Raw genomic sequence first — 115343 nt, 5'->3', positions numbered from 1 at the left:
TTGCTGCGCGGTGACGTGTTCCTAACTTTCGATTGGATGTCAAAGCTTGTTGCGATAAGGGTAGTATATTTGCTGCTGATATAATATGGTTATTTTTTACAAGAACAGCACCGTCATGAAGTGAGTTTCCAGGGTAAAAAATAGATTCTAGTAACGGAACTGTTAAATGAGCCTGAATTTCTATACCAGATTGGATATATGCTTCTAATGATTTTTCTCTTTCTATAATAATAAGAGCTCCATGGCGTTTTTGAGATAATTGCCTGATTGCAGTTAATAGTTGGGTATAGCAATCTGTATATGGTGATAAATATGTTTTGAGATAGTAAGAAGCGGTTGTTGATTGAATTTGTAATAGTAATTTATGTATATCTTCGACTTTACATAAAAGGCATTTATCATTGTTCTCTAATGTGTTTTGCATATCTTGAAGTGCAAGGGAAATATCTTTGATAATCTCTTGGATATGTTGTTGTATTTCTGGTTTAAGCGCCCATTCTTGCATTGTACCTCACCTTATTCGAGAATATATTTATGTATAGCTTTTCAATTTATACAAAAAGTATTCATAAGGGGTGCTGTTTTATACATTTAATGTAAAAGTTTTTGTAAGTATTAAATATAGTATTGAGGAAAATATCATTTTCACCATATAATTAAATTGTGTTTGATTGAGAGGAGAGAATTTAAAATGGAATGGAAAAAAGAATATGAACGCTGGAATACATTTGCTAGTTTGGATATAGAGTTAAAACAAGAGTTAGAGGAAATGAAACAAGATGTAAAGAAAATTGAAGACAGTTTCTACAAAAATTTAGAATTTGGTACAGGCGGTATGCGTGGTGAACTTGGTGCTGGAACAAACCGTTTGAACGTATATACAGTACGTAAGGCGACAGAAGGTTTAGCTCAATTTATTGAGAAACAAGGAGAGGAAGCAAAAGCACGTGGTGTTGTTGTTGCGTATGATTCTCGTCATAAATCTCCAGAGTTTGCAATGGAAGTAGCTGCAACACTTGGTGCACATGGTATTAAAACATACGTGTTTGAAAGCTTACGCCCAACACCGGAGCTTTCATTTGCAGTGCGTTATTTACATACATATAGTGGAATCGTTCTTACTGCGAGTCATAACCCGCCAGAATATAATGGATATAAAGTATATGGAGAAGATGGAGGACAATTACCGCCAAAAGAAGCAGATGAATTAATTTCTTATGTGGATGGTGTAAGTGATGAATTATTAGTAGAAGTTGCTAATGTTGAACAGCTGAAGCAAAATGGTTTGTTACAAATTATTGGACAAGATGTAGATGATGCATACTTGGAACAATTAAAAACAATTATTATTAATAAAGGCTTGGTAGAAAGCCAAGGGGAAGAATTAAAGATTGTTTTCACACCACTTCATGGTACTGCAAATATCCCTGTTCGTCGTGGATTAGAAGCAGTGGGTTTTAAAAATGTAACGATTGTAAAAGAACAGGAACAACCAGATCCTAATTTTTCTACAGTAAAATCACCAAACCCAGAAGAACATGCAGCTTTTGAGTTAGCAATTCGTTATGGTACAGAGATTAAAGCAGATGTTCTAATTGCAACAGATCCAGACGCTGATCGTCTTGGTGTGGCTGTTCGTAATCATGATGGAGAATATCAAGTGTTAACAGGAAATCAAACAGGTGCTTTAATGCTAGATTACATGTTATCTCAAAAGAAAGAAAAAGGAATCTTGCCAGAGAATGGAGTTGTCTTAAAGACTATCGTTACCTCAGAATTAGGACGTACGGTGGCAAATTCTTATGGACTTGATACGATTGATACATTAACTGGATTTAAATTTATTGGAGAAAAAATTAAGCAATATGAAGAAAGTGGACAGTATAATTTCCAATTTGGTTATGAGGAAAGTTATGGTTATTTAATTAAGCCATTCTGTCGTGATAAAGATGCTGTTCAATCTGTTTTATTCGCATGTGAGGTTGCTGCATATTATAAGGCGCAAGGAAAGACATTGTATGATGGATTGCTTGAAGTGTTTGAAAAACATGGTTATTTCCGTGAGGGGCTTGTGTCATTGACCTTAAAAGGAAAAGATGGCGCAGAACAAATTCAAAACTTGATGACAACATTCCGTGAAAATTGTCCTGTAGAAGTAGCTGGTTTAAAAGTTACAATTGCTGAAGATTATAAAGCAAGCTTGAGAACAAAAATTATAGGGGATGGAACAGAGGAAATACATTTGCCACAATCAAATGTGTTAAAGTATTACCTTGAGGATGGTTCTTGGTTCTGCTTACGTCCGTCTGGGACAGAACCTAAAATTAAATTTTATTTTGGGGTGCAGGGAAGTACACTACAACATAGTGAAGAAAAGCTTGAAAGTATAAAGAATGATATTATGAATCGAGTTCAATAATATATAAAAAGCATGAGCATTAGGTGCTCATGCTTTTTTTTTTTTTGAAACTTGGAGTAAATTTTCTTGTTCGAATTTTTATCAGTAGTTGGTTTTATTGTCACAAATTGGACGCAATCAGTAAATGCATTTAATTAAGTTCAGAATGAAATTTTGGATCAATTATGTTAAAATTTGTTTCGTGTGTATATAAATTTAAAATGGCAATTTGTGAAAAAGTGATGATATAACTATTAATTTTAAAAAAAGAGAGTTGAGTGTATGAAAGCAACAATGAAGCATTATATATTTTTACATGTTGCCTTTTTTTTATACTCTATCATAATGGTGTATATGAAATGGGCGGCAAACTTTTCAGTTGGATCAATTTCTTTTTTTATTGCCTACATGATTCTTGTAATTCTTTTATTTGGATACGCAATAATTTGGCAGCAAGTTATTAAACCATTTGAAATATCTAAAGCGTACTCGCATCGGGGAGTCATTATTTTATGGGGACTATTATGGTCAGTTGTTTTCTTCGGTGACACAATAAAATGGAATAACTTAGTAGGTGCAGTCATTATTATTATAGGGATTGTCGTGGTGGTAAAAGATGAATAAATTTGTGTTGCTTTACATTTTTGGAGTTGTTTTAGCAAACTATTCGCAAATTTTATTAAAGAAGGCAACATTATCGAATTATGATACAAAGTGGAAAGAATATGTAAATCGCTACGTAATTGTAGGATATTCTTTATTTGTAATTAACGCTGGATTAAACGTAATTGCCTTGAAAGGTGTTCCATTAAAACAAGCGCCTGTTATTGAATCGCTTAGTTATATTTTTATTTTAATATTCAGTTGGTATTTTCTTGGTGAAAAAATAACTAGAAGGAAGATATTCGGAAATCTGATTATTATTATAGGCATTATTGTGTTTTGCATTCAGTAAAAGTCATTTTTCGTGCATCTACTGTATGCCGGTATTTAGAAAATAATATAATCGAGGTGTTTGTAGCATGATAGGAAGAAAAAAGATATTTTTATCTTTTTTTATAGTTTTTTGTGCAGTTTTATATGTGTTTTTGACGGGACCTATACACACTGTAAATAAGAGTCTTGTTTATAGCAAATATAAGATGATTGATTTAGCGCAAGGTGAAGAAGTGCGTCAAGAGATTCATTTTGCAGGTGAAAACCCAAAGCATTTGCTGTTACCTCTTACAAGTGAAAGTTATCATAAAAACGCTGTGTTAGAGTATGAGCTCTCGGCTAAAGGGAAAATCGTGAGTAAAGAAAGAGTCGATTTAAAAACATGGGGCGGAGAAAACTATATTAAGGATCCTCATTTTAAGAGCAGTATTATAATTCCTATTGAAAAAGACATAAATAAAGATGCTGTCTTGAAAGTAAAAATAGTAGAAGCTGAAAATGGCGAAAAAGTTACTATTCGTACAGGGGCATCGTTGTCTCCAGATGGAAAATTGACTGTTAATGGTAAAGAAGAAAGTGGACAAGCGATAGGTGCAAAGGTGGCATACGATCAGCTTGATTGGTTTAAGGTTGGAAAAGCAGTTGTTACTGCATTAGCTACTTTATTAGCTTTATTCCTTATTGGTAATAACACAGTTAAAAATTTTGTTGTTGTTACCGGAATAATGGGGGTTATGTTCAGTTTCAATAATCCACTCTTTGAGGCAACTGATGAAAACTTCCATTTTGCAAAAGCGTATGATATTAGCTTAGGTAATCTTCTCTCTACAAAACAGGGAGATAAAGTGGGCGTTAACTTACCAGAGAATATTGATGATATGCCACGCCCGAATCAATTTGAAACAACTTATGGGTTATTGGCAAATGGCGAAAGATACGATAGGGCTAAGAGTGATATTTGGGATACGTATACATTTGCAGATAAAACGAATTTTGTAGAGCAACCTACAACAGCCGTTTATACACCAATTCCTTATATTCCACAAGCTCTTGGTTTAATTATTGCTAATATATTGGGGCTAAAAGCTTTTAGTGCGCTAATGTTAGGAAGAATCTTTAATTTAGCTGTGTATATTGCTTTGAGTGCTCTTGCTATAAAAATTATTCCAAGGTTGAAAAATACGTTAGCATTTTTAGCGGCGTTTCCATTGTTTGTATCATTGAGTGCGTCATTTTCAGCAGATGCAATACTGATGGGGTTAAATTACCTGTTTATTGCTGTAATGTTGCAGAAGCTTATGCGTTCTGAAAAGAATACGTTAGGAATTAAAGATTTTATTATTCCAATTGTTTTATTAATCCTAATAGTATTATGTAAATTTACGTATTGGCCGTTATCATTCTTGATTTTTGCGTTTATTGGAAGGGATTTATTCCGTACAAAAATGCAAGGTGTTATGTCATTTTTATTACTGGCAGGAATACCAGGTTTAATAATGAGTTCTTGGAACCTATTCGTAATGAAATTTGTGGGAACTATTAATCCAAATGAAAAAATTAATCCTGTTGGTCAATTGAAGTTTATACTAGAGCATCCAGTTGAAGTAATGAAAGCTTTCTTTGGAACATTTGAAAGTGGAATGAGCATGTGGATGAACATGCTAAATCAAGTTGGATGGGTAACTCATTTAATGAGTGGTATTGTGCTTATTAGTATGGTAGGACTTGTAATGACAGTCATTTTTGATTATAGCGAAGATGAATTTAAATTACGTAACTTCGATTATGCAGTCTTTATACTCACAATTGTAAGTGTAGTTGGACTAGTTATGTTAAGCTTATATTTAACATGGTCTGAAGTTGGTGCAGATTTCATTAGTGGTTTACAAGGAAGATATTTCTTACCTGTCATTCCAATTGTATTGTTCATATTTAATGAAAGAATGAATGTGAAACAACACTCAGAGTTAACAGCGCAACGCTCAGCCAGATTAGCATGTTGTATGCTATTGTATGCAAATGTGTTTATGCTAGGATATTTTTATTAAAATTAGTGGAGTGAGGGATTCCAATTGTTAAAAAAGAAGCTGATTATTATTCCTGCTTACAATGAATCAACGAACTTAATACACGTTGTAGAGGATATAGAGAAGAATGCTCCAGATTTTGATTATGTTATTATCAATGATTGCTCAAAAGATGATACAGAGCACATATGTAAAGATAATAATTTTAATTATGTAAGTTTACCGATCAATTTAGGAATTGGTGGAGGCATGCAGACTGGTTATAAGTATGCTCAGCGCCATGGATATGATGTTGCGGTACAATTTGATGGTGATGGACAACATGATGCGGCCTATTTAGGAGCCCTTCTTAAAGAAATGGAAGATACGGGAGCAGATATGGTTATTGGCTCACGTTTTATTAATAAAGAAGGATTCCAGTCTTCATTTACTAGAAGAGTTGGGATTCGTTTCTTTGAAAAATTAATCAAAATTGTATCTGGAAAGAGAATAACGGATGCGACTTCTGGATTTAGAATGGTAAATCGTAAAATTATTAATGAATTTTGTGAGTACTATCCAAAAGACTATCCAGAGCCGGAAAGTATTGTTGCTGTAATTAGAAACAATTATGAAGTAAAAGAAGTTCCAGTACTTATGCGAGAAAGAATGGGTGGGACATCTTCAATAGTAAATTACAAAGCCATTTACTATATGATTAAAGTAACACTTGCGATTACAATTGATCGATTAAAACCTAAAAGAAAGGAGAATGCTTCGTGACAATTCGCCTTCAAATATTAATTATTTTAGGAGTTATAGTAGGATTAATTATTTTTACAAACTTAGTCCGTAAAGAAAAATTGGAATTGAAATATGTATTAACATGGTATGGAGTGTTAATTAGTATTTTAATGATTGGGATTTTCCCAAAATCAATTGATGTGGTTTCACATTTATTGGGAGTTGCTACACCGATAAATGCGCTATTCTTTTTTGGATTCCTTTTTGTAACATGTGTTTTATTTTTCTTAACTGTTGTAGTTTCGAGATCTTCCATTCGAATTAAAGAATTGACGCAAGTTATAGCTATTTATCAGCATGAAAATGAAAAAATGAAGCGAAAATTATTAACTCATAAAGAAAAAGAAGAAAAACAGAAAGTAACTGTATAATTAAATAGGTTGTATAAGCGAAGCAGAAATATACTGGATTTCTGCTTTTCTTATGTCACCTCCTTTATGGGTATCATAATAATGTTTTGGAGGAGAAGAAATGTTAAATATAAAAATAAGTGAGAAAATGTTTAAGGTTATCTCCTTAATATGTTTGTTAGGGGCAATTGGGTACTCGCTAGGATATCAAGTCCTATGGCCACTTTATAAAGAGCCTGCAATGTTAGGGTGGATGCTTGATGATTTTCATTTCTTTTACTATGCATTTCATACAATTTGGAATGATAATGCTATAAGCATGATGTATGATTTGGACCATCAAATGGAGACATTTCGTCAACTATATGGTGAAACAAAAGGTGCACTAGGATACTATATGTATCCACCACAGTTTGCTGTGTTTCTTTCGTGGTTCGCAGCATTTCCTTATGAAAAAGCACGCCTTTTATGGACCATGTTCAACAGCATATTATTCATATTAGGTGTATGTTTCGTAATACAAGCTGCGTATAAAGGAAGAGCAAAAGGGGTAAAGTATCTCTTGTTTTCTGCGGCTATTATTATTTATCCAGTATTTGCTGATTTTTATTGGGGACAATCCAATCGTTTAATCTTCTTTTTATTATGTTTAACATATTATTTTTATCAATCTAAACATAGGTGGTTGGCAGGGATTCCGATTGTTTTTGCTACTAGCTTTAAATTACTACCGGGTATTTTTCTTGTATACTTCCTATATAAGAAAGAGTGGAAGGTGTTTTTAAGCGCTGTGATTACAACGATTGTTACATCAGGGATTACCATTGCTATAGTTGGATGGAATGTAGCTTGGGAATATGTAACAAAAGATTTGTTTGTTGTAAATGAAATTAATGAAATGCATGGTGGAGCACCTTGGGATAGCTCATTTAAAGGAGTATTAAAGACATATTTCCCACACGATTCAATGAGTATAACTCACCTTGTGTATGTCGTAATACTATTAGCAATTACATTTCTAGTTATTAGAAAATGTAAAAAAGACAGCTCGTTGGAGTTTGTCCTTGTTACAGCGCTTATGCTGTTATTCTCACCTGTTGTTGAAGTACATTATCCTGTATTAATGATCATTGTAATCGTATATGTACTTTCACATATATTTAACAATTCATTAATAGAAGAATTCGTAGATGGTAATGTAATGTATAACATTAGTTTAGATGCAAAAAGTGTATGGCATTTAGTTGTTACGGCGGTCTCAATCAATATTTTGATGGATTCACCAGAAGGAATGAGTTACTTCATAGCCATGTTATTCCTATTCTATGTATTATTAGATCGTTACTATATTCAAAATAAAAAATAGAGTTTAGTAAAAGTTTACGTATAATTTGAAATTGTTATGGTAAAAAAATTAAATTATGTAATTTTAAAGATATATATTTACGTGGCCTTTCACATGTTTATTAACATGCATTTATTTAGCTTTTTTGTAAAAGGAAATAAGTGCATATTTGTCAGATTTGCTACGCTTTTCAGGACCGATTGTACGAAGGATACAGTAAATAAAAGAGCTCATGAGTAGAGAATAAGGAGAAGCACATGAGAGATTAATAAGTAACCTTGACGAATAAAGAGACAATCATGTAGAATTTGTACGAAGTGTCTTTTGCAGTTAGTGAAGAAGTTAACATGTAAAAAACTTTAGTTTAATAAGAAAATTGATAGATATATAGTATAAAAGTTGTACTCATTTGGATAAGAATGTATCCCATAAATATGGTTTGATAAGGGGAAAATAATAAAAATAACTACTGCTTGGACAAATATGAATATATACCAAAGATGAGAGAAAGAGGTTATAAGCATGAAAAAAGTAAGAAAAGCTATTATTCCTGCAGCTGGTCTTGGGACACGTTTTTTACCAGCTACAAAGGCACAGCCTAAAGAAATGTTACCAATTGTTGATAAACCAACAATCCAATATATCGTAGAAGAAGCTGTAGCGGCTGGTATTGAAGATATCATTATCGTTACAGGAAAAGGAAAACGTGCGATTGAAGATCATTTCGACAATGCATTTGAATTAGAGCAAAACTTATTAGAGAAGAAAAAATATGATTTACTTGAAAAAGTACAAGCATCTTCGAAAATGGTAGATATTCACTATATTCGTCAAAAAGAACCACAAGGTTTAGGACATGCAGTATGGTGTGCTCGTAAGTTCATCGGCGATGAGCCATTTGCTGTTCTTCTTGGTGATGATATTGTACAAGCTGAAAAACCTTGTTTAAAACAGCTTATCGATGAGTATGAGCATACACTTTCATCTGTGATCGGTGTGCAAACTGTTCCAGAAAATGAAACGCATCGCTATGGTATTATTGACCCATTAGAAAAAGAGGGTCGCCGTTATCAAGTGAAGCAATTTGTTGAAAAACCGGCTCTAGGTGAGGCACCTTCAAACTTAGCAATTATGGGGCGCTATGTGTTAACACCAGAAATATTCCGTTTCTTAGAAGAGCAGCATATTGGTGCTGGCGGTGAAATTCAATTAACAGATGCAATCCAAAAGCTAAACGAAATCCAACGTGTGTTTGCATACGATTTTGAAGGAAAGCGTTATGATGTTGGAGAGAAGTTAGGCTTTATTCAAACAACAATCGAAATGGCGTTACAACATGAAGAGTTAAAAGATGATTTATTAGCAATCATGGAAGAAATTGTGAACGGACAAAAAAATACTGTGAAAAATTAACTTATTTATAAATATGTGAGGTTAGACATAGTGAATTGGAGAAAGAGGTATTCTAAGATAAACATCCAGTTTACTATGTCTAATCTGTGCTTATAAGATGTTCTTTATGAGCAGGCTTGAAAAAGAAAGGAGCACCTTTTTTGAAGACTATTACTATATTGGTACCGGCATATAATGAAGAAGAGGTATTAGATCAATTATATAGTCGTTTAACAGGGGTATTTCAAGGCATTCCAAATTATAACTTTGAAATTTTGTTTGTTAACGATGGAAGTAAAGATCGTACGTTAGATATTATTAAGGAATTTAGAGTGAATGATAAGCGTATTTCGTATGTAGACTTATCACGAAATTTTGGGAAAGAAACAGCAATGATTGCGGGTCTGGATCATGCAATTGGAGATGCAGTAATTATCATTGATGCTGATTTACAAGATCCACCAGAATTAATCCCTGAAATGATTAAGTACTGGGAACAAGGGTATGATGATATTTATGCAAAACGACGCTCTCGTTCAGGTGAATCATGGGCGAAGAAATGGACAGCTGGTAAATTTTACAGCTTGCTAAAGAAAACAACAAGAATTCCGATCCAAGAAAATACAGGGGATTTTCGTTTATTAGACCGTCGTTGTGTTGAGGCATTAAAGAAAATTCGTGAAACGCAGCGTTATACAAAAGGGATGTTTAGCTGGATTGGTTATAATAAGAAAGAAATTTTATTCGATCGTGACCCTCGTGCTGCGGGTGAAACAAAGTGGAACTATTTCAAATTAATGGATCTTGCTATTGAAGGAATTACATCCTTTACAACAGCGCCATTGCGCCTTGCATCGTTCATGGGATTTACTGTTTCATTCTTAGCTTTTATCTATATGATTTGGATTATTATTAAGACGCTAATGTATGGTGAGTCAGTAAGTGGATATCCATCTATGATGACAGCTATTCTATTTATCGGTGGTGTACAGTTAATTTCCATCGGTATTATTGGGGAATATTTAGGACGTATCTTCAATGAAACAAAACAACGTCCGCTATATTTTGTAGATGAATATAATGATGATAAAGTAACGAATATCGATGGTGATCAAAAAATGGCGAAATTATACAGCGTAGAAGATCGTAAAGTAAAATCAAATCACTAGGGGATTAGAAGTGTGAATAATAAAGCGAAAGAAATCTTTAACTATTTACTTTTCGGTGGTTTAACGACGTTAATCAACATTGTGACGTATTTTATTTGTGCAACGTTAATTGGAATGGATTACAAAATAGCAACAACAATTGCTTGGATTGTATCGGTACTGTTTGCGTATATTACAAATAAGAAGTATGTATTTAACAGTCAACAAACAAGTTTTGCTCACGTAGTAAAAGAGTTTGTCTACTTTATGGGATTCCGTATTGTATCGTATTTCATTGATATCGCATCCATGATTGTTTTAATTGAATGGCTAGGTATGAATGATTTAGTAGCAAAAATTATTGCAAACGTTATTGTTGTGGTTGTTAATTATTTTGCGAGTAAATATATTATTTTTAAAAAGAAGACCGATATAGAAAACGGTCAAAATATATAAAAAACAATGGCTTGGCTCTATGCCGGCTATTGTTTTTTATACATAGAATTTGGTAATAAATGATTAATGAAGAATGATATGGAGGAGTATAATGCAAGCTCTGTTAGATTTGTTTAAGAAAAGGAAGTTTTTATATACTTTTGCTTTTTTACTTCCTTTTTCTATTTATGGTGTAGTTTTTATTTTACTGGGTGTTGCACCGTTTGGAGAAAAATCAATCCTTGTAACGGACTTACACACACAATATGTGCAGTTTTACACGTATTTATATGATGTGTTTAAAAATGGAAAAAGTATATTTTATAGTTGGGAAGGTGGAATGGGGTTAAACTTCATTGGAGTATTTGCTTATTATTTAGCTAGTCCTTTTTCACTACTCATTGTCCTGTTTGATCGTTCGCATATTCCAGAAGCGATTATGTTAATGACGTTATTAAAAACAGGATTAGCTGGTTTTACAATGACATATTATTTAAGTCATATGATGAAGCGTCGTGAAATTGCTATTACGCTATTCTCAACTTTTTATGCCTTAATGTCATTTGTAACAGTATATTCTTTCTGTGTAATGTGGTTAGATGCCATTTATTTACTACCCCTTATTATGTTAGGTATTGAAAAGCTAGTTACAGAAAAAAAATGGGTGTTATTCACATTTAGTTTAGCACTTACATTTATTACGAATTTTTATATTTCCTTTATGGTAGGGATTTTTACATTTATCTACTTTGTAGCACGTTATTGTGTGCTTTACGATATTCGAAATATAAAATTATTAATGCAAAGGTTCGTATGGTTCTGTCTTGGAACAGGATTGGCAGGTGGAATGTCTGCATTTATTACGCTACCAACATACATGGATTTAAAGAGCAACTTTGTTGAACGTACTAAGATTCCATTCTCTACAGCATTTAATTTTGATCCGTTTGATTTTTATGCACGATTCTTTAATGGCGTAATTGATACGACAGTAAATGGAATGCCAAACGTTTATGCAGGTGTTTTAACTGTATTACTCATTCCATTATTCTTTATTACAAAAAGAATTTCATTGAAAGAAAAGATTGTATATGGAAGCGTACTGTTATTCCTAATCCTTTCTTTTGAAATTCCGTTTTTAAATATCGCTTGGCATGGTTTTGAGCCACCAACGAATTTCCCGTATCGTTATTCATTTACATTCTCCTTTGTACTCATTTATGTAGCAATTCGAACGTTTATGGTATTCGAAGAAGAATTAATACCAGCTTTAAAAAAGGTTGTATTGTTTAATATATTTATGCTGCTATTATTAGGAAAAGTTGCACCAAGTTATATGCAGTCAAATAAGATTGTAATTAATGCCTTTTTAATCATTATGTATGCATTATTGTTATTTGGAAAAGTTCGCTTGCGAAAAAATAAAGCGATTATCTCTTTGGCTTTATTCGCTATAGTGGGGCTAGATGTAGCAGCTAATACAGTATACATGGTTAAGTTAATGGGTTATGAATACGGATATATTAATCGTCAAGAATATGCTTCGCCGTATCCAAAATATGAAGAGACCATTCAGAAAGTAGCCGAACAGGACAAGGGACTTTATCGCATGGAAACGACAAGAGGTGTTACATGGAATGATGCGCTACGCTTTGGATATAAGGGCGTAACACACTTCAATTCTGTGGCAAATGGTCACTTGAATTTATACATGCAAGATTTAGGTTATGGATATCTAGAGGCATTAATTTTACAAAATGGTAAAGGGATTCTCTCTACTGATGCCTTGTTTGGTGTAAAATATATGATTTCTGATCAACCTTTAAGTAAATACGGATGGTCTGAAATCGATCATGTTGGAAGCAATTATGTATATGAGAATAAAAATGCGCTTTCGTTCGGATACATGGTAAATAAAGATGAATTTGATGTTAAAGGAAAAGATAAGTTGAAAGTACAAAGAATCAACTATACAAATTCCTTTGAGAAGCAAAACGAATTGATTGGTAAATTAGATGGGCAACAAGTTAGTTATTACCAACCGTTAAATCCACTTTCTGTAGAATATAATAATTTAGCAGTTGTAGAAACGAGAGAGAAAACGAAAAAAGAGCTACAGGCTGAAACTAAAAAAATAGCTCAAACAAATCAAAAGCCAATCGAATTGGTTAAACAGCAGGATGGACAAAAAGCAAGTATTAAATATACATTTGCTGTAAAAGGTAAGCAACAATTGTATACAAAATTACGTGTGGAACCAACTGATATTACAAAAGTATATGTAAATGGAAAATCACTTGGTAAAAAATTCACTGAATATCCTCGTTACTATTGGAACAATGGTATTTTAGATTTAGGATATTTTGATAATGAAAAAGTCGAGGTTGAAGTTGAAGTCAAAGGAAGTAGTCATTACGTTGAGTTGGAACAACAACTATTTTATGGACTTGATGTAGAAGCATTTGATAAGCGAGTAAATGTACTGAAACAACAGTCATTTGATGTAAAGAATTACACAAGTCGTACGGTATCAGGAAAAATTGATGTGAAGGAAGATAACTATTTATTCCTATCTATTCCATATGATAAAGGATGGAAGGCAACAGTTGATGGTAAAGAAGCTAAGTTACTTAAATTAAATGATGCATTCCTTGGATTAGATTTAGAAAAAGGAACGCATACAATCGAATTAAAGTATACTTCCCCAGGATTTGTAATGGGAGCAGTTGTTTCGTTTATTACTTTTGTTATCACATTACTAGGCGCTTTTATTGTATCAAGGAAACAGGAAAAAATATAATAAAAAAGGACTACTGATTATTTCAGTAGTCCTTTTTTATTATATATACATCCCGTAATGAGGAAGAAATACATCATGAAGACGGCATTCTCTAATATGTTATAAAAGGCACTTCCTATAATAGCACCAGCAACTAAACATAAGAGAATGGGACTAAATATTGAATTTCTTCTAAGTTTCCAGAAAGTACTTAAAATTCCATATGCAAATATCGAACATAAAATGACTCCAATAAGTCCTGTTTCTGCTAGAATTTGGATGTATTGGTTGTCAGAATAAAAATCCCATGTAATATTGTACGATTTATAAATTGGTGACGAGTATGTTTGAGTAGCTGCGTCACCAAATGTACCGAAACCATAGCCGGTAATTGGTTTGTCACGGAAGATTTCTAATGCTTTCTGTACATAATATATTCGACCATCTTGCTTACTTAATTCTAATGTGTCCTCTGAGAGTGCTTCTGAAAAGCGTTTTGCACCTAGAGAATCTCCTTCTAAATAGTTTGTCATGAGAGAGATTCCAGTAGCGCATATAAATGAGATGGTTAGTATAGGGATTAATGCTTTCCAATACGGTATATTAAGATGGATAATGATATAAAGCACTCCAAAGGTTATTAACGTTAAAAATGCTCCGCGTGAATAGGTTAACCATAAAGTTGTCGCGATAATTGTTAGTCCTACATAGAGTGTGTACTTCATTCGTATGGAAGCATTTTTTAATAAATATAAAGAAGTAAGAAATGCAATCGTTAAATAAAGTGCAAGTTCATTTGGGCCACCAGCCATACCATATATACGAATTTTATTAGTAGGAGCTAGATCAAGATTTTTCCATACCTCTGGTAGTAACATACTACGAAGAGAAATTTTTTCAATTAAACCTTGAATAGAAATGATAATTGCAGCCACAAAAGTTACTTTTGCAAACAATATGAAATCATCTCGGGTGAACGACAATCGAGAGACGATATAGAATACAAAATAGTATAGTAGAAGGGTATGTAACTGCATGATTATTGCTACTAAAGATACATTGTTAATTAATCCTACAATCGCTCCGAATAAGCAAAATAGGAAATATGCGATTTCAAAGTAATGAAATGTAAAAAGTTTTGAAACTGTATTTCGATATTGAAAAATGATTTTGCATAATAGAGCGAGAATAATGAAAATCCCAATAAATTTAAACCCTGCATTGTAAGCAGATAAAAAGGGGCGCATTGGAATAAATAATAGTAAATAAGCAATACCGAGCTTTTCATCTCGAAATGCAGTTATTGCTAATAATGCCGAAATGAATAGCCCGGTATAAGTTGCTGAAAATATTAATCCTACTATAATAAGGAAAATACTTAAAGTAATATAGTGAAATCGATTTAGCTGAATCATAATATATTAAGCCCCTTTAACATGATGATGGTATGCGGTAAATATGTTTCACCTCTTCTATCATTTTAGAGAAGGTGAAATGTTGTAAATAATATTCGCGTCCGCATTCTGCTAAAGAATAGTAGAGTTTGTCATCTTGTAATAATGTTGCCAGTGCAGTTGCCAATTGTTCGACATCTCCATATGGTATAGAAATACCAGATTGATTTGGAACAATAACTTCTGGTAATCCGCCAATATTTGTCGCAATCACAGGCTTTTTCATAGCAATCGCTTCAATTGCTACGTAGGATAGCCCCTCATTTTTAGAAGGAATTACGATGATATCGTGTGCACTATATTCTTTAATAATGTCATCTCGAAAACCTAATAAAGAAACGGAATCATTTAATTGTAAAGAAGTCACTAAGTCTTCTAATTGAGTTTTTAATGGACCATCTCCAATAATGTTACAGTGCCATTGTAAAGAAGGGTATTTTGTTTTTAGTTTTTGTAAGCCGTGTACTAAAAATGGTTGTCCTTTTTCTTCGCTTAACCTTCCAATTACAGCGATTTTCATCGGTTTATGAACAGGGGGTAAATTGTTTAAATAAGGATCCTCTAAGCCATTATAAATTATTTTTAATTTATCTTTTCGAACTCCTTTTTGAAGGAGTTGCTGTTTCATAAACTGTGAAATACAAATGATGGTGTCATTATAACGAGTGAATATATTATTGCACCATTTTAAAGGAAGTGACATGGGGACATCCACATGGTATGTCCAAATGACACGGATGGATGCCCCTAATAACTTTGCTAAAATTGCAATATAATTTTCACGTAAAAATTGTGCGTGAACAATATCTACTTGCTCTTTTGCAATTATTTCTTTTAGTTTCCATGCAGTTTTTATATCAAAAGGGTGTTTCATTTCTATTTGATATATGGGTATATTTAATGCTTCAAACCTATGTAAGAAAGGACCAGGAGTAGAATATACAAGAATACAACATTCTGGATCCATAGATTGAATTAAATCTAGGACGTATTTTTCTGATCCACCATCCCCAACATAATTCAAAAGGTACATAATTTTATTCATTTATATCATTCCTTTTACCTAAAAATAGCGATAGCAATTGTTGTAGTTCTTTAATCTTTAACATGTAAGTGACTAATAAGTAAACGATGGCGCCAATCGCTATTGCTAATAAAATAAGCAACTTTGTATCATGTGTAAAATGAAGCATCAGCTTGGAAGCAAACAAGCTGATAAAGGATGCCACAATGCATTTGAATAAAAAGCCACCGTAGTACAAGTTTACTGCTTCTTTCTCTTTCATGAATTTTTGGAACATCCACAATAGTATGATTACTGTACTAGCCGATGCTATTGACGTAGATAGAGCTGCACCAGCTAAGCCCATTTTGTTAACGAGTATAATACATAATATAACATTTATAATCATGGAAAAAATTGATGCGTACATAATATATCGATTCAATTTTAAAGAAAATAGTAAACGATCAAGTAAATCTTTTAAAGGTTGCATGAGAGCGGCTAGCGCATAAAATTGCAATGCAGTTGCTGTCATCATAATAGAATCTTTCCCGAATTCACCATAGTTATAAACAACTTTGACAATTTGTTCTGTAAAAAAGGTAAAATAAATAAAAACGGGAATAAATAAATATAATAATACTTTTATATTCGTTTCCATTAAATTTACGAAATCTTTCCATTTTGAGTCAGTTACATAACCGACAAATTTAGGATACATAACTGTTAAGACTGGAGCAGCGATTAATCCAAGAGGAATGAAGTATAATTTTTGGGAATAATTAAGGGCTGCAATAGATCCTTCTTCTAATCCAGATACTAGTGTACGATCCACAAGTAGATTAATTTGAATAGACATACTTGTAATGAAAGCAGGAATACTCAACTTAATCATCGTTTTTAAAGAAGGGTCTTTCCAATCGATTACAAATCGATAGCGATACCCCTCGCGCTTAGAAGCAAAATAAACAAGTGTATTTTGTACAATGTTTCCGATAATAACGCCTAATGCGAGTGCGTAAATGCCAATCCAATTAACAAGGGAAACAAATATAATAAGGGTAATGCCATTTAATACAACCCATTGCATGCTTGTAATGCGAAATTTATGTAAACTGTTCAAATAAGCATTAAAAATATCAATCATGAATGTACAGAATACAGTTGGGAAAATGATTTGTAATAGGTAAGCTGATAATAAAGCTGTTTGCTCTGGGAGCCCATTTGCAAATATTGAAATAAATAAGTGCGGCTGTAGTTCAATGAGCAAAAGCGGAATGAAAAAAATAAGTAGAACAATGTTTAAAAAGTTATTCATAAATCGATATGCTTTAAGGGAATCTTTTCCCTTTAACTCCATAAAGATAGGAATGAAAGAAAAGGCGAAGGCCCCTGTGATACCAGTAAAAACAATAGTTGGTATATTTAAAGCTACAACGTATGCATCAACGGCATGGTTTGTACCGAAATAAGCTCCAAGTGTGATTTCTTTTGTAAAGCCAAGTAGCTTTCCTAAAGCTGTCCCAAGCGTAAAAAATAGTGTTACTATGAGAAATCTTTTTGTATGTTCTTGAGAGGATTCTCTCCCCATCTATAATCAAATCCTTACTTTAGTTTAATTCTTTTTCAAGCATAATTTATTTGTATCTAAAAATCAAATATATATAAAGAATAGAAAGTGCTAACCATATGAAAAAAGAGGCTATCTTCCAATAGAAGGATAGCCTCTTTAGTACGTAATAAAAACCCGATTAGGGAAGGGGAATAATAATTAAGGGAAACGGTATCTCATGCAAATATCAAAAAAACAACTTATGAAACGAAGTGACTGTTTCGATAAGCAGAACGGCGTACAGCATAGTATATGCGAGGTGCGATAATAGCACCGATAATTGTAAATGCAATATCTTTTACTGCGAACCACATCATAATCATCCAAGCAGCTTTATAACTCATATTACCACCCATAAAGAAATTGACTGCCCCGTACATATAAGTAGTACCGATAATATACGTTAAAATGATTCCTGTGAAAGAGGCAATTGCAAATGTACTGAATGTTGGTCGTTCTTTTTGTTCTACTAGTTTTCCTGATACGTAAGCAACGATAATAAATGCAATAATAAAACCACCAGTAGGATCTAAAAGTGCCCCGAATCCAGCTTTGAAGTTAGCGAAAATTGGTGCACCAGCTAAGCCAACGAGCATATACACAGTCATTGATAATGCACCAAGTCTACTTCCAAGAAGAAGCCCTGCTAAAATTGCGAAAAATGGTTGCATAGATAATGGGATGCCCGCTACTTGCAGGAATGGTGCCCAAGATACAATATTTGCACCAATGGCCATAAGAGCGACGAACATGGCAGCTAATGCTAAATCTAAAACATGAAATCTTCTCATAATGTTAACCTCCTGTTGTTTTTAGGTTAACATTATCGTAGCGAAAATATTTACTTGTTGTCAATCAAAATATTTTGATAAGAAGGCTTCAAATACTCTCTTAGCAACGTATACGGAATACGAAATTGAGGAATTCCGCTTGAATAAGGAGCAATCTCATATAAAGGGAAATAAATGACGAGGTTGTCCGCTTCTAAAAAGAAGTGAAACTTTTTCGTACTCATTACTTTTTCAGTTGCATCGGGAAAATAAATGCCTTCATTTTGTTTAATTTGTCTTACGATCTCCGCGCGGATTACTTCTTTATATTTATCTTCTTCTTGAAATAAATCGTCTAAGTGTAGTAACTTTTTTTCTTTTAAATCAAATGTGTTTGCCTTCCACGTATAAAGACCGTGTGCTCCGCCTGTATATTGATAGTAATTCAAATATAGGCTGAGTAAGGGTGGTTTATTTAAGGAGATTTTATAATCAACATTCGCCACGTACGGATGAAAAGGTGTGCTAGATCCTTCTGTTTCTTTATAATATTTTTTTGCGTCTTTTTCTAATTTAGTTTTAAATTTGTCAGTAGACTTTTTGTAATAGAAATTGAGCTTATTTTGAAATTTAGAATCGGAAAAATTGTGAAACGAAGGTCTGTTAATTTGATATTCTATATAAGGTTTCTTACCTTTTTGTGTTACAGTCTGAACATCGATTGTCAGGTTGGATGCTTTGGCTGCTAGTGCACAATTTGGTACAATAGTCAGCAAGGAGAACATAAGCAGTAATATACAAAATTTCTGTTTCATTTAGGTGAAACCTCCTTATATAAGTGTTATAAGTAGTTTGAAAATAAATAGGTAAAATTATACATTCAATTAAAGTAAGAGAAGGAGGAAACAATATGGGGAAAACTTTAATGGATTCACTTGGAATTGAGTTGTTAGAGATGACAGAAGATAAGGTGGTTGCTACGATGCCTGTTGATGAGCGTACGCATCAGCCATTTGGTTTTTTACACGGCGGTGCATCTCTTGCATTAGCGGAAACAGTAGCAAGTGTTGGTTCATACAATTTAATTGATCAAGAGAAATGTATTTGTTTCGGTCTAGAAATTAATGCAAATCACATTCGCTCAAAGAAAGATGGGATTGTAACAGCGATCGGGACACCGATACATAGAGGACATTCAACGATGGTTTGGGATGTACGTATTATTGATGAAAATGATGATTTACTATGTATATCAAGATGTACAGTAGCAATTAAAGAAAAACGTGAAAAGTAAAAAGAGGCGGCTCAATAGAGCGCCTCTTTTTTATAATTAGAACTGGATTTTCTTCTCTAAGAAACCTTTTAGCTCGCTAATTGGCATACGAACTTGTTCCATTGTGTCACGGTCACGTACTGTAACAGCTTTGTCTTCAACTGAGTCGAAGTCGTAAGTGATACAGAATGGTGTACCGATTTCGTCTTGACGACGGTAACGTTTACCGATAGAACCAGTTTCGTCAAAGTCTACCATGAAGTCTTTAGCTAGTTCTGCGAATACTTCAGTAGCACCTTCAGATAGCTTTTTAGATAATGGTAAGATAGCTGCTTTGTATGGTGCTAAAGCAGGGTGGAAACGAAGAACCGTACGAGAATCGTTTTCTAATTGCTCTTCTTCATATGCATCACATAAGAATGCTAATGTTACGCGGTCAGCACCTAAAGATGGCTCGATGCAGTACGGTACGTAACGCTCATTCGTTTGTGGATCGATATAGTTAAAGTCTTCATTAGAGTGTTCCATGTGACGTTTTAAATCGAAGTCTGTACGAGATGCTACGCCCCATAGTTCGCCCCAACCGAATGGGAATCGGAATTCAATATCAGTTGTTGCGTTACTGTAGTGAGATAATTCCTCTTCACCGTGGTCACGAAGACGCATGCTTTCTTCAGTCATACCAAGTGAAAGTAACCAGTTCTTACAAGTTTCACGCCAGAATGCGAACCACTCTAAATCTTCACCAGGCTTACAGAAGAATTCAAGTTCCATTTGTTCGAATTCACGTGTACGGAATGTGAAGTTACCAGGCGTGATTTCGTTACGGAAGCTCTTACCGATTTGGCCAATACCAAATGGAAGCTTTTTACGCATAGAGCGTTGTACGTTTTTGAAGTTTACGAAAATACCTTGTGCTGTTTCAGGACGAAGGAAGATTTCGTTCGTGCTAGACTCTGTCACACCTTGGAATGTTTTGAACATTAAGTTGAACTGACGGATTTCAGTGAATTCTTCACTACCACAATCAGGACATTTTACTTCATGTTCTTTCATTAGGTCAGCCATTTGGTCGAAAGTAAGACCATCAACAACCATTTCGATGCCTTTTGCATCTAATGCATCTTCAATTAATTTGTCAGCACGGTGACGCGCTTTACATTTTTTACAGTCGATCATTGGATCGTTAAAGTTACCAACGTGACCAGAAGCGATCCAAGTTTTTGGGTTCATTAAAATAGCGGCGTCTAAACCAACGTTGTATGGAGATTCTTGAATGAATTTTTTCCACCAAGCTTTTTTAACGTTATTTTTTAATTCGATTCCAAGTGGACCGTAATCCCAAGTGTTTGCAAGACCACCGTAAATTTCAGAACCTGGGAAAACAAAACCGCGATGTTTTGCTAAGTTTACAACTTGTTCCATTGAATACATAATAAAATCCTCCTTTTGAAAGTTAACGTATTGGCGATGACGTGCTCTGGTACTTGTGAAACGAGCGGTATATGCTTTGAAAACATAAAAAAACGCTCATCCCAAGGCTTAATTGCCTAGGGACGAGCGTTTGCCCGCGGTTCCACCCTAGTTGATACACAACAGGTGCATCCACTTTATCACGTATTGCTCGAGACTGCCGTTTCCTTGCGGCTTCAGGCTTTCACTATCCCTGAATCGCTTTTTGTGCAAGTACTTATAAGTCCGTCGTCGCTACTTATATTAATAATAATGAACATATTCTAACACGTTCTTTTTTAAATCTCAATAGAGGAAAGCGTCTATCTATGATAGAGTCTCGCCTATTTTTTCATTATTTATTCCATAGTTTTGTTTAATGTGTTTAATTGCTTCACGTTTACTGAGCGGGGCAAGCTCGTTATTTTGCACGTATTCCCAAACGACATCGGGCTTCGTTTTTGCATACTCGCGAAGGACCCAACCAATCGCTTTTTGAATGAAAAATTCTTTTGAAGAATGTAGTTGTCCAATAATCCAGAAAAGAAGTTCTTCATCCATCTTTTGTTTATATTTTAGCTGGAATAAAATAGCGGCGCGTTGTAACCATATGTTATCTGATGCAATCCATTTTGGAATATAGGCAGAAATTAATTCTGGGTGTTTTAAAAAGATATTCCCTAAAAATGTAGGAACGATGCTATCAACAGAATCCCACCAAGATTTTGTTACAATGAGTTCTTCTAAAAACGGGATATGCGTTTCGTTTATATGCTTTTTATATTTTTGCATAATATCAAGTGCGACCGCTTGAAATTCACGTTCTGGTAAATCCCAAAGCTCACGTACGATAACTTGGAAATCTTTTTGATCTGGGAGAGTATGTATTTGGATGACGTCTTTCAATAGTTGTCTTCTTTCAGGTGTTTGAATTCCGAGAAATGGGAAGTGATTTTTCATATAACGTGCCATCGGTTCCGCTTTTTCAAAGTTTTTATGAGCTATGAAATGCTCTTGTAATGCTTGTACAAATGGATGCATAAGTGTTTCTCCTCTCTTATTACCTTTCTTCTCTTATTATACAAAGAGTTTGGTTGAATTTTAAAACATAACTTGCGATGTAATGAAATATGTTGAAAAGAGAGGGGAGAGGATAAGATGGAAGATCAGAGCGTACTAGCAGGTTTCTTTGCTCTTAGTTTTGCGTTTATTCTTGTTATAATAATTTGGGCAATTATTGCGTATTTATTAACGGCTTTTGCACTGTATACGATGGCGAAAAATGATGGTGCAACGGATGGTGCTCTTGCGTTTATTCCTTTTTTAAATAGTAAGATATGGGGTGATTTAGCAAAAGACAAATTACCGGATTTCTTAAAAGAAGAAGCGGGATGGAAAGTATTTGGCATATATGTCGCGTGTTTCATTTTTAACTTCGTACCAATTCTATATTTATTAGCAACAGCTGTATCGATTGTGCTGTCTATTTATCTTATCTACGCAATTTTAGATAGATACGGAACGAATTCTATATTGTTTACGATTATTCATACAATCACATTTTCGGTTTTCTTACCGATTCACTTGTTCATTATTCGGAATGAGCCGGTAAGGTATAACGAGTAGATATATTTGAAAAATCATTCATATAATTGTATTGAACAAGAAAAAGGGCTGTCACATGTGACAGCCCTTTTTCTACTACATAAGGTAGCGTAAATAAATATAAATATGAGAAATGATTAATGAAACGATCATAATTGGGAAGCCGACTTTAAGGAATTCCATGTAGCTAAATTTATGGCCCTCACGACTTGCGATACCTGCAACGATTACGTTAGCAGAAGCTCCGATTAATGTTCCGTTTCCACCTAGACAAGCACCTAATGCTAATGCCCACCATAATACGTCGATTTGTGCGTCAGAAGGTGATAAACCTAGCCCAACTGCCATATCGTTAATAAGCGGAATCATTGTTGCAACGAATGGAATGTTATCAATTGTTGCCGAGGCGATACCAGATACCCATAAAATAAGGATAGATGCTTGAGAAATATCTCCGCCCGTTATTCCAATTACTTTTTGAGCTAAGGTTTTGATAAGCCCGATATCGATAAGTCCTCCAACGAGTACGAATAGTCCTGCGAAGAAGAAGATTGTTACCCACTCTACACTTGCGAATACTTCTTCAATTTCATGTTCTTTCACACCGATTAGCATAAGTACAGTAGCACCAGTTAAGGCAATGATAGCTGCATCAACATGGAAGATAGAATGAGTCATGAAACCTACAATTGTAAGTCCAAGTACTGTTAAAGATTTTTTCATTAATACTGGATCTTTAATGTATTGCTTTTCATCTAGACTCATTAATTTTTTAACTTGTACAGGATCAGCAATTAATTGTTTACGGTACATGAAGTAAAGTATTACTGCTGTAACTGCGATAATAATAATTACGATTGGCGCTAAGTTTAGCAAGAAAGCATTGAAATCTAAATGCTTATTTGCAGAACCGATCATAATGTTAGGTGGATCACCAATTAATGTTGCTGTTCCTCCGATGTTTGAAAAAATAATTTCAGAAAGTAAATAAGGAACAGGATTTACTTGCAGTATGCGCGTAATAGATAAAGTAACTGGAACAACAAGAAGTACAGTTGTAACGTTATCTAAAAATGCGGAACCAAGCGCAGTAAGTAAGGAAAGTGAAATTAAAATTTTAATTGGATTTCCTTGCGCCCCTTTTGCTGCTTTAATGGCAACGTATTGGAAGACACCCGATTTACTCGTAATGTTCACCAAAATCATCATACCGATGAGTAGCGTAATCGTCCCCCATTCAATATGTTTCGTAAAGGCGTTGTGTAAATCAACGACCCCCATAATTACCATGAGTGCTGCACCAAGAAGTGCGATGACAGCGCGATTAATTTTTTCTGAAATAATAATGGCATATGTAATTAAAAAGACTGCGATAGCAAAATAATACTGCCAGTTTGCGAGCTCTTGCGTTGTTTCGTGCAAAACTCTCATCTCCTTTCATTCACTTTTCTTAGTGTGTCAAAAATTAACTAGATGAAACACACATAACGTCATTATAAATTAGAAAAATGTCGAATGTAAATGAAAGGGCTTATTTTGTTATATTTTCTGCAACTGTTACTTTTTCTTATTTTTAAAAATATTTGCGGGTATTTGACATATATATAAGATACATCCAATCTGAATATTTAAAATGGAATTAGCATTCGAGCTTGTTCGTGTAGGAGTGTCAAATAGAAAGGAATGACAAAGATGATAAGGAAGGGATCGTATGGATGAACAACAATTTTTATTTTTGGATTTTGAGTTTACGATGCCCCAGCACAGAAAAAAACCAAAAGGATTTTTCCCGGAAATCATTGAGGTAGGACTCGTTTCGGTTGTTGGCTGTAAGGTAGAAGACACGTATTCAGCTCATGTTAGGCCGAAAACTTTTCCTTCTTTAACGGATCGATGTAAGAAATTTTTAGGAATTAAACAAGAAGTCGTAGATAAAGGAATTTCGTTTCCAGAACTCGTTGAAAAACTTGCAGAATATGAAAGGAGATGTAAACCAACCATTGTTACGTGGGGAAATATGGATATGAAAGTGTTGAAGCATAATTGTGAAATGGCAAGAGTAGACTTTCCGTTCTTAGGACAGTGTCGTGATTTATCACTTGAGTATAAGAAGTTTTTTGGGGAGAGAAATCAAACAGGATTGTGGAAAGCAATTGAGGCGTATGGAAAAGCAGGGACGGGTAAGCATCATTGTGCACTAGATGATGCGATGACGACGTATAATATTTTTAAATTAGTAGAAAAAGATAAAGAGTATTTAGTGAAACCAGCACCTCCAACGTTAGGAGAACTCGTTGATTTTTCAAAAGTGTTAAAGAAAGTGAGTACACAGTAACGACCAAATTGCACAGTATGTAATTTGGTCGTTTTGTTTTTTTAAAGTTTGTAGTCTTTTTTTAACTGCTCTAATGTTTCTAGACTACGAAGCGCAAAAGGTGAATCATCTTCAGAAAATGAATTCATTTGAGTTTCTAATGCTAATTTGAGTGACTCTGTATACTCTGGAATTTCTCCTTCATATTTCTTCACCATTTGCTCCGGAATATTCGTCTGTTCACGGAAAGCTAAAGCACGTCTTTCATGGAAAAATGGTACGTCAGCTTGTTTTACGTTATGTAAGTCACCTTGCACCGGATGTTTTAAAACAGCTAACACTTTTACGACGTAACTGCCAGGACGGCTATTTGTAACTTCGCCGATGTATTTGCCAGTTTTATAAATACCAGTAACGATTTCACCAATTTCAAATGTTTCTCTCATATTTTTCACCTCAAGTTTATAGTAAGGAAAGTGTGCGAAGGAGTCAAAGAAATCAATCGCTTTCGGAATGCCCCCTTGAGAATATGGCTAGGTTCCACTATAATTTTATATTATATAACAGAAAATTCTGATGTTTTTTGAATCCTATAATAAGGAGTGTTCCGTATGATGCCTTTATATTTTCCGGAAGATAAAACAGAATATATTATTCCAGGGATTGTTTGCGTTCTATTTATCATTGGTGCCGTTGCTACGTGGCGTATGTTCATTCGTGTATCAAAACGTGAAGCGGAGCGATTACAGAAAGTTGAAGAAAAACTTTTAGCGGAAAAGAAACGGTAACTCATTTTTGTATGTTTCCCTCTATGCTCGGACAATCTAAGGGCAGAATATATTTTGGAGGGAATAGAATGAAAAAACGGCTTTTTTTAAGTTGTTGTTTATTATTTCTGATGGCAGGTTGTGACCAAGGAAAGCCGAAAGAAATTGACGTGAAATTACATAATGCTTCAGGCGATGAGGTGGGGACTGCGAAAGTAGTGCAGCAAACAAGCGGAGTGAAAATTACGATTAAAGGGGAAGGTTTCGCACCAGGCGCGCACGGACTGCATGTACACGAAATTGGTGAGTGTAAAGCACCACGTTTTGAATCATCTGGTAATCATTTTAATCCTGATAATAAAAAGCATGGACTTCTTAATCCGAAGGGTGCAGAAAACGGGGATTTACCGAACGTAATTGCGGACGGTTCTGGAAAGATTAAAGCAGAAATCGATGCGCCGCACATAACGCTTGAAGAAGGGAAAACGACGATTCATAGAAAAGATGGAGCTTCTATTATTATTACAGAAAACGCTGATGATGGTATGACACAACCGACAGGTAAATCCGGTGATCGAATTGCTTGTGGCGTCATTGTAAAAAAAGCGTCGGATATGAAGAAAAAGTAAAAGCTACCGTGCATGGTAGCTTTTTTTGTGAAACGTAATTAAAAAGAGATTGATACAGGAGGTTGTCCCAAATAATTGGAGTTAGCCTCCTTTCTTATTATGAAAACGTATGGCGCAGTCTATTTAAGATTTCTTCTAAAACAGATCTTGGACAGCCGATGTTAATTCGAATATGTTCTTCTCCGCCTAATCCGTATTTCTCACCAGGTTCCACGATGATTTTCCCTTTTTCCTCAAGCAGTGTGGTGCGTTCGTTTTGAGAAAGCTGTAGGCGAGAGCAATCAATCCATAATAAAAAGCTACCTTCTGGTTTCGTTACAGAAAGAGCAGGTATGTGATCTTTAATATATTCACAAGCGAATTGAGCGTTATCTTCTATATATAATCGAATTTCATTTAGCCAATCGTTACATTCTGTATAGGCACTTTGCATCGCTGTATAGGCAAATGTATTTAATCCGTGGAAACCTTGTCTATATTGGATAGATATAAAGGTTTGACGGAGTTTTTCGTTTGGAATGATAATAATCGATGCCTGTAATCCGGCGATATTAAATGTTTTACTCGGAGCCATACAAGTAATCGTGCGCGCTGCTAATTCTTCAGATAAAGAAGCAAATGGTGTATGAGTACGATCTCCGTAAATAATATCGGCATGAATTTCATCCGCGACAACGATTACATTATATTTTGTACATAACGCTCCGAGCTTCGTTAGCTCGTCTTTCGTCCAAACACGCCCGATTGGATTGTGAGGACTACAAAGAAGCATGAGTTTGACGCCTTGTTGAAATTGTTTTTCTAAATAATCGAAGTCTATCACATATGTATCATTTTGTTTCTGTAATGGACTCACACATAATTGTCTATTGTTTGTTGTGACCATTTCGAAAAATGGGGGATAAATAGGTGGTTGTACGAGAACGGATTCGTTTTCCTTTGTGAAGGCCTGTATGCTCGCACTAAGAGCTGGAACGATTCCCGCGCTAAAGACAATCCAATCTTTTTGAATATCCCAGTTGTACTGTTTTTTTGTCCAGTTACAAATAATATCTCCAATATTTTCGGGAGGAAGTGTATAGCCGAAAATAGGATGCTCGATACGTTTCTTTAAAGCAGTCTGAATTGGTTGTGGTACTTCAAAATCCATATCAGCAATCCAAGCATGGAGAAGTTCTTCGTTTTTATACGTATCCCATTTCGTACTATGAGTGCCACGTCGATTGACTGTTTTATGAAATAGTTGCATAAGTTTGCCCCCTTCTTCTGTAAACCGCTAAGTTATGAAAGTTCTCTCTCTTCTTATAGAATAGCTGATGTGATAGGATAAAGAAAAGTATTAAAAAGTGAAAAGGCGGGAAGCGAATGGGTACATATGAAAAGATGATAGAGGTTGTGAAGAATTGGGATCCGTTTCAAATGGGACCGGAGTTTTATGAAACAGAAGCGAGCGATGTTGTGAACGTCGTAAGTGTGTTCGACGATCCAAAATACATCGCAAAAAAGATTCAACATATATACTTTATGTCTTTTGAGGAAGTACCTGCGCTTGGAAAATGTGAGAAGTTAGCTGTGGAATTACTTGTAATAAAAGAAGGCGGAAGTTGTTCATTGTAGGCTGTCGGAATTTCCGACAGCCTTTTGCCCCGCATTTACGGGCAGTAAAACTCCCACCTCAAAATTCGGGTAGAGCAAAGAAGTTAGGGGGAGATCCACTGCCCGTAAATGCCCGATTGGTTCAACTAATAATCAGTGGAGGATGAAGCCCCCCACTGATTAAAGTTTCACTTTATATTATTGCGCAGAAAAAGCGATAATTTCTTCATAAACAAGTTCAGGCTTTTCTTCAGGTAGTAAATGTCCTGTGTTTTCGTAAGAAATAAATTTCGAATTTGGTAAATCTTTGTGTAGCCGATGACCTACATGTACAGGGACGACACGATCTTTTTCACCCCAAATGAGTAGTGTAGGTGTTTCAATTTTTTGTAATTCAGTTGAAGATAAATCACCTTCACGGTCTCTTATCATACGAGTTAAAGCAGGGAATATACGGTTGTCATAAAAAGGAGCGGAGTAACCTTCCTTCATTTCATCGTCAATTAATGAGTGATCATGAACGACATTCATTAAGTTATGAACAATGCCCCGCCGTATAATCCAGTTCTTTACGTATAAATGAAAGAACGGTAAATAAGAAGAGTATAGTAAAGGCAAAGTTGCACGTGCTAAATAGCTAGAGCTGCATAGTAAAATTGTCTTTGAAATTAATTCAGGGCGTATACGGTTTACATAGAGAGAAATTTGTCCACCCATAGAATGCCCAACTAACACAATATTTGAGAGAGATAAATGTTCAATTAAATCGATAATAACCGTTGCTAAATTGTGATAAGAATATTTAAACAGATGAGACTTATCACTTTTTCCGAAAGGTGGTAAATCAAGAGCCAGTACTGTTCCTGCTTTCGATAGTAAAGGAATAAGACGGCGGTAACTGAATGAGGAAGATAAAAAGCCGTGAATGAGCACGAAAGTAGGACGTTCCGTTTTGTTGTCATGTTCATACAATTCGTAATGAATAGTAGTGCCGCGAGTGGAAAAAGTGAAATAAGGACAAGTATATTCGTGATTCATTTTTTGTCACTCCATTGATTTTTGTTCATATCATCTCCAAGGCAGAAAAAAATATGTTAACAAAAAAAGGCAAGATGACGATGTCATCTTGCCTTTCGTTTATTCATCATTACCCGCGAACAATATTAGGCGGTGTTTTTCCTTGTAACACTGCAACTAAATTTTCAGCGGCTGTCATAGCCATTTGCTGCCTAGTTTTTAACGTTGCAGATCCAATATGCGGTAAAGTCACGACATTTTGTAATGATAAGAGCGGATTATCTTTTTGAATCGGCTCTTGTGTAAACGTATCAATGCCTGCTGCAAAGATTTTCTTTTCTGTTAACGCATGTATTAACGCTTCTTCATCTACTGTTTTTCCGCGAGAGGCATTAATGAAGATTGCTGTTTCTTTCATTAATGAAAATTCCTTTTCTCCGATAAGATGATACGTTTCATCTGTTAATGGAGTAAGAAGAACAATAAAATCAGATTGTTTGAGTAACGTCTGTAAATCACAATATGTAGCATCGAATTTTTGTTCAGCTTCTTCTTTCCGGCGACGGTTATAATACAGAACATTCATATCAAATCCGAATTTCGCCCGTTTTGCAACGGCTTCTCCAATTCGTCCCATTCCGATAATACCGATTGTACTATGGTGTACATCCAGCCCGAAGTGCTCTTTTCCGATTTCGGCGTTCCATTCACCATTTTTCACGTAGGAGTCGAGTTCGCAGACGCGGCGACCAGCAGATAACATAAGAGCGAAAACAAGGTCCGCTACTGTATCATCTAATACATATGGTGTATTCGTTCCAATGACATTGCGCTTTTCCATCGCTTGTAAATCAAAATTATCGTAACCGACAGAAATGTTGCTTACTACTTTTAAGTTAGGAGCTACATTTAATAATTCTTCATTAATAGCAGATCCGAAATTTAATAATCCATCTTTATTTTGTATTTTCTCCAATAGGACATCGCGAGGTACCTTCTCATTTTGCTCCCATTTTTCATAATCACAGTGTTCTGATAAATAGCTTTCTACAAATGTTGGAACTGGTTCAGCAATATAAACTTTTGGTTTCACGGTTCCATCCCCTTTCACTTTATCCTGCGCTTTTTCACTGATTAAAGTTTCACTTCCCCCGCTATTAACGGACAGTAAGCCCCCCCACCTCAAAAAGTAGCCCAAGTAAAGAGGTTAGTTGGGAGAGCAACTGTCCGTAAAATCCCGATTGGTGCGGATTAAAGTTTCACTTTATTTTGACATAATTCACTAAAAAAATCTTCTTTTCAAACTGGAAAGGGTATTTGTATAATTTAGACACAACCGAAAAGGAAGGATGATTTATATGGTGACAGAAAAGGAATTAGAATTATTAGCTTGTCTTGAAAAAAGTAGTCGATTATCTGTAGATACATTAGCGAAGCTGTTAAATATAGAAGTAAAAGAAGTAAAGAAGATGGTTGAAAAATTAGAAGCGGAAAAGATTATTGTGGATTATGTAACGCATATCGATTGGACGAAGGTAAAAGAACATACAGGTTTAACGGCGATGATCGATGTGAAAGTTACGCCAAAGCGCGGCGTTGGGTTCGATGCGGTTGCTGAACAAATTTATCGTTATTCAGAAGTGAAATCTGTGTATTTAATGTCAGGGACATACGATCTTTCTATTACATTAGAAGGAAAGACAATGGGAGAAGTAGCGATGTTTGTTTCTGAGAAATTAGCAACAATTGAATCTGTCGTTTCTACAACAACGCATTTCATTTTGAAAAAGTATAAACATGAGGGAATTATTTACGAAAAAAACGATGATGATAAGCGCATTGTGGTGACACCATGAAGCAATTTGAACTATCTAGAACGGCAGAATCTTTACAACCATCTGGTATTCGAAAGTTTTTCGATTTAGCAGCAAATATGAAAGGTGTTATTTCTCTTGGAGTAGGAGAGCCTGACTTTGTTACACCTTGGAATGTAAGGCAAGCATGCATCCGTTCTTTAGAACAAGGATATACGTCATATACAGCAAATGCAGGATTATTGGAACTTCGTCAAGAAATAGCAAAGTATCTAAAAAAACAATTTGCAGTATCTTATGATCCAAACGATGAAATCATTGTTACAGTTGGAGCGAGTCAGGCGTTAGATGTAGCGATGCGCGCCATTATAAATCCTGATGATGAAGTACTCATTATTGAACCAAGTTTCGTTTCTTATGCACCGCTTGTGACATTAGCTGGAGGAGTTCCGGTTCCTGTGGCAACGACTTTAGAAAATGAATTTAAAGTACAACCAGAACAAATTGAATCAGCTATTACAGCGAAAACAAAGGCAATTTTACTTTGTTCACCAAATAACCCAACAGGTGCAATGTTAAATAAATCCGAGCTTGAAGAAATAGCAGTGATTGTTGAAAAGTACAATTTAATCGTATTATCTGATGAAATTTATGCAGAGCTTGTATACGACGAAGTATATACAAGTTTCGCGAGTATTAAAAATATGCGCGAGCATACAATTTTAATTTCAGGATTTTCAAAAGGGTTTGCGATGACAGGATGGCGTCTCGGTATGATTGCAGCTCCTGTTCAATTTTCGGAATTAATGCTCAAAGTTCATCAATATTCCATGATGTGTGCACCGACAATGTCTCAGTTCGCAGCACTTGAAGCGTTACGCGCGGGGAATGATGAAGTAATTCGGATGAGAGATAGTTATAAGAAACGCCGTAATTTTATGACGAAATCGTTTAATGAAATGGGTTTAACGTGTCATGTGCCGGGCGGAGCATTTTATGTCTTTCCTTCTATTTCTTCAACTGGACTATCTTCGGCAGAATTTGCAGAACGGTTATTATTAGAAGAAAAGGTGGCTGTTGTACCTGGGAGTGTATTTGGCGAAAGTGGTGAAGGATTTATTCGTTGCTCGTATGCAACATCGCTTGAACAACTTATGGAAGCAATGAAGAGAATGGAACGGTTTATAGAAAATAAAAAAAGGACAAAACATAATACGTTTTGTCCATAAAAGGGGGGGAATACTAGAAAGCCATGTGTTAGTATTCTATCCCAATATTAGAAAATTATACGTACTCTAGGAAATTTTTCGTTAATTTTGAATGAGTTCTGTCATAGTGGTATAATTTACTAATATAAGGTATGCGTATCCTGAGTAGCTTTACTTAGGGTACGTACTAACTAATCGGATATTTAACAATAAATCATCTGCTTTGCTATCTACAATTGTAGAGAAAATGGTAAACGTATGGGAGTGTTTCATATGTCAGAACAATATACAACTGGAGTGGTTGTAACAGGGAAAGTGACTGGGATTCAAGATTACGGGGCATTTGTAGCGTTAGATGCAGAAACACAAGGGCTTGTGCATATATCTGAAATTACAAATGGATATGTAAAGGATATTCATGACTTTTTAAAAATCGGCGATACAGTAGAAGTAAAAGTACTTTCAATTGATGAAGAACACAGAAAAATGAGTTTATCGTTAAAAGCGGCGAGAAGAAAACAAGGGCGGATTCTTATACCGAATCCATCTGAGAACGGATTTAATACGCTGCGAGAAAAGCTAACCGAATGGATTGAAGAGTCCGAGTTAACAAAGTAAAAGAGGAGCGCATATGAGCGTTCCTCTTTTACTTTATCTTATGATATATATTTGCAAATATGATTGCATGCAATCATATTCGTATGTCGGAGGTGAAGTAAGGACATACTGACTAGCGAATTTCGTTCGTTTCTGGGTGAGTGCCAAGATTTTCTGATGGTTTAAAGAGTAAACCAAGATTGATAAGCCCAGAAATACCAACGATGCCGTAAATAATACGGGAAAGAGCTGAATTTTGTCCACCGAAAATGGCTGCCACTAAGTCAAACTGGAAGAACCCGATTAGTCCCCAGTTCACAGCGCCAATTACAGTAAAGACTAATGCGATACGTTGCAGAGTACTCATGAAAAAGCCCCCCTTAATTGTGAAGCATGAGCAAGCGATGAGTTAATTAACTCCTTTATAGAATGGCGTAGTTATGTTGTTTTTATACATAAAAAATATAAGAAAAAGGATGTATATACATCTATACCGAAAAATGCGAATTTTTATGCAAAAAATGAACTTTTTCTAAAAAATATATATTGGTTACGTTTACAATGGTTGAATCGCTTGATTTACAACTTCAGTTTCGCTAAAGTGAATACAGAAATACATATACATTATTGGAGGGAAAAAGATGAGTACACATGTAACGTTCGACTATTCTAAAGCGTTATCCTTCATCGGTGAACATGAAATCACTTATTTACGTGATGCAGTGAAAGTAACACATCATGCAATCCACGAAAAAACTGGAGCTGGGAACGATTTCCTTGGGTGGGTAGACCTTCCGCTTCAATATGACAAAGAAGAATTTGCGCGCATTCAAAAATGCGCAGAAAAAATTAAAAATGACTCTGACATTTTACTTGTTGTAGGTATCGGTGGTTCTTACCTAGGAGCACGTGCAGCAATCGAAATGTTAAACCATTCTTTCTACAACACGCTATCTAAAGAACAACGTAAAACTCCACAAGTGCTATTTGTTGGACAAAACATTAGCTCCACTTACATGAAAGATTTAATGGACGTATTAGAAGGTAAAGACTTCTCTATTAACGTTATTTCCAAATCAGGTACAACAACAGAGCCGGCACTAGCATTCCGTATTTTCCGTAAGTTATTAGAAGAAAAGTATGGAAAAGAAGAAGCTCGTAAACGTATTTATGCAACGACAGATAAAGCACGTGGTGCATTAAAAACATTAGCTGATAATGAAGGTTACGAAACATTCGTTATTCCAGATGATGTTGGAGGACGTTTCTCTGTATTAACGCCAGTTGGTTTATTACCAATCGCAGTAAGTGGCTTAAATATTGAAGAGATGATGAAAGGTGCAGCTGCTGGTCATGGTGACTTCGGTGCATCAGAACTAGAAGAAAACCCAGCTTACCAATACGCAGTAGTTCGTAACGCTTTATACAATAAAGGAAAAACAATTGAAATGCTTGTTAACTATGAGCCAGCACTTCAATACTTCTCTGAATGGTGGAAACAGTTATTTGGCGAAAGTGAAGGAAAAGATCAAAAAGGTATTTTCCCATCTTCAGCAAACTTCTCAACTGACTTACACTCATTAGGTCAATACGTTCAAGAAGGTCGTCGTGACTTATTCGAAACAGTTCTGAAAGTAGGTAAATCTACACATGAACTAACAATCGAATCAGAAGAAAACGATTTAGATGGATTAAACTACCTTGCTGGTGAAACTGTAGACTTCGTAAACACGAAAGCATACGAAGGTACATTACTTGCGCATAGCGATGGTGGCGTACCAAACTTAATCGTAAATATCCCTGAATTAAATGAGTACACATTCGGTTACCTTGTATACTTCTTCGAAAAGGCATGTGCGATGAGCGGCTACTTATTAGGCGTAAATCCATTTGACCAACCAGGAGTAGAAGCATACAAGAAAAACATGTTTGCTTTACTTGGTAAACCAGGATTTGAAGAGTTAAAAGCAGAATTAGAAGAGCGTTTAAAATAATAAAAAGCGACCGGATTCCGGTCGCTTTTTATTATTTTATCGAAAAGTCCATCGGTATATTCAAACTAGAGTGGGTATGCTAAAGAAAAAGTCTAGGAGGGATGGGCTTGATTCCGATTCAATCAAATTTAGAAGGACGTACATATGCGTTATATAAGTTAGAAGAGATAATGAAGCCACTTGGGTATAACATTGGTGGCAATTGGGATTACGATAAAGGATGCTTTGATTACAAAATCGATGAAGAAGATGGATATCAATTTCTGCGAGTGCCATTTACAGCAGTGAATGGCGAATTAGATGTGCCTGGTGTAATAGTCCGTCTTGGAACGCCTTATATTCTTTCGCACGTATATCAAGACGAACTAGATGATCACGTAAATACTTTAACGGCTGGAACGAGTGGAATGGATCAATTTGCTGAGCCGAAAGATCCAGATGGAGATGTGAAAAGAAAATATATCAATATTGGGAAAGTGCTCATGCAGGAACTAGAAAAACATTTTCTTAATGGTGAATAACAATGAGTATGTCGCTTTCAATGAGAACAAAGGAATGGACTGGATTAATCATATATTGTTCGTCGCGTTTTATACCTAGTAAGAGAATATTTTGCTTTAAAAGAGTATAGCTACAATTTGCAAAAGTTTGTCCAGTGCAGGAAGGATAAAGCTCCATCAGTTGAAATTTGTTATCAGAGATTTCATCGTAAAGTGAGAATAGTACGCCTGAAATGGAAGGGAATAAAAGAGAAGCGGTAAATACGTAGCTCGTTAATTTATTTCCTTCTATAATTTCTGATACACCAGCTCTAGTTGCATTTTGTATTTGTTCAGAAGTAAGAAGTTCAGCGATGCAGTGAATGTTTGGATTAAGACCTTTTGCAGTTAAAATATTTAAAATGGACTGTGTATCTGCTAAGCTTTCATTTTTTTCTTTATCAGCTGTTATTAATATAGTGTGAGCCGTTGTAATATTAGCTTTTAATAAAGTTTGATCGTGATGCGGGCAACCCTTTATAAATTCTAAATGATGAAATGGTTTTGGAAGTAAAGAAAGTGTTTCATCAATTAAAACGATATCAAGGTTCGGTTGTAAGATGTGCATTTGTTTTACAACATGTTTTGCCCGTTCATTCCAACCCACGATAATCATATGACCGTTAGAGGTAGCGGCTTCTTCTCCTTTAATTTTCATATATTGTTTATTAATCATATCAGTGGCGAACAGAACCATATAATAAGAACAAAAACCGGTTCCAAATAAAATAATACCCATACCGATAAGTTTGCCTATTAGTGTATGCGGGGCAAAGTCACCATAGCCAACGGTGAAAATGGTAACGATTGACCACCAAACTCCATCAAACCATGTGGTGAAGTGCGATGGCTCTAATCTATGTATAAGGAAGCCAGAAAAAGCAGTAAGTACAACAATAAAGCAAACTAAACGAAAAATAATGGAATCACGAAATGTATCTACTAAATTTGGACGGGATTTCAAACTCTTATTCCTCCTTACTTTGCAGGGCTACATTCATTGTTACCATTATAGAAAAAAGAAAAACTCTCTAATTTAAAAGAGAGTTTGTTTTACATTACATACTTTCTAATTCAGTTTGTTGGACACTTTCAAGATGCTGGAGGGCGTAGTAAACATCAGCAGTATGCCTTTTTTGATCGATGGATAATTTCAAATGTAAATAGTGAGAGCCATTCTCCAATGTTTTGAGCTTCATATTCTTAACTTTTATATCCATTTCTTTTATTTCTTCAATTACAATTGGGATATTGTCCATATTTCGCACAACAAGTTTTACTGCGATATCACGTTGACGAAATGATCTCGGTCCTACAAATTTCATTGCTAATGGTATAAGTTCAACGCTAATCATAAGGAAACACATTCCGAAAATCGCTTCGATATAGAATCCAGCCCCAACAGCAATACCAATACCAGAAGCACCCCAAATCATAGCAGCAGTCGTTAGTCCTGCAATGCTATCGTTTCCTCTTCGTAAAATAACACCGGCACCTAAAAAACCGATTCCTGATACAATTTGAGCGGCAAGTCGAAGTGGATCCATATTCATATGATCGGTATGTGGTAAATTGTAAGCCGCTTTAATAGAAACAATCGTCAGGAGGCAACTAATGATAGAAATAACTAAACAAGTTTTTAAACCAAGTGGTTTTCGTTTTAATTCGCGCTCTAAACCGATAGCGAACCCTAAAATAGCCGAGAGACCTAGTTTGATTAATAAATCGGCATAGTCCATATATATTCCTCCTTGTATGATATGGTATATAAATAAAACATTTATTATAGAAAGAAATGCTTTTGATAGAGTTACTTTATATAGAATATATGTAGGAATTATTTATACATGAAAGAGATATTTCGTTTAAGTATATGATATTAACAAAGAAATTAGGGTGATCTAAAAAAAGTTTATAAAAGGTGTTGCATTTCGAATTTCACCATGATATATTAATAACCGTCGCTGATGCGGAAACGCAGAAAACGACAAAAAAGAAATTGAAAAACTTAGTTGACATCGAAAAACGAAGATGTTAACATAAGGAAGTCGCAAATGAGCGACCAAGTAGTTCTTTGAAAACTGAACGAAACAAACAACGTGAAACGTCAATTTTTATTTTTAGATGCTAGACAAACTAACTTTATTGGAGAGTTTGATCCTGGCTCAGGATGAACGCTGGCGGCGTGCCTAATACATGCAAGTCGAGCGAATGGATTGAGAGCTTGCTCTCAAGAAGTTAGCGGCGGACGGGTGAGTAACACGTGGGTAACCTGCCCATAAGACTGGGATAACTCCGGGAAACCGGGGCTAATACCGGATAACATTTTGAACTGCATGGTTCGAAATTGAAAGGCGGCTTCGGCTGTCACTTATGGATGGACCCGCGTCGCATTAGCTAGTTGGTGAGGTAACGGCTCACCAAGGCAACGATGCGTAGCCGACCTGAGAGGGTGATCGGCCACACTGGGACTGAGACACGGCCCAGACTCCTACGGGAGGCAGCAGTAGGGAATCTTCCGCAATGGACGAAAGTCTGACGGAGCAACGCCGCGTGAGTGATGAAGGCTTTCGGGTCGTAAAACTCTGTTGTTAGGGAAGAACAAGTGCTAGTTGAATAAGCTGGCACCTTGACGGTACCTAACCAGAAAGCCACGGCTAACTACGTGCCAGCAGCCGCGGTAATACGTAGGTGGCAAGCGTTATCCGGAATTATTGGGCGTAAAGCGCGCGCAGGTGGTTTCTTAAGTCTGATGTGAAAGCTCACGGCTCAACCGTGGAGGGTCATTGGAAACTGGGAGACTTGAGTGCAGAAGAGGAAAGTGGAATTCCATGTGTAGCGGTGAAATGCGTAGAGATATGGAGGAACACCAGTGGCGAAGGCGACTTTCTGGTCTGTAACTGACACTGAGGCGCGAAAGCGTGGGGAGCAAACAGGATTAGATACCCTGGTAGTCCACGCCGTAAACGATGAGTGCTAAGTGTTAGAGGGTTTCCGCCCTTTAGTGCTGAAGTTAACGCATTAAGCACTCCGCCTGGGGAGTACGGCCGCAAGGCTGAAACTCAAAGGAATTGACGGGGGCCCGCACAAGCGGTGGAGCATGTGGTTTAATTCGAAGCAACGCGAAGAACCTTACCAGGTCTTGACATCCTCTGAAAACCCTAGAGATAGGGCTTCTCCTTCGGGAGCAGAGTGACAGGTGGTGCATGGTTGTCGTCAGCTCGTGTCGTGAGATGTTGGGTTAAGTCCCGCAACGAGCGCAACCCTTGATCTTAGTTGCCATCATTAAGTTGGGCACTCTAAGGTGACTGCCGGTGACAAACCGGAGGAAGGTGGGGATGACGTCAAATCATCATGCCCCTTATGACCTGGGCTACACACGTGCTACAATGGACGGTACAAAGAGCTGCAAGACCGCGAGGTGGAGCTAATCTCATAAAACCGTTCTCAGTTCGGATTGTAGGCTGCAACTCGCCTACATGAAGCTGGAATCGCTAGTAATCGCGGATCAGCATGCCGCGGTGAATACGTTCCCGGGCCTTGTACACACCGCCCGTCACACCACGAGAGTTTGTAACACCCGAAGTCGGTGGGGTAACCTTTATGGAGCCAGCCGCCTAAGGTGGGACAGATGATTGGGGTGAAGTCGTAACAAGGTAGCCGTATCGGAAGGTGCGGCTGGATCACCTCCTTTCTATGGAGAATTGATGAACGCTGTTCATCAATATAAGTTTCCGTGTTTCGTTTTGTTCAGTTTTGAGAGAACTATCTCTCATATATAAATGTATGTTCTTTGAAAACTAGATAACAGTGTAGCTCATATTTTTTTTAATTTTAGTTTGGTTAAGTTAGAAAGGGCGCACGGTGGATGCCTTGACACTAGGAGTCGATGAAGGACGGGACTAACGCCGATATGCTTCGGGGAGCTGTAAGTAAGCTTTGATCCGAAGATTTCCGAATGGGGAAACCCACCATACGTAATGGTATGGTATCCTTACCTGAATACATAGGGTAAGGAAGACAGACCCAGGGAACTGAAACATCTAAGTACCTGGAGGAAGAGAAAGCAAATGCGATTTCCTGAGTAGCGGCGAGCGAAACGGAACATAGCCCAAACCAAGAGGCTTGCCTCTTGGGGTTGTAGGACATTCTATACGGAGTTACAAAGGAACGAGGTAGACGAAGCGACCTGGAAAGGTCCGTCGTAGAGGGTAACAACCCCGTAGTCGAAACTTCGTTCTCTCTTGAATGTATCCTGAGTACGGCGGAACACGTGAAATTCCGTCGGAATCTGGGAGGACCATCTCCCAAGGCTAAATACTCCCTAGTGATCGATAGTGAACCAGTACCGTGAGGGAAAGGTGAAAAGCACCCCGGAAGGGGAGTGAAAGAGATCCTGAAACCGTGTGCCTACAAATAGTCAGAGCCCGTTAATGGGTGATGGCGTGCCTTTTGTAGAATGAACCGGCGAGTTACGATCCCGTGCGAGGTTAAGCTGAAGAGGCGGAGCCGCAGCGAAAGCGAGTCTGAATAGGGCGTTTAGTACGTGGTCGTAGACCCGAAACCAGGTGATCTACCCATGTCCAGGGTGAAGTTCAGGTAACACTGAATGGAGGCCCGAACCCACGCACGTTGAAAAGTGCGGGGATGAGGTGTGGGTAGCGGAGAAATTCCAATCGAACCTGGAGATAGCTGGTTCTCCCCGAAATAGCTTTAGGGCTAGCCTTAAGTGTAAGAGTCTTGGAGGTAGAGCACTGATTGAACTAGGGGTCCTCATCGGATTACCGAATTCAGTCAAACTCCGAATGCCAATGACTTATCCTTAGGAGTCAGACTGCGAGTGATAAGATCCGTAGTCAAGAGGGAAACAGCCCAGATCGCCAGCTAAGGTCCCAAAGTGTGTATTAAGTGGAAAAGGATGTGGAGTTGCTTAGACAACTAGGATGTTGGCTTAGAAGCAGCCACCATTTAAAGAGTGCGTAATAGCTCACTAGTCGAGTGACTCTGCGCCGAAAATGTACCGGGGCTAAATACACCACCGAAGCTGCGAATTGATACCAATGGTATCAGTGGTAGGGGAGCGTTCTAAGTGCAGTGAAGTCAGACCGGAAGGACTGGTGGAGCGCTTAGAAGTGAGAATGCCGGTATGAGTAGCGAAAGACGGGTGAGAATCCCGTCCACCGAATGCCTAAGGTTTCCTGAGGAAGGCTCGTCCGCTCAGGGTTAGTCAGGACCTAAGCCGAGGCCGACAGGCGTAGGCGATGGACAACAGGTTGATATTCCTGTACCACCTCTTTATCGTTTGAGCAATGGAGGGACGCAGAAGGATAGAAGAAGCGTGCGATTGGTTGTGCACGTCCAAGCAGTTAGGCTGATAAGTAGGCAAATCCGCTTATCGCGTATGCTGAGCTGTGATGGGGAAGCTCCTTATGGAGCGAAGTCTTTGATTCCCCGCTGCCAAGAAAAGCTTCTAGCGAGATAAAAGGTGCCTGTACCGCAAACCGACACAGGTAGGCGAGGAGAGAATCCTAAGGTGTGCGAGAGAACTCTGGTTAAGGAACTCGGCAAAATGACCCCGTAACTTCGGGAGAAGGGGTGCTTTCTTAACGGAAAGCCGCAGTGAATAGGCCCAAGCGACTGTTTAGCAAAAACACAGGTCTCTGCGAAGCCGTAAGGCGAAGTATAGGGGCTGACACCTGCCCGGTGCTGGAAGGTTAAGGAGAGGGGTTAGCGTAAGCGAAGCTCTGAACTGAAGCCCCAGTAAACGGCGGCCGTAACTATAACGGTCCTAAGGTAGCGAAATTCCTTGTCGGGTAAGTTCCGACCCGCACGAAAGGTGTAACGATTTGGGCACTGTCTCAACCAGAGACTCGGTGAAATTATAGTACCTGTGAAGATGCAGGTTACCCGCGACAGGACGGAAAGACCCCGTGGAGCTTTACTGTAGCCTGATATTGAATTTTGGTACAGTTTGTACAGGATAGGCGGGAGCCATTGAAACCGGAGCGCTAGCTTCGGTGGAGGCGCTGGTGGGATACCGCCCTGACTGTATTGAAATTCTAACCTACGGGTCTTATCGACCCGGGAGACAGTGTCAGGTGGGCAGTTTGACTGGGGCGGTCGCCTCCTAAAGTGTAACGGAGGCGCCCAAAGGTTCCCTCAGAATGGTTGGAAATCATTCGTAGAGTGCAAAGGCATAAGGGAGCTTGACTGCGAGACCTACAAGTCGAGCAGGGACGAAAGTCGGGCTTAGTGATCCGGTGGTTCCGCATGGAAGGGCCATCGCTCAACGGATAAAAGCTACCCCGGGGATAACAGGCTTATCTCCCCCAAGAGTCCACATCGACGGGGAGGTTTGGCACCTCGATGTCGGCTCATCGCATCCTGGGGCTGTAGTCGGTCCCAAGGGTTGGGCTGTTCGCCCATTAAAGCGGTACGCGAGCTGGGTTCAGAACGTCGTGAGACAGTTCGGTCCCTATCCGTCGTGGGCGTAGGAAATTTGAGAGGAGCTGTCCTTAGTACGAGAGGACCGGGATGGACGCACCGCTGGTGTACCAGTTGTTCTGCCAAGGGCATAGCTGGGTAGCTATGTGCGGAAGGGATAAGTGCTGAAAGCATCTAAGCATGAAGCCCCCCTCAAGATGAGATTTCCCATAGCGTAAGCTAGTAAGATCCCTGAAAGATGATCAGGTTGATAGGTTCGAGGTGGAAGCATGGTGACATGTGGAGCTGACGAATACTAATAGATCGAGGACTTAACCATATAATATGAAGCAATGTTATCTAGTTTTGAAAGAATATAAAAAACTTGTTGACTTTAAAAGTTAAATAAGTTATGATGATTCTTGTCTTAAATGAATACAGTCTGGTAATGATGGCAGAGAGGTCACACCCGTTCCCATACCGAACACGGAAGTTAAGCTCTCTAGCGCCGATGGTAGTTGGGACCTTGTCCCTGTGAGAGTAGGACGTTGCCAGGCAAATGGAGGATTAGCTCAGCTGGGAGAGCACCTGCCTTACAAGCAGGGGGTCGGCGGTTCGATCCCGTCATCCTCCACCATTTAGCCGACTTAGCTCAATTGGTAGAGCAACTGACTTGTAATCAGTAGGTTGGGGGTTCAAGTCCTCTAGTCGGCACCAGAAAATCATGGCGGTTGTGGCGAAGTGGTTAACGCACCGGATTGTGGCTCCGGCATTCGTGGGTTCGATTCCCATCAGTCGCCCCATTTTTTCTTTGAATAATTAATATGCGGGTGTGGCGGAATTGGCAGACGCACTAGACTTAGGATCTAGCGCCTTTGGCGTGGGGGTTCGACTCCCTTCACCCGCACTTTTAATAAAATAACTCATACATGTCTTGCGGAAGTAGTTCAGTGGTAGAATACAACCTTGCCAAGGTTGGGGTCGCGGGTTCGAATCCCGTCTTCCGCTCCAATTTTCAATATGACATGCCGGGGTGGCGGAACAGGCAGACGCACAGGACTTAAAATCCTGCGGTGGGTGACCACCGTGCGGGTTCGACCCCCGCCCTCGGCACCATATGCGCCCGTAGCTCAATTGGATAGAGCGTTTGACTACGGATCAAGAGGTTAGGGGTTCGACTCCTCTCGGGCGCGCTTTTATTAACGGGAAGTGGCTCAGCTTGGTAGAGCACCTGGTTTGGGACCAGGGGGTCGCAGGTTCAAATCCTGTCTTCCCGATTTTCCAAAAACACGGGGCCTTAGCTCAGCTGGGAGAGCGCCTGCCTTGCACGCAGGAGGTCAGCGGTTCGATCCCGCTAGGCTCCACTTATTTAAATTTCATTTATGGCGGTGTAGCTCAGCTGGCTAGAGCGTACGGTTCATACCCGTGAGGTCGGGGGTTCGATCCCCTCCGCCGCTACCATAAAGGACCTTTAGCTCAGCTGGTTAGAGCAGACGGCTCATAACCGTCCGGTCGTAGGTTCGAGTCCTACAAGGTCCACCACTAAAGCTTTATATCTCGGAGGTATACCCAAGTTCGGCTGAAGGGATCGGTCTTGAAAACCGACAGGCGGCGAGAGTCGCGCGGGGGTTCGAATCCCTCTACCTCCTCCATTTTTTCTAAATTAAATATTTTATCATCGCGGGGTGGAGCAGCACGGTAGCTCGTCGGGCTCATAACCCGAAGGTCGCAGGTTCAAATCCTGTCCCCGCAACCAAATGGTCCCGTGGTGTAGTGGTTAACATGCCTGCCTGTCACGCAGGAGATCGCCGGTTCGACCCCGGTCGGGACCGCCATTTTTTTACATAAAGGCTCGGTAGCTCAGTCGGTAGAGCAGAGGACTGAAAATCCTCGTGTCGGCGGTTCGATTCCGTCCCGAGCCACCATTTTGAAGTCGCAAGCCGACTTAGCTCAACTGGTAGAGCAACTGACTTGTAATCAGTAGGTTGGGGGTTCAAGTCCTCTAGTCGGCACCACTTTCAAAATGAGCCATTAGCTCAGTTGGTAGAGCATCTGACTTTTAATCAGAGGGTCGAAGGTTCGAATCCTTCATGGCTCACCATTTACAATTTAATGCGGGTGTAGTTTAGTGGTAAAACAAGAGCCTTCCAAGCTCTGGTCGAGAGTTCGATTCTCTTCACCCGCTTTTCAATTATGGGCCTATAGCTCAGCTGGTTAGAGCGCACGCCTGATAAGCGTGAGGTCGATGGTTCGAGTCCATTTAGGCCCACCATAATTATTCCGCAGTAGCTCAGTGGTAGAGCTATCGGCTGTTAACCGATCGGTCGTAGGTTCGAGTCCTACCTGCGGAGCCATATTATAGAGAAGTACCCAAGTGGCTCAAGGGGCTCCCCTGCTAAGGGAGTAGATCGCGAACGCGGTGCGAGGGTTCGAATCCCTTCTTCTCTGCCAGAATTGGCCCGTTGGTCAAGTGGTTAAGACACCGCCCTTTCACGGCGGTAACACGGGTTCGAATCCCGTACGGGTCATACTAAAAGAGATAGCATAATCTGCTATCTCTTTTTTGTTGTGTAAAAGTGGACTTTAGATAGTATGCTTTTTTATGCAATAGAAGAAATATGAAGTATTCGCTGTTGCAGTGGGGTATATAGAGAGCCGTAAATACAATCATGTTGTTTATTTGGACCTGTATGAATATGAAGGAACTATCTATCTAACAAATGATACTCAAGTTGAACTTTTACCCCAGCTGTATGGCTGTAGCCTCCTACACTTGGAGAAACCGATGAAAATACATCCGGGAGCTACCGCGGAAAATAAATAGTATAAATAGAAAAAAGCTGTCTTTCAATAGGTGACCTACTGGAGACAGCTTTTTTATGTTGTCATTATTGTCGAGTTTTGTCGGTAAGTCGATATTCCTTGTCGAATCGTTGATATATTTTGAGTTACGGTAGATATATTCTAAAAATCGTTGATATATGAAAATAATCGCCGATATAATTTCACTTACCGACAAAAACGTAAGAAAAACCCTTTCACAATCTAAAGAAAACGCCTCCATTGAAATGGATTCCACACCTATTCCATCAACTTTACACCCTATGTGAAAAAGTTCACAAATAGGTCATAATTTGTGAAGTAATTCACAATAATACGTGCTACAATATGAATGTAAAGAAGTTAAACAACATTAAATTAGTATTTTAATTAATTACTTAAACAATCATAAAAAAATATATGTGAACAATAGAGAGGGGAAATTACCATGAAAAAAGGTATCAATCGTGTAGTATTAGTAGGAACAGGAGCTGTAGGTTGTAGTTATGCTTACTCAATGATCAACCAAGGTGTAGCTGAAGAATTCGTACTTGTAGATGTTAATGAAGCAAAAGCAGAAGGGGAAGCAATGGACTTAAGCCATGCGGTACCATTCTCTCCATCACCAACAAAAGTTTGGAGCGGTAGCTATGCAGATTGTAAAGATGCAGATTTAGTAGTTATCACTGCTGGATTACCACAAAAGCCAGGTGAAACTCGTTTAGACTTAGTTGAGAAAAATACAAAGATCTTTAAACAAATCGTTCGCGGCATTATGGATAGCGGATTCGATGGAATTTTCTTAATCGCTACAAACCCAGTTGATATTTTAACTTACGTAACTTGGAAAGAATCTGGTTTACCAAAAGAGCGCGTAATCGGTTCTGGTACTACTTTAGACTCTGCTCGTTTCCGTTACATGTTAGGTGACTACTTAAATGTAGATCCACGTAACGTTCATGCTTACATCGTTGGTGAACACGGTGACACTGAACTTCCAGTATGGAGCCACGCTACTATCGGTGTACAAAAACTAGAAACAATCTTAGCTAACAACGAACAGTACAAACAAGAAGACTTAGATAAAATCTTCGAAAACGTACGTGATGCAGCTTACCATATCATCGAGCGTAAAGGTGCAACTTACTACGGAATCGGTATGTCACTACTTCGTGTAACTAAAGCAATCTTAAGCAACGAGAACAGCGTATTAACTGTATCTGCATACCTTGAAGGACAATATGGTGAGAAAGATGCTTTCGTAGGTGTTCCAGCTGTTATTAACCGCGACGGTGTACGTGAAATCGTAGAACTTGAGTTAAATGAAGAAGAAAAAGCGAAATTTGCTCATTCTGTAAAAGTATTAAAAGAAACAATGGCACCAGTACTATAATAATCGCTAAATAATTCAGAGGCGGGAAACTGCTTCCTACCTCTGAATTTTTATATAATTTAATATAAATTCCTTTTCCGGTTTCCCTTGTATATCCCCAATATACCCCTTTTGCTGGATAAGGGTCGTTTATAGAAAAGAGCACTCTACTTTATATAGAGTGCTCTTTATTATTATTTTTTAGGTGTTAATCCTAATTTCTTTAAAATATCTGCCAGTGTACCGCTTTTTGATTTTTCCACAGGTGTTTGTGATTTAGACGCATCCGGACCTTTTTTCAAGAAGTTCTTTTCAACGAAGCGAATATCTTTTTCGTCGATAATACCATCTTTGTTGAGGTCTCCGTCTTTTACAGATACTCCTTTTTTACCATAGTTGCTAGCGATAATTTCAGCATCTTTTATATCAATTACTTTATCTCCATTTACATCACCGGCAAGATTTTCATCAGGTCGTGCATAATAATATTGACCAAGCAGCTTACCATTTTTTTCAGTACCTAGTTTTGTAATTAGTCGGCTTGTTAAATGTCCTGGAACCTCCACGTATAAGTTATAATCACGTTTATTAACAGGAAGTCCATTCAATTTGAAGTAACCGTATTTATCAAGTGAGCCTTCAAACTTATGACGGTAAGAATCCGTTGCATATACTTTTACACCAAGCTTTGTATAATCGAATTTCTCATCTAAATATCCACGTTCATTTAAGAATGCACCAGGTTTAATATTTCCTTCTACTTTTGAGTTTAAAGACATAACTGAGAATGTTTGATCTTGAAGTACACGCATTCTGTTTGGCTCTGATTCACCTTGTTTCCAGTAAACGAACACTGGTAAATCTAATTGAGCATTTGCTTCATAAAACTCATCATTTTCTACCTTGAAAGTTACATCAATGAACGGGAAGTCACCATCTAATCCGGCGAAGTTTTTATCATCGATAGCTCCGCCTACTATAACAGAACCTTCTTCTAGTTTCGGTTCATTCACTTTTGCGGTTACCCCTTTTTCAGAAAGGAGTTTTTCAAAAGCAGGATTCAATTTCGCATTTGCAAATTTGAAGTTCTTCTCTAGGAATTTTACGTTAAATTCTCCAGATACAAATTGTTTCACATGTTTGGCGTTTAGTGTCACAGTGAACTCATCATCTTTATATAATTCTTTTTTATCATAACTAGCTTTCGCATATTGAGCACCTTGCGGAATAAACCAATAGTTATTTACACCGCTTGGATAGTCAGGACCTGCAGTTGCATAATCGAAAATATATACGCCTGTGTTCATTGGTCCTTCTACTTTAAAGGATTCAGGAGTAATGCCAACTTTAAAGTCACCATTTGCATTAATAGGTAAAAACTTATGCAAGTATGGAGAATAGTCATAGTACATAACGCCATTCGCTTCTTGCGTAATGTTTAACCCTTTTCCTTTTAAGTAGTCAACGTTCGAATCATACACATTACCTTTAATCCATAGTGCCTTTTTACCGTCTTCTACTGTATAGTTTTCTTCATTTAATTCATAAATACCAGGTTTTAATCCAGTTAATTTCACTTCTGGTGGTGTATTATCAATTACGACATAATCACCTTTCACACGCGCCTTTCCGGCTTTATCATAGCCAACAAACTCAATTGTGTAATCTCCTTCTGGTAAGTTAATTTTCTCATCACCAATTGGCTTCGCAGGATCATTTGTAAAAGGATACACTTTTCCGTTAAAGAATGAATCTAAGTAGTAATACACATCAGTTTTTAGTCCACTTGTGTTTAATGTTCCGATGAAACCGAGCGCTTTATTTGTTTTTGAATCTTTCACGATAAGATCTAACGTTTCAAGTTCGCTGTTTAATTGGAATGCCCCGTGAACATATGATTCACCGTATGGATTAAATTTAGATGTATCAGTTGAAATTGCTTTTCTTGATAATATCGCATTTTCAATACCAGGTTCTGAAACGCGAATAGAAAATGGAATTTGATACGTTTCTTCTTTGTTTTTCGTGTTTGTAATATGAATATATCCTTCATATCGGCCTTGCTTTGCACCAGCAGGAATATTAATTTTTGCTTCAATTTCATCTGATTTACCAGCATCAATCGTAATTGTTTCAGAAGTAGAAATTTTTACACCGTTTGCGGTAGCGTCGTTAATAGCAGAAGAAGCTGGTGTATAAGAAATTTCTGTTTTAAATTCTTTCTTTTCTTGTTTATTGCGGTTTTCAATTTTAATTTTTCGTGTTTGTTCAATTGATTCCCCGTCTTTTTGATAGTATTTACCGAATGCAATGGATCCAGTTTCTTCTGGTACTTCAATCACTTCATCATTGACAATTGTTTTTGTCGTATCTAACACTTTAAAACTTGTTTCCGTGTGAACAGAGTTATAAGCATCTACTCGTCCAGCTCCCACTTCATATACGGAATACTTTTCTTTTAAATCATCAGCTGTGTTCATAAGAGATGCCTTTACATCGAATGGAGAGTATTCTGGGTGTTCTTGCAAAATAAGAGCAGCAACGCCAGCGATATGAGGAGATGCCATGGATGTTCCTTGCATACGTTCATAGGAAACATCGTAGTTTTCACCTTCTTGCGGGTCGTTAATATATTCAGGTACTGTTGAAAGTACCGCAACACCAGGCGCTGTAATATCAGGTTTAATATCATCATTTGATGTAACAGGGCCGCGTGAGCTAAAGTCTGCAAGATGATCGCCTTCTGTTTGAGTGTAATTGATTTCATCGAAAGTTAAGGATGTGCTGCCTTGTTCGATTTGAGCTTTTAGTTTTTCTCCATCTTCTTTCGTTAGGCGGAATGCTGGAATGTATTTTGTGCTTTCGCCAATGTAATAAGGAATTTCTCCATCCACATTGTTATAAATAATAACTGCTTTTGCACCAGCTTGTTTCGCATTTGCGATTTTTTCATCAAACGAGATTGTACCACGTGCAACGAGAGCGATTTTTCCTTTTACATCTTTTTTACTAAACTCGTCAGGAGTACCGATTCCTACAGATTCAATAGGGAGAGATTGTCCTTTGAAATCCTCTATTTTATCAGTGAAGTTTTTGCCGAATAAAATTAGGTTAGGGAATTGTAATTGCCCAGCATGACCTGATAGTTTCGGCAAGGAAATAGAGCTATCACTTGCTCCAACTGTAATAGCAAATGGAGAAGCACCAGGTGATCCGAGTGTTGATGGATTTGGGCCAGAGTTCCCGGCAGCAACGACTGTAACAACGCCCGAAAGCATTGCGTTATTGACAGCGATAGACGTTGGATCAAGCGGGTTGTTGCTATCGTCACCTAACGATAAGTTAATGACGTTCATACCGTCAGAAATAGATTTATCGATTGCAGCAATAATACCAGAACTATCGCCGCTTCCATAAGGACCGAGTACACGATAGTTATACAGTTCAATGTCAGGTGCAACACCTTTTACTGCGGAATCTGATTTGTTTTTCTTTTGAGCAGAAACGATACCTGCTACGTGAGTACCATGCGCAGTATAGAAGGAAGAACCACGATCATCAAATTCAGGAACGCCAGATTGTTGCCACTCTGTATAAGTTGTTTCCATCGGATCTGCATCGTTATTAATAAAGTCCCAACCTTTTACGGAGTTTGGGTCTACCTTACTAGAATCTTCACCCGGTTTTGCACGATAGCCTTTATACACGTCTTTTAAGTCAGGGTGATTATAATCAATACCTGTATCTAATACACCAACTTTAATTCCTTTTCCGGTAATGCCCTCGCTATGTAACTTATCTACCCCAATTTGCGGAATGCTATCTGTTAGTTTTTGAGGTGCTTTCTGCTCCGCTTGTTTTGGTAAATTTAATTTCACTTCGTAATCTTTCCAAATACGTTTTACAACGCCAATTCGTAACAATTCTTCCACTGTATTTGCAGGTAATGTTAGCGCAACCCCATTTATCGCATGTTTATACGAACGTTTAATTTGTACAGACTGGAAATTTCCTGATTTTACTGATGGGCTGAATTGATGAAGACGTTTTAGTCCTTTTTGGAATTCTTCATGTTCTTGATCAATACGTGCTTTTATGTTTTCAGGAGCAGCTTGTAACCCTTTTTCTTTTTGTTTTAATTCATTAATCTTTACTGGAGCAGTTTGAAATTCTACAATGATATTTACTGGTTCAGAACTACTCGTATTAATATCTGGCGAAATAGTAAAACCAGGATTGGCATCTAACGATTGTAATGCCTGGCGCTGTTCTTTAGAAAGTTTTGATAGTAAAGACTGGGCGTTTGAAGAGTCAATTTGGTTAATAGGATTTTCAGCAAGTACATTGAACGGAAGGGCAGTTGAAAATAGAACGCCAGCCGTCACAATTCCGGTAACAAAACGATTTTTCTTTTTCATGTATAGGCCTCCGATAATTTATATTTTAAAAATTATTTCTCCACGCCTGGTGTTTGCTCTGCATGGAATGTCCAGTTTAGTTGTAAGGAATCACCCTGGAATTTATTTTGATCTTGGTCGTTGTCTTCAAAGGAGAAGAGAACGTGTAAATAATCTGTTTCACCAGACTTAATACCGTCTATTAAGTTATGACGTTCTAGAGAAGTAGCTACATCCTCAGGTTTCATAGTTTTTAATTCTGATAATTTTGTTTCCCACAAAATTTCATGATCATCGTTTGGATTAGATGGCTTTCCATCATTCACTAAAAATTTAACGATGATGTGATCGCCTAAATCTTCACCATCATTATTTTTCTTTACATCTGTAACTTCATAGGATGTTTCAAGTGCTACTTTTGCAATATGCAATGTTCCTTTATTTTCAAGCTTGAAATTTTTTTCAATAAAATCACTAGGTTTTAAATCTTTCACATCAACGATTACACTTGGATTAATAGAAAGGTCTAGTGTTCCCGCTTGAAATGAATTATTCGATGTTTCAGAATCACTGAAATAGGCGAATACACCGCCGAATGTAAGGGATAAGCCAAGTGAAGCTGTGACAACTCCCATTCCAACCTTTTGTTTTAATGACATAAGAAAGCCCCCTAATTTAATTTTTTATCAAACTTTCGCCTGGAGTATGGATAGAGTAAACATAGTGTTTCAGTAGGAATTATATTCGCGATAGTTCAATGTTCTTTATTGAGAACAAGTATATGCTTATAAATTTTCCATTTCAATAAAATTGTGACAAAAAATGTTGAGAAACATTTTTTTATGACAGATTATTTTGTTACGATTTTGAGTGATAACTAGCGAGTAAAATAGGATCAATCTAATGAAATCAAGGTTGAGAAATAAATAATAGGATGAAAGACTATTGGGAAATGAAGCGTTTGCAATGAATATTCGTCAAAATTCGATATTTTACACAGTAAATTTGAATATTTTAAGTAAAATCAAAGAAAAAACGAATATTTTTTAAAAAATAACAAGGATATTTCAGTTTTTCGCAGAAATGATAAAGAGTAAAAAATTTCTGTCATCTTAGTGAGGTGAACATATTGGATGTAATAAATTGTGAAGAAGTGAAACGAGATGAGTTTCATACAGAAAAGTACTATGACAGTTATAACATCTTTGGGGCACATATTGTGACGGAAGATGGGATGCGAGGTGTACGATTCACAGTATGGGCTCCTCATGCGAAAGCAATGAGTGTTGTTGGAGATTTTAATGAATGGGATTATGAGCAACATAAGATGCTACAAGTGACAGAAGAGGGGATTTGGTCCTTGTTTGTACCGCATATTGAAGAGAATGAGATTTATAAGTATGCGATTGAAACGATGGATGGTGACGTTATTTTAAAAGCAGATCCTTACGCAGTATATGCAGAAGTAAGACCAAATACGGCATCTGTAGTTTTTGATATAGAGGGATATGAATGGAATGATAAAAACTGGATTCGTAAGAGAAAGAAAAAATCGATTTATAAAGAAGCGATGACAGTTTATGAATTACATTTCGGTTCTTGGAAAAAGAAAGAAGATGGCGCTCTGTATTCTTATAGAGAAATGGCCGAGGAGCTCATTCCGTATGTGGTGGAACATCAATTTACACATATCGAAATTATGCCGCTTGTTGAGCATCCATATGATCGTTCTTGGGGATATCAAGGGACGGGATATTATGCAGCGACAAGTAGATTCGGAACGCCATATGATTTGATGTATTTTGTCGATGAATGTCATAAATATGGAATCGGTGTCATTTTAGATTGGGTGCCGGGGCATTTTTGTAAAGATGCTCACGGTTTATATTTGTTTGATGGGACACCGACGTATGAATATAAAGATATAGATGTACAAGAAAACCTAGTATGGGGAACTGTTAATTTTGATTTAGGGAAGAGGGAAGTACGTAATTTCTTAATTTCAAATGCGTTATTTTGGATGAAGTATTTCCACATTGACGGTTTCAGGGTGGATGCAGTTGCGAATATGTTGTACTGGAATAAAGAAGGACAAGAGCAAAGTAATGAGCACGCTGTTTCATTTTTACGAGAGTTAAATGAAGCGGTGTTTGCAGAAGATGAAGATTTTCTTATGACAGCAGAAGATTCAACAGCTTGGCCACTTGTAACAGCTCCAACGTATGAAGGTGGGCTTGGGTTCAATTACAAATGGAATATGGGCTGGATGAATGATGTGCTGAAATATATGGAGTGTGCGCCTGAGTATAGGAAGTATATTCATGAGAAAATGACGTTCTCTTTAATATATGCTTACTCTGAAAATTTCATATTACCGCTTTCTCATGATGAAGTCGTTCATGGGAAAAAGTCGTTATTAAATAAAATGCCAGGAGATTACTGGGATAAGTTTGCTCAACTTCGTTTATTATATGGATATTTCTTTACTCACCCAGGTAAGAAATTACTTTTCATGGGTGGAGAATTCGGGCAGTTTGATGAGTGGAAAGACCTTGAAGATTTAGATTGGAATTTACATGATTTTGAAATGCATCGTTATATGCATGATTACTTTAAAGAGCTCATAGCATTGTATAAGCGCTCCAAACCACTTTGGCAGCTTGATCATTCACCTGAAGGATTTCAGTGGATAGATGCTAATAATCATGAGCAAAGTATTTTCTCGTTTATCCGCCAAGGGGATAAACAAGAAGATGCGTTAGTTGTCGTATGTAATTTTACGAAAGCTACATATGAAAACTATAAAGTAGGTTTGCCAGATTTCGAGTATTATAACGAGATTTTAAACAGTGACGCTGAGCAATATGGCGGCTCGGGGCAAGTGAATAAGAAACGTCTCAAGACGATTCAAGAACCGTATCATAATCAAGCGGCACATGTAGAAATTACAATTCCACCATTTGGCGTATCCATATTACGACCAGTGAAGACGAGAAAGGGGAGCAAAAAACAAGATGGCTCAAAAGCAAAAGTGCGTAGCAATGTTACTAGCAGGGGGAAAAGGTAGTCGATTAAGTGCATTAACAAAAAATTTAGCCAAGCCAGCTGTTCCATTTGGTGGTAAATATCGCATTATTGATTTTACGCTAAGTAACTGTGCGAATTCTGGTATTGAAACGGTTGGGATTTTGACGCAATATCAACCACTCGAACTTCATAATTATATCGGAATCGGCAATGCTTGGGATTTAGACCGAGTAAGCGGTGGAGTCACAGTGTTACCTCCTTATGCGGAGTCTTCAGGTGTGAAGTGGTACACAGGTACAGCCAGTGCCATTTATCAAAACTTAAACTATTTAAGTCAGTATGAACCAGAGTATGTTCTGATTTTATCAGGCGACCATATTTATAAAATGGATTACAGTAAAATGCTAGATTACCATATTGAGAAAGAAGCGGACGTTTCGATTTCTGTTATTGAAGTGCCGTGGGATGAAGCGAGTCGTTTCGGTATTATGAATACGAACGAAGAGATGGAGATTGTTGAATTTGAAGAGAAACCGCAATTTCCAAGAAGTAATCTTGCATCAATGGGAATTTATATTTTTAACTGGGCAATTTTGAAAGAGTATTTAGAGATGGATGCAAGAAATCCTGAATCTAGTAATGATTTCGGAAAAGATGTACTTCCGCTTTTATTAGATGAAGGGAAAAAGCTGATGGCGTATCCGTTTGAAGGATATTGGAAAGATGTTGGAACGGTGAAAAGCTTATGGGAAGCGAATATGGATTTACTTCGCGATGAAACATCGCTGAATTTAAACGATCGTAATTGGCGTATTTATTCTGTAAATCCAAATGAGCCACCTCAATATATTGCAGAAAAGGCAAAAGTAGAAGAATCACTTATTAACGAAGGATGCGTCATTGAAGGGGACGTGAAGCATTCTGTATTATTCCAAGGAGTGACGGTGGAAGAAGGTAGTATGGTTATTGATTCTGTCGTTATGCCAGGAGCGAAGATTGGTAAAAATGTTGTAATTGAAAGAGCCATCGTTGGATCGGAAATGGTTATTGAAGATGGAACAATTATTCGTCCAGAAAAAAATGTTGACGATGTAGTACTAATTGCTGAAGGGAAATAGAAAAGGGGGATGAAATGAATGGGAGAAAAAATGTTAGGAATTATTAATGCAACGGGAAGTTTTCCTTCCTTAAAGAAAGTAACAGGGCATCGTTCATTAGCGGCGTTACCGTTTGGGGGCCGTTACCGACTCATTGATTTCATGCTTTCAAATATGGTGAATTCTAATATTCATAGTGTAGCGGTTTTTACAAGTCATAAAAACCGTTCACTAATGGACCATGTTGGTTCAGGAAAACAGTGGGATTTAGATAGAAAAAGAGACGGACTGTTTTTATTCCCGCCAAATTGCCAATGTGACCAAGATGAATTTGGATCTTTTGCACATTTTAGAAGACATATTGATTATTTTTTAAGAGCTAGAGAAGAATACGTTGTTATTACGAATAGCCATCTCGTAACGGCGTTAAATTTTCAAGCGGTGTTAGAGCGACATATACATACGGCAGCTAATATTACTGAAGTTTGCCATGAAGGGGTTTCGCTTCAAACATACGTGTTAAAGAAACAATTATTGTTAGATTTATTTGAGACATATAAAGATGTGGAGCAATACAGTTTATTTGATGTAGTGAGAGAAAAGCGCGGAAAATCACTGCATATTGCTACGTATGAGCATACAGGATATGTAGCTATTATTGATTCGATTGAAAGTTACTATAAACATAGCTTAGAAATTTTGCAGCCTGATATTTGGAAGCAATTATTTAAGAAAGAAGCACCGATCTTTACGAAAGTAAAAGATGAACCACCAACTCGTTACCTGAAGGGTGCAGCGGTGAAAAATACAATGATTGCAAACGGCAGTATTATTGAAGGAGAAGTAGAAAATAGTGTTATCTCCCGTTCTGTTAAAATTGGAAAAGGTTCAATTGTTCGTAATAGCATTATTATGCAAAAGAGCAAAATTGGAGATAACTGTATAATAGACGGTGTTATTATTGATAAAGACGTGAAAATTGGTGACGGTGTAGTACTAAAAGGAAACGCCGATGAGCCATATGTTGTAGAAAAAGGAAGCATTCAAAACAGTACGATTAATAGTTATTCTTAAAAGAATCAGTGGGGGTTTTTCCTCCACTGATTAAAGCATTCATTCAAATGAAAACTCGAAGGGAGGAAGCTGCAAGGGAAGTCGTATAAGCTTTTCGTGCAGTGGGACAACAAGTGAATATTTTATTTGCAGTATCAGAATGTGTACCATTTGTTAAATCGGGAGGATTAGCTGATGTAGCAGGTGCACTCCCAAAAGAGCTAAAAAAATTAGGCGTGGACGTTCGCATTATACTTCCAAATTATAGTCTTATTCCGCAAAAATTAAGGGATGGATGTACGTTACATAAAGTAATTAACGTCCCGCTTGGGTGGAGAAATCAATATTGCGGAATTTTAAAAGGTGAGCAAGACGGGATTACGTATTACTTAATAGATAATGAATATTATTTTAAGAGAGATTCTCTATATGGTCATTATGATGACGGAGAGCGTTTTTCTTATTTTTCGAAAGCAGTTTTAGAGTGTATTCCGCATCTTGATTTCGAAGTGGATGTTCTTCATAGCCACGATTGGCATACAGCTATGGTGAATTTCTTACTACGTGAAAAGTATCAAGATAATCCATTATATGAGCATATTAAAACGGTGTATACGATTCATAACTTGCAGTTCCAAGGTGTATTTCCTCCTGAAGTGATGTACGACTTGTTAGAACTTGGTGACGAATATTTTCATAGTGAGCAGCTAGAGTTTTATGGAAATGTGAACTTTATGAAGGGCGGAATTATCGCTTCTGATCAAATTACAGCGGTTAGCCCGACATACAAAGAGGAAATTCAATATGAGTTTTTCGGTGAGAAGTTAGATGGGTTGTTACGAAAAAATAATGGTAAGCTTAGCGGCATCGTAAATGGAATTGATACGAGCGTATATAATCCAGAAACAGATTCGTATATTACTGCTCAGTATGATGCAGAGTCATTAGAGGAAAAGAATGAAAATAAACGCGCTTTGCAGCGTTACTTTGGTTTGCCAGAAAAAGAAGATACACCAATTATTTCGATGGTAACGAGATTAACGAAGCAAAAAGGTCTTGATTTAGTACGTACTGTATTCCGCGAAATAATGGAGGAAGATGTGCAATGTATTATTTTAGGATCAGGTGATTCTGAATATGAACAATTCTTTGAGTGGATGGCATACGAGTATCCTGAGAAGGTAAAAGTGTATATCGGATTTAATGAAGAACTAGCCCACCAAGTGTATGCGGGAAGTGATTTATTCTTAATGCCATCACTATTTGAACCGTGTGGACTTGGACAACTTATCGCATTAGCGTACGGTACAATTCCGATTGTAAGAGAGACAGGCGGATTAAATGATACTGTACAATCTTATGACGAAGAAACTGGAGAAGGAAATGGTTTCAGTTTCACGAACTTTAATGCGCATGACATGTTGCACACGGTTCTTCGTGCGATTGAATTTTATCATGATAAACCGGTATGGGAGCAGCTTGTAAAACAAGCGATGACTGAAGATTATAGCTGGGAGAAATCAGCTCTTGCCTATAAGAAATTGTATAAAAGTCTCATGGAATAACATGTAGGTGGTGAAGAAATGTTTACTCATGTTGAAAGCTTCAAATCAGCTTTTCTAGAAAAGTTAGAGACGATGTATGGTAAAAGTTTTAAAGACTCTACAGCTCGTGATCAATACAATACGCTTGGGTACATGGTACGTGAGTATATGAATAGTCAATGGATTGCAACGAACGAAAGTTATCGGTCTGGAGAGCAAAAGCAAATGTATTACTTATCCATTGAGTTTTTACTTGGGCGTTTGCTTGGAAGTAACATATTAAATTTAGGCATCAGGGATGTATGTGAGCAAGGACTTTCTGAGCTTGGGATTTCTTTACAACAGTTAGAAGAGGTGGAAGCAGATGCAGGTCTTGGAAATGGTGGACTTGGACGATTAGCAGCCTGTTTCCTTGATTCACTTGCATCTTTAAACTTACCAGGTCATGGCTGTGGAATTCGTTACAAACACGGTTTATTTGATCAAAAAATTGTTGATGGTTATCAAGTTGAATTTCCAGAGCAGTGGCTTCTTCATGAAAACGTATGGGAAGTAAGAAGGCATGATCAAGCTGTAGAAGTAAGTTATTTCGGCAATGTTGAACCGCTATACATTGATGGGCGTTTAGAGTTCAGGCATACGAATGCAGAAGTGATTATGGCAGTACCATATGACGTTCCAGTAGTAGGTTACGAGACGAGTACTGTAAATACACTCAGACTTTGGAATGCTGAACCAGTTCCTTTCCCACAAAATTGCAAAGATATTTTGAAATATAAGCGTGAAACAGAGGCGGTATCGGAGTTTTTATATCCAGATGATACGCATGATGAGGGGAAAATACTTCGTTTGAAGCAACAATATTTCCTCGTATCAGCAAGCTTGCAAAATATCGTTCGTATGCATAGAGAAAGATATGGTGACCTTCGTCAATTACATGAGAAAATTGCGATTCATATTAATGATACACATCCAGTTTTGGCGATTCCAGAACTAATGCGTATTTTATTAGATGAAGAAAAACTAGCATGGGAAGAAGCTTGGCACATAACATCGCAAACGATTTCTTATACGAATCATACGACGTTATCAGAAGCGCTTGAGAAGTGGCCAATTCACATTTTTAAACCGTTATTACCGAGAATTTATATGATTATTGAAGAGATTAATGAACGTTTCTGTCATGAACTTTGGGAACGTTATCCATATGAATGGCATCGTATTGAAGAGATGGCGATTATTGCGCATGATCTTGTGAAAATGGCTCATTTAGCAATTGTCGGTAGCCATAGCGTAAATGGTGTAGCAAAAATTCATACGGAAATTTTAAAGCAACGTGAAATGAGATTGTTTTATGAGTTTTATCCAGATAAGTTTAATAATAAAACGAATGGAATCGCTCATAGGCGTTGGTTAATGAAGGCGAATCCACAGCTGACGAACCTTATTTCAGAGGCGATTGGAACAGAGTGGAAGAAAGAACCGATTAAGCTTCAAGCGCTGCAAACAGTTCAATACGATGCGAGTTTCCAAGAGAAATTTGCAGAGGTAAAACAAGAGCGTAAAGAGATTTTAGCGGAGCGTATTTATAATAAAATGGGGATTACAATTGATCCTAATTCTATTTTTGATGTGCAAGTAAAAAGACTACATGCTTACAAACGACAACTATTAAACGTTCTTCATATTTTATATTTGTATAACCGTTTGAAAGAGGATGCTAGTTTTACATTTTATCCGCGTACGTTTATCTTTGGAGCGAAAGCATCACCTGGCTATTACTATGCGAAAAAAATTATTAAATTAATCAATGAACTCGCAAGGAAAGTGAATAATGATCCGTATGTGAGTCAATATATGAAAGTTATCTTTCTAGAAAACTATCGAGTGTCTTTAGCGGAAGATATATTCCCAGCTGCGGATGTGAGTGAGCAAATTTCAACTGCGAGTAAAGAAGCATCAGGAACAGGGAATATGAAATTTATGATGAATGGTGCGATTACACTCGGAACGTTAGACGGAGCTAATGTTGAAATAAAAGACCGGGTCGGTGATGATAACTGTTTCATTTTTGGCCTAACAGCGGAAGAGGTTCTTCATTACTATCAAAATGGTGGATATCGTGCAAGTGATTATTATCACCACAATATGCATATTAAAAAAGTAGTAGATCAGTTAACGAATGGTTTCTTTGCACATTCGGGAGCTGAATTTGAAGCGATTTATGATTCTCTCGTAATTCAAAATGATGAATACTTCGTTCTGCGAGATTTTGGTCCATATGCGGAAAGGCAAGAAGCTGTTGGTAGAGCGTATGAAAACCGAACGAAGTGGCTAGAAATGTCGATTTTAAATATTGCACAGTCTGGTCATTTTGCGAGTGATCGAACGATTTTACAGTATAGTAATGAGATTTGGAGTATTGGTAATGCGGTTACACAGTATTAAGTGAAAGTCCCTTTTGAAGGGACTTTTATTCATGGAGATAAAGTGTAAAAATGAATAATACGTATAGGGACGCTAAAGTGTATTCACTTTTAAAAGAGGAATATAATCACTTGAAAAACCGAGCTTAATCTCATTAAGCTCGGTTTTCTTTTTTTGCTTAAGAAAGAAATGGGATAGCGGTATATATGATACCTGTTCCACCATATTCTCCCGTCGCAAAGTATGAAAATGTAAAGAAACCTGTAAACGTAAAAATTACAATTAGAAAAAGTGCAAAGATAAATTTTAGCATGTAAGGTCCCCTCATCCAAAAATAACTTCATATATTATTATAGTATAAGGATATAGGGTTTCCAATCATTACCTGGAGGGTGTTGCAAAACTCATAAATATTCAAAAATAAATGCATAAAAAAATCCGTTTTCCTGGAAGAATGATAGTACCCTAAACTATCTCCAGAAAGGACGGATTTACTAGTATGATAACCAATTTTGATCACAATCAATCCATTTTACACATTTTATTTGCCTACGTAGACAGTTTAACCATTGGAGGCGTTCCGCCTATTACAGGCCGCCCACCTATCTGTAGAAAAGCTTTACTCAAATGTTTTTTTGTGAAAACGGTATTCCAAATCAATTCATTACGTAAGTTAACTCGCTTTTTGCATCAATATCCTTCATTTCGTGTATCTTGTGGTCTTTCCTTTGTTCCTCATATATCCACTTTCTCACGTGTAGGAACTTGGTTTCGCAATGAAGGTATTCCGTTGATTCATAAACAAACTCTTGAAGAAATGAATTTAGGATTAATTCCGTGTGTTTTAATTGATAGCACTGCCTTACGGAGTAGTTTATATGATTCCCAAGCAAAATGGGGGAAATCTACTCGTTATGGTTGGTATAAGGGATATAAAGCTCATGTCTGTTCTACACCAGAAGGTGTTGTATTGTCGTATGCATTTACAACAGCGAACGTACATGATAGCAAAATGGCTCCTGTATTGCTTCAAGATATACAAAATCAAAATGTGTTATTTTCCATTGCAGATGCTGCTTATGATAGTCAGCGCATTTATGAAATTGCAAAAACATGTGATATTTTTGCGGTGAATCCAATTAACCCACGTAATGGCGAACAAAGCAAAAGTACACATCGCCGTGTATTATCTCATTTTGCACAAACCATCTTTGGCAAACAGTTGATGAAAGAGCGTGGGAAAATTGAACAACAGTTTGGTCATCTCAAAGATAAAGGGCTGGAACAGCCACGTTGGTATGGTCAAAATCGCTATTTATTACATGTTCAGCTAGTTTTTCTGATTCATAACATTGCATATTTATTTTAGTTTTGCAACACCCTCTACCTGGTTAAAAATGAGAAGTCAGACATGTTTTGTATGTTGTCATGGCATGATTATTTGTAATAGATTTTGTATTTTTTGTAAAAGTCATGTTGTGATGAACGTGTGCATATTCCCAGTCTTGGTCATTAAAATGGACATTGCGCGGAGGGAGAAGAGGAACGACATCAAATAGATTAACGAAGCGAAAGCTACTAGCTACTTGTAGTTTATAATAATTACGAAATGCAATATCGCCCACTTTGGGAGAGGCAAATGTATAAAGACCGTACTGTGCGAAGGCGGTGTTGATACGCGCATCGAGTATATGTAGTGTGGCGAGTGCGCCGCCTAAGCTATGACCTGTTGCAAGAAGTTTTTTATGGGCTGGTAGTGATACGAGCATATCCATAATAGAATCTCGGCAAGATTCATAAATGGAAAGAAAGCCGTTATGGACATTCCCGCTGTTTAAAGCATATGGGTATGGTTTTTGGTTAACGAGTGAATCGATAATCCAGTCTGTATCTGTTTGTGTCCCGCGAAAAGCTACAATAATCGTATCCTCAGACTCTAGTATGAATCCGAACCATTCTGTCGTTTGAATGGTTTTTCCTTGAAAGCCTTGTACATATTGAAAACCATCCGGTATTTCGAAAATCCCATTTTGTTTATATTGTTCATACGTTAACTCACAACAAGAAGCTAACAATATGGCAGTATCTTTATCGAAGGATAAAGGAGTACGCATTAAGGAAGCCCTCCTTAAGAAAAGGTATAGTTCAATATATGCAGTGAGGGACTTGATTCATTCTTTTGGATGCGGCAAATAGTTTGTATCGCGTATTTAAATTAGTGGATAAAATTATAGCGACTTATGGACGAAACATGCCAAAATAAAACAGCACCCCATAAGGGCACTGTTTACTCTTTTCCATCTAATAAACGTCCAAGTCCGCCTAAAACGCTGCCTTCACCGCTGTTTTGAGCTGCTGGGCTTGTAAGGCGTGCTGCTAAACGGCTAAGTGTTAAGGACTGAATCCAAACCGTTCCAGGACCTTCTAACGTTGCGAAGAATAAACCTTCGCCGCCAAATAGAGCTGTTTTTACTTTTCCAACGAACTCGATATCGTAGTTAACGTCTTTTGTCATGGCAACGAGACAACCTGTATCGATGCGAAGTCTTTCACCAGGTTTTAATTCACGCTTATATACAGTTCCTCCTGCATGCATGAAAGCGAGTCCATCACCTTCAAGTTTCTGCATGATGAAACCTTCACCACCGAAGAAACCAGTTCCAATTTTTTTCGTGAACTCAATTCCGATAGAAACGCCTTTTGCTGCACAAAGAAACGCGTCTTTTTGACAAACGACTTTCCCTTGATATTGTGTTAAATCAACAGGGATGATTTTTCCTGGATAAGGAGCGGCGAATGATACGTGGCGCTTGCCATGACCTGTATTTGTAAAGACAGTCATAAACATACTTTCACCTGTAACAAGACGCTTACCAGCGCCCATTAATTTACCGAATAGACCACTAGATGGGCCAGAACCATCACCGAAAATGGTTTCCATTTCGATATGATCTTCCATCATCATCATTGCGCCAGCCTCTGCGATAACGCTTTCTTCTGGATCTAATTCAATTTCAACAAACTGCATATCATCGCCATATAATTTATACTCGATTTCATGTGCTTGCATTTTTTCACCTCATCATATGTAGTAATTATATTGTACAGAAATCAAAGGAATTAGAATACTGTAGATTTGTTAATTTTTGAATAAAAATAGAATGAAAATTTAAGGTTATACTAGGATTATAAAAAACGATGGATTGAAAGTGTTCTCATTTGACGTTTTTGACATAGCATGATATAGTGAAAGAACTATTGAGCTACATAATGTGGTACGGAAATAAAGCACGTTGTATTAAAGGCTGTAAGCTTGTTATACATTCATGTCCTTTATATCCACCTTTTCATGTGGATTCATAGTTTCATTTTTATTTAGGAGGTACATGACATGCAAACAGGTAAAGTTAAATGGTTTAACGGCGAAAAAGGTTTTGGCTTCATCGAAGTTGAAGGCGGAGAAGACGTATTCGTACATTTCTCAGCTATCCAAGGCGACGGCTTCAAAACTTTAGAAGAAGGTCAAGAAGTTTCTTTCGAAATCGTTGAAGGAAACCGCGGACCACAAGCAGCTAACGTTACAAAAAACTAATTAGCTAGCGATAAAAAGCATTCCGATTTTCGGAATGCTTTTTTTTATTCTTTGGAACTAGATTCATTTGAAGATAATTCGCCCTTAAAGGTACGCTCTTCAAAGTCATCAAGCATTTGTTCATATTCTTCATGCTCTTCCGTAGCGAAAACTTGCGGATTTTTTCCATACATATCTGTACCGATAAAGTTTTCGAAGTCCTCTACGTAGCCTACATTTTCCTCGCTATTTACGTACATGCCATTATAGTTTTTTGAATCCTGTCTTTCTAAATCGGACGGTGTTTCTGATGTCCCGTAATTTGCGACATCTTGCCATGCATCTTCAGCATCGTATTCTACAGAATGATCTTCGTCGTGCTTGTGAAAAGAAGGAGCCAACACCTCTTCTTCAACTGGTCGCGTGTTCATATTTAATTTATTTGTAGTGTGCTGAATACATGTTGTAGCGGTTGGCATTGCCTCTAATCTTTCAAATGGAATTTCTTCGCCAGATACTTCGCAAATTCCATACGTACCTGCTTCAATTTTTTGCAGGGCATGTTTCGTATCTTCTAGCTGCTTATGCCAAAATTCGATGAGCCCGAAATCTTTCTCACGTTCGTACAATTCTGTAGCCATATCACCTGGATGATTGTCATAGCTAGATAATTCTCCAACAGAATCGCGTTCAGAAGCACGATCTGTATTCTCATGAGTTTGTATTGTTTGTTCAACTTCTTGCTGTTGTTTTTCTAAAATAGATTTAAATTGATTTATTTGTTGTGGAGTTAACATAGTCGTCCACCTTCCTACAATTCAGTTTCTTTACATAGTATGAGCGTCGAGAGGAGGAATTATGAGCTAAAATTGGTATATGAAAAAAGAGCTGCATAAGCAGCTCCTTTTAGAGGAAATATCCAAGCAATAATCCGATTCCCATGAGGAGACCGAAGATTGTATTTGTTTTCGCTGTTGCAATCATCGCAGGTACCATTTCCATTGGAATGCTTTTACCAACAAAGCCTTTCGTCGCTTTAAATGCTTTCGGTGCACTTAAAAATACGATAAGCATCCACGGTGATACGATGTTCACGATAATTAGAGCGATTGTCCAAATATAAGAAACGATGAACATAGAAGCGAGTACACCAACGGCTCTTTCACGTCCAACGAGAATTGCTAACGTTTTACGACCGTTTTCTTTATCGCCATCTAAGTCACGAATGTTATTAGCTAGTAAAATGGCACCAATTAAAATGGAGCTTGGAATAGATAATAAAATGACTTCTGATGTTACAGTTCCAGTTTGAATAAAGAATGAAATCCCAATAATAATAACACCCATAAATAATCCGGCTGTTAACTCTCCAAATGGTGTATAGGCAATTGGAAGTGGGCCGCCTGTATAAAGGTAGGCAACGGCCATACAAACAAGACCGATTGCAGCAAGCCACCAGCTAGAATTCATACAAATATAAACACCTAATAGTATTGCGATCCCAAAAAATCCAAATGCTAAGTTAAGCACCGTTTTCGGCTGAATGCCATCGCGAACGATAGCGCCGCCGATACCAACTGATCCTTCATGATCGAGTCCTCTTTTATAATCAAAGTATTCATTAAACATGTTTGTTGCTGCTTGAATGAGAAGACAAGCGAGAAGCATCATAAGAAAAAGAGGGAGATGTATTTGATTTATACCTCCGACCTGCATCGCATAGGCTGTTCCGATGAAAACAGGAACGAAAGCTGCTGTTAATGTATGGGGACGTAGTAAACTCCACCAAATGCGCCAGCCTGTTTGCTTACTTGGCTTTGGCGCCGTAGGAGAGGAATTCGTTTCGACGTTCATTTCCATGTTGAATCCTCCTTTGGTCACATATTGTACACAACTAAGTGTAGAAAAAGCATCATTTAGTGTCAACGTTTATTTTCTAGGAAGAGAAGGTGAATTTCTCAGAAATGCTAAACGTTGACAGGCCTTTCGTTTGAGGTGTATCTTAAAATCAAGCGTAATTATGACTATTTTTCGCCCATAGGGGGGAGACAATTGTGATTCAAACGAAACAAATAGGCTTGCAAGAAGTTCTTAGTGCAGCCATTAAGCGTGCAACTGATGAAAAAATATTGGTTAGCTTCGTAAAACAAATAGACTGGATAGATCCGCTTCTGTTTTATGCAGCGGGAAAAAGGATCTCATTCGAAAATAGATGTTATTTTGCAGACCCAGCTCAGCATGTAATATTTGCTGGAATTGGCTCTGTTTTCACTATAGCAACTTCTTCTCACAAACGCTTTCAAACGGCTCGTGACGAGTGGGATAAAGTAAAAGAGAAAGCATTTGTACAAAGAGAAAGATACGAATTTGGAACAGGTCCTCTTTTATTTGGTGGATTTTCATTTGACCAAGAAAAAGAGAAAACCGACTTATGGAAAGAATTTGATGATACGACATTTTCACTACCAGCATTTTTATTAACTGTAAAAAATGAAAAAGCATGGTTAACAATGAATACATTCGTTTCAGCAACTGATTGTGCAGAAACTCTTTATAATGAAATTGTTTCTTTAGAAGAGAAAATTTTTTGGGAGAGTAAATGTGCACTAGAAGGATCGAAATTAACAGTTACTTCTAAAGTAGAAGTAGATCCGAAAGGCTGGATGAAGGCCATTGAGAAAGTGCAAGATGAGATGAAGCAGGGGAACGTGCAGAAGGTTGTATTAGCGAGGGAGCTAAAAGTAGAAATGAATCATCATATTGATTCTGCTCTTGTTTTAGAAGCACTTCGCATTGGGCAACCAGATTGTTACGTATTTTCTTTTGATTATAAAGGAGCATGCTTCTTAGGAGCGACGCCAGAGAGGTTAATTCGCAAAGAAGATGAGAAGTTTACGTCGATGTGTCTTGCTGGTTCAACTGGTCATGGTCAATCTATAGAAGAAAGTAAACGAAATAGTAATGCGCTTCTTCATGATGAAAAGAATTTAGCTGAACACGGTTATGTTGTGAACATGATTCGAGGGGTACTAAGTGAGCACTGCGAATCCGTTAATATTCCGGAAAGTCCGGGTTTATTAACAACGAAAAACTTAATTCATTTATATACGCCTGTAGAGGCAAAAGGCGATGCAAGTCTTTTAACAATGGTAGAAGAATTACACCCAACACCAGCTCTTGGCGGGACACCTCGTTTGGAAGCGATGAAACTGATTCGTGATGTTGAATTGTTAGACAGAGGGCTATATGGTGCCCCGATTGGCTGGATAGATGATGAAGGAAATGGTGAATTTGCGGTTGCACTTCGCTGCGGATTATTAAACGGCGCGAAAGCATCCTTATTTGCCGGCTGCGGGATTGTAATTGATTCAGTACCGCAACTTGAATATGAAGAAACAAGCTTGAAGTTTAGACCGATGCTTGGTGCTTTGGAGGAATTAATGAAATGAACAATCATATAGAAGCATTATCATATTATTTAGGCGCGTTCGTGGATGAACTGACGCGTCTAAATGTATGTGATGTTGTCATTAGTCCAGGCTCACGGTCAACACCGATTGCTCTACTAATGGAACAACATGAAGGAATGAACACATATTTACATGTAGATGAAAGATCAGCGGGATTTTTTGCACTCGGTATCGCAAAAGCAAAAAAACGCCCTGTTGCATTATTATGTACGTCAGGAACGGCAGCAGCGAACTACTATCCAGCTGTATGTGAAGCTTTTCATTCACGAGTGCCGCTTATCGTCTTAACGGCAGATAGACCGCATGAATTAAGAGATGTTGGTGCACCACAAGCGATGAATCAATTCAATTTATACGGTACATTTGTGAAGCAATTTACAGAGATGGCACTTCCAGAAGCGAGTGAAGCGATGTATCATTATGCTCGCATGACGACGCAGCGCACGATAGCAAGCGCACTTCTAGCGCCGCAAGGACCTGTTCATCTTAATTTTCCAGTTCGCGAGCCGCTTATCCCAGATTTCTCATTAGAAAGTTTATGGGATAAAGGACGCGGAGAATATACAGGAGTAGTTCAGCAAGGGAACGTGATGATGCCGAGTGAATATGTAGATTCTCTTGTAGGGCGCCTTTCACATATGGAAAAGGGGCTTATTATTTGTGGAGATGATAGTCATTCAGAAATCGCAGCGTTTGCGGCAGAACTAGCTGAGAAAACGGGATATCCAATATTAGCGGATCCACTTTCTAACATTCGTAGCGGACATCACGATAAAACGATGGTAATCGACTGTTACGATACATTTTTACGAAATGAATTGTTAAAAGAAACGTGGAAGCCAGAAGTTATGATTCGTTTTGGTGGTATGCCTGTTTCGAAAGCATTAACGCAGTTCATTAAAAAACAGACGAAAGCCGTTCATATCGTTGTTGAAGAATCTGGCCAATGGAGAGACCCAGCTCTCGTTGCGACAGAAGTTGTACAGGCAAGTGATATTGCATTTTGCAGGGCACTAATAGAAAAAATGCCAGTTATGAAAAAGAATGATTGGTTCGGAATGTGGAAACATATAAACGAAAAAACGAAGGAAATGCTTCGTGAAATGGAAACATATGAAACGGCATTTGAAGGGAAAGTCATTACGGATATCGTCCGCGTATTACCAGAAGGGGCAACGTTATTTGCAAGTAATAGTATGCCAATTCGTGATACAGATTCATTCTTCTTCACATCGGATAAAAATATTCAAGTGATGGCAAACCGCGGTGTAAACGGGATTGATGGAATCATTTCGACAGCTTTAGGAGCGAGCATTATTTGCGATCCGCTCGTATTAGTGATCGGTGATTTATCATTTTATCACGATTTAAACGGATTATTAGCCGCAAAATTACATGAATTAAATATAACAATTGTCGTTGTAAATAATGACGGTGGTGGTATTTTCTCATTCTTACCACAGTATGAGAAAAAGGAACATTTCGAATCATTATTTGGAACGCCAATTGGACTTGATTACGAGCATGTTGTTAAAATGTACGGCGGTTCATTTAGCCGTGTAAATGGTTGGGGGCAATTCCGAGAAGAGGTACAAAAAGGAACGACGACGGAAGGTTTACACGTTGTAGAAATTTGTACGAACCGTGATGAAAACTTAACATTGCACCGTAAATTGTGGGCAAAAACGCAGGACGTAATTACTACATCGTTGCAAGGTGAATCAAAATGAACGTAACGCTGCAAGGTGTATCGTATGAATATGAAGTGGTCGGAAGCGGGGAACCACTTCTACTTCTTCATGGTTTTACGGGAAGTATGGAAACGTGGCGTTCCTTCGTTCCTTCTTGGAGTGAGCAGTTTCAAGTCATTTTAGTAGACATTGTGGGGCACGGAAAAACGGAAAGTCCTGAAGATGTGACTCATTATGATATTCGAAATGTAGTATTGCAAATGAAAGAACTACTAGATTACCTTCATATTGAAAAAGCGCACATACTCGGCTATTCAATGGGCGGTAGACTGGCGATTACGATGGCATGTCTATATCCAGAGTATGTACATTCTCTTTTATTAGAAAATTGTACAGCTGGGCTTGAAAGTGAAGAGGCTAGAAAAGAACGCTGTGAAAAAGATGAGCGACTTGCCGATAAAATTGAGCGAGAAGGCATTAATAGTTTTGTAACGATGTGGGAAAATATTCCGCTGTTTGAAACGCAAAAACGTTTAGCACAAAACGTACAAGAAGCAGTGCGAAAAGAAAGACTTGCTAACAATCCAAAAGGAATTGCAAATAGCTTGCGCGGCATGGGAACAGGGGCTCAGCCTTCATGGTGGAACGAGCTGCAAAACTTAAAAATACCTGTTCTTTTAATGAATGGGGAGCATGATGAAAAGTTCTTTCGCATATTAAAAAACATTGAAAAATGCGTCTCTGACGCGAAATTTGTCAAAATTGATGGTGCTGGCCATGCAATTCATGTGGAACAACCGGAAAAGTTTGATACAATAGTAAAGGGATTTCTAAAAACTATGCAGTGATGCTTTTTCATCTAAGAAGGAAGCTACACTTATAGAGGAGATCAGAAATATACAAGGAGGTAGTTGTAATGGCTATTGAATGGGTAAAAGAAGGCAATTACGAAGATATTATTTATTCAACATACAATGGTATCGCAAAGATTTCGATTAACCGTCCTGAAGTACATAACGCATTCCGTCCTAAAACGGTAATGGAGTTAATCAACGCTTTTGCACACGCTCGTGATGATGCAAATGTTGGCGTTATCATTTTAACAGGTGAAGGTGGACGTGCATTCTGTTCTGGCGGCGACCAAAAAGTTCGCGGTCATGGTGGATATGTAGGTGACGACCAAATCCCTCGTTTAAACGTATTAGACCTACAACGTCTAATTCGCGCAATTCCTAAACCAGTTATCGCAATGGTAGCAGGTTATGCAATCGGTGGTGGACACGTACTTCATATCGTATGTGACTTAACAATCGCTGCAGACAACGCTGTATTCGGACAAACAGGTCCTAAAGTAGGAAGCTTTGACGGTGGATACGGAGCTGGTTACTTAGCTCGTATGGTAGGCCACAAGAAAGCTCGCGAAATTTGGTACCTATGCCGTCAATACAGCGCACAGGAAGCGCTTGATATGGGCTTAGTAAACACAGTAGTACCATTAGAAGAGCTTGAAGCAGAAACAGTACAATGGGCACAAGAAATCTTAGCAAACAGCCCAATGGCACTTCGTTTCCTAAAAGCTGCATTCAACGCAGACACAGACGGTCTAGCTGGTATTCAACAACTAGCTGGAGATGCAACGTTATTGTACTACACAACTGACGAAGCAAAAGAAGGTCGCGACGCATTCAAAGAAAAACGCAGTCCGGACTTCGGTCAATTCCCTCGTTTCCCGTGATCAAACCAAAAGCGAAAGCGGCTCGCCAATAAAGTGAGACGGAACGAAAAGATCAACCGGAAACAAAACAACTAAGAGACTTGATGTCATATCAAGTCTCTTTCTTTCATGAAAGGAGAATGTATGATGGAAACTATGCCAAATTGGTTAATGCAACGTGCGTTTTTAACACCAGATCGAACTGCAATTGAAATAGAGGAGGAGAAAGTTACTTTTATGCAGCTGCATGAAAAAGTAGTATCTGTTTGTGAACACCTCACGCATGTTGGAGTGAAGCGAGGGCAAAAGGTGGCTGTTCTGATGAAAAATGGTATGGAGATGATTACAGTTATTCACGCCCTATCGTATGTAGGGGCAGTAGCTGTGCTTTTAAATACGCGTCTTTCAAGAGAAGAGCTACTTTGGCAAATGGATGATGCTGAAGTTATTTGTTTAGTGACCGATCAAGAATTTGATGCTAAAGATGTTCCTGTATATTCGTTCGCCGAAGTGATGAATGGGCCAAAGGAGGAAGCCTCTATACAAGAAGAATTCCCTTTAGAAGAAGCGATGACAATCATTTATACGTCAGGGACGACAGGGAAACCGAAAGGCGTTATTTTAACATACGGTAATCACTGGGCAAGCGCAGTCGGTTCTTCGCTTAATTTAGGGCTTCGTGATGATGATTGCTGGTTAGCTTGTATGCCGATGTTCCACGTTGGCGGTCTTTCCCTTTTAATGAAAAACATTATGTACGGAATGCGCATTTTACTCGTTCCGAAATATGATGCGAATTTCATTCATAAAGCACTTCAAACGAGAGGTGTTACGATCATTTCTGTCGTTTCTAAAATGTTAACTGATTTATTAGAGATGCTTGGAGGAGAGACATATCCATCTTCTTTACGATGCATGTTACTTGGCGGAGGACCAGCCCCGAAACCGTTACTCGAAACATGTGTAGAAAAAGAAATTCCTGTGTATCAAACGTACGGAATGACAGAAACGTCTTCGCAAATTTGTACGTTATCCGCAGATTACATGTTAACGAAAGTAGGATCAGCTGGAAAACCACTATTTCAGTGCCAACTTCGTATTGAAAAAGATGGTGTAGTAGTACCGCCATTTGCGGAAGGGGAAATCGTAGTAAAAGGACCGAACGTAACAGGCGGTTACTTTAATCGTGAAGATGCGACGCGCGAAACAATTCAAAACGGATGGCTTCATACTGGTGATCTTGGTTATTTAGATGAAGAAGGATTTTTATACGTATTAGATCGCCGCAGTGATTTAATTATTTCTGGTGGAGAGAATATATATCCGGCTCAAATTGAAGAAGTGTTGCTTTCTCATCCGATGGTAGCGGAAGCTGGTGTTGTCGGTATGACTGACGATAAATGGGGACAAGTACCCGCTGCTTTTGTTGTAAAAAGCGGAGAGGTAACAGAAGAAGAAATTCTTCATTTTTGCGAGGAGAAATTAGCGAAATATAAAGTGCCAAAAAAAGCATGTTTCTTAGAGGAATTGCCACGAAACGCTTCGAAAAAATTGTTAAGACGAGAGTTAAGACAATTAGTGGAGGAGATGTAAGTGGAAATAAAAAAAGCGACACTTTATATAACAGAAATGCCACTCGTCATTCCGTTTGCTGCAAGCTACGGAACTTATGAAAAGCGTGAAAGTATCGTCATTGAATTAGAAGATACGGACGGGTGCATTGGATTTGGCGAAGTCGTTGCATTTTCTGAACCGTGGTATACGGAAGAAACAGTGAAGACGGCGCTGCATGTACTGCAAGACTTTTTATTACCGGATGTATTAAAGGCTGAAATTTCTCATCCGAATGAAGTGCCGAGTTTGTTCCAGCATATAAAAAGAAACCGAATGGCAAAGGCGGGAATTGAAGGGGCTGTTTGGGATTTATATGCGAAGCGTCAAAACAAATCGCTAGCGACAGTGCTTGGCGGAACGAAGGCTGAAATTGAAGTCGGTGTTGTAATTGGAATCAATACGATTCCGCTTATGTTAAAACAAATCGAGAAGTACGCGGAAGAAGGATACGAGCGTTTTAAAGTAAAAATAAAGCCAGAGCATGATTACGAATTATTGAAAGAAATTCGTAAAGAGTTCCCGCATATCCCGTTAATGGCTGATGCAAATTCAGCGTACACGTTAGCGGATACGGAGAAATTGAAACGATTAGATGAATTTCAATTGCTGATGATTGAGCAACCGCTAGCGGATTACGATTTTCTTGATCATGCACAGCTGCAAAAGAAAATTGAAACGCCGATTTGTTTAGACGAAAGTATCCATAGTTTAGAAGATGCACGCGTTGCGATTACGCTTGGTAGTTGCCGCATCGTTAATATTAAACCAGGACGAGTGGGCGGATTAACGGAGTCGATTCAAATCCATGATTATTGTATGGAGCATAACATACCTGTTTGGTGCGGAGGTATGGTAGAGATGGGGATTTCACGAGCTCAAAATGTTGCTCTCGCCTCATTGCCGAACTTTACGATTCCTGGTGATATATCCGCTTCTAGTCGACATTGGGAGAAGGATATTATTTCGCCGGAAGTGATGCTTGAGGGCGGGAAAGTGATTGTACCGCAAAGCGTTGATGCTGAGTATGAAGTTGACCGCGGAAGGTTAGCGGAAATTACGAAGCAGCGGATAGTTTTGGAGCGGTGAATTTAATATTTAATCAGGATGCCCGCAAATAGCGATAGGATTTTGTCGTTAATTGTCGGTAAGTCGATATATTAAAAAAATCGTTGATATATTTCAAGTTGTGTTCGATATATTTGGAAAATCGTCGATATAATTTCATTTACTATCACAGTACAATACGAAAAGGTTACTCCTGCGAGTAACCTTTTCGTATTGTACAAATTGGATAGACTAGTTTACAATCGAGCGTATAAAGTGAAACTTTAATCAGTGGGGGCATCCCCACTGGTTATTAGTTGAACCAATCGGGCTTTTATGGGCAGTTGATCTTCCACCTAACTTCTTTGATTCACCCGAATTTTGAGTTGGGAGTCTTACTGCCCGCATATAGCGGGGTAAAGGGGGAGTAAAATGAAGCGCATTTCAATTTTAATAGTGGATGATGAGGCAGAAATTGCTGATTTAATTGAGATACATTTAGAAAAAGAAGGGTACCATGTTGTGAAGGCAGCGGACGGGGAAGAGGCAATTCATATTATTGAAACGCAGCCAATCGACTTAGTGGTTTTAGATATTATGATGCCGAAAATGGATGGGTATGAAGTGACGCGTCAAATTCGCGCGAAGCATCATATGCCAATCATTTTTTTAAGTGCGAAAACATCTGATTTTGATAAGGTGACAGGTCTTGTATTAGGTGCAGATGATTATATGACGAAACCTTTTACACCGATTGAATTAGTCGCACGTGTAAATGCACAATTACGCCGATTTCTTACACTAAATCAGCCGAAAGTAGCGGCGAATAAATCTGCTTTAGAGGTAGGCGGAGTCGTTATCGATCCTGAGCGAAGAACAGTAAATGTGTACGGAGAACAAGTTGAATTAACACCGAAAGAGTTTGATATTTTATATTTATTAGCGAGCCATCCGAAGAAAGTGTACAATGTGGAAAATATTTTTCAACAAGTATGGGCAGATGATTATTATGAAGGCGGAAATACAGTTATGGTACATATTCGCACATTGCGGAAAAAACTTGGAGAAGATAAAAGAAAGGATAAGTTAATAAAAACAGTGTGGGGGGTAGGTTATACTTTCAATGGGTAACATGATGAAAAGCTTTCGATTTAAAATGATTGCCTTATTTGCGTTAAGTATGGTGCTCGCAGCAACTGTAACTTATATCATTTATAAAGGATTGCAGCTGTATTATAAAACGATGGTGCGCTACGAAGAGCCTTTAGCGCAATTTAGGTCAATCGTAAGAGAATTTGGAGACATTAATTTCTTTTTAATTTTCTTTATCCCTTTATCTATTATCTTTTTCTTCTTTTTGACAAAACCGTATTTAAAATACTTTAGTGAAATTTCTAATGGAATTCATCATCTTGCGAACGGTAACTTTACAAATAAAGTTCAAGTTTCATCAAATGATGAATTTGGAAATATCGCGCGTGAAATAAATGTTGCGAGTGAGAAATTAAAAGAAGCGGTTGAACGAGGAGACTTTGCGGAAAGTAGTAAAGATCAGCTCGTTGTGAATTTGGCTCATGATTTAAGAACGCCATTAACATCCGTGTTAGGATATTTAGATTTAATTCTTAAAGATGAGAACTTAACAAAAGAACAAATTAAACATTTTTCCACGATTGCATATACGAAATCGCAAAGGCTAGAAAGTTTAATCGATGAGTTATTTGAAATTACACGTATGAATTATGGCATGTTAAAGTTGGATACAAAGCCGATTGATATAAATGAGCTACTTATACAGTTAGATGAGGAATTGTATCCGTTATTAGAAAAACATCATTTAGAAGCTAGATTGAATGTTGATCCTCATTTGCCGATTAACGGTGATGGAAAATTGTTAGCTAGAGTATTTGAGAACCTGTTAACAAATGCCGTTCGATATGGATATGATGGGCAATTTGTTGATATGAATGGGTATATCGATAATGAAGAAGTTGTCGTACAAGTTATTAATTACGGAGATAGCATTCCAGAAGAAGATTTACCGTATCTTTTTGATATGTTTTATACAGGTGATAAATCGAGAACTGAGAACCGTGGCGGGACAGGCCTTGGACTATTTATTGCGAAAAATATTGTTGAGCAGCATAACGGTACGATTTCTGCTGAAAGTAATATAGTTAGAACGGTATTTGAAGTGAGATTACCAAAAGACGAGACTTAACAATTTAATAAAAATTTAAACTTTACCCCACTTTTTATTTTAATAGTTTTTTCTATTCTATACGTAAGTTACGTTAAGGAGGAACTAGAAATGAAAAAGTGGGTATTTATTTCTCTTTTTATAGCATGCACAATCTGTGTGGGCGTTTATATATCACCGTTATTTCAAAAAGAAATCGATGTTAAAATTGCAGAAAAAGATAATAAGGTAAGAGCTGCGAATACTGAAAAGATAGAGATTACAAAAGAAGAGATTTATAAAGGTAATCTGTTATTAGTTAATAAAGATTACCCAGTAAAAAAAGATAGCATTAGGCCTGACATTATAAATGTAAATCATAATAGTGAATTAGTAAGAGGTTACGTAATATTTGATAGAAATCTTCGTTTATCAAAGGATGTTGTAAAAAAGTTTTTAAACGTTGTCGATGCGGCTGGAAAAGATGGCGTACAACATTTCTTAATGAGTAGTGGCTATCGAGATTTTAAAGAGCAAAGTAAATTATATAAAGAAATGGGATCAGATTATGCACTTCCAGCAGGATATAGTGAACATAATTTAGGATTATCACTCGACGTTGGATCTACGCAAAAGAAAATGGAGAGAGCCCCTGAAGGAAGATGGATTGAAGAGAACGTATGGAAGCACGGCTTTGTTTTACGTTATCCGAAAAATAAAAGTCATATTACAGGCATTCAATATGAGCCATGGCATATCCGTTACGTCGGTCTACCTCATAGTGCAATTATGCAAAAAAAGAATTTCACACTAGAGGAATATTTAGATTTCTTAAAAGAGGAAAAAGAGATTTCAACTGAAGTAGAAGGTAAGAAATATACGGTTTCTTATCATAAAGTTTCGGGGAATATGAAAGTGAATGTTCCAGCGAATAAGCAGTATGAAATTTCCGGGAACAATATGGATGGGGTTATTGTGACGTTTCAGGAATAGATAAAGAGGTTGTTCCATTTTGGGACAGCCTTTTCTTATATAAGAAAGGAATTGACGTTTTTGTCGGTAAATCGATATTTCTTGTTGAATCGTTGATATATTTTGAGTTACGGTAGATATATTTGAAAAATCGTTGATATATTGCAGGTTATGGTAGATATATTTGAAAAATCGTTGATATATTGCAGGTTATGATAGATATATTCGAAAAATCGTTGATATAATTTCCGGGACTATCATCATTTTAGAGGAGCATCTTTTTTATTTACTTTTAAACATTATAACGTTATATTTACTTCTCCTTTTTTTTATGTTACGCTAAACGTGTGAAAGAGATATAAAAATGAAACTTTAATGTAAGCGTATTCTTATGGCTTCTTATAGAAAAGGGTGGAAATACAATGACAGAACGATTCGTACTACGTAATGTGAAACGTGTGAACGGGGAAGAGATTGACATTGTAATTGAAAATAATAAAATCGCACAGGTGATGAAAGCTGGTGCTGGCGAGGGTGGAACGATTCTTGATTACTCGGGTACTTACGTATCGAGTGGCTGGATTGATTTGCACGTTCATGCTTTTCCAGAGTTTGATCCGTATGGTGATGAGGTGGATGAAATTGGCGTTAAGCAAGGGGTAACGACAATTGTTGATGCAGGTAGCTGCGGAGCTGATCGCATTGCAGATTTAGTACAAAGTAGAGAGCAGGCAAAAACGAATTTATTTGCCTTTTTAAATATTTCTCGCATCGGTTTGAAACGAATTGATGAATTATCCAATATGGAATGGATAGATAAAGAGAAAGTAATAGAAGCAGTAGAAAAGTATAAAGATGTAATCGTTGGGTTAAAAGCGAGAATGAGTAAAAGTGTCGTTTGTGATAGTGGAATTGAACCGCTTCATGTAGCCCGCGATTTATCTCGTGAAACATCATTACCGATTATGGTACATATCGGTTCAGCGCCACCTCGCATCGAGGAAGTTGTACCTCTTTTAGAAAAAGATGATGTTATTACACATTACTTAAACGGGAAAGACAATAATTTATTTGATGAAGAAGGCAAACCGCTACCTGTGTTACTAGATGCAGTGAATCGCGGTGTGCATTTAGATGTTGGGCATGGTAATGCTAGTTTTTCTTTTAAAGTAGCAGAAGCGGCGAAGCGTCACGATATTGCCTTTAATACAATTAGTACAGATATTTACCGGAAGAATCGTATACACGGTCCAGTGTATAGTATGGCTCACGTTCTTTCGAAATTCCTTTACTTAGGTTATCCGCTAGAAGAAGTGATTGATGCGGTTACGAAAAATGCAGCAGAATGGCTGAAAAAACCAGAGCTTGGTCGTATTCAAGAAGGAGATATTGCAAATTTAACTTTATTTACGGTGAAAGATGAGCCGATTACGTTAATTGATTCAGAAGGGGATCAGCGCATTGCTGAAAGAAGAATTGATACGAAAGGGGTTGTAATCAATGGGTCATTCATTGAATGCTAAGTACGGATTAAAAAGAGTGATTAATGCGAGCGGTAGAATGAGTATTTTAGGTGTATCCGCTCCGGCAAATACAGTTATGGATGCGATGAAACATGGTGGACAAAATTATGTGGAAATTGCGGATTTAGTAGATAAAGCAGGAGACCATATTGCGAGAATTCTAGATTCAGAGGCAGCGGTCGTTGTAAATTCAGCATCGAGCGGAATTGCGCTTTCTATCGCTGGTATCGTTACAGAAGGAAATCGCCGTAAAAGTGAAAGACTTCATCAAGAAGTCATCGCGAAAAACGAAGTGATTATGTTAAAAGGTCATAACGTTCAATACGGCGCGCCTGTTGAAACGATGATTTATTTAGGCGGCGGCAAACTTGTAGAAGTTGGATACGCGAATGAAGGGAAAGCAGAGCATATTGAAGATGCGATTGGTGAAAATACAGCAGCGATTCTTTATGTGAAATCACATCATGCTGTGCAAAAAAATATGATTTCTGTTGAAGAGGCATGGGAAGTTGCGCAGCGAAATAACGTACCACTTATCGTTGATGCAGCAGCTGAAGAAGATATTCAAAAGTATGTGAAGTATTCAGACCTTGCCATTTATAGCGGTTCAAAGGCAATTGAAGGACCAACTTCTGGTATTGTCGGCGGTAAACGAAAATATATCGAGTGGCTGAAAGTGCAATTACATTGCATCGGAAGAAGTATGAAAGTTGGGAAAGAGACGACTTTCGGTTTACTTCAAGCGCTTGACGAGTACGGAGTAAAAGAAGATAAAAGTGAACAAGAAAAAGAGTTATTACAAGTACTTATGCCGCTAAAAGAATTAAATGGTGTAAATGTAACGATCGTTCAAGATGAAGCAGGAAGAGCAATCTTTAGAGCACGTATTCACATTAACGAGAACGAGTTAAATAAATCAGCAAAAGACGTTGTAACAGCATTACGCGAAGGGGAAATCGCAATTTATACACGTGATTACGGAGTAAGACAAGGATTCTTTGATATTGATCCACGTCCACTTCAAGGTGATGACATACATGTAATTAAAGAAAAAATGAGAGAAATTGTAGGGGGAAACTAAAATGACAAACATTCAAAAACGTTTTTATAAAGGCCGCGTAGCATTAAATGTATTAGCGAACAATATCGAAAATGCAAAAGACATTTTTGAGGCAGCAGAAGGTTATGTAGTTGTTGGAGTGTTATCAAAAGACTATCCAACAGTAGAAGAAGCTGTTACAGCGATGAAAGCATACGGAAAAGAAATTGATGACGCTGTATCAATCGGACTAGGAGCAGGGGATAATCGCCAAGCAGCAGTTGTAGTTGAAATTGCGAAGCATTATCCTGGTAGCCATATTAACCAAGTGTTCCCTTCAGTTGGAGCGACACGTGCAAATCTTGGCGGAAAAGATAGCTGGATTAATAGTTTAGTATCACCAACAGGAAAAGTAGGGTACGTAAACATTTCTACTGGTCCAATTAGTGCAGCTGGAGAAGAAAAAGCAATCGTTCCAATTAAAACAGCGATCGCACTTGTACGTGATATGGGCGGAAATTCATTGAAATACTTCCCAATGAAAGGCTTAGCTCATGAAGAAGAATATCGCGCGGTTGCGAAAGCTTGTGCAGAAGAAGGATTCGCATTAGAGCCAACAGGCGGAATTGATAAAGAAAACTTTGAAACAATTGTACGTATTGCGCTTGAAGCAAACGTAGAGCAAGTTATCCCGCACGTGTACTCTTCTATTATTGATAAAGACACGGGCAATACGAAAGTAGAAGATGTTCGTGAGCTATTAGCGGTCGTGAAGAAGTTAGTTGATCAATATGCGTAAGAAAATTGCAGCATTCGGTGAAGTAATGATGCGCCTGCAAGTACCAGGATATGAATTGTTGTCGCAAGCTAACACATTAAATTACTCATTTTCTGGTACAGGTGTGAACGTGGTAGCTGCACTTTCTCATCTAGGGCATGAAGGGTTTCTTATTTCAACTTTACCGGAAAACTCGGTTGGAGATGCGGCGGTATCGCACATTCAAAAGTTAGGCATTCAGTCATCATTTATTTCAAGAGGCGGTAAATATGTCGGTATGTACTTTTTAGAAAATGGATTTGGTGCACGTGCAAGCCGCGTTACATATTCAAATCGATTAGAAAGTAGCTTCAATACAGCATGTGAAGAGATGTACCAATTTGAAGAAATCGCCAAGGAAATTGATATCGTTCATTTTTGCGGCATTACACTTGCGATGAATGATACGGTGCGCCATCATATGAAATCTTTAGCGAAAGCAGTTAAAGAAAGCGGAGGCATTGTCGTTTTTGATTGTAATTATCGTCCATCGCTTTGGGGAGAAGACGGATATGAGCAAGCGAAAACGCATTATGAAGAAATACTAGCTCTTGCTGATATCGTTATGATGAACGAAAAAGATGCAATGTTCGTTCTTGGAATGAAAACAGAAGAGACAGAGCGAGAGGCGCAACTTGTTGATCTTATTCCAAAGGTAGCTGAAACGTATAGTATCGCTACAATTGCTGGTACACATCGCTCTATTAATAGCGATAATACACACTCACTTCGCGGGTTTATATGTAAAGATGGTGCGTTCACTTTTGCAAAAACACTTACGTTTTCTGTATATGATAGAATAGGTGCTGGAGATGCTTATACGAGCGGGATTATTCATGGCGAGATAGAAGAGTTTGCACCAGAGAAAGCTGTTTCATTTGCGTCAGCAGCTGGAATGCTTGCACATACAATCGTCGGTGATACGCCAATGTCATCAGAGAAGGATATACTTCGGGCAATGACGGCATCAGTAGGTGATGTAGAAAGGTAGTGGGTGTAACGGTGAACGTAACGAGAAAAAAAGGACCATTATATTTACAAATAAAAAATATTATTCGTGATCGAATATTGCATGGTGTATATGCGATTCATAAGAATATTCCTTCTGAACCACAGTTAGAAGAAGAGTTCAAAGTGAGCAAAATTACAGTACGAAATGCGATTAAAGAACTTGCTCAAGAAGGATATTTGGAAAAGAAAAGCGGTAAAGGAACGAAAGTCATCCGTAATACTTCTGCGACAAAGTTGTCAAAGGGAAAGAAATTTACAGAAGTGTTAGTGGAAGAAGGATATAAAGTACAGAAGAAATTGTTAAAAGCAGAAGTCGTTCATAATGAAGAAGGAACAGTGCCATTTCGATTATTCGGTAAGGAAAGTTTTCGTATTGAACGTTTATATACGTTAAATGATGCACCGTATATTCATTATACGCACTATTTCTCAGCACACATGGCAAGTACAGATTTATCGGATTTTGATCTACAATCGCTTTATGATTTAGTTGAAGACCGAGGTATACATTTAGAAAACTTCAGAGATGAATTCGCTGTTGGACTTGCGCCTAGTTTTGTTGCAGAAGCGTTAGGCGAAAAAGAGGGGACAGCGTTATTAAAACGTATGCGCTATTCTTACGATGAAGTTGGCGAAGTAATTGAATATAGCGAAGGCTACTACAATACAGAAATGCAGCATTATGTAGTGAATTATGACGTATAAAAGGAGGGTATTCGCCCTCTTTTTTATAAAGTGAAACTTTAATCGGATTCATCCCGCACCAATAAGGTGTTTACTGTCCACAAATACGGGGTAAAAGTAAGGGGAATGAGAGATGGATATATACTTATTAATCGTCACGTTACTTGCGATCGTGATTGTTATTTTAGGGGTATCATGGTGGAAATGGCATGCATTTATTAGTTTAACAGTTGCGAGTTTATTTTTAGCCATCATGTCTGGACTGAATTTAACGAAAATAGTGACTGCCTATGAAACTGGTGTTGGTAGTGTACTAGGGCATTTAGTTGGTATTTTAGCTCTCGGAACAATTTTAGGGAAAATGATGTCCGATTCAGGCGCCGGCATGCAAGTGGCAGATTTCTTTATTCGATTTTTCGGTGTGAAGAAACTACCGTGGGCTATGTTATTTGCAGGATTTGTTATAGGGATTCCAGTATTTTTTGAAGTGGGAATCGTCATTTTATTACCACTTGTTATTTCAATTCGAAAAACGACGAAGCAAAATATATTATTAATTGCGTTACCTGTCATTGCGGGATTATCTATTGTGCACGGGCTAGTGCCACCACATCCAGGGGCGATGACAGCAATCGGTATTTATAACGCGAACTTAGGAAAGGTACTTTTATATTCATTAATTATCGCGTTACCAACAGCCATTATCGCAGGACCGATATTTGCAAAGTGGGTACATAAAAGGGTTATACCTGAAAATGAACCAGAGCTAGTTCGAGTTACGACTGTATCAACGGATTTACCAAGTCGTAAAGTATCATTCTTTATTATTTTATTACCGGTTGTATTAATGATTTTATCAGTAGTGGCACCATATATTTCATTACCGAAAAAGATAACTGAATTTTTTGTATTTGTAGGAAGTCCAGTAATTGCTTTACTTATTTCATGTTTTGCAGCATTTTATTTACTTGGAATAAGACAAGGAATTAATAAAAAGGTCATTAAAAAATTAACGGATGAAAGTTTACTACCGGTCGGTTCCATTATTTTAATTATAGGTGCAGGCGGTGGATTTAAACAAATATTAATTGAAAGCGGCGTTGGAACGGCGATTGCACAAATGGCAGAACATATATCGTTATCACCAATTGTATTAGCTTTCATGGTAGCTGGATTAATTCGAATTGCAACAGGTTCAGCGACAGTAGCATTAACGACAGCAGCAGGAATTGTTTCACCTGTTATTCAGCACATGTCTGGAGTGAATTTAGAATTGCTCGTTATTGCAACAGGTGCGGGATCATTAATGTTTTCTCACGTAAATGATGCAGGATTCTGGCTTGTAAAAGAGTATTTAGGATTAACGGTGAAGGAAACGTTTAAAACGTGGACGGTACTTGAGACATTGTTATCATTTATTGCATTTGGCTTTGCGCTTTTATTAAATACTCTTATTTAGAAGATACCTTAATTGGTATCTTTTTTTTGATGAAGCCCATTTCCAAAAACAAGCCCGTTTTTAGGTAAGCCAAGCTTCCTATTCGCCCTGAAAACATACTATAAATGGAATCCCCTCATTTAGAGCAAGGTGAACTTGTTATGAATGATACTAAAGGAGGAATAGAGTAATGAGCGAAAAGTGTGAACACAGACATGATGATTGTAACCGCAGAAACCATGGTTGCGGAGGCGGTTTTGCGCTTCTAATCGTATTGTTTATTTTATTAATTATCATCGGTGCTAGCTGCTTCGGCGGCGGAGGCGGCGGTTGTGGTTATGGTGGTTACGGCGGTTATGGCGGCGGCTATGGTGGATATTGCTGCTAATTAAAAACTATTGAAAATGGCCTTGTGCATATTGCACAAGGCCATTTTATTCACATTTTTATATGCTGTGATAATTTATTAATGTACAGAGAACGGATTAAGAAGAAGAAAATGATCTCGATAATCCCGAATAAAGTGAGTACGATTAATAATTCTTTTAGTAAAGAGAAAGCAAACATGTTTTGTAAAAATTGAATTGCAAATACGGTATGAATACCAGCGACGATATACGGAACGAAAAATAAAATTCCTAATTGAATTGTAGCGGAACGAAACATTTCTGATTCTGTTAAGCCAAGTTTTGTAATGGTAATATATTTTTGTTTCTCGCTAGTTAGGTCATTATACATACGAAAATATAAAACACTCGCTGCTCCGATAAAGAAAATAAAGCCGAGAAATGTCCAAATAAAGAAAGTGGCAATTGAACTTCCTTTACTGTAGTGTAGATCATCAGCAGCTGTATAAATGGAAAAAGGAACTCGCTCATTGTCTTCTTTATGTTTTTCATAAAAATCACGCGCATCATCACCGATAGTACGTGACATATTTTTCGTTGGAGTAATTGCATTTTCCCAGTTCTCCACAAAATAATTATACACGGTTATTGTTTCAATATGAGGAATCAAATTATCAATTACATCATCTTGAATAACAATTAAATGGGGCAATGCAAAAGAAGGCTCAATCCCTTTATTAATAAATCCTTTAATATGAAATTCCTTCTTATTCGATCCGAGTGTAATTGTATTTTGCTTTGCAAACGGATTTGATACAAGGTTTAAGAGTTCTGGTGAATAACGAGAAAGAATATAAACTTGTGTAGAATCAAGAGTTATTTTTGGTCTATTTAATTGTTTGGCGAGTGTGTTATAGTCACTCATTTTCATAAGAGTAATGTCTTCTTTTGAAGCAGTATCTTTTAGCATTGTAGACTTATGTTTGTTGTATTGAAAATTAGCATTTGTAAGCTCTTTTTCAATTGTATCAATGTGTTTTTGTTCAAGTGAATTTTCCCCTTTAGACGTATATGTGAAGGGGAAAGGATATCGTTCTAATATTGATGCTTTCGTATTATTATTAACAGCAAATAACGGGATAATGATTGTAAATGCAAGTGCTGACAACATAGAAACGATAAAGAGCACATTAATATTACTACGAGTACGGCTAGCTAAATCTGAAATCCATAACATGTTTATTTGTTTCATATAAAACTTTCTCCGTTTTTTTAAGATAAAGATAAAGAGAAGAAATGTTTGTGAAAAGAATAAATATGTTCCAACTACTACGAGCGGTAAAATAGATAACATAATAAAGACGACAGAGCCATTTCGTATATTTGTTTCTGTTACATAGCCTTGCGGATAACCGGCAATATAATAGCATAAGCCTAAACAGATTAAGGCAAATAATGAAATGAGTATAGACGGTCTTTTTTCGTTTTTTTCCTTTTTATTATTTTTAATTAATCGAGTTGTTTTACGAGTACGGATGAACAGCGGTGTAAACGTAGAAACGATGAGAAATAAAATAATAAACGTTACGGTTGTAACGATAATTGCTTCTGTAGGACAATAAAAATAGAGGCCTTTTGCGTTTGTTAATCTAGAAGTAACGAGTAAGAAAAAGTTAGAAAACACAAGACCGCCTTGAATGCCAGCAAAGATAGCGAGCATTCCAATTATCATGTTTTCGGTAAACACAAGACGTTTTAATTGTTTTTGAGATATACCAAGAACAGTTAAAACGCCAAATTGCTGTTTCCGGACATTTAAAAATGTCCCAATAGAATATAAGAGAAAGAAGAACGAGAACAAAACGATAACAAACTGTGCCATGCCAGCTAAGTTCATGAGTGGATCTTGTTCATGCAAGTTATTCATAATTTGTAACCGCGGATGATACGCGTATACAGTAAATGAAAAGAAAACCATGATAGAAAAAGCACTACTTACAAAATAAGCGAAATATGCTTTAGAATTACGCGAGACATTTTTAAATGCGAATTGCCAAAATGTCATCCACGTCTTCCTCCTAATAATGCTAAAACATCTAATATTTCTTGGTAAAACTTCTCACGATATAGTCCGCGGTGTAGTTCGTTGTAAAGCTCGCCGTCTTTAATGAAAATGACGCGGTTACAATAACTTGCTGCAAATGGATCGTGCGTAACCATTAAAATTGTTGCATCTTCTTCTTTATTTAATTTCGTAAATAACTCCATTACATCGATTGCTGCTTTCGAATCTAAATTTCCCGTTGGTTCATCAGCAAGTAGTAGTGAAGGATGATGAATAACAGCACGCGCTACTGCGGTACGCTGTGCTTGTCCGCCAGAAACTTCAAAAATGCGTTTGTCCAAAATATGATCAATTCCAAGTTTTTTTGAAATGTTATCAAGTTTTTCGTCCATTTCTTTTAATGGAACATTATCTAATGTTAAAGGTAGTACGATATTTTCACCGATTGTTAGTGTATCTAGTAGGTTAAAGTTTTGGAAAACAAATCCTAACTCTTGTCGGCGGAAAATAGCTAACTTCTCTCTACGAAATGTGTGCGGTTTTTTTCCGTTAATAACGACATCACCAGAAGTAGGAGAGTCAATTGTAGAGATAACATTTAAAAATGTAGATTTGCCGCTACCAGATGGTCCCATGATAGCAACAAATTCTCCTTTATCTACATGTAAATTTATATTTTTTAAAGCAGTATGAGGGACTTTTCCTTCATACACTTTTGAGACGTTTTTTATGTGTAATACTTCTTCCATAATAATCACCTTTCTATTTTTAAAACTTAATATGTTGTGATAATTTTTGCATATAGAAGGAACGAATTAAAAGGAAAAATAAAATTTCAACTGTTCCAAAAATCATGAGTACGACTGTAATCTCAGCGAAGAACGAGAGATGTAAAACTTCTTGTAGCATCTTTGTCGCAAACATTGTATGGATCGATGCCATAATGTAAGGGACAAAAAAAAGAATCGCAAGCTGAATTGTCGCTGAACGTTTCATCTCAGCTGCAGTTAAACCAATTTTCGTAATCGTTACATACTTTTCTTGCTCATTTGTTAAATCGGTATACATTCGGAAGTAAAGAACACTACCAGCACCAATAAAGAAAATAACACCAAGGAAAGTTCCGATTAAGAAAAATGAAGCTACATTTCGTTTCGTTTTGTATAGAGAATCACTTGCTTCACTTGCATGGAATGGTTCATGTTCTGCTTGAATAGCTGCATTGTCGGTATTGATTTTTGTTTTAAATGCAGCACCGATATTATATGCCTTTTCCCAATTCGGAACTTTGAAGTTATACACACTCATTTGTTTGGAAATAGTTGATAAAGCTTCTATATTTTCATCAGATACAATGAGTAACTTCGGTACTAACCAGCTTGGGAACGGGCTAGTACTTTTATAGTCTTTCACTTTCAAATGTAAAGAGTTTTGAGTAAGTATAAGACTATCTTTCTTTTCTTTATCATAAAATGTTCCAATGAAGTGATCATCTATTTCTTTCATAAGGATATAAGACTCATTATTCTTTACGGTAAGTGGATCAAAGTTTAATGCATTAGCGAGTACATTATAGTCACTTTGTTTCATTGCATAATAGAGCTGCGGTGTTTCTTCCGCCGAAGATACTTCATATATATCCGTTTTAAATTGTTTATAAGTAAATTGTTCTTCGTTAAATTTTTGTTTTAACCAATTTAAATGTTCATCAGCTAATGTATTTTCAGTATGTGATAAATAAGTAAATGGGAATGGATTTCTCCTTATTTCATCAAACTTTGTGAACTTCCCAAAACCATATAAGAATGTAATCATAGTAAAAGCAAGTGTTGATAGCATCGCTACAATAAAGAGCATGTTAATATTTGTTCGAATGCGCGCTGCTAAATCAGAAATCCAAAGCATATTAATCCGTTTCATATAAAACTTTCTTCGCGTTTTTAATATACGAATGAGTAAAAAGCTAATTTGTGAGAAGAAAAAATATGTTCCAGCTGCAATAAGTGATGGGATGACAAATATACTAGAGATGGCATATAAAAGCCCAATGGTGTCACTTAGCGACAGAAAATATAATGGGTTTGCGGCTAACGCATATCCAGATATTAAACATATCGCACCAAATAGGGAGATGAGCAGGGATGCTTTTCTTTCTTTTTGTTTTGTTCCTTCTTTTAAAAGGCGTACAGCTTTTCTCGTACGGATGAGCATCGGTGTAAAAGATGATACGAGAATGAAGAGCCCAAGAAAGATGATTATGGTTAAGATAATGGCACTTGTAGGCCAATATAAATATAAACCAGGTACATGTGTAATTTTAGCAGTAACTAATAAAAAGAACTGTGAAAAGACAAGCCCAAGTTGAATGCCAAAAAATATAGAAAGAATACCGATTAACATGTTTTCTAAAAAGATGAGTCTTTTTAATTGTTTTTGAGATATGCCAAGTACTGTTAAAATCCCAAATTGCCTTTTTCGTACTTTTAAGAAAGTACCAATCGAATATAGTAAAAAGAAAAATGAAAAGAACACAATGACAACTTCTGAAATTGTCATTAATATGCTCAGAGCATAATTAACGTCTGTCATATGCAATTTCGGATGAAATAAATAAACTGCAAATGAGAAAAAAATTGCGATGGAGAACGCACTGCTTACAAAATAGGCGAAATAAGCTCTGGCGTTCCTTGTGACGTTTTTAAATGCAAACTGCCAAAATGTCATTCACCTAAACCTCCTAATAGGGTGAAGATGAAAAGAGTATAAGAAATATTCTTTTCATCAAGTTTGTTTTAAATGTTTTGTCCATTCGTATACTGTGATAATTTTTGCATATAAAGTGAACGAATGAATAAGAAAAATAAAATTTCAACGACTCCAAAAATAATAAGAACAGCTGCAACTTCTTTGAACAAAGATAAACCAATTACATCTTGTAGCATTTTCGTTGCAAACATTGTATGAATGGATGCCATAATGTACGGAACGAAAAATAAAATACTAAGTTGAATAGTTGCAGATCGTTTCATCTCTTTATCTGTTACACCGATTTTAGAAATCGTTATATATTTCTCTTGTTCGTTCGTCAAATCCGTATACATTCTAAAGTAAAGAACGCTACCAGCTCCAATGAAGAAGATAACTCCTAAAAATGTCCCGATTAGAAAGAATGCAGCACTGCCTGATGTTATTTTATATAAAGAGCTTGCCGATTCAAAGTAGTGAATGAGAGGCCCTTCATATTGGAAATTATCTCGATCTTTTTGTACTTTTCCCATAAAATTATCAGCAATTTCATATGTCTGTTCCCAGTTTTGAATTTTGTAATTGTATGCTGATATATGCTTTACGGTACTAGGTAAGTTATTTACGATAACATCAGGCAAAACTATCGTTTGATATGAAAAGCCAGATGGAATTGCGTTTACATGCTCATAGCCTTTTACTCGTAATTTCGTATTTGTACTAGAGAGTGTAATGTAATCTCTTTTGTAGCTTTGCTCAAATTCGTTGAATATAGTGATATAAGATGTCCCCGTTAAAATATATGCTTCGTTATTATCCATAAATAGTTGTTTCATTCGTAAAGAAGCAGCAAGTTTGTTATAGTCACTTTGCTTAATTGCGTATACGTCATTATAAATAGCTACATCTTTATCTTCTTCTAGTGGTGTTTCATATATATCAGCTTTTATTTTCTCATAAGGGAAGTGCTCTTTTTGTAATTGTTGCTCAAGCCAATTTAAATGCTCTGTAACGAAAGGATTTGCATCATAAGAAAAATAAGAAATTGGGAAAGGAGAAGTTCTATTAACCTCTAGCTTAATAAATTTCCCGGATCCATATAAGAACGTAATCATTGTGAAAGCGATAGTAGATAGCATTGCTACAATAAACAGCATATTAATATTCGTTCGAATACGGCTTGCTAAATCAGAAATCCAAAGCATATTAATCCGTTTCATATAAAATTTTCTTCTCGTTTTTAAAATGTAAATAAGTAAGAAACTAATTTGTGAAAAGAAGAAATATGTTCCGATTGTAACGAGCGTTGGAATGACCAAAATACTTGAAACCATATATATAACACCTATTTGTGGGCTTATTGATACGAAATATTTCGGATTTCCAGCTAAAGCATACCCACCAAATAAACAAATCGCACCAAATAAAGAAATAAGTATGGATGGTTTTTTTTCTTTTTGTTTTCCGGCATTTGTTTTTAAAAGGCGTACCGCTTTTTTTGTACGGATAAGCATTGGTGTGAATGTAGATACAATGATAAAAAGACTAAGGAAAACGATGGTCGTTAAAACAAACGCATTAATAGGCAAGTATAAAAATATGCCCGGTACGTGTGTAATTTTCGCTGTTACTAATAAGAAAAATTGTGAAAATACAATTCCAAACTGCATACCGAAAAAGATAGATAAAATACCGATTAACATATTTTCCATAAAAACGAGACGATGTAATTGTTTTCTCGATATTCCTAAAACGCTCAAAACGCCGAATTGTTTTTTTCTAACTTTTAAAAAAGTACCAATGGAATATAGTAAAAAGAAGAAAGAGAAAAATACAATTACTACTTCTGAAAATATCATTAACCCTGAAATTTCAGCAGTCAGGCTAGAGTTTTGTAATTTCGGATGAAATAAGTAAACGGCAAATGAAAAGAAAACAGCAATGGAAAAGGAACTGCTTACGAAATAAGCGAAATAAGCTCTAGAATTACGTGTTACATTTTTAAAGGCAAACTGCCAAAATGTCATAATATGTACCTCCCGCTAGAAGGCAAATATGTAGTTTTATTGCAAAAAATGTATGAGAGTAAGTTCTCATACATTTTTCTAGCATATGTTACGATCATGCTTCGGTCACCTTCTCCGCAGTTTCTGCTTGATTATTTGCAGCGTTGTGGAAGATAATTTTAATCGTCGTTCCTTTACCAACTTCAGAATCTAGTTTGACAGAGTGACCTAAATAATCACAAATTTTACTTACAATATAAAGTCCCATACCAGTAGATTCTCCGAATGCGCGACCGTTTTTCCCAGTGTAAAACGGTTCAAATACTCTTCGAATATCTTCTTGCGGAATACCAACACCTTCATCGCGAACTTCTAAAATAATATCTTTTCCGTTTCGGTAAGCAGATAAGAAAACTTTTTTTCCGCGCTCACCAGAGTAACGAACTGCATTTGTCATTAACTGATAAATAATGAATTTTAGCCATTTCGCATCAGAAGCAACCTTTAAATCGGAATGAACTTCTAAAACAGGGAAGACTCCGTTTCGAATGAATAGTTCTTTTAATCCGTTAATATTTTTTGTTACCGTATCTTTTAATGAAATCGTCTCAACATGGAAGTCTTCATGGAAGTTATTTAACCTTGCCATATATAAAGCCATATCGAGTCCTTGATTTAATCGTTCTAATTCTTTTTTGAATTTCGGAATCAAATGTTCATCTTCCATTTCGAGCACCATAAGCTGCATAACAGATACAGGTGTCTTCATTTGATGCACCCAGTGGTTAATGAATAATTGATGTTCTTGTTGTTTTACCTCATACGATTGTAGTTCTTTTTGAAATAGACGATACTGCGCACGCACGAGTTCATTTACACCGTGAGGCATCGGAGCAGTCGCTCTTTCAATAAACGCATCTTCCATTTTCTCTGGTTGCTCACTTAATCTATGGTACATTCTACGATTGCGAACGTAACGATAAGCGAGGAAACAAATGAATAAATATAAACTTAAAACGACGAAGTAAAATTTGTTATTTTGAAATCCATCTACTGCATCATAAAGAACGAAAATGATACCGAAGTTTAATACGTATAGTAGAAAAAATGCAAAATGATCACGTAAAAATAGCTTCATGCTTATTCACTCCAAGTTGCGTTAAAACGATACCCAAGTCCACGTACTGTTTCAATAGCATTTTCAATACCAAGCTCATTGAACTTTTTACGAAGACGCGTAATGTTTACGTTTAATGTGTTTTCTTCAACGAAGCTTTCGTCGTCCCATAGGGCAGCTAGTAAATCTTCACGGCTCGCTGTACGAGGGAATTTAGATAATAACATTTCTGCTAAAATAGCTTCCTTCTTCGTTAAAAGAACTTGCTCAGCACCGAAATGAATTTCTGGGCGTTCTGGGAATAGTTTTAAACCTTCTACTTCAACGATACGTTCAGAAATATTTGGTGCATAATCACCGTAAATACGGCGTAATTGACCTTTAATTTTCGCCATTACAACGTCATAGTGGAATGGTTTTGTAATATAATCATCCGCACCGCTTTCAATCGCCATAATTTGTTCCATCTCACCAGCACGTGCTGAAATGAAAATAATTGGACAAGTAGATTCATGGCGAATTTGACGGCACCAGTAGAAACCATCGAATTTCGGTAAGTTTACATCAAGTAAAACAAGATGGGGTTTCACTGCGTTAAACGATTCCATAATATCATCGAAGTTCTCCGCAACAACAGCTTCATAGCCGTATTTTTGAATGTGAGATTGTAGTAATGATGAAATATTTGGATCGTCTTCAACGATTAAAATTTTATACATATGTATATTCCTCCTAAAAAAACAATTGTAGCTATAGTGTATCATGTGTTTCAAGTCTTTTCATTATGTTGAAAGATAAGCTAGTAAACAGTATAGGTCAAAAGCATGAAAAGTAAAAAGGGCGTATGTATAATTGACAATTAACTGAAATCATTTTAACATTTAGATAAATATCTAAATGTCTAATTAGTGAAAGGAAGAAAGACATTGAATCAAGCATTCAAAGCATTAGCAGATCCAACAAGGCGAAAGATTTTAGACTTATTAAAAGAAGGTGATCTAACCGCTGGTGAGATTGCTGAACATTTCAATATGACAAAGCCAAGTATTTCACACCACTTAAACGCACTTAAAAATGCTGAACTTATTCAAGATGAAAAAAAAGGGCAGTTCGTTATGTACTCTTTAAACACAACCGTATTTCAAGATTTGTTGACTTGGGTGTTTACGTTTACGAATAGGGGGGGGAGAGGGGAAATGAGGAAGCATCTTTTTGCAATTTTATTAATTGTTATAACTTGTTTAGCTTGGGCGTTTGCTTGGCCACATTTACCGGATACAATTGCGACGCATTGGAGTGGTGGTAAGGTAGATGGCTATTCTTCTAAACTTTATAGAATGATTTCGATGGTTGGAATTATGATCATGTTATATATATTTTTAAATGTATTACCAAAGATTGACCCGAAGAAAGCAAATTACGAGAAATTTTCTAAAGCTTTTATGATGATGAATAATGGAGTATTATTGCTACTATTTGTAGGAAATATAGATATTATTACAAGTGGATTAGGATACAACTTATTCATTAATCGAGTGCCTGAATTATTAGTTGGTATTTTATTTATAGTCATCGGAAACTATTTACCACAATGTAAACCAAATTACTTTGTAGGTATAAAAACACCGTGGACGTTAAGCAACGAAGAAGTGTGGAGAAAAACGCATCGTTTTAGCGGAAAGGTGTTTGTTGCATTAGGGATTATTATGATTTTAAGTGTTTTTGTACCAGTAACGTGGAAATCTTTCGTAATGGTTGGAATTATTATTGGTGCAGTAGGATTAACGATGGGATATTCTTATGTCGCGTTTAAAAAAGAACTAAAAATGTAAACAAAGCTGCTTTTCCTTTTAAGGAAGAGCAGCTTTATTTTTTATTTCTTTAAAACCGGTATCCAAATTTCACTTTTAAAGTTTGGAGAGGATGTATCTTTCTGTTCATTCCACAATATTTCCGGCCCTTCCGCTAGTTCATAGTTCGAAGAAGGGAACCATTCGGAATAAATGCGCCCCCACACATTTTGCAGGGCATCAGGAAATGGACCGACAGCTTCAAATATAGCCCACGTTGAAGCTGCGACTTCAAGTTGTGCGAATTGCTCTGGACAATCTTTCGTTGTAGCTACTCCAATGTAGTGATCAAGTTCTCCTTTTTCCTCCATTCTTTCTTCAGAAAAGTTGGTAGAAGCACTAATGATTCCATTCGGTTCAATGTTTGAAAGTGACTTTAACGTTTGAATGGATTCTGGATTTAAACTTTTCCACATAGAAGCAATTTCTTCATTTACACCGTTAAATACAATTGGTACGCGTTTTGTAATACCAATAATTTGAAAGGATTCTTTTTCTTCAATTCGATAGTTCATTTCGTTTCCTCCTTGAATCGATAGCTGGAAGGTCATTGGTGAATAGGCTTTTAAGGAATGACTACTATTTCGGGCCTCTGAAGGTGTTATGCCGTGCAAGTTTTGAAAGGCACGAGAGAATGAATCTGGTGAGTTGTACCCATATTTGATAGCGACATCAATGACTTTCGCATCGCTATTTTTTAGTTCAAAAGCAGCGAGAGTAAGACGTCTACAACGAATGTATTCTGATAGTGATATGCCAGCTAGAAAAGAAAACATTCTTTTGAAATGATATTCCGAGCAGTAAGCTAGCTTCGCAACTTCTTTAAAATCAATTTCATTTGTTAGGTTGTTTTCAATATAGCGCATTGCAGTATTCATATTTTTAAGTGAATCCATATTATGACCTCCTTGTTAAATAGAATAGCAGGAACAAATTAAGTCTATCCGACATTTCATGCACAAATTTGTAGGGTACATTTTTAACCTTACAAAATTGTAATGTTCCTGTAAGGAGAATGAATGGATGGCATGATATCCCAATGTTATAGTAACAAAGTACTTTCGTTCAGTAGGTTAAATTTTTATATCTTTACTTATGTGCCTTACATAACTGTCATGTTTGTGTAAGAAACATCGATAGTGGCAAGAGTAGAGATTGTATATAGTTGAAAATAGAGAATAGAAGAAATGAGGGATGTCGAGATGAAAACAGTGTTAGAAGCAAAAAATATTGAAAAAGTGTATGACACGGGTGGTAATAAATTTGCAGCGTTAAAAGGTATTAACTTACAAGTAAAAGAGGGTGAGTTCGTTGGAATTATGGGACCTTCTGGTTCGGGTAAGACGACTTTATTAAACGTTCTTTCTACAATTGATAATGCGACGAACGGTGAAATTTTAATTGATGGAAAAGATATCGTGAAAATGAATGATGATAAGTTAGCGTTATTCCGCCGCGATCATTTAGGTTTCATTTTCCAAGATTATAACTTATTAGATACGTTAACGGTGAAAGAGAACATTGCATTACCTCTTGCGTTATCAAAGGTGAAAGCGAGTGAGATTGATCGCCGCGTTCTTGAAATCTCAAAGAAATTCGGTATTGATCATATTTTAAGTCAGTTCCCATATCAAGTATCTGGTGGACAGAAACAGCGCTGTGCAGCATCGCGTGCGATCGTTACAAATCCTAGTATGATTTTCGGGGACGAGCCGACTGGAGCGCTCGATTCTAAATCTGCAACAGATTTATTAGAAAGTATGAAGTCGTTAAATGAATATGATAACTCTACAATTTTAATGGTAACGCACGATGCGTTTGCGGCGAGTTATTGTAAACGAGTTATTTTCATTAAAGATGGTGAGTTATATAAAGAATTGCACCGCGGTGAATTAACGCGTAAACAGTTCTTCCAACAAGTCGTTGACGTGATGTCTTCCATTTCCGGAGGTATGGCTGATGACCTTATCTAGCATTGCCCTCCGCAACATACAGCGGAACTTTAAAGACTACTTTGTATATTTTGCATCTATGATCTTTAGTATCGTCATTTATTTTACATTTAAGGCGTTGCAGTATAATTCACAAATGGAAAAAGCAGCGGAAGCTTCTAAAAAAATTAGTGGGGCGTTCCAAGTTTCCAGTGTCATGCTAATTATTTTCGTAGCGGTGTTCATTATATATTCAAACGGTTTCTTTACAAGGAAGCGTAAAAAAGAAGTTGGACTATATTCCTTATTAGGTATTCGAAAAAGACAGATTGGTAAAATGCTCTTTTATGAAAATATGTTAATGGGATTAATGTCTTTAATTATCGGGATTGCGATCGGTAGTGTCCTTTCAAAACTATTCCTTGAGTTATTAGTAAGTATGATGGGATTAAATTTAAATGTTCATTTTGAAGTGCCGATAGCTGCAATTGTTGATACGGCAATTATTTTCTTTGTAATTATATTGTATACATCACTTCAAGGATATCGTTTAATTTACCGATTTAAGCTAATTGAGCTTTTCCGCGCAGAACGTGAAGGGGAAGCAATGCCAAAAGGATCTGTAATTATGGCATTAATTTCAGTTTTCTTAATCGGTTCAGGTTATTTCTTAGCTTTAATGTTTATGAAGGCAGTTAAGTATGCAGACTTTATGGCAGTTGCACTTTATATTTTACTTGCGACGGTATTAGGTACGTACTTACTATTTATGTTCTTTACAGTATTCGTATTAAAGCGTGCAAGAAATAATAAATCATCGTTTTATAACGGTATGAATATGGTAACGACATCACAGTTACTATATCGTATTAAAGGGAATGCAAAGTCACTTGCGACAATTTCTATTTTAAGTGCAGTAACATTAACAGCAGTTGGTACGTCAGTTACGATGTATTACAACACATTTACACAATCAAAAGCATTTACACCATACAGCTATTCATATGAGAAAAAAGATGCAGAGCTAGATAAGAAAGTAAATACGATTCTTGCAGAAGAGAAGCAGGATCACCCTGTAAAAGATCAATTTGAAGTTGAGACGGTTCCTGTAAAAGGAAAGTTTGAAGGAGATAAAGTTGATTTCATCCTTAATATGAACTACAGAATCTCAGAGAAATATCAGTTTATGTCTCAGTCAGAATTTAATAAACTTGCTAAAAAGATTGATGCGGAAACAGTGAATGTAGCTACTGGCGAAGCATTTATATATGATAGTTCTTATCTGGAAGGATATGAGTTTAGTCCTCAATATAGAGGCAATAAAGCGGTATTCCAAATTGGAAACGAAACGAAGACATTAACAATCAAAGAGGCAAATAATAATGCAATTACAAACTTAGGTGAACTAGTTGTTGTCATTTCAGACGAAATGTATGAACAAGCGAAGCAAGCATTTGGAACACGTGTTGTAAAAAATATTGATGTAAAAGATGAAAAAAACAGTAAAGTATTAACAGAAAAATTAACAAAAGTGATGCCAGCTGGTGAATCAGAAATGGTACCATCGTTTAGAGATTTCTATACTGGTTTCCATATGGGGCTTGAAGGAACAGGATTAATGATGTTTATTGGAATGTTCTTAGGTCTTGTATTCTTACTAGCAACAGGATCTATCATTTACTTCAAGCAATTAACAGAAGCAAATGCTGACCGTGAGCGTTACGTTGTACTTCGTAAAGTCGGTGTAACGAAACAAGAGATGAAAAAGGCTATTGCCAAACAAGTAAGCTTTATCTTTGCGATTCCATTAGTAATCGGAATCTTGCACAGTTTGTTTGCATTAAAAGGTTTAGGGAACATATTACCATTTGAGATTATGATTCCACTCCTAATTAGTATCGGAGTATACGGTGTCATTTATATCGGATATTACTTCTTAACAGTTCGTTCTTACTATAAGATTGTGAGTGCGAAATAATAAGTGAGCAGCTATCGCTATAAGCGGTAGCTGTTTTTTTCATTCTTCATAAAATCTTAAGAAATCTCCTCAATTTTTGTTAAGAAACGATAGTTATACTTAGAAACAAGTTAAAAACTATTGAACGAATGGGGAGAGGGTTACATGCAACTCATAACATTCTTACATGAATTTATTAAACATCCGAAACATACTGGTGCAATTGCGCCAAGTTCAAAAATATTAGCAAAGAAAATGGTAGATGTAATTGATTTTAATAGAGCGAAATGCATCGTAGAGTTAGGGCCTGGTACAGGGGTTTTCACGAAAGAAATTATGTAACTACTCAGCCACCTTTTGGTGTCTTTTTTTATTTTACTTGTTTCATATGCCTCCCATTTGTAAATACTGAGTATATCAAACAGGGAGGTGAATAGGATGATCCATCGAAAAATCATTTTAGATGCATATAAAAAAGGACCTGAAGCTGTTATTTCTTTATTTGAAGAAACATTTTCTAAGTTAGAAAAACGTATACAAGAACTAGAAAATGCTTCAAAAAAAAACTCCAAAAATAGTCATAATCCACCTTCTACAGATGGTTTGGGTAAGCCCGTTACAAAAAGTTTGCGCAAACCGTCTCATCGTCAAACCGGTGGCCAGTTGGGCCACAAAGGACATACGCTTTATTTGACAACGACTCCGGACCATACGATTACCTATTCTCCTACACATTGTACTTGTTGTAACACTTCCTTACACCAAGAACCTGTAAAAGGATACCGCATTCGCCAAGTGTATGATTTACCACCTATCCAGATAGAAGTGACAGAACATAAAGTGTCACAAAAAGAATGCCCACATTGCCATTCTATCCAAGAATCACAATTTCCTTCTACTGTCTCTCGTCCTGTTCAATATGGTCCAAATATAAAAAGACTGATTCCCTATTTAACGCATTATCAGTGTCTTTCTTTGAAACGAACGAAAGAATTCTTTCAAGATTATTTTGGGCATTCGATTAGTGAAGGAACGTTAGTCAATCATACAAACAGTTTTTCGGCTCAATTGCAGCCCTTTCTTCAAGAAGTAAAAGACAAGATCCTTCAGTCTTCTGTTGTCCATTTTGATGAAACCGGTATGCGAGTAAAAAATAAAACACAATGGTTACATACCGCTAGTACACCGGAGGTGACCTTGCAACATATTCATCAAAAACGCGGAAAAGAAGCAATGGATGCAGGCGGAATTTTACCGTCTTTTTCTGGAATTGCGATGCATGATGGTTGGAAATCGTATGATGCGTATACAGATTGTCGACATGTATTATGCAATGCCCATCTCTTACGAGATTTGCAAGGAATTATAGATAGTACGGGGCAAAAATGGGCTCAACAGATGCAGAAATTTCTCACGCAAGCTTTAACGCTGAAAAAACAATACAAAGGAAGTCTGCCAAAAGCAAAGCAACAGAATCTGTTTACTGTCTATCAAGCCATATTGAAAGAACAACCAGTCTTTTCTGCAAAATTAAAAAAGAAAGGAAAGCAGACGCCTGCTCAAAATTTATGGAATCGCTTCGTCAAATATGCTGATAGAATTCTAGCATTCTTGGAACATCCAGACATTCCATTTGACAATAATCAAGCGGAACGGGATATTCGAATGACGAAAGTCAAACAGAAAGTGTCTGGGACTTTTCGAAGTAAGAAAGGCGCAGAATCCTTTTGTCAGATACGAAGCTTTATAACTACCATGAAAAAACAAAAACAATCTGTCTTACGAGCAATAGGCCAGGTTATAGAAACCGGAACGGTTCCTTTGAATCGCACAACTTCATAAGAGAAATTCTCTATTTGATCTAGATTCTTTCTCTTATTGGAGTATTTTCTTTTCATGTTTTCGAATCGGAAACATGTATTTGGCCTGTTTTTTTATTTGAAGAAGCTGAGTAGTTACGAAATTATGAAGAGAAAGAAGAAGGAAACAATATTTCTTCTTATTGAAATTAATGAAGTGTTTTGCAAAGAGTTAACGAAAAAGTTTAAGAATGAGCAGAATGTCATTGTTGTACACGGTTCCGCGGAAAATATAAAGAAGTATATGGAAGAGTTCCATATAGAATGCGTTGATTACGTCTTATCGGGATTACCTTTTACTTCTTTACCAGAAGAAGTTTCAAAGGGCATTTTAAATAATGTAATGGAAGCAATACACGAGAACGGTGAATTTATTACATTTCAATATTCACTTGTGAAAAAAGGATTTATACAGCTTTTCTTCCCTGAAATTACACTAGAAAAAGTGTGGCTCAATTTCCCACCAGCGTACGTCTTTAGCTGTAAAAAAGAGCTAAGGAGAGCATATGCATAATGGAATTACATGAATTATTATCTTATATTGAACAATACGGTTATTGGGCATTATTTTTCTGTTTATGGTTAGGTATTATCGGTATGCCAATTCCAGACGAAATGATCGTAATGAGTGGTGGCTTTGTATCTTCACTAGGGATATTAAGTGTCATTCCTGCATTTTTATTAACATATTTAGGCGTTGTATCAGGGCTATCTTTAGGGTATATATTTGGAAAAATATTTGGTACGAAGGTACTTGATAAGCTAATGAAAAAGAAAAAGGCGAACTATCTTTTAAAATCTCAACAAATGGTAGAGAAATATGGTCACTATGCATTAGTCACAAGTTACTTCATACCAGTTGTAAGACATATCGTACCGTATTTAGTTGGAATGAATAACATGTCATTTAGGATATATGCTTTGTATTCCTATACGACAGGATTTGTTTGGACACTCGTTTACTTTGTGCTCGGTTCATTATTTGGACAACACATTAACAAGATTGTATCGATTGCGATAGAGTATGGCGTGTATTTTGGCGGGCTTGTTTTTGTTGTTGCGAGTGGTGCTTATTTGTATAAGCAAAGAAGAAGTACAGTGATGAGTAAGTAAATAGAATCAAGGTTTACGCTTATTGAGAGTAGTATAAAAGGGAGAGTTATTTTGTAAAATAACTCTCCCTTTTAATCTAATAGTTCCTTATTACTTATATTAGGTGTTGTCTGAAATACAGTTATATAAATTGTTAATATGGTTGTATTAATTAGATTAGCTAATACAGTCATAAAATCACTTGATGGAGTGATAAGAACGAAGATTGAAAGTATGGCAGAAGCAAGTGGAATAAACTTTTGTAGTGTAGTTAACTTTCCATTTTTATGAAGCTTCGAAGATTGAAAGAAGCAAAGTAAGAAAATAAAGGATGTAAATAATAATCCTAAATGTCCCCACCCATCTTCAATATACCAAGGTAAAAAGTTCATTCCCGATGTAAATGTGGATCTTCTAGTTGTAGAGAAGCAATGGATGATTCTAAAGACTTTTGTAACATAGCGTTTAAAAATGCAATTAGAATATCTTCACTACCATTCGTACCAAACAATTGTTTAAATGCAAAATCAATGCGTAAATTAACTAACTGTTGGTTGAACAAAGTTTGTCCTCTCCCTTGTATTAAGCTGCTTCTTTCCTTCATTGTATCTAAAAAGAACTAGGGCATGCAAATAGGAAACTTTGCTATTTTTTTAGCAATATTATTAGAATTTCGCAAACAAATATGTCTATGTTATACTCTAGTGAAAATGAATTCTTCCAATCAGTAGCCGCTGCAATAGAGAAGAAAGATCCAAGCATTATTGTGAATAAGGATTCTAATACGCACTGGAAAAATTGGGTGGAGTTTGATTACGAAAACTCATATTAAAAATGAAAGAGTAGACTAAAACCTTTCTAAGAAAAAAGACGAGCTAACATTTTAGCTCGTCTTTTTTCATTACACAACCGCAGGATTATAAATCATCGTAAAGTGTCCTTGTAATAGTTCAATATGACAAGGTGTATGAAGCGAGCTTTCTCCATCTGTATCTACTTCTTTTTCTTCTTCTGTTTCAATATGAATGGATTTCGCTTTTACGTGGAAGATGTCATTTTCATTTGAGTCTTCAAATAGTTTCTTTCCGATATAGTCTTTAAACGCTTGAATGCCTGTTGATTTTACAACAAAAATATCAAGTGTTCCGTCGTCGCACTTTACGTTTGGAATAAAGGACGGGATACCGCCAAGATATTCACCGTTTCCAACCATAACAAGGACGGCTTCGTCCTCATATACTTGTCCATCGTACGTAATTTTTACGGGGAATGTTTCAGCATTTTTGACAGTTCGAATGGTGCTTAAATAGTAACCGATTTTTCCAAGCTTTGCTTTCTCTTCCGCATCGATATTGTTTGATACTTCAGAGACAAGTCCAATGCCCCAGAAGTTTAAGAAGTGTAGGTCATTTGCTTTTGCGACGTCAACTGGTTTTACATGCCCTTGTGTAATGAGTTTTGCCGCTTCTGCGATGTTTTGCGGAACGCCTAGCGTACGAGAGAAGTCATTGCAAGTTCCGCCTGGAATGATTGCAAGTGTAGGTCTAGTTTCAAGAGGTGCTAAGCCATTTGTGCATTCAAATACAGTGCCGTCACCACCAAAGACGATAATTAAATCTACTTTACTAGCAAACTCCTGACAATATTTTGTTGCATCACCTTGCTTTTTCGTATGAAGGATATGTAAGTCAGGAAAGGCTGCTGCAAGAGGTGGTACGATTTTCGTTAAGTTCGTATGTAAATCGCCTTGCCCTGCTTTTGGATTTACGATGAGGAGTACTTTTTCAAATTTTGTCTTTGTCATTTTTATTCTCTCCCTTTGTCTTTTACGAATCGTGATAGAAAATAAACTTCCACCAGTAATTGATGGTGGAAGTTTATTCTATTATATTATTCCGTTACAACTGAAGCGATAAATGGTAAGTTACGATATTTTTCTGCGCAGTCGATACCGTAGCCAACGATAAATTCGTCTGGAATTTGGAAGCCAACATATTCAGCTTTTAAGTCCACTTTACGACGCTCAGGTTTATCAAGTAACGTACAGAATTTCAATGCTTTCGGTTTATGCATAAAGAAGTGATCTTTTAAGAAGTGAAGTGTTAAACCAGAATCGATAATATCTTCTACGACAATTACGTTTTTTCCAGTAATGTTTACATCGATATCTTTTAATAGTTTTACTTTTCCAGTTGTTTCTGTTTGATTTCCGTAGCTAGATGCAGAAATAAAGTCGATTGTTACATCGTTTTTAATGTGACGAATTAAATCGGCAGCGAATACGAAAGATCCTTTTAATACAGCGATTACTACGATTTCTTCTCCTTCAAAGTCACGTTCGATTTGAAGTGCTAGTTCTTTTACTTTTTCTTGTAATTGTTCTTCAGAAATTAAAGTATCTTTTATTTCAAGATTCATTGGAGTCCTCCTACAGTGTAAAACTTGTGAACATTTCGACTGTAAAGGAAAGAAAGGGAAAAGTCAAAGAAGATATAAGTTTTTTACAGAAATCCCCACAAAATAGTCAGATGATATGATATACTGATTATATCAAGAAAACGCTTCCAAAAGGGTGGTTATGATGAGAAAGAAAGAGTATACAAGTGCAACATTTATAAAAGCATTGTTTTTAACAATTGTTCTTGGCAGTTTAGCTTACATAATTGATGTACCAGCGATTCGGATTTCACTAATTGGAATGACTTTAGTATTAGGCGCAATTTCCCACGGTATGATGTCACAGCTGCAAGAAGCTGGAGTCGATCATATGAAAGATCATATAGATGAGAACTGAGAAACCTTCACGTATAGAGAGTGAAGGTTTTTTGTTTCTTACAAAAATGTAAGGTAGTTGTAAGGCAAATCGATAGTTGCATAGTAGTGTTTTGGATAAACTATAGGTGTAAGGTAAAAGGCAAACATATTTTAGGTAAATTAAGTTTTAGGCACTCTATATGTGAAAAAGGAGTAGGAGGGCATGGAGAAACGTTGGACGACCTTTTCTTTTTTAGCAACTAGCAACACCGTAATGCTAGCTGGCGAAATGGATTTTTTGCACTTGTTTGATCGAGAAGACGATCATTCTTCTTCTAAATTTACAATGAAATGGAATAAATGGAGCGAAAGTTGTAGGTTTGAAGAAGAGGCCCCTAACGAAGAGCAAAAGATTATTTTGACAAACCCTATTAAAGCGTGGGTTGTTCAACGTCGTAAGTGTAACGTCAAAAATCACTTAAAGAAAACTGAGCCGAGACAATTAGTTATCGCTCCGGCCCGTTCTACTTCTAAATCACGCGAAAGTAACATGTAAATATTGAGACACACACCCGAAAAAACATCGTATATATTGCGATGTTTTTTAATTTTTCTACAATGAAATCTTTAAATGAAATATATTTCATCTGCATTTTATATTTATATCTCTTGTTTATTCTAGTGATACATCCGATGCGAAGTGATGTAAAACGTATAAAAGGAGAGAAATAAAATGAAAAAGAAACTATTACCAATTTGTGCAATGGCACTTTTAACAGTAGGATATTCTTCAGTAGCGAGTGCATCTACTGGAACATTAACAAAGGAAGAAGCAGCGCAATTGCAGCAAGATAAAGTTAAAAAAGAAGAAGCAATTAAGAAACAGCAAAAAAATGATATAGAGAAAAAGCAAGCGGCACAAGTACAAGAAAAAAGTGATATGGCTAAAAAAGAGGAAGCGATAAAAGCCACGCAAAAGAGTGAAGAAGAGAAAAAGATAGCAGCACAAGAACAGTTGAAAAATGATATGGCAAAAAAAGAAGCAGCACAAGTACAACAAAAAAATGGTGCAGTAAAAAAAGAAGTAGCGAAGCCAGCTGTACAAGGTGAAAAATTACCAAACACAGCATCAAATAATGTAGCAATGATGGCACTAAGCGCATGTCTTGTAGCGATAGGTACATTATTTGGTTTGAATCGTCGCAATAAAGTTAAGGCGTAAATAAAATATTGTCCTATAAAGAATGGAATAATTTCATATATTAAAAATGGTAGGTTATTCCTACCATTTTTGGCATGGAGGGATGAAACATGAAGTTACTCAATTATATCGGTATCATATTGATGGCTATAGGGCTATTTATGGGATCATATTACGCTATGGAATGGTATAAAGGAAAAAGCTCTGCCGGGCAATTAACGAAAGAAGAAATAAAGAGCCTTAACAATATACAACATAATCAACTTTCTCATGAAACACCTGTAACTTCTCAAGTACCTTCTTCTCAAACAGAACATAAAGAAGGAGAAAAGGTAGCGATGTTAAATATACCGAAAATAAAGAAGAAGTTTTCTATATACTGGGGAGCGGATGATGCAACGTTGAAGAAAGGAGTTGGAATGTTCGTTAGTGATTTAACGACAACGCCATCTGGAGGGGGACATACTGTACTGAGTGGACACCGGGATACTGTATTTACAGATTTAGGAGAGTTAAAAGAAAAAGACACTCTTGTTTTAGAGTATGATAATAAAACTTACACATATGAAATTCAAAAGATATGGATTACCCATGCGGATGATCGTACTGTTATTATAAAAAAAGAAGAATCGATATTAACACTGACGACTTGCTATCCATTTAATTATATAGGGGATGCACCAGATAGATATATTATCGAGGCGAAGTTAAAGGCTAGTTATTCAAAATGAAGTTGTAGTTTCTGAAAGCGAGAGGGGGATACATAAGTTATGTCAAAAAACATTTTAATTGTGGAAGATGAAGATATTTTGCGTGAAATTTTAAAAGATTATTTTTTGAGCGAGCAATATGTAGTGTTTGAAGCAAGAGATGGGAAAGAAGCTTTAGTTGTATTTGAGGAAGAAGAGGTTGATTTAGTTATTTTAGATATTATGTTGCCAGAACTTGATGGATGGTCTGTTTGTCGAAGAATTCGTAAAACATCTGAGGTTCCTATTATTATGCTGACGGCACGTGTAGATGAAGACGATACGTTACTTGGATTTGAACTTGGGGCGGATGACTATGTGACGAAGCCGTATAGCCCACCAATTTTATTAGCAAGAGCGAAAAGGTTATTAGAAAGTAGAAAAGTAGCAAAGAAACCTTTAGAGAATGAAGATGATACGTTATCAATTCATGGCATTCATGTCCATTTTCCGTCACGTACTGTTACTGTTGATGGAGCAAATATTACATTAACACATACAGAGTTTGAAATATTAGTGTATTTCATGAAAAATCAAGGAATTGTCCTAACAAGAGAGCAATTAATTTCAAGAATTTGGGGATATGAGTTTGCTGGGGATGATCGCACAGTGAATAGTCATATTCGTAACTTGCGAAATAAATTAGGAGAGAAAGCAAAGTACATTACAACTGTAGTGCGAACCGGTTATAAATTTGAGGGGAATGTATGAGAAAAGGGATTGTACTAAAACTATTTACTCTCACAACAGCATTATGCATGTTAATTTTAGCGACGATATTTATTGGACAAACGATATTTTTTAAACAATATTATGCGAACCGAAAAGTAGAAGATATTAAAGTGAATTTAAATTCCTTTGAGAAGAATTATTTGAACTATGCAGGAAGTGCAGAAGGAATTCAGAAGCTGGAGCAAGATTTTTTAAGAGAAAATAATACGTGGATTACGACGTTAGATCAGAACGGGAATTTAAAACATGCGGATGATTTCTATTTTGAGGTAACGATAGATCATAGGCAACAAAAGAGCTTTGGACAACAAATATTCAAAATTCCTTTATACAATCTCGTCAATATAGAAGAGATTGATAATAAATCATCAAATCAGTTTCTAGGCCAAGGAATTTATTTTGCTGGATTGAAAAAAGAAGATAGTTTTATTCCATTCTCTTTCTCGTTATCTAAGCAGAATTTAAGCGGATCTAATAAACCGTTAGAAAAAGCATTTAAGGAGAAAATGAGTAAATTAGATGGGGAGAAAAAGAAAGCAGCTGAGGAACAAGTAGGTAAGGAAAAGAAGCCGGCTGTTCAGGAGCAAGCTGCCCAAGAACCAGATGCTTACATAGGTGGGTTTGTTACAAAAGTACAGTTTCCAGATGTAAAAGGTCTTGTAAATCCAATTTATAAAAATAGTCTATTTTTAGATAGCATAAAAGAGTTTCAAACGGATGTATTACTAAAAGAAAGTAATCAAATAGAGTATTCAACAAAGACAATGGATTATGAAAAAAATGATATTAAATATAAATTATTAATGAAACCAATGAAGGAAAAAGACGGATCGATAACATATATTTATGCGATGGCTTCTTTACAGCCTGTAGATGAAGCTGTACAAATGGTGCAAGATTACTATATCTATATCATTGCTTTTGTAGTCGTTCTCATTTTTCTAACTTCGTTCTATTACTCAAAACAAATTGCAAAGCCGTTATTAAAAATAAATGATACAACGAAGAAAATAGCGCATTTAGATTTCACAGAAAAAATACCGATTACTTCAAAAGATGAAATTGGTGATTTATCGAAAAATATTAATGTATTATCCAATAAACTCCATTCCCATATTGGACAGCTAGAACAAGATATTGAAAAGGAAAGAAAATTAGAAAAGACGCGGAAAGAATTCATTTCTGGTGTTTCGCATGAATTAAAAACACCACTGAGTATTATGAAAAGTTGTATTTCTATTTTAAAAGATGGAGTAGCTGAGCATAAAAAAGAATACTATTTTCAAGCAATGGAACGAGAAGTAGATAAAATGGATACTTTAATTTTGGATATGCTGGAGTTAGCTAAATTTGAATCAGGCACATATAAAATGAAAAAGGATGCATTTTATATCGATACAGTAATTGAAGATATATGTGAACACCTTTCTGTGGACATAGAGAAAAAAGAACTTCATGTGTATAAAAATATATGTTCATTTGAAGTAGTCGCAAATCAAAATCGGATTGAACAAGTCATCGTGAACTTCATTACGAATGCCATACGTTATACACCGAATAAAGAGGACATTATTATTTCTACAATAGATGAGAAGGATCGTATAAAAGTGTGTATTGAAAATAAAGGTACTCACATTGAAGAAGAGCAATTAGATAAAATTTGGGATCGTTTTTATCGTGTGGATGCAGCTCGTCAACGTTCACAAGGTGGAACTGGGCTTGGGCTTGCCATTTCAAAGAATATTTTAGAACTGCATGATGTTGAATATGGGGCAGAAAATACAGAAGATGGTGTATTATTTTACTTCTATTTACCGAAAAAAGCGTAGACAATGTAATCTACGCTTTTTTAACTTATTTTCATATTATCTTTACCTAATCTTTATTTTTAAGCGATATAATCTGGTTAGAAAATGAGGTTATGTAAGGAGTCGATGAACCGTGCATAGCAATTGGCTAAGTATAATGGTATTTATTTTCTTTTGTGCATTTATTGTTTTTTTAATTGATATTACAATATGAAAAAAAGAGCGCTCATGAAGCGCTCTTTTTGTTTGCATTTATTTGATAAGCAGTGATGCTCTTGAATAAGCGTGGTGAAGTAAGGAATAAAAATATAAGTAAAACGGTACATAGAATATAGGAACCAATCATTGTACTACCATTTACGATTAATGAATATAGCACAGCTGATTGACCTTTCGGTGCATATTGTCCCCAGAAAATGATACCAGCAATAAAGTGACAGAAATAGCGAGCAAAGCTACCGATAAATGTAGCAAGGATAATATAACCAAGAACTTTCTTACCTTCGTTTTGTTTTGAAGAAGGTTTGTCTTTACGGCTATCTAAATTTGATTGTTCTAAGTTATTTTCATTAGACGTTAAAAGTGCTTTTTGAATTGGACGATAGAATAAGCCAGCAAATCCGATAAAAGCAAAGGCAATGAAGTACTCAATGAATGCTTGAATAGGTGTTAAAATGTAAGCATCTCCTACGACAATTTGTAATAGTCCCCAAACTAAACCGCCTAAGAAAGCTGATTTAAAGCCCCAGCGGTATGCAATAATAAAAATAGGAATCATAGCAAATGAAATGGAACCGCCTGTTGGAAGTTTAATTGATAATGGTAAAATGTCGATGACCAGAGCGAAGGCTGCAAGAATTGCAGATTCGATCATCGCTTGTAAATTGGTGTTACGCATGTTGTCTCCCCCTAAATCCAAGTTGTACAAAAAAGAATAGATATCATAGGAGGATACGAAATACGTAAATAAAAAAGAGGTATGTATTTCGGACGTTTGCACAATCCCTGCGTTAGCATTAACTAACAGGTTCGAAGGGTCGGAACGAAGTGTTCCCTCTCAGCGGCATGGCTCCCCCAGTGATAACGAGATTCTTTATTTGCTATTGTTTATTGTAAGCGAAATGGATGAGAATGGCAAACGAATACAGTATGACAATAATTGAAATAGAATTGTAGCGAAATGTTAATAAATATGAAGCAAAAGGGTATAGTACAAGAGAAATAGAGTATGCTATAATTTTTTTGAAAATAATTATCATTCTCTTCTGAGGGGGAAGGTTATGAGCTTAGTAGATATTAAAATTGGAGAGAAAGTGTTAGTAAAAAGTATTCAGTCTTTAGATCAGCTATTAAAGCGTAGACTAGCTGCTTTCGGTCTTGCTGAAGGAAGCGAACTTCGCCTGAAACAGAAAGCGATGTTTAAAGGTCCTTGTACATTGGAGTGTCGTGGACAGTTAATTAGTATTCGTCATTGTGACGCGAAAATGATAAAGGTGGAATTAGCGTGAATAAGGTAGCTTTGCTAGGGAATCCGAATACAGGGAAGACATCATTATTTAATGCACTTACTGGTTCTTATGAATATGTAGGAAACTGGAGCGGTGTAACAGTAGAAAAGAAGGTTGGTAAATTAAAAGATAAGCAAGGAACATTAATTGATTTACCAGGTGTTTATGATTTAAATCCAGTTTCGCGTGATGAAGGTGTCGTTACGAATTTTCTACTAACAGACGAATTTCATCATATGTTAAATATAGTGGATTCTTCGCAATTCGAGAGAAATATGCATTTAACGTTGCAATTACTTGAATTTGGAAAGCCAGTTTCAATCGGATTAAATATGGTCGATGTGGCAAAGCAACGAGGCATTGTAATTGATGTAAAACGATTATCAGAGCTATTAGGTGTAACAGTCGTTCCTGTCGTTGCAAGAAGCGGAAAAGGCTGTGAAGAACTACTTGCGACTCTTAAAGAAAATGACAAAAGTGAGAAACAGCCATTCATTATTTCATATGGTGTACGAATGGATGAAGGAATTGGAGAGGTAATCGCTCTTTTAGAGACAGTGAATTATAAGCATCCGAGATGGTTAGCCCTTCAATTTTTAAGTAATAACGAAGTAGTAGAAAAAGAAATGAAAGCATTACCAATTTATAAGGAACTTGTAGCCATTCGATCTTGCTTAGAAGGAAAACTTGATTGTACGTTGGAAGAGCATATTTACAAAACTCGTGAAGCGTATATTGAAAAGTTAAAAACAAATGTTATGCAGCATGAGAAAGAAGGAAAAATTCCTTTTTCGGAAAAAATTGATAGATTAATTACACATAAAATTTTAGGACTTCCAATCTTTTTAGCAGTTATGTTTTTTATTTTTCAGGTTACGTTTACGTGGATTGGTACACCTTTATCTGATATGTTAGATGGATTTTTTGGCGGACAGCTTACGGATTGGGTAACGGCTGGACTCACAAGTATTGGTGCTTCTGACTTTATTCAAGCGCTCGTTACAGAAGGTATTATTGCTGGTGTTGGTGCGGTATTAGTATTCGTTCCACAAATCTTTGCACTATTCTTTTTCATTTCATTATTAGAAGACTCAGGATATATGGCGCGAATTGCAGTTGTTATGGATAGAATTATGGAGTTCTTCGGTTTAAACGGAAAAGCGTTCATTCCGATGATTATCGGTTTTGGATGTAACGTTCCAGGTATTATGGCAGCGAGAACGATTGAACAAGAAAAAGAACGTTTACTTACAGTTCTTGTAACGCCATTTATGTCTTGTTCAGCACGTTTACCTGTATATGCATTATTTGCGGGAGTATTCTTCCCTCATAGTCAGGCAACTGTTGTATTTTCTTTATATGTTGCAGGGATTGTTCTTGCATTATTAGTTACAAAAATTATGTCGCTTACTATTTTAAAAGCGGAAAAATCTATTTTCGTTATTGAACTACCGCCTTACCGTGTGCCACAAGCGAAAACGTTATGGCTGAGCACATGGGAGAAAGGAAAAGGATTTGTTCGTAAAGCAGGTACATTCATCTTTGGTGGTTCTGTTGTCATTTGGTTATTAAACTATGCAGGTCCATCAGGGTTTGGTGTTGATATGGGAGACAGTTACTTAGCGATGATTGGTGGATTTATTGCACCATTATTTGCACCGCTTGGCTTTGGAACGTGGCAAGCTGCAGCATCCCTTTTAACAGGGTTTTTAGCAAAAGAAGTTGTCGTTTCTACAATGGCAATTATTTATGCGGTGAAAGAAGATGTGCTTGGAAACGTAATGGGAGCACATTATACAGCATTATCAGCTTATGCATTTATGTTCTTTATCTTATTATATGTTCCGTGTTTAGCGACAGTAGCTGTTATTAAACGTGAAACAGGATCAGCGAAATGGACGATTTTCTCAGTCGTGTATCCACTCGTAGTTGCTTATGTATTAACGCTCATTATATACCAAGTTGGATCCTTACTCGGATTCTAGAAGGAGATGTATTGTGATGATGGTCAATATTATAATTGGAGCTATCATTTTTGGTTATGCAGCATACACGTTAGTTAATTTTGTAAAGAGAAGTAAAAAGGGAAAATGCGCAGCATGTTCTTTAAATAAATCGTGTCAGTCGCAAACTTGTAGTCCGGATATGGAGCAAATCGCTCACAAATAGCAAAAAAGCTTTGCGAATTTCGCAAAGCTTTTTTGTTTTACTTTTTAATTTTTACAAGTTGTGATGATTCTACTCCATTCTTTCCAGGGAACTCTTTACTTGGATCTTTATCGAATTTTAATACCCCAACAGATTTTTCATCACCTTTTACATTGCTGTAAGTTGCGTCATCAACAATTGCGAACATATCTGCATAAGCACGGCCACTGCCGATAATTGTATTGCCTTCGTATTTTAATTTTGCTCCATCAAGTGTAGCATTTTCTACTTTTTCTTTAGCAAATAATACACCTTGCTCAGCTGTTACAGCTGGTAATTTATCAAGTGGTTTCGTGTCGTCTTTTTCATTAACTTTGCTAAGTAACTCTTTCTTCACGAGTTCTTCACCAGTTTTCTTATCCATGACAAGAACTTTTTTACCCTCTAATGTTGTCATTTTCATTTTATAGAAGTCTTTTTCTTTCACTTCTTTTTTATTTTGATCTGTAATTTTCTGAACTTGCTCATCTGTCCCGTATAGTACAAAGCCGTTCGCTTTCTCTCCTAATAAAGAACAACCTGATAATGCTCCGAATGAAATTGCTGCTGCTAATCCGATTCCTACTAATTTTTTCATGATGATTTCTCCTTTTATCTGTTTTATAATAAATACATTTTTGTATTAGTCTTGAAATGATGAGAAGCTTGTTTGTTGCTTCTGGTATTAGTGTATAAGAAATATTGAAACGAAACTATCGAGTTAGCTTACAGTAACATTACAATAGTGTAATTTAGTGAAATTGCATAAAAATAAGTCAATTTTGAAGAGGGTTAATGAGAAGATATTAGGAATACAATGTTTTATCTGGAATGTCATATTATATTGGCTGTATTTTGGAAATAACATGTAAGGACATATTAGTTTTGTTATAATAAACACATAGGCTGTAAAAATGAATATTCTTTACTGTAAAGGGAGATTTTTCAGTTTTCCAAGTAGTGAATTTGAAATATGAGGTATATCATAGGAGGAATTTGGATGTCTGTATTTAAGCGATTAAGAGATTTAACAATGTCGAATGTGTATTCAATAATTGAAAAAGCGGAAGATCCAGTTAAGATGACGGATCAATATTTACGCGATATGCAAGCGGATGTACAAGAAGCTGAGAAAAGTGTAGCAGCTCAAATTGCACTTGAGAAGAAATTCAAAATATTATTTGAAGAGCAAGAAGCACTTGTGAAAAAACGTGAAGAGCAAGCTCATATGGCTGTTCAAGCAAGCAATCTTGACCTTGCGCGTCGTGCTCTTGAAGAAAAACAAAATGCAGAGCAAAAGATGAATGAATATAAAGCAAGCTATGAGCAAAACAAAGCTGCTGCTGATAATCTTCGCCTGAAGTTAGAAGAAATGCGTAAGCAATTAACAGAGCTGAAAAATAAACGTGAAACACTTGTAGCACGTGTAAATGCGGCGAAAGCACAAAAGAATATTAATCAGGCGATGTCTGGATTTGATTCAAACTCAGCAAAAGCTGGTTTAAGCCGTATGGAAGAGAAAGCTCTTCAATTGGAGGCTGAAGCAGAAGCAAGTGGCGAAGTTTATAAAAAAGAAAAGTCATTAGATGATGAATTCGCAAGCTTAAACAAAAATTCTGCTGTTGACGATGAATTAGCTCGTATTATGAAGCAGTATGAGAAATAATATAGAATAGACAAAGAAACCGACATGTCTGAAGAGAATTCATGTCGGTTTTCTATTACTCTTTAGAGGAGGTTTTGCAATGACATGGACAAATGTGTTAGCCATGCTTGTATGGACTGGAGCGAGTGCAGTACTTTTATTTGCAATTATGTGGGTTGATTCAATTTTTACTAAATACAATGATTTAAAAGAAATAAAGAATGGGAATACAGCTGTAACAACGCGTTTCGTTATGAAATTATTCGCGCAAGGGTACATTTTATCTCAATCGATAACGAAAGCAAATGACTTATGGCAAGCGCTACTTGCATCAGCAGTTTCTTTCGTTATTTTATTAGTGGTAGAAATGTTTATCGAATTTGTGTTAAAGAAAATGTCTGGTTTAGATTTAGAAGAAGGCACGAAAGAAGGCAGTGTTGCGCATGCGATGTTGGCCGGATCATTACATATCGTTGGTGCACTTATTTTAGGTGCTTGTTTATAAAGAGAGAAGGAGGGGTAAATCATGAGTTTATTTAAACGAATTAAAAATATAATGAAGAGCCCAGAGCCGCCGAAACCGGAGAAGAGTTTATTAACGTTAGCTCCTGGCGATATGATTGAAGTTTCATTAGTCATGTACGAATTAACTGGGAAAACGAGTATGCATTCTCGTAAAGAAATTGTTTTAACACTGCAAGACGGGAAAGATATTCGTTATTTAAAAATTGAAGACCGTGAAAATACGTATTACAAATTATATACACCAATTGATGGTCGTTTAGATTCGATTGATGAAATTCCGACAACAATTGAAATGGATGATACGGAGTACCACATGGAAGAGCAATATAACGGACGTGTTGTTGTGATGGGGAAAACACCATTCTCTGCTTCAGAGGAACAGCATGTATGGGAATTCCAATCAGATAACCGAAAATTATTGCGTATTGAATGGCAAAATGGTCGCACAATGATGTATGAGGGAGAAGCAATTATTCCTGCTGATGTACAAATTATAAGAGCAACGTAAGGGGGCGTAATCATGTCAAACCGATTGTTTACCATGATTAAATCGTTCGTGATCCCTATATTTGCTATCGTTCTATTACTTGTTGTTGCTGGATATGCCTTATCAGGTTGTCAAGGCGGACAGACAAAGTCGATTCAAGACCGTTATCCACTAGAATCTGTCGCAAAAGAAGGTAAACAAGAATCTTACGTGTATAGGGCCGCCAATCGGTCAGTTCCTGAAGTCGCAAAGGAACTCATTAATGAAAGAGAACCGAAGCAAGCATCTAAAGAAGACGAAAATCAAATGTTCCTCGTTTATTCTGATAAGATTTATAACCTGCAAAAGGATAAAGAGAAACCTTCTGATACGTTAATTGAAATAAGTAATAAAGAATTTGTCCGTCAAAATTACCAACCGTCCTTCCTGCAAGGATATATTATGGGAAGTATTTTAAACGATATATTCGGTTCACGAAAATCATCATACGGTGATTATCGCGGATATAATGACAGACAAAATCATAAACCGGTTATTCCAGAGAGACCGCCTACGAAAGAAGAAAAGAAAACCCCGCCTCCAATTACGAAGGAAGGGAAAGGATCTATCATTAAGCGAGGCGATAATGTAGATTCGAAACCTTCCGTAGGAGATACAGGAAGTATTACGAAAAAAGGAGGTAGTACGCCTCCGCCTTCTACTGGAAGCAAAGGAAAAATTACAAAAACACCAGGTGGCTCGAGCGGATCAGATGTGAAGCCGAAATCTTCTATTAAAACGCCGCCAAGGAATACATCTCCTCCGAAAACGAGGGTCGGTGGTTCAGGAAAAATTACGAAGAGAAGATAGTTATAGAGACCGAAAAGTGGAAGTTGCTTTTCGGTCTTTTTATTGTGGAAATTAATTCCTTGTAGCTGGTACAATTAATGTATAAGGAGGGATTAGTATGACTATGTATAAAAGATTTAGTGTAATTATGTTCCTCGTCTTATTTCTCAGTTTGTTTATTAGCACAACGATGAAATTCCACTTTGTAGTAGGTATTCTATGGATACTATGTACATGTACTCTTTTTCTATATGTTCCGCTTCGTTTTCAACAAGAAGTGCCCGCCTTTCAAAAATACGTAGCATGGATTAAGAGAGGAAGAAGATGGGGAGAGTAAAAATATATACGCGATTATTAGAATATATCGACCGCAACTCCAAATATATACGCGATTATCAGGATATATCGATCGTAACTCCAAACATATCAGCGATTATTGAAATATATCGACTTACCGACAAAAACTGACAACGGTAGTATAATAAAAAGAGGGTGTGCAAAAATGTTGGCACACCCTCTTTATTCATAATGATTAATGAATATCGCGTTTCTTAAAGTTACCGCCTTTTACTTCTGCTACATCATAAACTGTAATAAAGGCATTTGGATCGATTTCATTAATAAGTTCTTTCATTTTACTTTCTTCTAAACGGTTAATTACACAAGAAATTTCTTTAAATTTCTCTCTTGAATAACCACCGTATACTTCGTTATATGTTGCACTTCGGCCTAAACGATCGCGAATGGTTTCTACCATTAATTCAGGCTCTTTCGTAATGATTTTAAATGCTTTCGAACCACTTAAACCAACTTCAACGATATGAATGACTTTCGAAGCGATAAAGTAAGCAATTGCCGAAAGGATAGCTCCTTGAAGGCCAAATACTGTTGATACGAAAATAAATACGAACATGTTTAAGAATAAAATAAGGTCACTCGTTCCAAATGGTAATTTACGAGAAAGCAATACAGCTAGCATATCGATTCCATCTAATGCCCCGCCGTTACGTAATGCTAGTCCCATACCGAAACCGATAATAATACCACCAACAACTGTAACTAATAATGTATCGCCTTCAATAATAGCTGGTATTCCGTGCATGACAACGGTACCTATTGCTAATGAAGCAATCCCGATAATGGAATAAATAGCAAAGCTTTTACCGATTTGCTTATATCCTAACCAAACGAAAGGAATGTTAATAACTGCGATTAGAGCTCCTAATGGCAATCCAAATAATCTTGAACTAACGATACTTAAACCAGTCACACCACCGTCTGATACGTTATTTGGAATTAATACTGCTTCTAATCCGTACGCTGTGATAAATGCCCCAATAATAATCATCAAAGCTTTTGAAGCAATTTTTAGCTTATTGGGCTTGTTTTTGATAATTTTCTCCATGTAATTTCCTCGTTTCAAACTAGTTTATTATTTGTTACGTAATTCACACCTAAATTTAATGTAACTACTCAGCTTCCTCACGGAGGCTTTTTTCATTTACTAGTCTGATATGTACTTTTTGTGTGAATACTAGATATATCATACAAGGAGGTGGTATTTATGTTGAAAAAACAAGAAATTCTAGCTGTCTATCAAAAGGGACCTCAAGCTATTTGCGATTTTGTTCATCAATTAGAAAGTCAAATACAGAATTTAAAAGAGCGTATAGAAGAATTAGAAAATCGTTCAAAAAAAAACTCTACAAATAGTCATAAACCACCCTCTACAGATGGTTTTCGTAAGCCTATTACAAAAAGTTTGCGAAAATCATCCCAGCGTCAA

102 protein-coding genes, 22 tRNA genes, 3 rRNA genes, 6 pseudogenes and 1 riboswitch (2 of these 134 running past the window's edge) are annotated in these 115343 nt (G+C 36.8%); of the genes and pseudogenes, 95 read left to right on the top strand and 38 right to left on the bottom strand.

Translation table 11 applies throughout. The features are described from left to right. Window positions 1-505, bottom strand: the 5' portion of a protein-coding gene (gene cdaS, locus QCI41_RS15270) for a sporulation-specific diadenylate cyclase CdaS (RefSeq protein WP_353837169.1). The gene continues 104 nt to the left of window position 1, outside the view; 505 of the gene's 609 nt are visible here — the first part of the coding sequence; its start codon is at window positions 503-505; the stop codon falls past the left edge of the window. A gap of 186 nt (window positions 506-691) precedes the next feature. Between cdaS and QCI41_RS15265 the strand changes: the two genes are divergently transcribed. The 11 genes from QCI41_RS15265 (at window position 692) to QCI41_RS15215 (ending at window position 13614) form a co-directional block, all read left to right on the top strand. Further along, a complete protein-coding gene (locus QCI41_RS15265) occupies window positions 692-2419 on the top strand; it encodes a phospho-sugar mutase (protein WP_000454880.1) in 1728 nt (575 codons plus the stop codon). Window positions 2420-2680: 261 nt separating this feature from the next. Further along, on the top strand, window positions 2681-3022 hold the full coding sequence (locus QCI41_RS15260) for a hypothetical protein (protein WP_000648431.1): 342 nt from the start codon (window positions 2681-2683) through the stop codon (window positions 3020-3022). Continuing rightward, window positions 3015-3353, top strand: a complete 339-nt coding sequence (locus QCI41_RS15255; protein ID WP_001032267.1) for an EamA family transporter — start codon at window positions 3015-3017, stop codon at window positions 3351-3353. The genes QCI41_RS15260 and QCI41_RS15255 overlap by 8 nt, the downstream gene beginning before the upstream one ends. A 67-nt stretch (window positions 3354-3420) precedes the next feature. Beyond that, window positions 3421-5382: a DUF2142 domain-containing protein gene (locus tag QCI41_RS15250; RefSeq protein WP_060488154.1), complete on the top strand. Its 1962-nt coding sequence runs from the start codon at window positions 3421-3423 to the stop codon at window positions 5380-5382. Between the two features lie 24 nt (window positions 5383-5406). Beyond that, complete coding sequence (locus QCI41_RS15245) at window positions 5407-6123, top strand: glycosyltransferase family 2 protein (protein WP_001990878.1); 717 nt, start codon at window positions 5407-5409, stop codon at window positions 6121-6123. Continuing rightward, complete coding sequence (locus tag QCI41_RS15240) at window positions 6120-6515, top strand: DUF2304 domain-containing protein (protein ID WP_353837170.1); 396 nt, start codon at window positions 6120-6122, stop codon at window positions 6513-6515. Before QCI41_RS15245 ends, QCI41_RS15240 begins: the two co-directional genes overlap by 4 nt. A gap of 100 nt (window positions 6516-6615) precedes the next feature. After that, a complete protein-coding gene (locus tag QCI41_RS15235; RefSeq protein ID WP_153577528.1) occupies window positions 6616-7860 on the top strand; it encodes a glycosyltransferase family 87 protein in 1245 nt (414 codons plus the stop codon). A 501-nt stretch (window positions 7861-8361) separates the two neighbouring features. Then, window positions 8362-9252: a UTP--glucose-1-phosphate uridylyltransferase GalU gene (galU, locus tag QCI41_RS15230; protein ID WP_000757825.1), complete on the top strand. Its 891-nt coding sequence runs from the start codon at window positions 8362-8364 to the stop codon at window positions 9250-9252. Between the two features lie 140 nt (window positions 9253-9392). Beyond that, entirely contained in the window at window positions 9393-10400 is a 1008-nt protein-coding gene (locus QCI41_RS15225) for a glycosyltransferase family 2 protein (protein WP_001990882.1), read from the top strand. 12 nt (window positions 10401-10412) lie between these two features. Continuing rightward, window positions 10413-10835, top strand: coding sequence for a GtrA family protein (locus QCI41_RS15220; RefSeq protein WP_001060121.1), 423 nt, complete (start codon window positions 10413-10415; stop codon window positions 10833-10835). Window positions 10836-10926: 91 nt separating this feature from the next. Next, window positions 10927-13614: a YfhO family protein gene (locus QCI41_RS15215; RefSeq protein WP_353837171.1), complete on the top strand. Its 2688-nt coding sequence runs from the start codon at window positions 10927-10929 to the stop codon at window positions 13612-13614. 17 nt (window positions 13615-13631) lie between these two features. On the opposite strand, the gene QCI41_RS15210 is transcribed toward QCI41_RS15215, so the two are convergent. The 5 genes from QCI41_RS15210 to QCI41_RS15190 form a co-directional block, all read right to left on the bottom strand. After that, window positions 13632-15008 (bottom strand): O-antigen ligase family protein, encoded by a 1377-nt coding sequence (locus QCI41_RS15210; RefSeq protein ID WP_001990884.1) that lies wholly within the window; start codon window positions 15006-15008, stop codon window positions 13632-13634. Window positions 15009-15024: 16 nt separating this feature from the next. Further along, window positions 15025-16092, bottom strand: coding sequence for a glycosyltransferase (locus QCI41_RS15205; RefSeq protein ID WP_353837172.1), 1068 nt, complete (start codon window positions 16090-16092; stop codon window positions 15025-15027). Then, window positions 16085-17641 carry a murein biosynthesis integral membrane protein MurJ gene (gene murJ, locus QCI41_RS15200; protein WP_353837173.1) on the bottom strand — a complete coding sequence of 519 codons (1557 nt, stop codon included), beginning with the start codon at window positions 17639-17641 and terminating at the stop codon, window positions 16085-16087. Before murJ ends, QCI41_RS15205 begins: the two co-directional genes overlap by 8 nt. A 221-nt stretch (window positions 17642-17862) precedes the next feature. Next, complete coding sequence (locus QCI41_RS15195; RefSeq protein WP_001252152.1) at window positions 17863-18453, bottom strand: biotin transporter BioY; 591 nt, start codon at window positions 18451-18453, stop codon at window positions 17863-17865. 50 nt (window positions 18454-18503) lie between these two features. Then, window positions 18504-19247, bottom strand: a complete 744-nt coding sequence (locus QCI41_RS15190; protein WP_353837174.1) for a DUF3298 and DUF4163 domain-containing protein — start codon at window positions 19245-19247, stop codon at window positions 18504-18506. A 95-nt stretch (window positions 19248-19342) separates the two neighbouring features. On the opposite strand from QCI41_RS15190, the gene QCI41_RS15185 reads away from it, so the two are divergent. Beyond that, window positions 19343-19726: a hotdog fold thioesterase gene (locus QCI41_RS15185; protein WP_000520763.1), complete on the top strand. Its 384-nt coding sequence runs from the start codon at window positions 19343-19345 to the stop codon at window positions 19724-19726. Between the two features lie 36 nt (window positions 19727-19762). Here QCI41_RS15185 and QCI41_RS15180 read toward each other — a convergent pair whose 3' ends face one another. Together QCI41_RS15180 and QCI41_RS15175 are read right to left on the bottom strand one after the other, a co-directional pair. Then, window positions 19763-21139 carry a glycine--tRNA ligase gene (locus QCI41_RS15180; RefSeq protein WP_000287155.1) on the bottom strand — a complete coding sequence of 459 codons (1377 nt, stop codon included), beginning with the start codon at window positions 21137-21139 and terminating at the stop codon, window positions 19763-19765. 345 nt (window positions 21140-21484) lie between these two features. Beyond that, complete coding sequence (locus QCI41_RS15175) at window positions 21485-22198, bottom strand: DNA alkylation repair protein (protein ID WP_353837175.1); 714 nt, start codon at window positions 22196-22198, stop codon at window positions 21485-21487. Between the two features lie 117 nt (window positions 22199-22315). On the opposite strand from QCI41_RS15175, the gene QCI41_RS15170 reads away from it, so the two are divergent. Further along, the gene (locus tag QCI41_RS15170; protein ID WP_353837176.1) at window positions 22316-22783 is read left to right on the top strand and encodes a hypothetical protein; all 468 of its coding nucleotides are present in this window, start codon (window positions 22316-22318) and stop codon (window positions 22781-22783) included. A gap of 75 nt (window positions 22784-22858) precedes the next feature. Here QCI41_RS15170 and QCI41_RS15165 read toward each other — a convergent pair whose 3' ends face one another. Next, complete coding sequence (locus QCI41_RS15165) at window positions 22859-24184, bottom strand: ArsB/NhaD family transporter (protein WP_060488164.1); 1326 nt, start codon at window positions 24182-24184, stop codon at window positions 22859-22861. Window positions 24185-24473: 289 nt separating this feature from the next. Between QCI41_RS15165 and kapD the strand changes: the two genes are divergently transcribed. Next, a complete protein-coding gene (gene kapD / locus QCI41_RS15160; RefSeq protein WP_000344317.1) occupies window positions 24474-25097 on the top strand; it encodes a 3'-5' exonuclease KapD in 624 nt (207 codons plus the stop codon). Window positions 25098-25138: 41 nt separating this feature from the next. Here kapD and kapB read toward each other — a convergent pair whose 3' ends face one another. Continuing rightward, a complete protein-coding gene (gene kapB, locus QCI41_RS15155) occupies window positions 25139-25522 on the bottom strand; it encodes a kinase-associated lipoprotein KapB (RefSeq protein WP_353837177.1) in 384 nt (127 codons plus the stop codon). Window positions 25523-25687: 165 nt separating this feature from the next. Between kapB and QCI41_RS15150 the strand changes: the two genes are divergently transcribed. Both QCI41_RS15150 and sodC read left to right on the top strand, forming a co-directional pair. After that, a complete protein-coding gene (locus tag QCI41_RS15150; RefSeq protein WP_000982764.1) occupies window positions 25688-25864 on the top strand; it encodes a hypothetical protein in 177 nt (58 codons plus the stop codon). A gap of 68 nt (window positions 25865-25932) precedes the next feature. Then, complete coding sequence (gene sodC, locus QCI41_RS15145; protein WP_000746533.1) at window positions 25933-26472, top strand: superoxide dismutase [Cu-Zn]; 540 nt, start codon at window positions 25933-25935, stop codon at window positions 26470-26472. Window positions 26473-26569: 97 nt separating this feature from the next. Here sodC and QCI41_RS15140 read toward each other — a convergent pair whose 3' ends face one another. Beyond that, the gene (locus QCI41_RS15140; protein WP_353837178.1) at window positions 26570-27721 is read right to left on the bottom strand and encodes a MalY/PatB family protein; all 1152 of its coding nucleotides are present in this window, start codon (window positions 27719-27721) and stop codon (window positions 26570-26572) included. A gap of 116 nt (window positions 27722-27837) precedes the next feature. On the opposite strand from QCI41_RS15140, the gene QCI41_RS15135 reads away from it, so the two are divergent. Then, window positions 27838-28089 (top strand): YugE family protein, encoded by a 252-nt coding sequence (locus tag QCI41_RS15135; protein ID WP_000537643.1) that lies wholly within the window; start codon window positions 27838-27840, stop codon window positions 28087-28089. 177 nt (window positions 28090-28266) lie between these two features. Here QCI41_RS15135 and QCI41_RS15130 read toward each other — a convergent pair whose 3' ends face one another. Both QCI41_RS15130 and QCI41_RS15125 read right to left on the bottom strand, forming a co-directional pair. After that, window positions 28267-29106 carry an alpha/beta fold hydrolase gene (locus QCI41_RS15130; protein WP_353837179.1) on the bottom strand — a complete coding sequence of 280 codons (840 nt, stop codon included), beginning with the start codon at window positions 29104-29106 and terminating at the stop codon, window positions 28267-28269. Between the two features lie 109 nt (window positions 29107-29215). Beyond that, window positions 29216-30196 carry a 2-hydroxyacid dehydrogenase gene (locus tag QCI41_RS15125; protein WP_353837180.1) on the bottom strand — a complete coding sequence of 327 codons (981 nt, stop codon included), beginning with the start codon at window positions 30194-30196 and terminating at the stop codon, window positions 29216-29218. A gap of 247 nt (window positions 30197-30443) precedes the next feature. Between QCI41_RS15125 and QCI41_RS15120 the strand changes: the two genes are divergently transcribed. The 3 genes from QCI41_RS15120 to yugI all read left to right on the top strand — a co-directional run bounded on the left by QCI41_RS15120 (window position 30444) and on the right by yugI (window position 32725). Next, on the top strand, window positions 30444-30941 hold the full coding sequence (locus tag QCI41_RS15120) for an Lrp/AsnC family transcriptional regulator (protein WP_000255704.1): 498 nt from the start codon (window positions 30444-30446) through the stop codon (window positions 30939-30941). Next, window positions 30938-32128 (top strand): aminotransferase, encoded by a 1191-nt coding sequence (locus QCI41_RS15115; RefSeq protein WP_353837181.1) that lies wholly within the window; start codon window positions 30938-30940, stop codon window positions 32126-32128. Before QCI41_RS15120 ends, QCI41_RS15115 begins: the two co-directional genes overlap by 4 nt. A 252-nt stretch (window positions 32129-32380) precedes the next feature. Beyond that, a complete protein-coding gene (gene yugI, locus QCI41_RS15110; RefSeq protein WP_000003761.1) occupies window positions 32381-32725 on the top strand; it encodes a S1 domain-containing post-transcriptional regulator GSP13 in 345 nt (114 codons plus the stop codon). Window positions 32726-32837: 112 nt separating this feature from the next. Here yugI and QCI41_RS15105 read toward each other — a convergent pair whose 3' ends face one another. Beyond that, on the bottom strand, window positions 32838-33071 hold the full coding sequence (locus tag QCI41_RS15105; RefSeq protein WP_000105789.1) for a DUF378 domain-containing protein: 234 nt from the start codon (window positions 33069-33071) through the stop codon (window positions 32838-32840). A gap of 274 nt (window positions 33072-33345) precedes the next feature. Between QCI41_RS15105 and QCI41_RS15100 the strand changes: the two genes are divergently transcribed. Both QCI41_RS15100 and QCI41_RS15095 read left to right on the top strand, forming a co-directional pair. After that, window positions 33346-34698 carry a glucose-6-phosphate isomerase gene (locus tag QCI41_RS15100; protein WP_353837182.1) on the top strand — a complete coding sequence of 451 codons (1353 nt, stop codon included), beginning with the start codon at window positions 33346-33348 and terminating at the stop codon, window positions 34696-34698. A 107-nt stretch (window positions 34699-34805) separates the two neighbouring features. After that, window positions 34806-35219 (top strand): YugN-like family protein, encoded by a 414-nt coding sequence (locus QCI41_RS15095; protein WP_000612330.1) that lies wholly within the window; start codon window positions 34806-34808, stop codon window positions 35217-35219. Here QCI41_RS15095 and QCI41_RS15090 read toward each other — a convergent pair. Both QCI41_RS15090 and QCI41_RS15085 read right to left on the bottom strand, forming a co-directional pair. Further along, window positions 35206-36201, bottom strand: a complete 996-nt coding sequence (locus tag QCI41_RS15090) for a potassium channel family protein (protein ID WP_046953603.1) — start codon at window positions 36199-36201, stop codon at window positions 35206-35208. The two genes, QCI41_RS15095 and QCI41_RS15090, sit on opposite strands and share 14 nt — an antisense overlap. A gap of 94 nt (window positions 36202-36295) precedes the next feature. Beyond that, complete coding sequence (locus tag QCI41_RS15085; protein WP_000384160.1) at window positions 36296-36976, bottom strand: MgtC/SapB family protein; 681 nt, start codon at window positions 36974-36976, stop codon at window positions 36296-36298. Between the two features lie 403 nt (window positions 36977-37379). Between QCI41_RS15085 and QCI41_RS15080 the strand changes: the two genes are divergently transcribed. From QCI41_RS15080 to QCI41_RS14960, 25 genes are all read left to right on the top strand, one after another. Then, a 16S ribosomal RNA gene (locus tag QCI41_RS15080) occupies window positions 37380-38931 on the top strand. Between the two features lie 147 nt (window positions 38932-39078). Then, a 23S ribosomal RNA gene (locus tag QCI41_RS15075) occupies window positions 39079-42000 on the top strand. A 101-nt stretch (window positions 42001-42101) separates the two neighbouring features. Then, window positions 42102-42217: ribosomal RNA gene (gene rrf / locus QCI41_RS15070) — 5S ribosomal RNA — on the top strand. Together the 16S, 23S and 5S rRNA genes with 22 tRNA genes alongside form the textbook arrangement of a ribosomal RNA operon. Window positions 42218-42221: 4 nt before the next feature. Then, window positions 42222-42297, top strand: a tRNA-Val gene (locus QCI41_RS15065). Between the two features lie 4 nt (window positions 42298-42301). Beyond that, window positions 42302-42377, top strand: a tRNA-Thr gene (locus QCI41_RS15060). Window positions 42378-42387: 10 nt separating this feature from the next. Next, window positions 42388-42463: transfer RNA gene (locus tag QCI41_RS15055), tRNA-His, on the top strand. A gap of 23 nt (window positions 42464-42486) precedes the next feature. Continuing rightward, a tRNA-Leu gene (locus tag QCI41_RS15050) sits at window positions 42487-42567 on the top strand. A 29-nt stretch (window positions 42568-42596) separates the two neighbouring features. Next, a tRNA-Gly gene (locus QCI41_RS15045) sits at window positions 42597-42671 on the top strand. A gap of 16 nt (window positions 42672-42687) precedes the next feature. Further along, window positions 42688-42776 (top strand) — tRNA-Leu (locus tag QCI41_RS15040). A 3-nt stretch (window positions 42777-42779) separates the two neighbouring features. Next, window positions 42780-42853, top strand: a tRNA-Arg gene (locus QCI41_RS15035). 10 nt (window positions 42854-42863) lie between these two features. Beyond that, window positions 42864-42937, top strand: a tRNA-Pro gene (locus tag QCI41_RS15030). A gap of 14 nt (window positions 42938-42951) precedes the next feature. Next, window positions 42952-43024 (top strand) — tRNA-Ala (locus QCI41_RS15025). A 20-nt stretch (window positions 43025-43044) separates the two neighbouring features. After that, window positions 43045-43121 (top strand) — tRNA-Met (locus QCI41_RS15020). A 4-nt stretch (window positions 43122-43125) separates the two neighbouring features. After that, window positions 43126-43202: transfer RNA gene (locus QCI41_RS15015), tRNA-Ile, on the top strand. A 17-nt stretch (window positions 43203-43219) separates the two neighbouring features. Then, window positions 43220-43312, top strand: a tRNA-Ser gene (locus tag QCI41_RS15010). A gap of 27 nt (window positions 43313-43339) precedes the next feature. Beyond that, window positions 43340-43416: transfer RNA gene (locus tag QCI41_RS15005), tRNA-Met, on the top strand. 3 nt (window positions 43417-43419) lie between these two features. Further along, window positions 43420-43495: transfer RNA gene (locus tag QCI41_RS15000), tRNA-Asp, on the top strand. A 14-nt stretch (window positions 43496-43509) separates the two neighbouring features. Then, window positions 43510-43585: transfer RNA gene (locus QCI41_RS14995), tRNA-Phe, on the top strand. 14 nt (window positions 43586-43599) lie between these two features. Beyond that, window positions 43600-43675: transfer RNA gene (locus QCI41_RS14990), tRNA-Thr, on the top strand. Window positions 43676-43685: 10 nt separating this feature from the next. After that, a tRNA-Lys gene (locus QCI41_RS14985) sits at window positions 43686-43761 on the top strand. 13 nt (window positions 43762-43774) lie between these two features. Beyond that, a tRNA-Gly gene (locus QCI41_RS14980) sits at window positions 43775-43845 on the top strand. Window positions 43846-43855: 10 nt separating this feature from the next. Next, window positions 43856-43932: transfer RNA gene (locus tag QCI41_RS14975), tRNA-Ile, on the top strand. A 7-nt stretch (window positions 43933-43939) separates the two neighbouring features. Continuing rightward, a tRNA-Asn gene (locus QCI41_RS14970) sits at window positions 43940-44014 on the top strand. Window positions 44015-44020: 6 nt separating this feature from the next. Continuing rightward, window positions 44021-44111 (top strand) — tRNA-Ser (locus QCI41_RS14965). A 5-nt stretch (window positions 44112-44116) separates the two neighbouring features. Then, window positions 44117-44188, top strand: a tRNA-Glu gene (locus QCI41_RS14960). Between the two features lie 111 nt (window positions 44189-44299). On the opposite strand, the pseudogene QCI41_RS30695 reads toward QCI41_RS14960, so the two are convergent. Beyond that, window positions 44300-44464: pseudogene (locus QCI41_RS30695) on the bottom strand (IS4 family transposase); the annotation flags it as partial. A gap of 464 nt (window positions 44465-44928) precedes the next feature. Between QCI41_RS30695 and QCI41_RS14955 the strand changes: the two are divergent. Further along, window positions 44929-45873 (top strand): L-lactate dehydrogenase, encoded by a 945-nt coding sequence (locus tag QCI41_RS14955; protein WP_353837183.1) that lies wholly within the window; start codon window positions 44929-44931, stop codon window positions 45871-45873. 173 nt (window positions 45874-46046) lie between these two features. On the opposite strand, the gene QCI41_RS14950 is transcribed toward QCI41_RS14955, so the two are convergent. Together QCI41_RS14950 and QCI41_RS14945 are read right to left on the bottom strand one after the other, a co-directional pair. After that, window positions 46047-50270 carry a S8 family serine peptidase gene (locus tag QCI41_RS14950; RefSeq protein WP_353837184.1) on the bottom strand — a complete coding sequence of 1408 codons (4224 nt, stop codon included), beginning with the start codon at window positions 50268-50270 and terminating at the stop codon, window positions 46047-46049. Between the two features lie 32 nt (window positions 50271-50302). Continuing rightward, window positions 50303-50908 carry a TasA family protein gene (locus QCI41_RS14945; protein WP_353837185.1) on the bottom strand — a complete coding sequence of 202 codons (606 nt, stop codon included), beginning with the start codon at window positions 50906-50908 and terminating at the stop codon, window positions 50303-50305. A 470-nt stretch (window positions 50909-51378) separates the two neighbouring features. Between QCI41_RS14945 and glgB the strand changes: the two genes are divergently transcribed. From glgB to glgP, 5 genes are all read left to right on the top strand, one after another. After that, window positions 51379-53316: a 1,4-alpha-glucan branching protein GlgB gene (gene glgB / locus QCI41_RS14940; protein ID WP_353837186.1), complete on the top strand. Its 1938-nt coding sequence runs from the start codon at window positions 51379-51381 to the stop codon at window positions 53314-53316. Next, a complete protein-coding gene (glgC, locus tag QCI41_RS14935; protein WP_000057613.1) occupies window positions 53264-54394 on the top strand; it encodes a glucose-1-phosphate adenylyltransferase in 1131 nt (376 codons plus the stop codon). The genes glgB and glgC overlap by 53 nt, the downstream gene beginning before the upstream one ends. 18 nt (window positions 54395-54412) lie before the next feature. Next, on the top strand, window positions 54413-55447 hold the full coding sequence (glgD, locus tag QCI41_RS14930) for a glucose-1-phosphate adenylyltransferase subunit GlgD (RefSeq protein ID WP_353837187.1): 1035 nt from the start codon (window positions 54413-54415) through the stop codon (window positions 55445-55447). A gap of 113 nt (window positions 55448-55560) precedes the next feature. Further along, a complete protein-coding gene (gene glgA / locus QCI41_RS14925; protein WP_002203738.1) occupies window positions 55561-56991 on the top strand; it encodes a glycogen synthase GlgA in 1431 nt (476 codons plus the stop codon). An 18-nt stretch (window positions 56992-57009) separates the two neighbouring features. Continuing rightward, window positions 57010-59418, top strand: coding sequence for a glycogen phosphorylase (gene glgP, locus QCI41_RS14920; RefSeq protein ID WP_088093607.1), 2409 nt, complete (start codon window positions 57010-57012; stop codon window positions 59416-59418). A gap of 157 nt (window positions 59419-59575) precedes the next feature. Here the strand turns inward: glgP and QCI41_RS14915 are convergent, their stop codons facing one another. Continuing rightward, complete coding sequence (locus tag QCI41_RS14915) at window positions 59576-59710, bottom strand: hypothetical protein (protein WP_000911073.1); 135 nt, start codon at window positions 59708-59710, stop codon at window positions 59576-59578. A gap of 186 nt (window positions 59711-59896) precedes the next feature. Here QCI41_RS14915 and QCI41_RS14910 point away from each other — a divergent pair, with 186 nt between their 5' ends. Further along, entirely contained in the window at window positions 59897-60766 is an 870-nt protein-coding gene (locus tag QCI41_RS14910; RefSeq protein WP_353836336.1) for a transposase, read from the top strand. Between the two features lie 22 nt (window positions 60767-60788). On the opposite strand, the gene QCI41_RS14905 is transcribed toward QCI41_RS14910, so the two are convergent. Then, window positions 60789-61511, bottom strand: a complete 723-nt coding sequence (locus QCI41_RS14905; protein ID WP_001260119.1) for a lipase family protein — start codon at window positions 61509-61511, stop codon at window positions 60789-60791. Between the two features lie 173 nt (window positions 61512-61684). Further along, complete coding sequence (locus QCI41_RS14900; protein ID WP_001147830.1) at window positions 61685-62467, bottom strand: TIGR00266 family protein; 783 nt, start codon at window positions 62465-62467, stop codon at window positions 61685-61687. A 321-nt stretch (window positions 62468-62788) separates the two neighbouring features. Here QCI41_RS14900 and cspD point away from each other — a divergent pair, with 321 nt between their 5' ends. After that, window positions 62789-62989: a cold-shock protein CspD gene (gene cspD / locus QCI41_RS14895; protein WP_001193052.1), complete on the top strand. Its 201-nt coding sequence runs from the start codon at window positions 62789-62791 to the stop codon at window positions 62987-62989. 44 nt (window positions 62990-63033) lie between these two features. On the opposite strand, the gene QCI41_RS14890 is transcribed toward cspD, so the two are convergent. Then, window positions 63034-63765 (bottom strand): yteA family sporulation protein, encoded by a 732-nt coding sequence (locus QCI41_RS14890; protein ID WP_000957360.1) that lies wholly within the window; start codon window positions 63763-63765, stop codon window positions 63034-63036. Window positions 63766-63874: 109 nt separating this feature from the next. Further along, window positions 63875-64828 (bottom strand): 1,4-dihydroxy-2-naphthoate polyprenyltransferase, encoded by a 954-nt coding sequence (locus tag QCI41_RS14885; RefSeq protein ID WP_088082644.1) that lies wholly within the window; start codon window positions 64826-64828, stop codon window positions 63875-63877. Between the two features lie 194 nt (window positions 64829-65022). Here QCI41_RS14885 and QCI41_RS14880 point away from each other — a divergent pair, with 194 nt between their 5' ends. From QCI41_RS14880 to QCI41_RS14805, 16 genes are all read left to right on the top strand, one after another. Continuing rightward, the gene (locus QCI41_RS14880; RefSeq protein ID WP_353837188.1) at window positions 65023-66417 is read left to right on the top strand and encodes an isochorismate synthase; all 1395 of its coding nucleotides are present in this window, start codon (window positions 65023-65025) and stop codon (window positions 66415-66417) included. Further along, window positions 66414-68168, top strand: a complete 1755-nt coding sequence (menD, locus tag QCI41_RS14875) for a 2-succinyl-5-enolpyruvyl-6-hydroxy-3-cyclohexene-1-carboxylic-acid synthase (protein ID WP_353837189.1) — start codon at window positions 66414-66416, stop codon at window positions 68166-68168. The genes QCI41_RS14880 and menD overlap by 4 nt, the downstream gene beginning before the upstream one ends. Further along, a complete protein-coding gene (gene menH, locus QCI41_RS14870; RefSeq protein ID WP_353837190.1) occupies window positions 68165-68977 on the top strand; it encodes a 2-succinyl-6-hydroxy-2,4-cyclohexadiene-1-carboxylate synthase in 813 nt (270 codons plus the stop codon). Before menD ends, menH begins: the two co-directional genes overlap by 4 nt. 68 nt (window positions 68978-69045) lie before the next feature. Further along, the gene (gene menB, locus QCI41_RS14865; protein ID WP_000963888.1) at window positions 69046-69864 is read left to right on the top strand and encodes a 1,4-dihydroxy-2-naphthoyl-CoA synthase; all 819 of its coding nucleotides are present in this window, start codon (window positions 69046-69048) and stop codon (window positions 69862-69864) included. 126 nt (window positions 69865-69990) lie between these two features. After that, on the top strand, window positions 69991-71436 hold the full coding sequence (locus tag QCI41_RS14860) for an o-succinylbenzoate--CoA ligase (RefSeq protein ID WP_353837191.1): 1446 nt from the start codon (window positions 69991-69993) through the stop codon (window positions 71434-71436). Continuing rightward, window positions 71437-72543, top strand: a complete 1107-nt coding sequence (gene menC, locus QCI41_RS14855; protein WP_353837192.1) for an o-succinylbenzoate synthase — start codon at window positions 71437-71439, stop codon at window positions 72541-72543. A 390-nt stretch (window positions 72544-72933) separates the two neighbouring features. Then, the gene (locus tag QCI41_RS14850; RefSeq protein ID WP_353837193.1) at window positions 72934-73632 is read left to right on the top strand and encodes a response regulator transcription factor; all 699 of its coding nucleotides are present in this window, start codon (window positions 72934-72936) and stop codon (window positions 73630-73632) included. Then, on the top strand, window positions 73625-74722 hold the full coding sequence (locus tag QCI41_RS14845) for a sensor histidine kinase (RefSeq protein WP_353837194.1): 1098 nt from the start codon (window positions 73625-73627) through the stop codon (window positions 74720-74722). Before QCI41_RS14850 ends, QCI41_RS14845 begins: the two co-directional genes overlap by 8 nt. A 90-nt stretch (window positions 74723-74812) precedes the next feature. Beyond that, on the top strand, window positions 74813-75673 hold the full coding sequence (locus QCI41_RS14840; protein WP_088082650.1) for a M15 family metallopeptidase: 861 nt from the start codon (window positions 74813-74815) through the stop codon (window positions 75671-75673). 401 nt (window positions 75674-76074) lie between these two features. Then, window positions 76075-77175 (top strand): amidohydrolase/deacetylase family metallohydrolase, encoded by a 1101-nt coding sequence (locus tag QCI41_RS14835; RefSeq protein ID WP_353837195.1) that lies wholly within the window; start codon window positions 76075-76077, stop codon window positions 77173-77175. Further along, window positions 77153-78256, top strand: coding sequence for a DgaE family pyridoxal phosphate-dependent ammonia lyase (locus tag QCI41_RS14830; protein WP_088082652.1), 1104 nt, complete (start codon window positions 77153-77155; stop codon window positions 78254-78256). The genes QCI41_RS14835 and QCI41_RS14830 overlap by 23 nt, the downstream gene beginning before the upstream one ends. 1 nt (window position 78257) lies before the next feature. Continuing rightward, the gene (gene dagF, locus QCI41_RS14825; protein WP_353837196.1) at window positions 78258-79013 is read left to right on the top strand and encodes a 2-dehydro-3-deoxy-phosphogluconate aldolase; all 756 of its coding nucleotides are present in this window, start codon (window positions 78258-78260) and stop codon (window positions 79011-79013) included. Then, window positions 79006-80022, top strand: coding sequence for a sugar kinase (locus tag QCI41_RS14820; protein ID WP_353837197.1), 1017 nt, complete (start codon window positions 79006-79008; stop codon window positions 80020-80022). Before dagF ends, QCI41_RS14820 begins: the two co-directional genes overlap by 8 nt. After that, the gene (locus QCI41_RS14815) at window positions 80022-80747 is read left to right on the top strand and encodes a GntR family transcriptional regulator (protein WP_353837198.1); all 726 of its coding nucleotides are present in this window, start codon (window positions 80022-80024) and stop codon (window positions 80745-80747) included. Before QCI41_RS14820 ends, QCI41_RS14815 begins: the two co-directional genes overlap by 1 nt. A 112-nt stretch (window positions 80748-80859) precedes the next feature. After that, window positions 80860-82185, top strand: coding sequence for a gluconate permease GntP (gntP, locus tag QCI41_RS14810; RefSeq protein WP_353837199.1), 1326 nt, complete (start codon window positions 80860-80862; stop codon window positions 82183-82185). Window positions 82186-82354: 169 nt separating this feature from the next. After that, window positions 82355-82552, top strand: coding sequence for a YjcZ family sporulation protein (locus QCI41_RS14805; protein WP_001290407.1), 198 nt, complete (start codon window positions 82355-82357; stop codon window positions 82550-82552). A 50-nt stretch (window positions 82553-82602) separates the two neighbouring features. On the opposite strand, the gene QCI41_RS14800 is transcribed toward QCI41_RS14805, so the two are convergent. The 6 genes from QCI41_RS14800 to QCI41_RS14775 all read right to left on the bottom strand — a co-directional run bounded on the left by QCI41_RS14800 (window position 82603) and on the right by QCI41_RS14775 (window position 91163). Further along, window positions 82603-84576, bottom strand: coding sequence for an ABC transporter permease (locus tag QCI41_RS14800; protein ID WP_353837200.1), 1974 nt, complete (start codon window positions 84574-84576; stop codon window positions 82603-82605). After that, entirely contained in the window at window positions 84573-85325 is a 753-nt protein-coding gene (locus QCI41_RS14795; RefSeq protein WP_000393250.1) for an ABC transporter ATP-binding protein, read from the bottom strand. Before QCI41_RS14795 ends, QCI41_RS14800 begins: the two co-directional genes overlap by 4 nt. 19 nt (window positions 85326-85344) lie before the next feature. Beyond that, window positions 85345-87300: an FtsX-like permease family protein gene (locus QCI41_RS14790; protein WP_353837201.1), complete on the bottom strand. Its 1956-nt coding sequence runs from the start codon at window positions 87298-87300 to the stop codon at window positions 85345-85347. Between the two features lie 68 nt (window positions 87301-87368). Continuing rightward, window positions 87369-89348, bottom strand: coding sequence for an FtsX-like permease family protein (locus QCI41_RS14785; RefSeq protein ID WP_353837202.1), 1980 nt, complete (start codon window positions 89346-89348; stop codon window positions 87369-87371). 94 nt (window positions 89349-89442) lie between these two features. Then, on the bottom strand, window positions 89443-90465 hold the full coding sequence (locus QCI41_RS14780; protein WP_353837203.1) for a sensor histidine kinase: 1023 nt from the start codon (window positions 90463-90465) through the stop codon (window positions 89443-89445). A gap of 2 nt (window positions 90466-90467) precedes the next feature. Then, window positions 90468-91163, bottom strand: coding sequence for a response regulator transcription factor (locus tag QCI41_RS14775; RefSeq protein WP_000276736.1), 696 nt, complete (start codon window positions 91161-91163; stop codon window positions 90468-90470). A gap of 207 nt (window positions 91164-91370) precedes the next feature. Here QCI41_RS14775 and QCI41_RS14770 point away from each other — a divergent pair. Beyond that, window positions 91371-91640: pseudogene (locus QCI41_RS14770) on the top strand (autorepressor SdpR family transcription factor); the annotation flags it as partial. Beyond that, on the top strand, window positions 91641-92276 hold the full coding sequence (locus QCI41_RS14765) for an SdpI family protein (protein ID WP_353838832.1): 636 nt from the start codon (window positions 91641-91643) through the stop codon (window positions 92274-92276). Window positions 92277-92317: 41 nt separating this feature from the next. Here QCI41_RS14765 and QCI41_RS14760 read toward each other — a convergent pair whose 3' ends face one another. Continuing rightward, the gene (locus QCI41_RS14760; RefSeq protein ID WP_353837204.1) at window positions 92318-93190 is read right to left on the bottom strand and encodes an AraC family transcriptional regulator; all 873 of its coding nucleotides are present in this window, start codon (window positions 93188-93190) and stop codon (window positions 92318-92320) included. Between the two features lie 306 nt (window positions 93191-93496). Between QCI41_RS14760 and QCI41_RS14755 the strand changes: the two genes are divergently transcribed. The 6 genes and pseudogenes from QCI41_RS14755 to QCI41_RS14730 all read left to right on the top strand — a co-directional run bounded on the left by QCI41_RS14755 (window position 93497) and on the right by QCI41_RS14730 (window position 99154). Continuing rightward, window positions 93497-94267, top strand: coding sequence for an ABC transporter ATP-binding protein (locus QCI41_RS14755; protein WP_000859654.1), 771 nt, complete (start codon window positions 93497-93499; stop codon window positions 94265-94267). Continuing rightward, window positions 94254-96203 carry an ABC transporter permease gene (locus QCI41_RS14750; RefSeq protein ID WP_353837205.1) on the top strand — a complete coding sequence of 650 codons (1950 nt, stop codon included), beginning with the start codon at window positions 94254-94256 and terminating at the stop codon, window positions 96201-96203. Before QCI41_RS14755 ends, QCI41_RS14750 begins: the two co-directional genes overlap by 14 nt. 144 nt (window positions 96204-96347) lie before the next feature. Then, window positions 96348-96521, top strand: a pseudogene (locus QCI41_RS14745) (SAM-dependent methyltransferase); the annotation flags it as partial. Window positions 96522-96620: 99 nt separating this feature from the next. Further along, window positions 96621-98024, top strand: a complete 1404-nt coding sequence (gene tnpC / locus QCI41_RS14740; RefSeq protein ID WP_353836579.1) for an IS66 family transposase — start codon at window positions 96621-96623, stop codon at window positions 98022-98024. 117 nt (window positions 98025-98141) lie between these two features. Beyond that, window positions 98142-98555: pseudogene (locus tag QCI41_RS14735) on the top strand (class I SAM-dependent methyltransferase); the annotation flags it as partial. Beyond that, complete coding sequence (locus QCI41_RS14730; RefSeq protein WP_353837206.1) at window positions 98555-99154, top strand: DedA family protein; 600 nt, start codon at window positions 98555-98557, stop codon at window positions 99152-99154. The pseudogene QCI41_RS14735 and the gene QCI41_RS14730, both read left to right, overlap by 1 nt. 71 nt (window positions 99155-99225) lie before the next feature. Here QCI41_RS14730 and QCI41_RS14725 read toward each other — a convergent pair whose 3' ends face one another. Further along, on the bottom strand, window positions 99226-99525 hold the full coding sequence (locus QCI41_RS14725; RefSeq protein ID WP_353837207.1) for a hypothetical protein: 300 nt from the start codon (window positions 99523-99525) through the stop codon (window positions 99226-99228). Then, a pseudogene (locus tag QCI41_RS14720) lies at window positions 99525-99695 on the bottom strand (PD-(D/E)XK nuclease family transposase); the annotation flags it as partial. The pseudogene QCI41_RS14720 and the gene QCI41_RS14725, both read right to left, overlap by 1 nt. A 141-nt stretch (window positions 99696-99836) precedes the next feature. Between QCI41_RS14720 and QCI41_RS30690 the strand changes: the two are divergent. Further along, a pseudogene (locus tag QCI41_RS30690) lies at window positions 99837-99965 on the top strand (DUF7003 family protein); the annotation flags it as partial. A 69-nt stretch (window positions 99966-100034) separates the two neighbouring features. Here QCI41_RS30690 and QCI41_RS14715 read toward each other — a convergent pair. Both QCI41_RS14715 and hpt read right to left on the bottom strand, forming a co-directional pair. Next, the gene (locus QCI41_RS14715; RefSeq protein WP_000167910.1) at window positions 100035-100937 is read right to left on the bottom strand and encodes a diacylglycerol/lipid kinase family protein; all 903 of its coding nucleotides are present in this window, start codon (window positions 100935-100937) and stop codon (window positions 100035-100037) included. Window positions 100938-101023: 86 nt separating this feature from the next. Next, the gene (gene hpt / locus QCI41_RS14710; RefSeq protein ID WP_001047287.1) at window positions 101024-101551 is read right to left on the bottom strand and encodes a hypoxanthine phosphoribosyltransferase; all 528 of its coding nucleotides are present in this window, start codon (window positions 101549-101551) and stop codon (window positions 101024-101026) included. 160 nt (window positions 101552-101711) lie between these two features. Here hpt and QCI41_RS14705 point away from each other — a divergent pair, with 160 nt between their 5' ends. The 6 genes from QCI41_RS14705 (at window position 101712) to QCI41_RS14680 (ending at window position 106398) form a co-directional block, all read left to right on the top strand. Continuing rightward, a complete protein-coding gene (locus QCI41_RS14705) occupies window positions 101712-101927 on the top strand; it encodes a hypothetical protein (protein WP_002096247.1) in 216 nt (71 codons plus the stop codon). A 183-nt stretch (window positions 101928-102110) separates the two neighbouring features. After that, window positions 102111-102443, top strand: a complete 333-nt coding sequence (locus QCI41_RS14700) for a hypothetical protein (protein ID WP_046199459.1) — start codon at window positions 102111-102113, stop codon at window positions 102441-102443. Window positions 102444-102620: 177 nt separating this feature from the next. Further along, entirely contained in the window at window positions 102621-103109 is a 489-nt protein-coding gene (locus tag QCI41_RS14695) for an LPXTG cell wall anchor domain-containing protein (protein WP_353837208.1), read from the top strand. Window positions 103110-103198: 89 nt separating this feature from the next. Then, window positions 103199-103819 (top strand): class D sortase, encoded by a 621-nt coding sequence (locus QCI41_RS14690; RefSeq protein ID WP_353837209.1) that lies wholly within the window; start codon window positions 103199-103201, stop codon window positions 103817-103819. A 39-nt stretch (window positions 103820-103858) separates the two neighbouring features. Further along, window positions 103859-104548, top strand: a complete 690-nt coding sequence (locus tag QCI41_RS14685) for a response regulator transcription factor (RefSeq protein WP_353837210.1) — start codon at window positions 103859-103861, stop codon at window positions 104546-104548. Further along, window positions 104545-106398, top strand: coding sequence for a sensor histidine kinase (locus tag QCI41_RS14680; RefSeq protein WP_353837211.1), 1854 nt, complete (start codon window positions 104545-104547; stop codon window positions 106396-106398). The genes QCI41_RS14685 and QCI41_RS14680 overlap by 4 nt, the downstream gene beginning before the upstream one ends. Before the next feature lie 205 nt (window positions 106399-106603). Here QCI41_RS14680 and thiT read toward each other — a convergent pair whose 3' ends face one another. Beyond that, the gene (gene thiT, locus QCI41_RS14675; RefSeq protein WP_353837212.1) at window positions 106604-107275 is read right to left on the bottom strand and encodes an energy-coupled thiamine transporter ThiT; all 672 of its coding nucleotides are present in this window, start codon (window positions 107273-107275) and stop codon (window positions 106604-106606) included. A gap of 86 nt (window positions 107276-107361) precedes the next feature. Further along, window positions 107362-107463: riboswitch (TPP riboswitch) on the bottom strand. Window positions 107464-107657: 194 nt separating this feature from the next. Here thiT and QCI41_RS14670 point away from each other — a divergent pair. Genes QCI41_RS14670 through QCI41_RS14660 form a run of 3 tightly spaced genes read left to right on the top strand, consistent with a single transcriptional unit; the run spans window position 107658 to window position 110054 of the window. Continuing rightward, entirely contained in the window at window positions 107658-107885 is a 228-nt protein-coding gene (locus tag QCI41_RS14670) for a FeoA family protein (RefSeq protein ID WP_000060512.1), read from the top strand. Then, window positions 107882-109870, top strand: a complete 1989-nt coding sequence (gene feoB / locus QCI41_RS14665) for a ferrous iron transport protein B (protein ID WP_353837213.1) — start codon at window positions 107882-107884, stop codon at window positions 109868-109870. The genes QCI41_RS14670 and feoB overlap by 4 nt, the downstream gene beginning before the upstream one ends. Before the next feature lie 16 nt (window positions 109871-109886). After that, on the top strand, window positions 109887-110054 hold the full coding sequence (locus tag QCI41_RS14660; protein ID WP_000989597.1) for a FeoB-associated Cys-rich membrane protein: 168 nt from the start codon (window positions 109887-109889) through the stop codon (window positions 110052-110054). 37 nt (window positions 110055-110091) lie between these two features. On the opposite strand, the gene QCI41_RS14655 is transcribed toward QCI41_RS14660, so the two are convergent. Then, window positions 110092-110670 carry a lipoprotein BA_5634 family protein gene (locus QCI41_RS14655; protein ID WP_353837214.1) on the bottom strand — a complete coding sequence of 193 codons (579 nt, stop codon included), beginning with the start codon at window positions 110668-110670 and terminating at the stop codon, window positions 110092-110094. 402 nt (window positions 110671-111072) lie between these two features. Between QCI41_RS14655 and QCI41_RS14650 the strand changes: the two genes are divergently transcribed. The 5 genes from QCI41_RS14650 to QCI41_RS14630 all read left to right on the top strand — a co-directional run bounded on the left by QCI41_RS14650 (window position 111073) and on the right by QCI41_RS14630 (window position 113894). Continuing rightward, the gene (locus QCI41_RS14650; protein WP_000110279.1) at window positions 111073-111738 is read left to right on the top strand and encodes a PspA/IM30 family protein; all 666 of its coding nucleotides are present in this window, start codon (window positions 111073-111075) and stop codon (window positions 111736-111738) included. Between the two features lie 79 nt (window positions 111739-111817). Beyond that, entirely contained in the window at window positions 111818-112222 is a 405-nt protein-coding gene (locus tag QCI41_RS14645; protein ID WP_000220323.1) for a DUF350 domain-containing protein, read from the top strand. 21 nt (window positions 112223-112243) lie between these two features. Then, a complete protein-coding gene (locus QCI41_RS14640; RefSeq protein WP_000051749.1) occupies window positions 112244-112750 on the top strand; it encodes a DUF4178 domain-containing protein in 507 nt (168 codons plus the stop codon). 12 nt (window positions 112751-112762) lie between these two features. Beyond that, window positions 112763-113578 carry a DUF4247 domain-containing protein gene (locus QCI41_RS14635; protein WP_353837215.1) on the top strand — a complete coding sequence of 272 codons (816 nt, stop codon included), beginning with the start codon at window positions 112763-112765 and terminating at the stop codon, window positions 113576-113578. A 97-nt stretch (window positions 113579-113675) separates the two neighbouring features. Continuing rightward, entirely contained in the window at window positions 113676-113894 is a 219-nt protein-coding gene (locus tag QCI41_RS14630; protein ID WP_000180096.1) for a hypothetical protein, read from the top strand. A 195-nt stretch (window positions 113895-114089) separates the two neighbouring features. Here QCI41_RS14630 and QCI41_RS14625 read toward each other — a convergent pair whose 3' ends face one another. Next, on the bottom strand, window positions 114090-114962 hold the full coding sequence (locus tag QCI41_RS14625; RefSeq protein WP_000411241.1) for a YitT family protein: 873 nt from the start codon (window positions 114960-114962) through the stop codon (window positions 114090-114092). 159 nt (window positions 114963-115121) lie between these two features. Here QCI41_RS14625 and tnpC (QCI41_RS14620) point away from each other — a divergent pair, with 159 nt between their 5' ends. Next, window positions 115122-115343, top strand: the start of a protein-coding gene (gene tnpC, locus QCI41_RS14620) for an IS66 family transposase (RefSeq protein WP_353836078.1). It continues 1191 nt past the right edge of the window; 222 of the gene's 1413 nt are visible here — the first part of the coding sequence; its start codon is at window positions 115122-115124; the stop codon falls past the right edge of the window.

The sequence above is a fragment of the Bacillus cereus group sp. MG4 genome (genome assembly GCF_040460055.1).
Lineage (GTDB): Bacteria > Bacillota > Bacilli > Bacillales > Bacillaceae_G > Bacillus_A > Bacillus_A wiedmannii.
This window is presented reverse-complemented; position numbering and strand designations above follow the sequence as displayed.

Coding starts and splice junctions, on each gene's coding strand:
- QCI41_RS15140 (WP_353837178.1), bottom strand. CDS start 27,721: ATGCAACTATTTCATAAAACAGTCAATCGACGTGGCACTCATAGTACG.
- QCI41_RS15150 (WP_000982764.1), top strand. CDS start 25,688: ATGATGCCTTTATATTTTCCGGAAGATAAAACAGAATATATTATTCCA.
- QCI41_RS14645 (WP_000220323.1), top strand. CDS start 111,818: ATGACATGGACAAATGTGTTAGCCATGCTTGTATGGACTGGAGCGAGT.
- QCI41_RS14850 (WP_353837193.1), top strand. CDS start 72,934: ATGAAGCGCATTTCAATTTTAATAGTGGATGATGAGGCAGAAATTGCT.
- QCI41_RS14905 (WP_001260119.1), bottom strand. CDS start 61,511: ATGCGTACTCCTTTATCCTTCGATAAAGATACTGCCATATTGTTAGCT.
- menH (WP_353837190.1), top strand. CDS start 68,165: ATGAACGTAACGCTGCAAGGTGTATCGTATGAATATGAAGTGGTCGGA.
- sodC (WP_000746533.1), top strand. CDS start 25,933: ATGAAAAAACGGCTTTTTTTAAGTTGTTGTTTATTATTTCTGATGGCA.
- QCI41_RS14635 (WP_353837215.1), top strand. CDS start 112,763: ATGTCAAACCGATTGTTTACCATGATTAAATCGTTCGTGATCCCTATA.
- QCI41_RS14820 (WP_353837197.1), top strand. CDS start 79,006: ATGCGTAAGAAAATTGCAGCATTCGGTGAAGTAATGATGCGCCTGCAA.
- QCI41_RS15175 (WP_353837175.1), bottom strand. CDS start 22,198: ATGCATCCATTTGTACAAGCATTACAAGAGCATTTCATAGCTCATAAA.
- QCI41_RS15100 (WP_353837182.1), top strand. CDS start 33,346: ATGAGTACACATGTAACGTTCGACTATTCTAAAGCGTTATCCTTCATC.
- QCI41_RS14730 (WP_353837206.1), top strand. CDS start 98,555: ATGGAATTACATGAATTATTATCTTATATTGAACAATACGGTTATTGG.
- QCI41_RS14830 (WP_088082652.1), top strand. CDS start 77,153: ATGGGTCATTCATTGAATGCTAAGTACGGATTAAAAAGAGTGATTAAT.
- QCI41_RS14945 (WP_353837185.1), bottom strand. CDS start 50,908: ATGTCATTAAAACAAAAGGTTGGAATGGGAGTTGTCACAGCTTCACTT.
- glgD (WP_353837187.1), top strand. CDS start 54,413: ATGGGAGAAAAAATGTTAGGAATTATTAATGCAACGGGAAGTTTTCCT.
- QCI41_RS14630 (WP_000180096.1), top strand. CDS start 113,676: ATGACTATGTATAAAAGATTTAGTGTAATTATGTTCCTCGTCTTATTT.
- QCI41_RS14900 (WP_001147830.1), bottom strand. CDS start 62,467: ATGCAAGCACATGAAATCGAGTATAAATTATATGGCGATGATATGCAG.
- kapB (WP_353837177.1), bottom strand. CDS start 25,522: ATGAGAGAAACATTTGAAATTGGTGAAATCGTTACTGGTATTTATAAA.
- QCI41_RS14640 (WP_000051749.1), top strand. CDS start 112,244: ATGAGTTTATTTAAACGAATTAAAAATATAATGAAGAGCCCAGAGCCG.
- QCI41_RS14760 (WP_353837204.1), bottom strand. CDS start 93,190: ATGGATTCACTTAAAAATATGAATACTGCAATGCGCTATATTGAAAAC.
- QCI41_RS15210 (WP_001990884.1), bottom strand. CDS start 15,008: ATGATTCAGCTAAATCGATTTCACTATATTACTTTAAGTATTTTCCTT.
- QCI41_RS14690 (WP_353837209.1), top strand. CDS start 103,199: ATGAAGTTACTCAATTATATCGGTATCATATTGATGGCTATAGGGCTA.
- QCI41_RS14835 (WP_353837195.1), top strand. CDS start 76,075: ATGACAGAACGATTCGTACTACGTAATGTGAAACGTGTGAACGGGGAA.
- QCI41_RS14725 (WP_353837207.1), bottom strand. CDS start 99,525: ATGAACTTTTTACCTTGGTATATTGAAGATGGGTGGGGACATTTAGGA.
- QCI41_RS15255 (WP_001032267.1), top strand. CDS start 3,015: ATGAATAAATTTGTGTTGCTTTACATTTTTGGAGTTGTTTTAGCAAAC.
- gntP (WP_353837199.1), top strand. CDS start 80,860: ATGGATATATACTTATTAATCGTCACGTTACTTGCGATCGTGATTGTT.
- QCI41_RS15170 (WP_353837176.1), top strand. CDS start 22,316: ATGGAAGATCAGAGCGTACTAGCAGGTTTCTTTGCTCTTAGTTTTGCG.
- QCI41_RS14655 (WP_353837214.1), bottom strand. CDS start 110,670: ATGAAAAAATTAGTAGGAATCGGATTAGCAGCAGCAATTTCATTCGGA.
- QCI41_RS14625 (WP_000411241.1), bottom strand. CDS start 114,962: ATGGAGAAAATTATCAAAAACAAGCCCAATAAGCTAAAAATTGCTTCA.
- QCI41_RS14650 (WP_000110279.1), top strand. CDS start 111,073: ATGTCTGTATTTAAGCGATTAAGAGATTTAACAATGTCGAATGTGTAT.
- hpt (WP_001047287.1), bottom strand. CDS start 101,551: ATGAATCTTGAAATAAAAGATACTTTAATTTCTGAAGAACAATTACAA.
- QCI41_RS15250 (WP_060488154.1), top strand. CDS start 3,421: ATGATAGGAAGAAAAAAGATATTTTTATCTTTTTTTATAGTTTTTTGT.
- QCI41_RS14790 (WP_353837201.1), bottom strand. CDS start 87,300: ATGACATTTTGGCAGTTTGCATTTAAAAACGTCACAAGGAACGCCAGA.
- QCI41_RS15265 (WP_000454880.1), top strand. CDS start 692: ATGGAATGGAAAAAAGAATATGAACGCTGGAATACATTTGCTAGTTTG.
- tnpC (WP_353836579.1), top strand. CDS start 96,621: ATGATCCATCGAAAAATCATTTTAGATGCATATAAAAAAGGACCTGAA.
- QCI41_RS15190 (WP_353837174.1), bottom strand. CDS start 19,247: ATGAAACAGAAATTTTGTATATTACTGCTTATGTTCTCCTTGCTGACT.
- QCI41_RS15115 (WP_353837181.1), top strand. CDS start 30,938: ATGAAGCAATTTGAACTATCTAGAACGGCAGAATCTTTACAACCATCT.
- QCI41_RS14955 (WP_353837183.1), top strand. CDS start 44,929: ATGAAAAAAGGTATCAATCGTGTAGTATTAGTAGGAACAGGAGCTGTA.
- glgC (WP_000057613.1), top strand. CDS start 53,264: ATGGCTCAAAAGCAAAAGTGCGTAGCAATGTTACTAGCAGGGGGAAAA.
- QCI41_RS14845 (WP_353837194.1), top strand. CDS start 73,625: ATGGGTAACATGATGAAAAGCTTTCGATTTAAAATGATTGCCTTATTT.
- dagF (WP_353837196.1), top strand. CDS start 78,258: ATGACAAACATTCAAAAACGTTTTTATAAAGGCCGCGTAGCATTAAAT.
- QCI41_RS15205 (WP_353837172.1), bottom strand. CDS start 16,092: ATGAATAAAATTATGTACCTTTTGAATTATGTTGGGGATGGTGGATCA.
- QCI41_RS14780 (WP_353837203.1), bottom strand. CDS start 90,465: ATGAAGCTATTTTTACGTGATCATTTTGCATTTTTTCTACTATACGTA.
- yugI (WP_000003761.1), top strand. CDS start 32,381: ATGTCAGAACAATATACAACTGGAGTGGTTGTAACAGGGAAAGTGACT.
- QCI41_RS15130 (WP_353837179.1), bottom strand. CDS start 29,106: ATGAATCACGAATATACTTGTCCTTATTTCACTTTTTCCACTCGCGGC.
- QCI41_RS14750 (WP_353837205.1), top strand. CDS start 94,254: ATGACCTTATCTAGCATTGCCCTCCGCAACATACAGCGGAACTTTAAA.
- thiT (WP_353837212.1), bottom strand. CDS start 107,275: ATGCGTAACACCAATTTACAAGCGATGATCGAATCTGCAATTCTTGCA.
- glgP (WP_088093607.1), top strand. CDS start 57,010: ATGTTTACTCATGTTGAAAGCTTCAAATCAGCTTTTCTAGAAAAGTTA.
- QCI41_RS14660 (WP_000989597.1), top strand. CDS start 109,887: ATGATGGTCAATATTATAATTGGAGCTATCATTTTTGGTTATGCAGCA.
- QCI41_RS14805 (WP_001290407.1), top strand. CDS start 82,355: ATGAGCGAAAAGTGTGAACACAGACATGATGATTGTAACCGCAGAAAC.
- murJ (WP_353837173.1), bottom strand. CDS start 17,641: ATGGGGAGAGAATCCTCTCAAGAACATACAAAAAGATTTCTCATAGTA.
- QCI41_RS14860 (WP_353837191.1), top strand. CDS start 69,991: ATGGAAACTATGCCAAATTGGTTAATGCAACGTGCGTTTTTAACACCA.
- QCI41_RS14885 (WP_088082644.1), bottom strand. CDS start 64,828: ATGGAAATGAACGTCGAAACGAATTCCTCTCCTACGGCGCCAAAGCCA.
- galU (WP_000757825.1), top strand. CDS start 8,362: ATGAAAAAAGTAAGAAAAGCTATTATTCCTGCAGCTGGTCTTGGGACA.
- cspD (WP_001193052.1), top strand. CDS start 62,789: ATGCAAACAGGTAAAGTTAAATGGTTTAACGGCGAAAAAGGTTTTGGC.
- QCI41_RS14715 (WP_000167910.1), bottom strand. CDS start 100,937: ATGACAAAGACAAAATTTGAAAAAGTACTCCTCATCGTAAATCCAAAA.
- kapD (WP_000344317.1), top strand. CDS start 24,474: ATGGATGAACAACAATTTTTATTTTTGGATTTTGAGTTTACGATGCCC.
- QCI41_RS14785 (WP_353837202.1), bottom strand. CDS start 89,348: ATGACATTTTGGCAGTTTGCCTTTAAAAATGTAACACGTAATTCTAGA.
- QCI41_RS14695 (WP_353837208.1), top strand. CDS start 102,621: ATGAAAAAGAAACTATTACCAATTTGTGCAATGGCACTTTTAACAGTA.
- QCI41_RS15195 (WP_001252152.1), bottom strand. CDS start 18,453: ATGAGAAGATTTCATGTTTTAGATTTAGCATTAGCTGCCATGTTCGTC.
- QCI41_RS14915 (WP_000911073.1), bottom strand. CDS start 59,710: ATGCTAAAATTTATCTTTGCACTTTTTCTAATTGTAATTTTTACGTTT.
- QCI41_RS15215 (WP_353837171.1), top strand. CDS start 10,927: ATGCAAGCTCTGTTAGATTTGTTTAAGAAAAGGAAGTTTTTATATACT.
- QCI41_RS15260 (WP_000648431.1), top strand. CDS start 2,681: ATGAAAGCAACAATGAAGCATTATATATTTTTACATGTTGCCTTTTTT.
- QCI41_RS14705 (WP_002096247.1), top strand. CDS start 101,712: ATGATGAGAAAGAAAGAGTATACAAGTGCAACATTTATAAAAGCATTG.
- QCI41_RS15120 (WP_000255704.1), top strand. CDS start 30,444: ATGGTGACAGAAAAGGAATTAGAATTATTAGCTTGTCTTGAAAAAAGT.
- QCI41_RS14670 (WP_000060512.1), top strand. CDS start 107,658: ATGAGCTTAGTAGATATTAAAATTGGAGAGAAAGTGTTAGTAAAAAGT.
- QCI41_RS14765 (WP_353838832.1), top strand. CDS start 91,641: ATGAGGAAGCATCTTTTTGCAATTTTATTAATTGTTATAACTTGTTTA.
- QCI41_RS14950 (WP_353837184.1), bottom strand. CDS start 50,270: ATGAAAAAGAAAAATCGTTTTGTTACCGGAATTGTGACGGCTGGCGTT.
- QCI41_RS15180 (WP_000287155.1), bottom strand. CDS start 21,139: ATGTATTCAATGGAACAAGTTGTAAACTTAGCAAAACATCGCGGTTTT.
- QCI41_RS15235 (WP_153577528.1), top strand. CDS start 6,616: ATGTTAAATATAAAAATAAGTGAGAAAATGTTTAAGGTTATCTCCTTA.
- QCI41_RS14840 (WP_088082650.1), top strand. CDS start 74,813: ATGAAAAAGTGGGTATTTATTTCTCTTTTTATAGCATGCACAATCTGT.
- QCI41_RS14685 (WP_353837210.1), top strand. CDS start 103,859: ATGTCAAAAAACATTTTAATTGTGGAAGATGAAGATATTTTGCGTGAA.
- QCI41_RS14890 (WP_000957360.1), bottom strand. CDS start 63,765: ATGTTAACTCCACAACAAATAAATCAATTTAAATCTATTTTAGAAAAA.
- menB (WP_000963888.1), top strand. CDS start 69,046: ATGGCTATTGAATGGGTAAAAGAAGGCAATTACGAAGATATTATTTAT.
- menD (WP_353837189.1), top strand. CDS start 66,414: ATGAACAATCATATAGAAGCATTATCATATTATTTAGGCGCGTTCGTG.
- QCI41_RS14700 (WP_046199459.1), top strand. CDS start 102,111: ATGGAGAAACGTTGGACGACCTTTTCTTTTTTAGCAACTAGCAACACC.
- QCI41_RS14795 (WP_000393250.1), bottom strand. CDS start 85,325: ATGGAAGAAGTATTACACATAAAAAACGTCTCAAAAGTGTATGAAGGA.
- QCI41_RS15085 (WP_000384160.1), bottom strand. CDS start 36,976: ATGGACTATGCCGATTTATTAATCAAACTAGGTCTCTCGGCTATTTTA.
- QCI41_RS14800 (WP_353837200.1), bottom strand. CDS start 84,576: ATGACATTTTGGCAATTCGCATTTAAAAATGTCTCGCGTAATTCTAAA.
- QCI41_RS14680 (WP_353837211.1), top strand. CDS start 104,545: ATGAGAAAAGGGATTGTACTAAAACTATTTACTCTCACAACAGCATTA.
- QCI41_RS15135 (WP_000537643.1), top strand. CDS start 27,838: ATGGGTACATATGAAAAGATGATAGAGGTTGTGAAGAATTGGGATCCG.
- QCI41_RS15105 (WP_000105789.1), bottom strand. CDS start 33,071: ATGAGTACTCTGCAACGTATCGCATTAGTCTTTACTGTAATTGGCGCT.
- QCI41_RS14775 (WP_000276736.1), bottom strand. CDS start 91,163: ATGTATAAAATTTTAATCGTTGAAGACGATCCAAATATTTCATCATTA.
- QCI41_RS15185 (WP_000520763.1), top strand. CDS start 19,343: ATGGGGAAAACTTTAATGGATTCACTTGGAATTGAGTTGTTAGAGATG.
- QCI41_RS14910 (WP_353836336.1), top strand. CDS start 59,897: ATGATAACCAATTTTGATCACAATCAATCCATTTTACACATTTTATTT.
- QCI41_RS14755 (WP_000859654.1), top strand. CDS start 93,497: ATGAAAACAGTGTTAGAAGCAAAAAATATTGAAAAAGTGTATGACACG.